Origin of the sequence: Pseudomonas sp. PDM30 (assembly GCF_019218985.1) — a bacterium.
Lineage (GTDB): Bacteria > Pseudomonadota > Gammaproteobacteria > Pseudomonadales > Pseudomonadaceae > Aquipseudomonas > Aquipseudomonas jessenii.
In genome coordinates this window covers 398215-511827 of record NZ_JAHUWM010000002.1, presented here as the reverse complement: position 1 = coordinate 511827, position 113613 = coordinate 398215, and the positions used below count along the sequence as shown (strand labels likewise).

Genomic DNA, 113613 nt, shown 5'->3' with positions numbered 1-113613 from the left:
CGGGATGGTGCGAAACACCGCGCCCGCGCCACGGTTCTGGTTGAACACATTGACCCGAAAGCGCGCCACGCCGGGCACTTCAAAGGAAAAGTCGGTTTCCAGATGCTTTTCGAAGTCCACCCGCTGGGCGTCATTCATGATGGCATGGATCAGAGTCTGCACCTGTTGGTGATCCAGGGCCGGCAAATTGATGCGTCGCACATCACCGTCGACGCGAATCATCGGCGGCAGGCCGGCGGACAAGTGCAGATCGGATGCCCCCTGTTTGGCGCTGAATGCCAGCAGCTCAGTGATATCCATAGCGCCTCTCAATTCCAGTAGAATGCCGCGAACCTTCAGACCGCTGGCGCCTCTTGATGTCCACCATAGCAGACAACATTCTTCAGGTTAGTTCGCGCATACATGCCGCAACACTTGCCGCGAACCGCGCCGAAAACAGCGTCCAGTTGCTGGCTGTGAGCAAGACCAAACCCGCTCAAGACCTGCGTGAAGCTTACGCCGCCGGCCTGCGCGACTTTGGCGAGAACTACCTTCAGGAAGCGTTGGGCAAGCAACTCGAACTGGCCGACCTGACCTTGATCTGGCACTTCATCGGCCCCATTCAATCGAACAAGACTCGCGCTATCGCCGAGCACTTCGACTGGGTGCATTCCGTGGATCGCCTGAAAATCGCACAACGGCTGTCCGAACAACGTCCCGCCGATTTGCCGCCCTTGAACATCTGCATTCAGGTCAATGTCAGCGGCGAGGCCAGCAAGTCCGGCTGCACCCCGGCCGATCTGCCGGCCCTGGCCAACGCCATCTGCGCCCTGCCGCGCCTGAAACTGCGCGGGTTGATGGCAATCCCCGAGCCGACGGAAGATCGCGCCAGCCAGGATGCCGCTTTCGCTACAGTGCAAAGCCTGCAAGCCAGCCTGAACCTGCCGCTCGACACACTTTCCATGGGCATGAGCCACGATCTCGAATCGGCCATCGCCCAAGGCGCCACTTGGGTGCGGATCGGTACCGCCCTGTTTGGCGCCCGCGACTACGGCCAGCCTTGAAAAATGGCTGACTCTTCTCTTTATAAGGACCTGACATGAGCAAGACACGTATTGCCTTTATCGGTGCCGGCAACATGGCCGCCAGTCTGATCGGCGGCCTGCGGGCCAAGGGTCTGGAAGCAGCACAGATCCGCGCCAGCGATCCGGGCGAAGAAACCCGTGCCCGCGTGAGCGTTGAACACGGCATAGAAACCTTTGCCGACAACGCCCAGGCCATCGACGGTGCCGACGTGGTCGTGCTGGCGGTCAAACCCCAGGCGATGAAAGCCGTGTGCGAAGCCATTCGCCCAAGCCTCAAGCCCCATCAACTGGTGGTTTCGATTGCCGCAGGCATCACCTGCGCCAGCATGAACAACTGGCTCGGCGCCCAGCCGATCGTGCGCTGCATGCCCAACACCCCGGCGCTGGTGCGTCAGGGCGCGAGCGGTCTGTTCGCAACGGCCGAAGTGTCAGCCGAACAGCGTCAGCAGGCCCAGGAACTGCTGTCCGCGGTCGGCATCGCCCTATGGCTGAATGACGAGCAGCAATTGGATGCCGTCACCGCCGTTTCCGGCTCGGGCCCGGCGTATTTCTTCCTGCTGATCGAGGCCATGACCGCCGCCGGGGTGAAACTCGGCCTGCCAGCGGATATCGCTGCGCAACTGACCTTGCAAACAGCCCTGGGCGCCGCACATATGGCGGTCTCCAGCGACGTCGACGCGGCCGAGTTGCGCCGCCGTGTCACCTCGCCTGCCGGCACCACAGAAGCTGCAATCAAGTCGTTCCAGGCCAATGGCTTTGAAGCCTTGGTCGAAAAAGCACTCGGCGCTGCCGCGCATCGCTCGGCCGAGATGGCCGAACAACTGGGTCAATAAGGAGCTTTTCATGATTGGATTGAATACCGCAGCGGTCTACGTGCTGCAAACCCTCGGCAGCCTGTACCTGCTGATCGTGCTGATGCGTTTCGTACTGCAACTGGTGCGGGCGAACTTTTACAACCCGATCTGCCAGTTCATCGTCAAGGCCACCCAGCCGCTGCTCAAGCCGCTGCGCCGGATCATCCCGAGCGTATTCGGCCTGGACATGTCCTCGCTGGTGCTGGCGATCCTGGTGCAACTGGCGCTGATGGCCCTGACCCTGCTGCTGACCTACGGCACCATCGGCAACCCGCTGCAATTGCTGATCTGGTCGATCATTGGCGTGACCGCGCTGTTCATGAAGATTTTCTTCTTCGCCCTGATCATCAGCGTGATCCTGTCCTGGGTCGCCCCGGGCAGCCATAACCCGGGCGCCGAACTGGTGAACGACGTCTGCGAACCGGCCCTGGCGCCGTTCCGCAAGTTCCTGCCGAGCCTGGGCGGCCTGGATCTGTCGCCGATCTTTGCGTTCCTGGCACTCAAGCTGATCGACATGCTGGTGATCAACAACCTCGCCGCCATGACCATGATGCCGCAAATCCTCCGCGTGTTGATCTGACCCGGTGAGCTGGTTTCGCTGGGACGGTGACGACCTGATTCTGGAGTGTCACCTGCAACCGGCAGCCCGCAGTGATGACTTCTGCGGGCTGCACGGCGATCGCCTGAAGATCCGCCTGACCGCGCCGCCGGTCGAGGGCAAGGCCAACGCGCATCTGATGGCGTTTCTGGCCAAGGCCTTTGGCGTGTCCAAGAGCCAGGTCAGCCTGATCAGTGGCGAGTTGAACCGGCAGAAACGGGTGCGAATCTGCTCGCCGAAGAAGTTGCCGGACTTGCCTGATCTGGTGCGTCCGGCAGGCTGACCGCGTCATCGTTCATCGCGAGCAAGCTCGCTCCCACATGGACCGCATCAATCCTGTGGGAGCGAGCCTGCTCGCGAATGGCGCACTTCGATCTTATTGAATGAAATCAGGCCCGGCCTTTGCTTGCCGCTAACCCCAGCGGTCTTTAGACTTACGCCTCATTTCAATGAGAGCAGGGTCGATGCCAGCTGCCTTTCCCCCCGATTCTGTTGGTCTGGTGACGCCGCAAGTGGCGCACTTCAGCGAACCCCTGGCGTTGGCCTGCGGTCGCTCGCTCCCGGCCTATGACCTGATCTACGAAACCTACGGCACGCTCAACGCCACGGCGAGCAACGCCGTGCTGATCTGCCACGCCCTGTCCGGCCATCACCACGCCGCCGGCTACCACAGCGCCGACGACCGCAAACCCGGTTGGTGGGACAGCTGCATCGGTCCCGGCAAGCCGATCGACACCAGCAAGTTCTTCGTGGTCAGCCTGAACAACCTCGGCGGCTGCAACGGCTCCACTGGCCCGAGCAGTATCAACCCGGACACCGGCAAGCCGTTCGGCGCCGACTTTCCGGTATTGACCGTGGAAGACTGGGTGCACAGCCAGGCGCGCCTGGCAGATCGTCTCGGCATCGCCCAGTTCGCGGCCGTGATCGGCGGCAGCCTCGGCGGCATGCAGGCGATGCAATGGAGCATCACTTACCCTGACCGCATCCGTCACTGCCTGGCCATCGCCTCGGCACCCAAGCTGTCGGCGCAGAACATCGCGTTCAACGAAGTGGCGCGCCAGGCGATCCTCACCGACCCGGAATTCCACGGCGGTTCATTCCAGGAACACAACGTGATCCCCAAGCGCGGCCTGATGCTGGCGCGGATGGTCGGGCACATCACCTACCTGTCCGACGACTCCATGGGCGAGAAATTCGGCCGCGGGCTCAAGAGCGAGAAGCTCAACTACGACTTCCACAGCGTCGAGTTCCAGGTGGAAAGCTACCTGCGCTATCAGGGCGAGGAGTTCTCCGGGCGCTTTGATGCCAACACCTACCTGTTGATGACCAAAGCGCTCGACTACTTCGATCCGGCGGCGAACTTCGACGATAACCTGGCGAAAACCTTTGAAGGCGCCAAGGCCAAGTTCTGCGTGATGTCGTTCACCACCGACTGGCGCTTCTCCCCTGCCCGCTCGCGGGAACTGGTGGACGCGCTGATGGCCGCGCGCAAGGACGTCTGCTACCTCGAGATCGACGCTCCGCAAGGCCACGACGCCTTCCTGATTCCGATCCCGCGCTACCTGCAGGCATTCGGCAATTACATGAACCGCATTACGTTGTGAGAAAGCCATGAGAGCTGATCTGGAAATCATCCAGGAATGGATCCCCGCCGGCAGCCGCGTGCTCGACCTCGGGTGCGGCGATGGCGAACTGCTGACCTGGCTGCGCGATAACAAGCAAGTCACCGGTTATGGCCTGGAAAACGACGCCGACAATATCGCCGAGTGCGTGGCCAAGGGCATCAACGTCATCGAACAGGACCTGGACAAGGGCCTGGGCAACTTTGCCAGCAACAGTTTCGATGTCGTGGTCATGACCCAGGCGCTGCAAGCGGTGCACTACCCGGACAGGATCCTCGAGGAAATGCTGCGCGTCGGTCGCCAGTGCATCATCACCTTCCCCAACTTCGGCCACTGGCGGTGCCGCTGGTACCTGGCGAGCAAGGGCCGCATGCCGGTTTCCGAGTTCCTGCCGTACACCTGGTACAACACGCCGAACATTCACTTCTGCACCTTCGCCGACTTTGAAGCCTTGTGTCGCGAACGTGAAGCGAAGGTCATTGATCGGCTGGCCGTGGATCAACAGCATCGGCACGGGTGGGCCAGCAAGCTATGGCCTAATCTGTTAGGTGAGATCGGTATCTACCGCGTCAGCAGTCCGGGACTTTCCGACCACAAGGTCGCGGTCTGATCCACCCTACTTCAAGGAGAACGATCATGGGTCGTCTAGCGTTGTTTCTACTCACTGCCTGCCTGAGCGTCACCGCCATGGCCGCCGACGCCATCAAGAGCGAACGCAAGGAAACCTTCGGTGACGTGACGGTGCACTACAACACCTTCAACTCCACCTACCTGCTACCGGACGTTGCCAAGGCTGCCCAGTTGACCCGCAGCAAGGATCAGGGCGTGATCAACATTTCGGTGATCAAGGCCGGCACGCCGATGGCGGCCGACGTCAGCGGCAGCGTCAAAGACCTGACCAGCCAAAGCTACACACTGAACTTCAAGCAGGTCACCGAGCAAGGAGCGATTTACTACATCGCCCAATACCCGGTACCGCAGCAGGAAATCCGCACCTTCAACATCAAGGTGCAGACCGGCGACAAGATCAACACCATCAATTTCAACCAAGAGCTCTTCCCTGGCCAATGATCAACTTCACGCAACTCGTACTGGCCAGCCATAACGCCGGCAAACTCAAGGAACTCCAGGCCATGCTCGGCGAGTCGGTGCATCTGCGCTCGATCGGCGAGTTCAGCAGCGTCGAGCCCGAAGAGACTGGTTTGTCGTTCGTCGAGAACGCCATCCTCAAGGCCCGCAATGCCGCGCGCATTTCCGGCCTGCCGGCGCTGGCCGACGATTCCGGGCTGGCGGTGGATTTCCTTGGCGGCGCGCCCGGTATCTACTCGGCGCGTTATGCCGATGGCAAGGGCGATGCGGCGAACAACGCCAAGCTGCTCGACGTGTTGAAAGACGTGCCTGAAGCCGAACGTGGCGCGCAGTTCGTCTGCGTGCTGGCACTGGTGCGCCACGCCGATGATCCGTTGCCGATCCTCTGCGAAGGTTTGTGGCACGGGCGAATCCTGACCCAGGCCAGCGGCGAACACGGTTTTGGCTACGACCCGCTGTTCTGGGTGCCGGAGCGCGATTGCTCCAGCGCCGAACTGAGCCCAGGCGACAAGAACCAGATCAGCCACCGCGCCCGTGCAATGGATCTGCTGCGCCAGCGTCTGGGCTTGAAATGACCCGTGAATCATCCGCGTCGCCGCTGATCTTCGGCGGCGATGCTCTATCGCCTCGAGCGGCCCTGCCTGTGCTGCCGCCGCTGGCGCTGTATATCCACATCCCGTGGTGCGTGCGCAAATGCCCTTATTGCGACTTCAACTCCCACACGGCCAGCCCCGTGCTGCCGGAAGAAGAGTACGTCGACGCATTGCTGGCCGATCTCGATCAGGACCTGCACGCCGTTTATGGTCGTGAGCTGAGCTCGATTTTCTTTGGTGGCGGCACGCCAAGCCTGTTCAGCGCTGATTCGCTGGGTCGTTTGCTCAAAGGCGTCGAACAGCGCATTCCGTTTGCCAGCGACATCGAAATCACCCTGGAAGCCAATCCGGGGACGTTCGAGCAAGACAAGTTCGTGGCGTACCGGAAACTGGGGATCAATCGCCTGTCGATCGGTATTCAGAGCTTTCAGCAAGAAAAGCTCGAGGCCCTGGGACGGATTCATAACGGTGACGAAGCCGTACGCGCCGCCGGTATGGCGCGGCAGGCCGGGTTCGACAACTTCAACCTGGACTTGATGCATGGCTTGCCGAATCAGTCCCTGGACGATGCCTTGGCGGACCTGCGCACAGCCATCGCCCTGAAACCGACTCACCTGTCGTGGTATCAACTGACCCTGGAACCGAACACAGTATTCTGGAACCAGCCACCGACTCTGCCGGAAGACGACACGCTGTGGGACATTCAGGAGGCCGGGCAAGCACTGCTGGCTGAACATGGTTACGTTCAATACGAAGTTTCGGCCTATGCCCTGCCCGGTCGCCCGGCGCGCCACAACCTCAATTACTGGAGTTTTGGCGACTTCATTGGCATCGGCGCCGGCGCCCATGGCAAGCTCAGCCATCCGGACGGGCGCATCATTCGTACCTGGAAGACCCGCCTGCCCAAGGATTACCTGAATCCGGCGAAAAGCTTTAAGGCCGGCGAGAAAGCGCTGACCAATGAAGAGATGCCGTTCGAATTCCTGATGAACGCGCTGCGCCTGACTGAAGGCGTCGAATCGCGGCTGTACCCGGAACGTACCGGCATGACGCTGGAAAGCCTCGCTGAAGGCCGCCGTGAAGCCGAACAAAGCGGCCTGTTGCAGGTCGAACCTTCACGTCTGGTAGCCACCGAGCGCGGACAACTCTTCCTCAACGACTTGCTGCAGAAATTTCTGACATAAGGAAATCGAATGGATTTGGTACTCGACCTGCTTGCCACTGTGTCTCGCTGGAGCCGCAGCAACCTCTCGGAAATCGCCCTGGCCCTGGTGGGCTGCCTGCTGGTGCTGTTTGGTGCGGATTTCAAAGGCTGGGTCGAGCAACGCCTGGGCAGCATCGCCGGCGCCTTGCGTGTGCCGCTGATGTCGCTGCTGTGCATGGTTGGTAGCGGTGCGGCACTGATCTATGCCACGCCGTGGGTCGTGCGCGGCTTGAGCCAGTTCAACAACTACAGCCTGGCGCCGGTGTTGCTGGTGGTGCTGGTGTTGATTGGCGTGGTCGCTGACCGCCGCTAATCTCAGCCACACCCTAAAACAACTGTGGGAGCGAGCTTGCTCGCGATGAGGCCATAACATCCAACATCTCTGTTGACTGCCAGGCCGCCATCGCGAGCAAGCTCGCTCCCACAGGTTTTACGCCAGCTTCTCGAACTTCAAATCCCACACTCCATGCCCAAGACGTTCGCCACGGCGTTCGAACTTGGTGATCGGGCGCTCGGCCGGGCGTGGTACGCACTTGCCGTCTTCGGCAAGGTTGCGGTAACCCGGCGCAACATTCATCACTTCCAGCATGTATTCGGCGTACGGCTCCCAGTCGGTGGCCATGTGCAGAATGCCGCCGACTTTCAATTTGCTGCGCACCAACTCAGCGAAGGACGCCTGAACGATACGACGCTTGTGGTGACGGCTCTTGTGCCACGGGTCCGGAAAAAACAGCATCAGGCGATCGAGGCTGTTATCGGCCACGCAGCGGTTGAGCACTTCGATCGCATCGCAATCGTAGACCCGCAGGTTGGTCAGGCCTTGTGTCAGCACGCCATTGAGCAGCGCACCGACACCCGGACGGTGAACCTCAACGCCAATGAAATCCTGATCCGGCGCAGCCGCAGCCATTTCCAGCAGCGAATGGCCCATGCCGAAACCGATTTCCAGCGAGCGCGGTGCCGAGCGACCGAACACCTGGTCGAAATCCACCGGCGCGTCGGCCAGCGGCAGCACGAACAGCGGAGTGCCCTGCTCCAGGCCCTTTTGCTGGCCTTCGGTCATGCGCCCGGCGCGCATCACGAAACTCTTGATGCGGCGGTGTTGGCGCTCGTCGCCTTCTTCCGTCTGGATAGGCGTGTCGTTCGATTCAGTCATCAATGGCTCTTACTTGATCAGACCATCCAGCGGCGAAGAGGCGCTGGCATAGAGTTTTTTCGGCATGCGGCCGGCGAGGTAGGCCAGGCGGCCTGCGACGATCGCATGTTTCATGGCTTCAGCCATCATGACCGGCTGCTGGGCGTGGGCGATGGCCGAGTTCATCAGCACCGCATCACAGCCCAGCTCCATGGCGATAGTGGCGTCGGAAGCAGTACCGACACCTGCATCCACCAGCACCGGGATCTTGGCTTCTTCGAGGATGATCTGCAGGTTATATGGATTGCAGATCCCCAGACCGGAGCCGATCAGACCGGCCAGCGGCATCACCGCGATGCAGCCGATTTCCGCCAATTGACGGGCGATGATCGGATCATCACTGGTGTAAACCATCACGTCGAAGCCTTCCTTGACCAGCGTTTCGGCGGCCTTGAGGGTTTCGATCACGTTGGGGAACAGGGTTTTCTGATCCGCCAGCACTTCCAGCTTGACCAGGTTGTGGCCATCGAGCAGCTCACGAGCCAGGCGGCAGGTGCGTACGGCCTCGATAGCGTCATAGCAACCGGCGGTGTTCGGCAGGAAGGTGTAGCGATCCGGCGACAGCACTTCGAGCAGGTTCGGCTCGCCCTCGATCTGGCCAAGGTTGGTGCGGCGCACGGCGAAGGTAACGATCTCGGCGCCCGAGGCTTCGATGGCCAGGCGGGTTTCTTCCATGTCACGGTACTTGCCGGTACCGACCAGCAAACGCGACTGGTAAGTACGACCGGCCAGGACGAAAGGCTTGTCGCTGCGAACGATGCTCATGGGAAATCCTCTGTAGGGGTGAGGTACTTGCAGAATTCTGTGGCCACTGGGGCGAGGCTGCTAGCCGCCGCCGATGGCGTGCACCACTTCGACGTTGTCGCCGTCGTTCAACGTGGTGTCTGCGTGCTGACTGCGCGGGACGATATCCAGATTGAGTTCGACCGCCACCCGGCGTCCGGTAAGGTCCAGACGGGTCAGCAGGGCCGCAACGGTTTCACCGTCGGGCAGTTCAAAGGATTCGCCGTTCAACTGAATGCGCATGCCGGATGCCGCCATCATTTTTAGGGGCTGGCATTCTAGCCCGATCGTGACCTAAAGGTCAGCAATAAGCGTCAAGTGGTCAGCGGCAAGCGCCAGGCGGCGAGGCCCAGGCAGAGCCAGCCCGCGAGGAAGGCCAGGCCGCCGAACGGGGTGACAATGCCAAGCTTGCTGATACCCGTCAGCGTGAGCACGTACAGGCTGCCGGAGAACAGCAGGATGCCGATGGCAAAGGATGCGCCGGCCCACGTGAGCAAACGGCCGGGAATCTGCGTGGCCAGCAGCGCCACGCCCAGCAGCGCCAGGGTGTGCACCAGTTGGTAAGTGACGCCAGTATGAAAAATCGTCAGATATTCAGGTGTCAGACGGTTTTTCAGGCCATGGGCGGCAAAGGCCCCGAGGCCGACACCGGTGAAGCCGAAAAAAGCGGCCAGCATCAGAAAGCCACGCAGCATGCAGAACTCCAGTCAGTTTCGATCCAAAGGGTCTGTATAATGGCCCGCTCAACGGGTTCGGCCAAGCCATCTCTATGCTGCGTATCTATTTCCGTCATTTCTCCAAGGCCGTGCTCTGGTTCATGGGTGGCAGCGTATTGCTGGTGCTGATCTTTCGCGTGGTGCCGCCACCGGGGACGACACTGATGGTCGAGCGCAAGATCGAATCCTGGTTTGACGGCGAACCCATTGACCTGCAACGGACCTGGAAACCCTGGGACGAAATCTCCGATGACCTGAAAGTCGCGGTGATTGCCGGCGAAGACCAGAAATTCCCGGAGCACTGGGGCTTCGATATCGGCGCGATTCAGGCGGCGTTTGCCCATAACGAGCGCGGCGGTTCGATCCGTGGCGCCAGCACCCTCAGCCAGCAAGTCTCGAAAAACCTGTTCCTGTGGTCTGGCCGCAGCTGGCTGCGCAAAGGCCTGGAAGCCTGGTTCACCGGACTGATCGAAGTGTTCTGGCCCAAGCAACGGATTCTTGAGGTGTACCTCAACAGTGTCGAGTGGGATGACGGCGTGTTTGGCGCCGAAGCAGCGGCCCGGCATCACTTTGGCGTGAGCGCCAGGAACCTCAGCCGCCAGCAATCGAGCTTGTTGGCCGCCGTACTGCCCAACCCTCGCGTGTGGAGTGCGAGCCATCCGACCGCTTACGTGGCGCGACGCGCAGGCTGGATTCGGCGACAGATGAGCCAGTTAGGTGGCGACAGCTATCTGGTCGGGCTGAACGATTCGCGCCGGGCGCCTTGGGCCCAATAACTGATCCCAGTTTTTCAGCCCCTGAAAACCACTGTGGGAGCGGGCTTGCCCGCGATGACGGCCCGACATTCAACTCTTATATTGAATGTTCGGGCCTCATCGCGAGCAAGCTCGCTCCCACAGGATCAATGATCGGGGCGTTTTTTATTGCCTGCTCGCCAGTTACGCAGCGATCGACAACTTGAGCTTGTTCATCGCGCTTTTCTCAAGCTGACGAATACGCTCGGCCGACACGTTGTACTTCTGCGCAAGGTCGTGCAGCGTGGCTTTTTCTTCCGCCAGCCAGCGCTGGTAGAGGATGTCACGGCTGCGGTCGTCCAGCACTTCCAGCGCTTCGTGCAGGTTGTGGTTGGAGTTGTCGCTCCAGTCGGCATCTTCCAGTTGACGGGCCGGATCGTACCGGTGGTCTTCCAGATAGTTGGCCGGCGACTGGAATGCACTGTCGTCGTCCGCTTCGGCAGCCGGATCGAAGGCCATGTCATGGCCGGTCAGGCGGCTTTCCATCTCGCGTACTTCCCGAGGCTCTACACCCAGGCTTTCCGCTACGCGATGGACTTCTTCGTTGTTCAGCCAGGCCAGACGCTTCTTCTGGCTGCGCAGGTTGAAGAACAGCTTGCGCTGGGCCTTGGTGGTCGCGACTTTCACGATGCGCCAGTTGCGCAGGATGAACTCGTGGATTTCCGCCTTGATCCAGTGCACGGCAAAGGACACCAGGCGCACGCCCATTTCCGGGTTGAAGCGCTTCACGGCCTTCATCAGGCCGACGTTGCCTTCCTGGATCAGGTCAGCCTGAGCCAGACCGTAGCCGGAATAGCTACGGGCGATATGTACGACAAAACGCAGGTGGGCGAGCACCATCTGCCGAGCCGCCCCCAAATCCTGCTCATAATAGAGACTCTCGGCCAGTTCACGCTCCTGCTCCGGCGACAGCAATGGAATGCTGTTGACGGTGTGCACATAGGCCTCCAGGTTCGCACCCGGGACCAGAGCATATGCAGGTTGCAAAGAATTGGTCATACGAAAAAACCTCCGACTTACAAACTCGTGCAGTTCAGCACTGCGAAAATTGACCGGAAACCGAAAGACAAGTTCCCTAAAACCCATAAACGCTGAAAGGTCAATACGAGCAAAATGATACTACTTAGGCGCAAGCTCCCTCAGGTGGCGTGCGACTGCAATCCATGCACCGATATACCCCAACAGCACCGCGCCAAGCAAGAGAGACAGACCGTCGGCAACTGGCACTCCAGCCAGCGCAAAATCACTGCCGTACAAACCGGCCAGCCCCACCACCGCGTCGTTCAGCCAATCAAGGCCGAACGCCAGAACGCCCCAGGACAGAATCCCCGCACCGAAGCCATACAGCGCGCCCATATACAGAAAGGGCCTGCGCACATAGCTGTCAGTGCCGCCGACCAGTTTAATCACTTCTATCTCTGTGCGGCGGTTTTCAATATGAAGACGAATGGTATTGCCTATCACCAAAAGTAATGCAGAAACCAGAAGCACGGTCAGACCGAAGACAAAACGGTCACCCAGCTTGAGGATGGCTGCCAGACGCTCGACCCAGACTAAATCAAGTTGCGCCTGTTGTACCTTCGGCAGCTCGGATAGTTTTTGTCTTAATGCTTCAAGAGCCGGCTTGTCGACTTCAGTCGGCGTCACCAGGACCACGCCCGGCAGCGGGTTCTCCGGCAACTCCTTGAGCGCCTCGCCCAGCCCGGACTGTTGCTGGAACTCTTCCAGCGCCTGATCCCGGCCAACGTATTCGGCCTCGGCGACGCCAGGCATGCCCTTGATCTGATCGCGCAGCGCTTCGCCTTCGGCCGGCTTGGCCTCAAGGTCCAGATACAGGGAAATCTGCGCAGCGCGCTGCCAGGAACCGCCCAGACGCTCGACGTTACTTAGCAAAAGTGACAGCCCCATGGGCAAACTCAGGGCCACCGCCATCACCATGCAGGTGAAGAAACTGCCGATAGGCTGCTTGCCCAGGCGGCGCAGGCTGTCCACCAGACTGGCGCGATGACTTTCGATCCAGGCGCGGAACAACGTGGCAAAGTCCGGCCCGTCGTCATCGTCGTGTTTTTTCTTTTGCGGCTGCGGATCGGCGGCCTTCGGGGCCACACGCTCGGAAACCTTGGGGCTACGTGTTGCACTCATACCGCAGCCTCCCCGTCACCGATCAATCGACCGCGTTGCAAGGTCAGCATGCGATGGCGCATGCGGGCGATCAGGGCCAGGTCGTGACTGGCGATCAGCACGCTGGTACCCAGGCGATTGATGTCTTCGAACACACCCATGATCTCGGCGGCCAGGCGCGGGTCGAGGTTACCGGTCGGCTCATCCGCCAGCAGCAAGGCCGGACGATGAACGATGGCGCGGGCGATGCCGACGCGCTGCTGCTGACCGGTGGACAGGTCACCCGGGTACAGATCGGTTTTATCCGACAGCGCCACGCGCTCCAGTGCCGAGTCCACGCGCTTGGCGATCTCGGCCTTGGACAGCCCCAGGATCTGCAAAGGCAACGCGACGTTATTGAACACCGTGCGATCGAACAGCAACTGGTGATTCTGGAACACCACGCCGATCTGCCGACGCAAGAAAGGAATCTGCGCGTTGCTGATGGTGCTCAGGTCTTGCCCGGCGAGCAGCAACTTGCCGCTGGTCGGGCGCTCCATCGCCAGCAACAGGCGCAACAGCGTGGATTTACCGGCGCCGGAATGGCCGGTGACAAACAAGAACTCGCCACGACGGACTCGAAAGCTCAGCTCATGCAAGCCGACGTGACCGTTCGGGTAGCGCTTACCGACCTGTTCGAAACGAATCATGAACGCTCCCGCTCGGCAAACAATGCCTGGACAAAGGGTTCTGCTTCAAAGGTACGCAAATCGTCGATGCCTTCGCCGACGCCAATGTAGCGGATCGGCAGGCCGAATTGCTTGGCCAGGGCGAAAATCACCCCGCCTTTGGCGGTGCCGTCGAGCTTGGTCAGCGCCAGGCCGGTCAGTTCGACGGTCTGGTTGAATTGCTTGGCCTGGTTGATGGCGTTCTGGCCGGTACCGGCGTCAAGCACCAACAGCACTTCGTGAGGTGCGTCAGCGTCGAGCTTGCCAATCACTCGGCGAACCTTTTTCAGCTCTTCCATCAGGTTGTCTTTGGTGTGCAGGCGGCCGGCGGTGTCGGCGATCAGCACATCGATGCCACGGGCCTTGGCGGCCTGCACGGCGTCGAAGATCACCGAGGCCGAGTCGGCACCAGTGTGCTGCGCGATCACCGGGATCTTGTTGCGCTCACCCCATACCTGCAATTGCTCCACCGCCGCGGCACGGAAGGTGTCGCCGGCGGCGAGCATGACTTTCTTGCCTTCCAGCTGCAGTTTCTTCGCCAGCTTGCCGATGGTGGTGGTCTTGCCGGCACCGTTGACGCCGACGACCAGAATCACGAACGGCTTGTTTTGCGAGGCGATTTTCAGCGGCTGCTCGACAGGCTTGAGCATCGCTGCCAGCTCGGCTTGCAGGGATTTGTACAGGGCATCGGCATCGGCCAGCTCCTTGCGCGCAACCTTCTGCGTCAGGCGCTGAATGATCACCGAGGTGGCTTCGACACCCACGTCGGCGGTCAGCAAACGGGTTTCGAGGTCTTCGAGCAACTCGTCATCAATGACCTTTTTGCCCAGGAACAGGCTGGCCATGCCTTCGCCGATACTGGCGCTGGTCTTGGACAGGCCCTGCTTGAGGCGGGCGAAGAAACCGGCTTTGGTTTCTTCGGTGCGTACCGGCTCGACCGGGGCTTCGACGGGCGCCGCGATCGGCTCAGGAATCGGAGCGGGTGCCGGTGCTTGAGCAACCGGAGCAACCGGAGCAACCGGAGCAACCGGAGCAACGAATACCGGAACCTCTGGCTGACTGACAACGGGCACAGGCTCAGCCACGACGACTGGCTCAACAATCGGTTCGACCACAGGCGCGTGAACCGGGGCAGGCGTAAACGCTGCCGGAGCCGGAATCGGTGGCGTCACGTGAGGAGCCAGGTCATTTTCGACCAATGCCACGGGTTCTTCGGCCACTGGCAGGGTCAACCACGGTTCGGCCGTCGGGGCCGGAGGCTGTTCGGTGACGATTTCGCTGACTGGCTGGGGAACGGCTTCAACCTTGGGTTGCAGCGACGGCTCGGCAATCGGCAGAACAACCGGCGCGGGCGTTTCTTCTATTACCGGGACCGGCGTCGGCGCTGGTTCAGGAATGGCTTGTGGCTGTTCGACGACGGGTTCCTGCGGCTTTTTGCGCAGCCATCCGAACAGGCTTTTCTTCTCGCCAGCCGCAGCTGGGGTCTTCTTGTCGTCGTTGGAACCAAACATGGAGGACGGCTATCTCACGGTAGCGACGCGCCAATGGCGCCCCGGCAAATAAATATTCGATGCAGAACAGACTGCGATTAACCCAGCTTGTTCACGCGCAACATTTTGTCGAGGTGCGAACGGCACCTCACGGAAACGTTTTTACGAAGGACTAAAGCAGCAAAATCGGCGAAAAAGCAGAGTTTAGTTGATAAATTCCAACCTTCTGCTGCAAACCCATACAACCTGATCAAACGCAAAGGCCTGATAGGCGTGGCCGCCAGTAAAACGGATCAGTATCCTAGCACCCTCTCGCCCGCTGACGCTAAGAACAAGCGGGCAGCCCCAAAGGTTTGAAAACGAATGAATGCTCTTGCCCGCCGCGCCGCAGGCCTGCTGCTCAGCACAGTTTGCCTGCCCCTTTCGGCCCTGGCTGCCGACCCGCAACCCACCCACGAATTCACTCTCGACAATGGCTTGAAGGTGGTCGTGCGCGAAGACCACCGTGCGCCCGTGGTAGTTTCCCAGGTCTGGTACAAGGTCGGCTCCAGCTACGAGACACCGGGTAATACTGGCCTGTCCCACGCCCTGGAACACATGATGTTCAAGGGCAGCGAGAAAGTCGGCCCCGGCGAAGCCTCGCTGATCCTGCGCGACCTCGGCGCCGAAGAGAACGCATTCACCAGCGATGATTTCACCGCCTATTACCAGGTGCTGGCCCGGGATCGCCTGGGCGTGGCCTTCGAACTGGAAGCCGACCGCATGGCCAGCCTGCGCCTGCCGCCCGACGAGTTCGCCAAGGAAATCGAGGTCATCAAGGAAGAGCGTCGCCTGCGTACCGACGACAAGCCGATGGCCAAGGCCTACGAGCGTTTCAAGGCCATGGCTTACCCGGCAAGCGGCTATCACACACCGACCATCGGCTGGATGGCCGACCTTGAGCGGATGAAAGTCGAAGAGCTGCGCCATTGGTACGAAACCTGGTACGTGCCCAACAACGCCACGCTGGTGGTGGTTGGCGATGTCACCCCGGACGAAGTCAAAACCCTGGCCCAACGCTATTTCGGCCCGATCGCCAAGCGTGAAGTGCCCGCCGCGAAAAAACCGCTGGAACTGGCCGAACCGGGCGAGCGCCAGATCACCCTGCACGTGCAGACCCAACTGCCTAGCCTGATGCTGGCCTTCAACGTGCCGAGCATCGCCACAGCCGAAGACAAGCGCCTGGTCAATGCCCTGCGCCTGATCTCGGCACTGCTCGACGGCGGCTACAGCGGACGTATCCCGACGCAACTGGAGCGCGGAGAAGAACTGGTGTCCGGTGGCTCGTCGAGTTACGACGCCTATACCCGTGGCGACAGTCTCTTCACCCTGTCGGCATCGCCAAACTCGCAGAAACACAAGACCATCGCCCAGGCGCAAGCCGGTTTGTGGAAGCTGCTCGACCAGCTGAAAACCACGGCGCCAACCGCTGAAGAGCTGGAGCGCGTACGCGCACAAGTCATCGCCGGCCTGGTCTTCGAGCGCGACTCGATCACCAGTCAGGCCACCGCCATCGGCCAACTGGAAACAGTCGGCCTGTCATGGAAACTGATGGACACCGAACTGGCCGATCTGGAAAGCGTCACGCCGGAAGATATCCAGAAAGCCGCCAAGCTGTATTTCACTCGCGAACGTCTCAGCGTCGCCCATGTACTGCCTCTGGAGACGACTCATGAGTGAGCGTAAACCCTCCCGCCTGGCCCTGATCGGCCTGATCGCCGTCACCGTTATCGGTTCCGCAGCGTTCTATTTGTCGCGCTCTGTCGAAACCAATGCCAGCGAAGCCCTCGACAAGGCCAAGGCCAGTCAGAAACTGCAGTCGCTGACCGAACTCAACGACAAGGCACCGAACCACCGCAAGCTGGACGTGCAGATCTGGAACACCGCCGAAGGCACCAAGGTGCTGTTTGTCGAAGCCCATGAGCTGCCGATGTTCGACATGCGCCTGATCTTCGCTGCCGGTAGCAGCCAGGACGGCGATGCACCGGGCGTGGCGGTGTTGACCAACGCCATGCTCAACGAAGGCGTGGCCGGCAAAGACGTCGGTGCCATTGCCCGGGGCTTCGAAGGCCTGGGCGCCGATTTCGGCAACGGCGCGTTCAAGGACATGGCAATTGCTTCGCTGCGTAGCCTGAGTGCCAAGGATAAGCGCGAGCCGGCCCTGAAGCTGTTCGCCGAAGTCATCGGCAAGCCGACTTTCCCTGCCGATTCGCTGGCCCGCATCAAGAACCAGATGCTTGCCGGTTTCGAATACCAGAAACAGAACCCCGGCAAACTGGCGAGCCTGGAGCTGATGAACCGCTTGTACGGTGATCACCCGTATGCACACGCCAGCGACGGCACGGCGAAAACCGTACCGGCGATTACCCAGGCACAGCTGCGTGCTTTCCACGAGAAAGCCTACGCAGCCGGTAACGTGGTGATCGCACTGGTCGGCGACCTGTCCCGCACGGAAGCCGAAGCGATTGCCGCCCAGGTTTCCGGCGCCCTGCCCAAAGGCCCGGCCTTGCCGAAAATTGCGCAACCCGCTGAGCCCAAGGCCAGCGTCGGCCATATCGAGTTCCCGTCCAAGCAGACCAACCTGATGCTCGCGCAACTGGGCATCGATCGCGATGACCCGGACTACGCGGCATTGTCCATGGGTAACCAGATTCTCGGTGGCGGCGGCTTCGGCACCCGCTTGATGAGCGAAGTGCGCGAGAAGCGTGGCCTGACTTACGGCGTGTATTCGGGCTTTACGCCGATGCAGGCGCGTGGCCCGTTCATGATCAACCTGCAAACCCGCGCCGAGATGAGCGAGGGCACCCTGAAACTGGTGCAGGATGTGCTGGCCGACTACCTTAAAACCGGCCCGACCGAAAAAGAGCTCGACGACGCCAAGCGCGAACTGGCCGGTAGCTTCCCGCTGTCCACCGCCAGCAACGCCGATATCGTCGGCCAACTGGGCGCCATCGGTTTTTACAACTTGCCGTTGAGTCACCTGGAGGACTTCATGCAACAGTCCCAGTCCCTGACCGTCGAGCAGGTCAAAGCCGCCATGAACAAACACCTGAGCACGAACAAGATGGTCATCGTCAGCGCTGGCCCGACCGTGCCGCAAAAGCCGTTACCGGCCCCTACTGATAAACCTTCCGAGCAGCCGCTCGGGGTTCCGGAGCATTAATGGCTACTCATTCGAAAAAACCTGCCCGCAACGTCCACAACGGCGTGAACCAGCTGCGCATCATCGGCGGCGAATGGCGCAGCCGGAAGCTGAGCTTCCCCGACGCCCCGGGCCTGCGTCCGACGCCGGACCGCGTGCGTGAAACCCTGTTCAACTGGCTCGCGCCTTACGTGCCGGGCGCCAAGGTGCTCGACCCGTTCACCGGCAGCGGCGCGCTGTTCCTCGAAGCCCTGTCCCGTGGCGCGGCCATGGGCCAGGCGCTGGACGCCAGCAGCATCGCGGTGTCCAGCCTGAAGGAACACCTGGGTACATTGCGCTGCACCAACGGCCAGGTCCAGACCGCCGACGCCCTGCGCTACCTGGAAACCCAGACCGCAACGGCCTACGACCTGGTGTTCCTCGATCCACCGTTCAACCAGAACCTGCTGCCCGCCGTTTGCAAGTTGCTCGAAGAGCGCCAATGGCTGGCCGAAGACGCCTGGGTGTACACCGAAAGTGAGTCGGCACCGTCGACCCTGGGCCTGCCGCAGAACTGGCGCCTGCACCGGGAGCAGAAATCCGGGCGCGTCTACTACTCGTTGTGGCAACGTATGGCAGAGATCGTCGGTTAACCGACCGACCTGAAAAAGGTGCGTACCCGCTACGCACCGCTGCATCGAGAATGATCGTGTCTCATCCGCCAGAACGCTTCACCCCCGCCTTCGGCCTCGGCAATCCGCACTTGCAAACCTTGTGGGGGCCGCTGTGGCGTAAAACCGTGCACATCGGTCGCGAACGCGAGCGTCTTTGGCTTGAAGACGGCGATTTTCTCGATCTCGACTGGCACGGCCCGCACAGCGCCGACGCACCGTTGGTGCTGGTATTGCACGGGCTCACCGGGTCCTCGAATTCGCCTTACGTGGCCGGCATGCAAAAAGCCCTGGGTGACCGAGGCTGGGCGAGCGTCGCACTGAACTGGCGCGGCTGTTCGGGCGAACCCAACCTGTTGCCGCGCAGCTACCATTCCGGCGCCAGCGAAGACCTGGCCGAAACCATCAGGCACTTGCGGGCCAAACGGCCTCTCGCGCCACTGTATGCGGTGGGTTACTCCCTGGGCGGTAATGTCCTGCTCAAGCATTTGGGCGAAACCGGCAGCGACAGCGGCGTGACGGGCGCCGTGGCGGTGTCGGTGCCGTTCCGCCTGGACCAGTGCGCCGACCGTATCGGGCAAGGCTTCTCCAAGGTTTACCAGGCGCATTTCATGCGCGAGATGGTCGCCTACATCAAGAACAAGCAGCGACAATTCCAGCATGACGGACGCGAGGAGGGCCTGGCAGCCCTGGCGGCCCTCGGATCCCTGGAAAACATGCGCACGTTCTGGGATTTCGACGGACGCGTCACTGCACCACTGCACGGTTTCGCCGATGCCGAGGATTACTATCGCCGCGCCTCCAGCCGCTATTTCCTTGGCGAAATTCGTACGCCGACCTTGATGATTCAGGCCGCCGACGACCCCTTCGTGTTTCCCCACAGCCTGCCGCAGGTCGATGAGTTGTCCGCTTGCACGCAATTCGAACTGCAAGCCAATGGCGGGCATGTCGGCTTCGTCGACGGTACGCTCAGGCAACCGGGTTACTACCTGGAGCGACGTATCCCCGAGTGGCTGGCCGCCATAGGGCACTCTTGAATCATGGACGCTGACCAAGGCGAATCAATCCACTTCTGGCAAACCCCGCCACTGGCCGGGGTCGAGTTATTGTCCGCCCGCTACATCGACCATCGTTTCGCCCCACATGTGCATGACGGCTATGTGATCGGCATGATCATGGCCGGCGCCCAGCGTTATCGCTATCGCGGCGCTGAACACCTGGCGGGCAGCGGCACGCTGGTGCTGATCAACCCTGATGAACTGCACACCGGTCACAAAGGCACCGAGGATGGCTGGCTTTACCGGGCGTTCTATCCGGACAGCGGGCAGATGACCTCGCTGCTGGCCGAACTCGAACTGCCAACCCACCACTTGCCGGCCTTCGGTGCCACGCTGTATCGCGACCAGGATCTGGTGAACGGCTTCTGCCAACTTCACCGTTTGCTGGAAAGCCCCGCCAGCGCATTGCAGCAACAAACGGTCTGGCGTGAACTGGTGCTGTCGCTGTTGCAGCGTCATGCGGCGGTGCCTGATGCCGGCAAACCCGGCAAGGAACACCGTGCCGTAAGCCTGGCCAAGGAATTGCTGCACTCGCAATTGGCAGCACCGCCCTCACTGGAAGCGCTGGCGACGGCGGTCAATCTCTCGCCATTCCATTTCGCCCGGGTGTTCCGCCGGGCCACCGGCATGCCGCCGCACACCTGGCTGATGCAACAGCGTATCGCCCGGGCGCGGGCGTTGCTGCAAAGTGGCTGTCTGCCGCTGGAAGTCGCGATGCAACTGGGGTTTGCCGACCAGAGCCATCTGAGTCGGCAGTTCAAGCAGGTGTATGGGGTTGGACCGGGGGCGTATCGCAGTGCAAAGCGGGGACTTGAGGCTTGATGAGGTCTCACAAACCCCATCCATCCCCGTGGGAGCGAGCTTGCTCGCGATGGCGGCTTAACAATCAGCATCAATATTGAATGTAATGGCCCCATCGCGAGCAAGCTCGCTCCCACAAGGTTTCGTGGCGTTCATTCGCCGGTGGCGATGCCCCGCGCAGGCTCGTTGATCCACTCGCTCCACGACCCGGCATACAACGAACCCAACGGATAACCGGCCAGACACAACGCAAACAGGTTGTGGCACGCCGTCACGCCGGAACCGCAGTACGCCACCAGATCATTTGGCGAACGATCGTCCAGTTTCGCGGCGAAACGCTGCTTGAGCTGATCGGCCGGCAGGAAGCGCCCGTCACTGCCCAGGTTCTCGGTAAACGCAGCACACTGGGCACCTGGGATGTGCCCGGCAATCGGATCGATCGGTTCCACCTCACCCTTGAAGCGCGGCAGTGCGCGGGCATCGAGCAGGGTCAGTTCCGGCCGTGCAAGGCGCTTTTGCAGCTGCTCGGCACTGATCAGCAACGCCGTATCAGGACTGCCGGTGAAGGAACCACAGGGAATCGCCGGCGCATCCAGGCTCAGCGGCAAACCGGCTGCGTGCCAGGCCTTCAGACCGCCATCAAGGATGAACACACCGTCGCGCTTGCCCAACCATGCCAGCAACCACCAGGCCCGCGCCGCATAGGCCCCCGGACCGTCGTCATACAGAACCACTTCGCTATCGGCATTGATGCCGAAGGCTTGCAGGCGTTCGATCAGTTGCGCCGGCTCGGGTAACGGATGACGCCCGGTCACGCCCTTGACCACGGCGCCACTCAGGTCACGCTCGAGGTCGGCATAGCTCGAACCGGCGATGTGCCCTTCGGCATAGCTGCGCTGACCGTAATCCGGGTCTTCGAGGGCAAAACGACAATCCAGAATCACCAGCCCCGGCTGGTCCTTTTTCAGGTCCAGTGCTTGCGGGCTGATCAGTTGCGCAATGGGCATAGCGGGCTCCTGTGATTAACTCGGCCTTGATCCTACTGTACTTCTTCCAGTGCCTGGGCCAGGGGCACGTAAAACTCTTCGAACAAGGCGCTGACCGCATCGCGGGCCTGGTCCGTAACGAACCCGGCCTCCAGCACCAGCACCTGATACACCCCGCGTTTAATGGCCTGCTCGCTCAAGTGGCTGGAGTTCTCCCGCGTGGTGCACAGGAAGCGCACCCAAGACGTGAGGATGATCCAGGCATTGAGCGTCAAGGATTCGATCTGCACCTTGTCCATCTTCAGGATGCCGGCGGCGACGAAACCTTCGTAGATCGCCCCCCCCTGTATCAGGCAGCGCTGGGAGAAACGTCGATAGCGGTCGGCCAGGTCCGGATCGCTGTCGAGCAAATGTTCGAGATCGCGATGCAGAAACCGGTAGCGCCACATCGCCGACAGCAGCTCCTTGAGGTAGAAGCGTTTGTCTTCCACCGTGGCGGCACGGCCCTGGGGCGGGCGCAGGAAGCTGTCCACCAGGCTTTCGTACTCGCTGAACAGCACCGCGATGATCGCCTGCTTGTTCGGGAAGTGGTAGTACAGGTTGCCCGGGGAAATTTCCATATGGGCAGCGATGTGGTTGGTGCTGATACTGCGCTCGCCCTGCTGGTTGAACAGCTCCAGGCTGTTCTGCACGATGCGCTCGCTGGTTTTGATCCGTGGGGCCATGGCTTGAGCTTTAATTCAGAGTGCGTTGACGGGCATCTTAGATCTATCCGCGAGCGGATAAAACAAAGCTGTTCCAGGATGTCATTTGACTTTTTAGAGCATAGACTCTAAAAAGTGCTTCATTACAATAAATCCGGAGCCGACCATGACTGCTGAAATTTCCTACCTGCAGAACCTACAGCAGCCGCTGGAAGAGCTTCAGGCCCTGTTCGACGCCCAGCGTGCCGCGTACGCCGCCAACCCGATGCCACCGGCCGCGCAGCGCCAGCAATGGCTCAAGGCGCTAAAGGATTTGTTGAGCAATGAACGCCAGGCCCTGATCGATGCGATCAGCCAGGACTTCAGCCATCGCAGCGCCGATGAAACCCTGCTCGCGGAACTGATGCCCAGCCTGCACGGCATCCATTACGCCAGCAAACACCTCAAGGGCTGGATGCGAGCCTCGCGACGCAAGGTGGGCGCCGCTTTCCAGCCAGCTTCGGCCAAAGTGGTTTACCAACCGCTGGGCGTGGTCGGGGTCATCGTGCCGTGGAACTACCCGTTGTATCTGGCCATCGGTCCGTTGGTCGGCGCGCTGTCGGCGGGCAATCGGGTGATGCTCAAGCTCAGTGAGTCGACCCCCGCGACCGGCTTGCTGATGAAGCAACTGCTGGCGCGAATCTTCCCCGAAGACCTGGTTTGCGTGGTCCTGGGCGAGGCTGATATGGGCGTGGCGTTTTCACGCCTGCCGTTCGATCACCTGCTGTTCACTGGCGCCACCAGCATCGGCAAACACGTCATGCGCGCCGCCGCGGAAAACCTGACCCCGGTGACCCTGGAGCTGGGCGGCAAATCCCCGGCCATCGTTTCCCGGGATGTGCCGCTCAAGGACGCCGCCGAACGCATCGCCTTCGGCAAGACCCTGAATGCCGGCCAGACCTGCGTGGCCCCGGACTATGTGCTGGTGCCGGAGAATCGCGTCGGAGGTTTCGTCGAGGCCTATCGCACAGCCGTCCGTGGGTTTTATCCGACGCTGGCCGACAACCCGGACTACACCGCGATCATCAATGAGCGACAACTGGCGCGTCTCAACGGTTACGTCAGTGACGCCACCAGCAAGGGTGCGTTGCTGATGCCGCTGTTCGACCAGGGCCAGGGCCGCCGCATGAGCCATAGCCTGCTGCTCAATGTTACGGACGAGATGACGGTGATGCAGGACGAAATCTTCGGGCCGCTGCTGCCGATCGTGCCGTACAAGGATCTGGAGCAGGCATTTGCCTACATCAACCAGCGCCCTCGCCCACTGGCGCTGTATTACTTCGGCTACGACAAGCGCGAACAACAGCGCGTGCTGCACGAAACCCATTCCGGCGGCGTGTGCCTGAACGACACCCTGCTGCACGTCGCCCAGGACGACATGCCGTTTGGTGGCATTGGTGCCTCGGGCATGGGCCACTATCACGGACATGAAGGGTTCCTGACCTTCAGCAAAGCCAAGGGCGTGTTGATCAAACAACGGTTCAACGCCGCGAAGTTGATCTATCCGCCGTACGGCAAGTCGATTCAGAAGCTGATCCAGAAGCTGTTCATCCGCTAACGATAATCACCGTCGGGTAATAACAATAATGACCCCCAGCCTGTCCGATACACCCGCGCTGTCACGGCGCGGGTTGCTTAAATTCAGCCTCGGCGCCACAGCTTTCCTCGCCACCGCCGGACTCGGAGCCAGCCTCAGCGGCTGTTCGTCGAGCGCCCCGGCCAATGGTTTCGTCACGTTACGCAGCGGCGACCTGCTGTTTTTGCGGGCGTTGATCCCGGTCATGCTCGAGGGTGCCGTGACCGCCGAACGGATGCCCGAGGCTGTCGATGGCACGCTGAAAAGCCTGGATTACAGCCTGGCCCACCTGTCGCCGGAAATGCTCAAGCTGACTCAACAACTGTTCGATGTGCTGGGAATGGCCGTGACCCGCGGACCGCTGACCGGGATCTGGGGCAGCTGGGAAAACGCCAGTGCCAACGACATCCGAGCTTTTCTCGATCGCTGGGAAAACAGCTCGTTGAGCCTGTTGCGCATGGGCCACAGCTCCTTGCTGCAACTGGTGATGATGGCCTGGTACGGCCGCAAGGAATCGTGGGCGCATTGCGGGTATCCCGGGCCGCCAACCGTCTGAAAGCTAGTCGACCCCATCGCGAGCAAGCTCGCTCCCACACTGACCGTGTGAACACTGGAGGTCCCCTGTGGGAGCGAGCTTGCTCGCGATAGCGTCAGCCGCTTCACCGCCTACTCCAACAATAAAAAGAGAATCCGAAAATGCCCGTACCCGATCCGTTCCGCGAAGGCATGGCCCGAGGCTGGAAAACCTACAACGGCTCGCAACTGACCCAGGACCTTACTCTCGAAGCGGACGTGGCGATCATCGGCAGCGGTGCCGGCGGCGGCACCACCGCCGAAATCCTCAGCGCAGCCGGCTACAAGGTACTGCTGATCGAGGAAGGCCCTCTCAAGACCAGCAGCGACTTCAAGCTGCTCGAAGACGAGGCCTACGCCAACCTTTATCAGGAAGGCATTGGCCGCATGAGCAAGGACGGCGCGATCACCATCCTCCAGGGCCGGGCGGTGGGCGGCACCACGCTGATCAACTGGACCTCTAGTTTCCGCACCCCGGAGCCGACCCTGGAACACTGGGCCAAAGAGCACAACGTCAAGGGCCACAGTCCGGCGGACATGGCGCCGTGGTTCGAGAAAATGGAGCAACGCCTGGGCGTCGCGCCGTGGATGGTGCCGCCCAACGCCAACAACGATGTGATCCGCAAGGGCTGCGAAGCACTGAATTACTCATGGCACGTCATCCCGCGCAACGTTCGCGGCTGCTGGAACCTCGGATACTGCGGCATGGGCTGCCCGACCAACGCCAAGCAATCGATGATGATCACCACCATTCCGGCGACACTGGAAAAAGGCGGTGAGCTGCTTTACCTGGCCCGCGCCGAAAAACTCACGATCAGTGGCGACAAGGTCACCGGCCTGCAATGTTCGGCGATGGATGAACGCTGCGTCGCACCGACCGGACGCACCATCACGGTCAAGGCTCGGCATTTCGTGCTGGCCGGTGGCGGCATCAACAGCCCGGCCTTGCTGATGCGTTCCGGGGCACCCGACCCGCACAAGCGCCTGGGCAAACGCACATTCCTGCACCCGGTAAACATGTCCGCCGCGTTGTTCGACGAAGTGGTCAACCCCTTCTACGGCGCGCCGCAGTCGATCTATTCCGACCATTTCCAATGGCAGGACGGCACCACGGGCAAAATGTCCTACAAACTGGAAGTCCCGCCTCTGCACCCGGCGCTGGCCACGACATTGCTCGGTGGTTTCGGTCAGGAAAACTCGCAACACATGGCCAATCTGGCCCATACCCACGCCATGCTGGCGTTGCTGCGGGACGGTTTTCACCCGGACAGTCCCGGTGGCAGCGTCGAATTGCGCAGCGATGACACGCCGGTGCTGGACTATCAGCTATCACCCTACGCCTGGGATGGATTGCGCCGGGCGTTCCATACCATGGCCGAGATCCAGTTTGCCGGTGGCGCCAAGGCCGTGATGCCGATGCACGCCGACGCCCGCTACGTGAAGACCCTCGCCGAAGCGCGCACGCTGATCGACGGCCTGAGCCTGGAGTTGTATCGCACACGCCTGGGTAGTGCCCATGTGATGGGCGGTTGTGCCATGGGCGAAGACCCGACAATCGCAGTGACCGACAGCCTCGGCCGGCATCATCAACTGGGCAATCTGTCGATCCACGACGGCTCGCTGTTCCCCACCAGCATTGGTGCCAATCCGCAGCTGTCGGTCTACGGACTGACGGCGCAACTGGCGACATCCCTGGCGATGCGTTTAAAAAACCCATGAAAATGACGATAATTCCCATCGTCTATAGTGCTTTCTTACCCAACAGGCGACTTGGCCGACCGGGAAGGCTGCGATACCATCCGACTCCCCAACGGATTCCCGCCAGGACGACGCGATGAACCGAGTGTTGTACCCAGGTACCTTCGACCCTATTACCAAGGGCCATGGCGATCTGGTCGAACGCGCCTCGCGCCTGTTCGATCACGTGATCATCGCCGTCGCCGCGAGCCCGAAGAAAAACCCGTTGTTTCCTCTGGAACAACGGGTAGAACTGGCGCGCGAGGTGACTAAACATCTGCCGAACGTTGAAGTCGTCGGCTTCTCGACGCTGCTGGCGCACTTCGCCAAAGAGAAGAATGCCAACGTGTTCCTGCGTGGTTTGCGCGCGGTGTCGGACTTCGAATACGAATTCCAGCTGGCCAACATGAACCGCCAGCTGGCGCCGGACGTGGAAAGCCTGTTCCTGACCCCGTCCGAGCGTTATTCGTTCATTTCCTCGACGCTGGTCCGTGAAATCGCAGCCCTGGGCGGCGATATCACCAAGTTCGTGCACCCTGTGGTGGCGGACGCCCTGACCGAACGCTTCAAGAAGTAAACTGTAGGAGCGAGCCTGCTCGCGATGGACGTCAACGATAACGCGGGAAACCCGACACCCCGCGGCGTTCTCAGGTTTTTCGCGAGCAAGCTCGCTCCCACAGCGCCAATGCGGCACAATTAGACGCATTGGTTTATTGCGCCCGGGCCTGCCGCCCCGGCTGGAGTTAGCATGTCCCTGATCATCACCGACGATTGCATCAACTGCGACGTCTGCGAACCCGAGTGCCCGAACGCCGCCATTTCCCAAGGCGAAGAGATCTACGTGATCGACCCGAACCTGTGCACCCAGTGTGTCGGCCACTACGACGAACCGCAGTGCCAGCAGGTCTGCCCGGTGGATTGCATTCCACTGGACGAAGCTCATCCGGAGACTGAAGAACAGTTGATGGAGAAGTACCGGAAAATTACCGGCAAGGCTTGAATGATGCAGTGCTCTTTCGGGCCTCATCGCGAGCAAGCTCGCTCCCACACTGGAATTGCATCGTTCACAAAACCCCTGTGGGAGCGAGCTTGCTCGCGATGACGTCATCAGCCTCACTGAAAATCTGACTGACTTTCAGCTCTGACAACGCGGACAAAAAACGCTGGCACGCTGCCCGAGTTTCACTTCCCGCAGGCCCGTGCCACAGACCTTGCAGTGCTCACCACCACGGCCGTACACGAACAGTTCCTGCTGGAAATAACCAGGCTGACCGTCGCCACCGATAAAATCCCGCAGCGTGGTACCGCCGCGCTCGATAGCGGCCGCCAGGATGCGCTTGATCTCGATGGCCAGCTTCAAGTAACGCGCACGGGAAATGCTCTTGGCTTCGCGGCGCGGGTCGATCCCGGCAGCGAACAACGCTTCGGTCGCGTAGATATTGCCGACGCCCACCACTACCGCGTTATCCATGATGAACGGCTTGACCGCCATCGAACGTCCACGGGACAGCTGGAACAGGCGCTCGCCGTCGAACAGGTCGGTCAGAGGTTCCGGCCCCAGGCGGATCAGCAATTCGTGATTGAGCGGGTCGAGGCTCCAGAGCATCGCGCCGAAACGCCGTGGGTCGGTGTAACGCAGGGCCAGGCCCGACTCCAGTTCGATGTCCACATGCTCATGCTTGGCCGCCGGCAGCCCGGCCTCCACCAGACGTAAATTGCCTGACATGCCCAGATGGCTGATCAAGGTGCCGACTTCGGCATTGATCAGCAGGTACTTGGCGCGACGCTCCACCAGTACGATGCGCTGCCCGGACAACCGCACATCAAGGTCCTCGGGAATTGGCCAGCGCAAGCGGCGTTCACGCACGATCACCCGGCTGACCCGCTGGCCTTCCAGGAACGGCGCGATACCGCGACGGGTGGTTTCGACTTCTGGCAATTCAGGCATGGTGCTCTCGGATCAGGCGCATGGCCTGGAAGGTTCCGACACTCAGCGATGAGTGCCGAGGTCGCGGATTGTCTGTTTGAGGGTCTCGAAGTCGTAGTCCGAGAGGCCGACATAATCGAGCACCAGCGGCGCGATGCTGTTCCACTCGTGATCTTCGGCCTGATTGCCCAGCACCCGGTACGACGCGCAAATATGCTCGGCCATCTTCAGGATCGCCAGCAGGTTCTTCAACGAACTGTTGCGCGAAGATTCATCACTGAATATCGCCAGGGCATTGTGGTGATTGGCGATCGCAGCACTCACATGTTCCGGCAGACGCCAGGACTTGGCCGTGTAATACCCGACCACCGAGTGATTGGTATTGAACACCTGGTTCTCCGTGTCGACCACCCGGCATTCGGCGCTGGCGTTGGCATAGGCCTGCTCCAGTACACCCATGTAGTCGGGGAAACGCTGGAGCATCAAGGGAACGCCGCAGTCATGGAACAAGCCCAGGGCATACGCTTCGTCGCCATTTTCAACGCCGATGCGCTTGGCCAGGGTCAGACAGGTCATTGCCACGTCCTGAGCGGTGTCCCAGAAACGGTTCAGGGTGACGATGGTGTCGTCATTCATCTCGCCCTTGATCGACTGTGCATTGATCAGGTTGATGACCGAGCGGCTGCCCAGCAGATTCACCGCACGCTGGATCGAGGCAATCTTGTTGCTCAGCCCGTAATACGGCGAATTGACAATTTTCAGCAAGGAACCGGAAAGGCCCGGATCCTGGGATATCAGCTTGGCGATGACTTCCAGATCCGGGTCGGGCATGTACTGCTCCATCTGCAAATCCACCATGATTTGCGGCTGGGCCGGTACGCTGATGCCCTGCAGGGCTTGTTGGATCTGTTCGGAAGTCAGCTCTTGGGACATGTGTGCACACTCTGGGTCAGACGGCGATTCTAACCTTTATAAAGTTGGATCCGACATACCAAATCGCAAGACAACCCTCGCCACATGTCCACTTGCAGGCCAATCCGGGGCCTCAACACGCTATACTCCCGCTCTTTTTTCCGGAGCGACGACATGTCCCTGCCTAGCCTGCGCCTCAAAGCCAACGCCGACCGTCGTCTGCGCAACGGTCACTTGTGGGTCTACAGCAACGAAATCGATGTAGCCGCTACGCCTTTGCACGGTTTCAAGGCCGGCGACCAGGCGATCCTCGAAGCCGCCGGCGGCAAGCCGCTGGGCATCGTCGCCATGAGCCCGAACAACCTGATCTGCGCCCGTTTGCTGTCGCGCGACATCAAGCTGCCGCTGGACAAATCGCTGCTGGTGCACCGCCTGAACGTGGCCCTGTCCCTGCGCGAGCGCCTGTTCGACAAGCCGTTCTATCGCCTGGTCTACGGCGATTCCGACCTGCTGCCAGGCCTGGTGGTCGACCGTTTCGGCGACATCCTGGTGGTGCAGATCGCATCGGCAACCATGGAAGCCCATAAAGACGACGTGATCGCGGCGCTGACCCAAGTGCTCAAGCCAAGCGGCATTCTGTTCAAAAACGACTCCGCTGCCCGTGACGCCGAAGGCCTCAACCGCTACGTCGAAACCGTGTTCGGCCTGGTGCCGGAGTGGGTTGCCCTTGAAGAGAACGGCGTGAAGTTCGAAGCCCCGGTCATCCAGGGTCAAAAAACCGGCTGGTTCTACGACCACCGCATGAACCGCGCACGCCTGGCGCCTTATGCCAAGGGCAAGCGCGTACTGGACCTCTACAGCTACATCGGCGGTTGGGGCGTGCAGGCTGCCGCATTCGGCGCCAGTGAAGTGTTCTGCGTCGACGCATCGGCCTTCGCCCTCGACGGCGTCGAGCGCAACGCCGCGCTGAACGGTTTCGCCGAGAAAATGACCTGCATCGAAGGCGACGTGTTCGAAGCCCTCAAAGAGCTGAAAGCCAGCGAAGAACGCTTCGACGTGATCGTGGCCGACCCGCCGGCGTTCATCAAACGCAAGAAAGACATGAAGAACGGCGAAGGCGCCTACCGCCGCCTGAACGAGCAAGCCATGCGCCTGCTGACCAAGGACGGCATCCTGGTCAGCGCATCCTGCTCGATGCACCTGCCGGAAGACGACCTGCAGAACATCCTGCTGACCAGCGCCCGTCACCTGGATCGCAATATCCAGATGCTGGAACGCGGCGGCCAGGGTCCGGATCATCCGGTGCATCCAGCCATCCCGGAAACCCGCTACATCAAGAGCATTACCTGCCGGTTGCTGCCGAATAGTTAATTGCTGACAGCACTGAGGTTGATCGTCCGCACTTCAATAGCGCGAACGATCAACTAGCCATCCGACACCAATACAAAAACTTCATTCTTATTAAGAATTTACCGACCTTGAAAAAGTTATCGGAACAGGACCACATCACTTCGAGAAACGCCCTACACCATTTCGTTTGACCTCAATCCATCCAGGCCTATTATCCAGCTTACCACTTGAATACTTGAGTGGTGGATGTAAAAACCTTTACTGGAGATTGAATCATGAAAAAAGTTCAACTTGAGAAAAATCTAGCGGTACACCACCACGCGATGCTTAGCACGCCTAAGTAATCACTCAGGAAAAGCCGGACAGAAAACCTTCTGTCCGGCTTTTAAAAAGAGGGATGCCGCATGCAACTCAACCCCTATATTTTTTTACTGCCCAAGCCTCCTCGGCTTTTCATCTGGAACTATAAAACTCATGAGCAATTCGAAGTCGACAGCTCTCACGCCGGTCGATTAATTGAGCTTATCGAGCAAACAGAACTATTTGATAAATGCCACACAATCGACACTGATTTTTTTGAAGCCGGTATATTCGTCGATGAGGACTTACCACCAGATGACTGGCAATGGGATGACCTTTCGAAGATTTTTCACATCGGAACCAAAGACCTTGGTGCTGGCGATACCCCAAAGAACACAAAGGAATGGGCTGATCGTTACTTCGCTCATTGTCAGGAGGCGCTGGGTCGAGAGCCCCCACCACCTCACCCATTTGCCAACCTCCAGCGTGAGAACCTGCTCTGCCTGCCAGCCCCCACTGACAATAGGGCATTAGAGGGGCATATCGGATTCAAGCAAGTCTTGTTGCAGCGGAAAACATGCCGTTCCTTTCTGAAAAAAAGCGTGTCGTTGAATGATGTCAGCACGCTTCTCTACCTTTGTCTCGGTTACCTGAAGGAGCGAGAGTCCGATACCTGCGAACTGACTCCGGGCATGTTCAATGCACGACGCAGCAGCCCGTCAGGTGGTGGACTGAACGCCAGCGAAGGGTATTTATATGCTTACAACGTGCAAGGGATCGACCCTGGAATTTATTACTACCACCCGAACCTGCACGCTTTAAAATTATTGAGTCGCTTAAACAGCCCTCTCGGCTCCCTTCTACAAGGCCAACACTTTGCCAACAACATTCCTTTTGGAATTTTCCTTACTTCGCGCCTCGATAAAATGTGGTGGAAATACCCTCACTCGCAAGCCTATCGGGTTTCATTGCTTGAGATCGGCCACATATCGCAAACCATACAACTGTGCGCGACATCACTTGGGTTGAATACCTGGCTAACCGCAGCCCTGACCGAATCAAAAATAGAAAAACTTATAAAATTGGATGACCTATCAGAACAAGTATTTCTCTTTATAGGTGCCGGACACAGCAAAGGAGAGACATTGTGTGAGGACCTACAAAGTTTATTAAACAAAAATGGCCCGCCAAACTCCGGAACTCAATAAAAATGTCAGAACACTCAATCACCAAGACAAGCGACAACATCACAGCTCAAAAAATCTCCCGATTCATTCTTATCACCAGTATTTCGTTAATCAGTTTTTTTCCTCTCAACATCCTGCTCCCCTCTTTCCCAGCCCTGGCGTTGGAGTTCAATACGTCAATGGTTGATATCGCGTTTTCGGTTAGCTTGTTCACATTGGTTTTTTCTTTCGCGCAACTGGTAACCGGCCCCCTGTCGGACAAATGGGGGCGCAAGGAAGTGCTGCTTGGATGCCTGTTCCTATGCTCAATAGGTGCGATCGGCTGTACCCAGGCAACGGATTATTCGACTTTTATGGGCTTTCGCGCCGTTCAGGCATTAGGGTGCGGCTTTTTTGTGCTGGGCCACGCGCTAGTGGAGGACCTGTTCGAAGAAAAGGATCGAGCCCGGGTGCGCATTTATTACATGACCCTGAGCGGGTCATTTGTCGCACTGTCCCCTCTGCTTGGTTCATGGCTGCAAGCGACCTTTGATTGGCAAGGCAGCTTTTATGCGTTTTCCCTGATGGCACTCGGTATTTTTATCCATGCGCAAACCGTATTGCCTGCCAGATCAGCCCGAGTTGACCACGAGCCCACTTCAATTATTTCAACACTGAAAACCATCCTGAACAGCAAAGACTTTGTTCGCTATTGGTGGATCGCCGCGCTGGTCTTCTCCTGCTACTTCGCCCTTATCAGCGTGACCCCGATAATTTTTATGGACGTACTGAAACTGTCTGAATACCAGTATGCGTTGGTTCTCGTGCTGTATGGCGTGGCTTACGTCCTCGGTGGTGCTCTGGCTTCGGCCGCGCAGAAGCGCATTTCCCTCAACAAACAGATCAACCTTGGGTTGAGCCTGTTGATCATCGCCGGCCTGGCTTTAGGGTTGATCCTGACCTTCAACGCAATAACGACGTTGACATTGTTTGTGCCAATGCTGATCAGTGCGCTGGCTGTCACCCTAGTTCGGCCAGCAGCCATTTCTGCAGCAATGCTGCTGTTTTCCAGCAATGCCGGAACCGCTGCATCCGCTGGCAATACAATCATGTTCCTCACCGCAGCCATCAGTAGCGCTGTGCTTGCCCAGGCAGGCCCCCACCTGTTGACGGTCATTGCCGTCTGTTTCATCGGCTTCAGTCTGTGGGGATTGCTGATAAATGCGCGGGTCGGGCGATGATCAAGCGCCCTACGGCATTCCCTCCAGCCGCCAGCCGTGTAGAATCGCGAACATTCATCGCCAGTCATCCCCGGCGGGTTTATGAGCTCAAGCTGAAGCGCGCGGCGATCCCGCAAAGTTATCGGCAACTTCCGGACACGCGGCCATTTCTGAGTGTTCCAGACGTCAATAGAAGCTCACTTCCCTTTTGATACCTGATTAGCCGCCCGGAGTGCTTCATGCCTGATTACCGCTCGAAAACATCCACCCACGGCCGCAACATGGCCGGCGCCCGCGCTCTGTGGCGCGCCACGGGGATGAAAGATGACGACTTCAAGAAGCCGATCATCGCCATTGCCAACTCCTTCACCCAGTTCGTACCGGGGCACGTGCACCTGAAAGATCTGGGCCAACTCGTCGCCCGCGAGATCGAACGCGCTGGCGGTGTGGCAAAAGAATTCAACACCATCGCTGTGGACGACGGCATCGCCATGGGCCACGACGGCATGCTGTATTCGCTGCCGAGCCGCGAGATCATCGCCGACTCCGTCGAGTACATGGTCAACGCCCACTGCGCCGACGCCATCGTGTGCATCTCCAACTGCGACAAGATCACCCCTGGCATGCTGATGGCGTCCCTGCGCCTGAACATCCCGGTGATCTTCGTCTCCGGCGGCCCGATGGAAGCCGGCAAGACCAAACTCGCTTCCCACGGCCTCGACCTGGTCGACGCCATGGTGATCGCCGCCGACTCCAGCGCTTCTGACGAGAAAGTCGCCGAGTACGAGCGTAGCGCCTGCCCGACCTGCGGTTCGTGCTCCGGCATGTTCACCGCCAACTCGATGAACTGCCTGGTCGAAGCGCTGGGTCTGGCATTGCCGGGCAACGGTTCGACCCTGGCCACCCACAGCGACCGCGAGCAGCTGTTCCTGCAGGCCGGCCGCACCATCGTCGAGCTGTGCAAGCGTTACTACGGCGAGAACGATCAGTCGGTGTTGCCGCGCAACATCGCCAACTTCCAGGCGTTCGAAAACGCCATGACCCTGGACATCGCCATGGGCGGTTCCACCAACACCATCCTGCACTTGCTGGCCGCAGCCCAGGAAGCCGAGATCGATTTCGACCTGCGCGACATCGACCGTCTTTCTCGCAACGTGCCACAACTGTGCAAGGTCGCGCCGAACATCCAGAAGTACCACATGGAAGACGTTCACCGTGCCGGCGGGATCTTCAGCATCCTCGGTTCGCTGGCCCGTGGCGGTTTGCTGCACACCCAGCTGCCGACCGTGCACAGCCGCAGCATGGAAGAAGCCATCGCCAAGTGGGACATCACCCAGACCAACGACGAAGCCGTGCACCACTTCTTCAAGGCCGGTCCGGCGGGCATCCCGACGCAAACCGCGTTCAGCCAGTCGACCCGCTGGGAAACCCTGGACGACGACCGTGAAAACGGCTGCATCCGCAGTGTCGAGCACGCTTACTCGCAAGAAGGCGGCCTGGCCGTGCTCTACGGCAACATCGCTCTGGATGGCTGCGTGGTGAAAACCGCTGGCGTCGACGAATCGATCCACGTGTTCGAAGGCAACGCGAAGATCTTCGAAAGCCAGGACAGCGCCGTACGCGGCATCCTCGCCGACGAAGTGAAAGAAGGCGACATCGTCATCATTCGCTACGAAGGCCCGAAAGGCGGCCCGGGCATGCAGGAAATGCTCTACCCGACTTCGTACCTGAAATCCAAAGGCCTGGGCAAAGCCTGCGCCCTGCTCACCGACGGCCGTTTCTCCGGCGGTACTTCCGGTCTGTCCATCGGCCACGCTTCGCCTGAAGCGGCTGCCGGCGGCGCGATTGGCCTGGTGCAGGACGGCGACAAAGTGCTGATCGACATTCCGAACCGCTCGATCAACCTGTTGGTCAGCGACGAAGAACTGGCCGCACGCCGAGTGGAGCAGGACAAGAAAGGCTGGAAACCGGTGGAAGTGCGTCCACGTAAAGTGACCACTGCCCTGAAGGCCTACGCCCTGCTGGCAACCAGTGCCGACAAGGGTGCTGTGCGTAACAAGGCGATGCTTGACGGGCTGTAAGGCTTAAGCGTCGGACAAAAAATGCCCCGCCAAGTGCGGGGCATTTTTGTTTGCGGCACCCCTTGTAGGAGCGAGCTTGCTCGCGATGGACGCAAGGACACCGCGTCAAATCAGAAAGTACACGTCATCGTTAACGACCATCGCGAGCAAGCTCGCTCCTACAAGTTAATTTTGTGGATCGAGATTATCGAGCGCCTGATTCACCGCCAGCTCGCCCAGCATGATGACCTGCGCAATCCCCAGCATCGTGCTGCGTTGGGAGCCTTCCAGCAGGCCGGCGAAATCGTTGGCCATGACATTGGCCGAGGCGAGTGATTCGCAGGCGTGGGCCAACAGGGTTTCGGTGTCGAGGCCGGGCGCGATCAGGAATGTTCGGCTGGGTTTGCGCGGGGTGGCGTTGATGTGGGCGGAGAGGTTGTTTGATTCGGGAGGATCGGGGGTAATTTTCAGCATTGATAAAACTCCTTACACCATAAGACAAGGAGCCATCACCCTCGCTACCAAACGAAGGGTGGCGGCCATGCGCAGGTTGGTAGACCGGGGTGTAAGGAAACCGGCGCGCCCGAAAGCGCCCTGTGCATGACCACCATAAAAAGCAGAGACGCAAGAACGTCTGCAAATCATGATGCTTTGCACCCTACACAGCCAGGCTACCAAACCCGATCACTGATGTTCAGCGACAGGTAGACGGTAGAGTCCGGGAGTAAGGCGCACAAGCCGGCGGATTCTGGCGTAGTCGTAGTCCCTTACGCAAGAAAGCGTAGGTTGCGACTGTCAGGAGATGGCGATCAAACAGAGGCTTTCATTGCACCGACTGGCCTCATCGCGAGCAAGCTCGCTCCCACAATGGATCTGCGTTGAACACTGGATTGGGGAACAACACCGATCAAACTGTAGGAGCGAGCTTGCTCGCGATGAACGCAAGGACACCGCGTCAAATCAGACAGCACGCGTCATCGTTAACGACCATCGCGAGCAGGCTCGCTCCTACAATTACTGGATTTCTTCAGGCTTGACGATCACCCAGTTCTTGTCGGCAGTCACCGTCATCCCTTCCTTGGCCTGGGCCGCGGCATTCTTGGCCATCATGCCGTTAATCTGGGTCATGTATTTGTCCTTGCGATTGACCCACAGGTGGATGCCGCCCTTGGCCACGTCAACACTGTGGAACAACATGTAACCATCACTGGTCGGGGTATCGCCGCCGACCAGCACCGGTTTTTTCCACTCATCGATGTAGGTCAGGATAGCCGCGTGCTTGCCGGCCATCCAGGTCGCCGGGGTCCACAGGTACGGGGTCAGTTCGAGGCCGAGGTTGGCCTTCTCGTCATACTTGCCGGCGGTGATCTGCTTGCGCGCAGTGGTCAGCTCGCCCGTCTTCTGGTCCTTGAGCAGCAGCGACACGCCGATCACGTTCTGCGGTTTTACGTTGTAGCCGTACTTCGGATCGGCCGCGACCATGCGCACCAGCTCTTCGGAGGCGGCGGTCATCACGTAGACCTCGATGCCGTTCTCCATCAGTTTGTTGTACAGCTCTTGCTGGCCCGTGAAGATCTTCGGCGGGTTGACGTCGAGCTTCTTGACCACATCGCCTTCGTAATAAGTGGCCGGCACCGGTTTGCCCGACGCCATCATCTCGTCGACGTAGCCCTTGAGTTCCTTGAGCGTAAAGCCGGAGAACACCTGGGCGACCCATGGATAGCAAACCATGTCGTCGAGTTCACAGAGGCGGTAGTAGTAGCTGAACAGGCTTTCCTTGTGGTCGGCGGTGTCCTTGAACGGCATCAGTTTCAGGGAGGGATCGAGCTTGTCGCGGGTGATCAGGCCCTTGTTCTCCATGAACGGCAGCAACGACTCTTCCAGGTCATAGCGGTAACTGGTGTTGTCCATGTCAAACACCGCGTAGTTACCTTTGTTGGCGTTGGCCGCGATCATCGCGTCCAGTGCCTTGGCCTGATCGGCTGGCCAGTGTTTCAGATCCGTTGCGAAAACCTGGCCGGCAAGGCCCAGGCAAAGTGCTGCAGCCAGTAATTTCGGTGCGAACTTCATCGGCGTTTCTCCCTGAATGTGAAAGGTATCGACGCTAACAAATAAGTGTGACAGTCCTCGTCTGTCAGCGACCGCCTGCGTCCCTTTCGCGCCAGTTGCATTTCTGACAGCGACACTCGCTTATTCCAAAAACGACGGACACCATACGTTTTTGATATTAATTCATTAGTTTTCAAGCTGTTAGGCTTGCCGGTTCGCAGTTGCCCCGGAAGGCAGCTGGCAAAAGTCTAATGGGAGTTCCAATGAATCTGCCGCTGATTCTCAATCTGCTGGTGTTCCTCGCCCTGCTCCTGAGCCTGGCGCAAACCCGCCACACCACTTGGAGCCTGGCGAAAAAAGTCCTGCTCGCACTGGTGCTGGGCGTGGCGTTCGGTGTGGCGTTGCACACTGTCTACGGTGCCGGTAATCCGGTGCTGAAAGCCTCGATCGGCTGGTTCGATCTGGTGGGCAACGGTTATGTGCAATTGCTGCAAATGATCGTGATCCCCTTGGTGTTCGCCTCGATCCTCAGCGCCGTGGCCCGCCTGCACAACGCTTCGTCGCTGGGCAAGATCAGCTTCCTGACCATCGGCACGCTGCTGTTCACCACGGCCATCGCGGCGTTGATCGGCATCGGCCTGACCAACCTGTTCGGCCTGACCGCCGAAGGCCTGGTGGCCGGCACCCAGGAAATGGCGCGCCTGCAAACCATCCAGACCGATTACGCCGGCAAGGTCGCCGACCTGAATGTGCCGCAGCTGTTGCTGTCGTTCATTCCGCAAAACCCGTTCGCCGATCTGGCGCGAGCCAAGCCGACGTCGATCATCAGTGTGGTGATTTTCGCTGCGTTCCTGGGTGTCGCTGCGCTGCAACTGCTCAAGGATGATGCCGAGAAAGGTCAGAAAGTGATCAACGCCATCGACACCCTGCAAGCCTGGGTGATGCGCCTGGTGCGCCTGGTGATGAAGCTGACTCCGTACGGCGTGCTGGCGCTGATGACCAAAGTGGTCGCCGGCTCCAACCTGCAAGACATCATCAAGCTCGGCAGTTTCGTGGTGGTGTCCTATATCGGCCTGGGCCTGATGTTTGTGGTGCATGGCGTGCTGGTGTCGGCCGCCGGGATCAATCCGCTGCGCTTCTTCCGCAAGATCTGGCCGGTGCTGACGTTTGCCTTCACCAGCCGCTCCAGCGCTGCGACGATTCCGTTGAGCATCGAGGCGCAGACCAGTCGCCTGGGCATCCCGCAGTCCATCGCCAGTTTCGCCGCTTCGTTCGGCGCGACCATCGGCCAGAACGGTTGTGCCGGCCTGTACCCGGCGATGTTGGCGGTGATGGTGGCGCCGACTGTGGGCATCAACCCGCTGGACCCGCTGTGGATCGCGACGCTGGTGGCGATTGTCACGCTGAGCTCGGCCGGTGTGGCCGGAGTGGGTGGCGGTGCGACGTTTGCGGCGCTGATCGTACTGCCGGCGATGGGCTTGCCGGTGTCACTGGTGGCGTTGCTGATTTCGGTCGAGCCGTTGATTGATATGGGGCGTACGGCGTTGAATGTGAGTGGTTCGATCACGGCTGGGGCGATTACCAGTCAGGTGATGCAGCAGACTGATAAAGAATTGCTGGATGCGGATGAGCATTCGGCGTTGGCGCAGGCTTGAGTAGCGTCAGTTAGACCGCTATCGCGAGCAAGCTCGCTCCCACAGGGATCTGTGGTGTTCACACAATTTGTGATTCACCTCAAAACACTGTGGGAGCGAGCTTGCTCGCGATGCTTTTAGGCTTTTTCCCAGACTTCGAAGTTGTAGGCCGGCTTGTCATCCACCGCCGGATTTTCGGTGTTGGAAACCAGCTTCCACTGGCCCAAATCAAACTCAGGAAACCACGCATCCCCTTCCGGGCTCAGCGCCACGCGGGTCAGGTATAACCGATCAGCCTGCGCCAGCCCTTGCGCATACAACTGCGCGCCACCAATCAGCATCAACTCATCAACGCCCTGTTCCTTCGCCCATGCTTCGGCGCGGACAACGGCGGCTTCCAGCGACGGATAAACCTCCGCGCCTTCGAGCTGCAGATCCGCCTGACGGCTGACCACGATGTTCAAGCGGCCCGGCAACGGACGACCGAGTGAGTCCCAGGTCTTGCGCCCCATGATGATCGGCTTGCCCAGGGTGGTGGCCTTGAAATATTTGAAGTCCCCCGGCAAGTGCCAGGGCATGCTGTTGTCGACGCCGATCACACGGTTTTCACCGAGGGCTGCGATCAGGCTGAGGGGGAGTGATTTAGTCATGTCGGCGAGGATACCAGAGCCTCGCTTTCGCCGATAAGCGTCACAGCGGTTATGCTCACAGCTCAATTAAGCGACGGGATGCCGCGTGACTGAACTCAATACCCTCTGGCTGACAGAAACCATCCGACTGCGCGAAGAACACGCAGGCCCCTTGGAAGACCTTGAAGCCAACCGGCTGGCCCGCAGCGTCAGCGGTGATTTGCCGTCGCGCATTCAACGCCGGGCCCTGTGGCTGGCTGAACGTGATGGCTTGGTTACGGCCCTCAAACACTGGCTGCAAGGCGCACGACTGGCGCTGATCGTAATGGCGGTGCTGGCGGTGATCAGCGGCGCCGGCCTGGCCTTTGCCGCAATGGGCGATGGCCTGCACCCGGTGAATGTGTTCTGGGCCTTGGGCAGCCTGCTCGGGCTCAACCTGATCCTGCTGCTGAGTTGGGCCCTGGGCCTGGCGTTTGCCGGAGAACACGGCGCCAGCCTCGGGCGACTATGGCTGTGGCTAAGTGAAAAACTCGCCCGGGACGCCAAGGCCACGCAACTGGCCCCCGCCCTGCTCCTGTTGTTGCAACGGCAGAAGCTCAATCGCTGGGCCATCGGCGTAGTGGTCAACGGCCTGTGGTTGCTGGCAATGATCAGCGCCTTGGTCATTCTGCTGACACTGATGGCAACCCGGCGCTATGGCTTTGTCTGGGAAACCACCATCCTCAGTGCCGACACCTTTATTGCCGTAACCCAGGCGCTTGGCGCCCTGCCGGCCCTGCTCGGTTTCAGTGTTCCCACCGAGCAGATGATCCGTGCCAGCGGCGACGCCGCACTGAGTATCGAAAGCGCGCGCCAGGCCTGGGCAGCATGGCTGGTTGGCGTTCTGCTGGTCTATGGGATTTTGCCGCGCCTGCTGCTCGCACTGTTTTGCCTGTGGCGCTGGAAATCCGGGCAAACGGCGCTCCGCCTGGATTTGAACCTGCCCGGCTACGCACAGCTTCGCGAACGCTTGATGCCCACCAGCGAGCGTCTCGGCATCAGCGATGCGGCGCCTGAGCAACTGCATCGCGTGGAAAGTGGCGTTAGCGAACAACAAAGTGATGGTGCTCTATTGGTCGCCATCGAGCTGGACGACGACCGCCCGTGGCCACCGCAATTGCCGAAAAACGTCAACAACGCTGGCATCCTCGACAGCCGCGAATCGCGACACAAACTCCTCGAACAATTGACCCGCTTTCCCCCGGCACGCCTGGCCATTGCGTGCGATCCACGGCGCTCGCCGGATCGCGGTAGCCTGGCCCTGATTGCCGAACTGGCCCGCAGCGCCAGCGCCACCCGCGTGTGGTTGTTGCAGGCGCCCCCCGGTGAAGCGCTGGACGCCGAACGCCTGGGCGACTGGCACGTGGCGCTGCAACAGCTTGAGCTGCCGTTTGCCGATTGTGCACCGATGAACTGGCTGGAGACGGGTCATGACTAATCCCCTGAAACTCGCCGTGGTCGGCCACACCAACGTCGGCAAAACCTCACTGCTGCGCACCCTGACCCGCGACGTCGGCTTCGGTGAGGTGTCCCATCGTCCCAGCACTACACGGCACGTCGAAGGCGCCCGTCTTTCGGTGGACGGCGAGCCGCTGCTCGATCTCTACGACACTCCCGGCCTGGAAGATGCCATCGCCCTGCTCGACTACCTCGAACGCCTGGAGCGGCCTGGCGAACGCCTCGACGGCCCGGCGCGGCTGGCGCGTTTCCTGGATGGCAGCGAAGCCCGGCAACGCTTCGAACAGGAGGCCAAAGTGCTGCGCCAGTTGCTGGCGTCGGACGCCGGGCTCTACGTGATCGACGCCCGAGAGCCGGTGCTCGCCAAGTATCGCGACGAGCTGGAAGTGCTGGCCGGTTGCGGCAAGCCCTTGCTGCCGGTGCTGAATTTCGTCAGCAGCGCCAACCACCGCGAACCGGCCTGGCGTGAAGCGCTGGCGCGGCTGGGCTTGCATGCCTTGGTGCGCTTCGACAGCGTCGCGCCGCCGGAGGATGGCGAGCGTCGACTCTATGAAAGTCTCGCCCTGCTGCTGGAAACTGCCCGGCCGCAGCTCGAACGACTGATTGCCGATCAGCAAGCCCAGCGTCTGGCTCGCCAACAAAGCGCAGAGCGATTGATTGCCGAATTATTGATCGATTGCGCAGCCTGCCGACGCAGTGTGGTCAGTGAAGCCGAGCAGGAACAACAGGCGATCAGCGAACTGCGCAAAGCCGTGCGCCAGCGTGAGCAGCGTTGCGTCGAGTCCCTGCTCAAGCTCTACGCCTTCCGCCCACAGGATGCCGCCGCCAGTGATTTGCCATTGCTCGACGGTCGTTGGGGCGACGATTTGTTCAACCCGGAAACCCTGAAACAACTGGGCGTTCGAGTCGGTGGCGGTATCGCAGCGGGTGCCGCTGCCGGGGCCGGGGTCGATTTGCTGGTGGGCGGCATCACGCTAGGCGCGGCGGCATTAGCCGGAGCGATTGCCGGCGGCGCGCTGCAAACCGCCCGCAGTTATGGCAGTCGCTTGCTCGGCAAGCTCAAGGGCCAGCGCGAACTGACGGTGGATGACAACGTGTTGCGCCTGTTGGCGTTGCGCCAGCGGCAATTGCTGCAAGCGCTCAATGCCCGTGGGCACGCGGCGATGGACAGTATTCAGGTGGTCACGCCACAGGATAAAACCTGGCGCGAAGGCAAACTGCCCGAGGCCCTGAACAAGGCGCGGGCGCATCCGCAGTGGTCGTCGCTCAATCCTCATTCAAAATTGAATCAGGGGGAGCGGCAGGAGCAGATCGAGGTTCTGGCACAACAGCTGTAGAGGCAGGAACACTTGCTTTGCCTGGACTGACGCCATCGCGAGCAAGCTCGCTCCTACAGGGGATTTGTGTCGATCACAGATCCAATGTGGGAGCGAGCTTGCTCGCGATGGCCGCGCCTCGGTTCAAAGGCTTTATGCAGCCAACAGCCGCACCGCCTTGCCCTTCAATACCGCCAGATCAATCACCGGCACATGCATCTCTTTCGCCAGCTCATCCCACTGGCGCATGCGCAAGCTCACGGCACACAACGGGTCCTTCTCGAACGCCTCAGCCTCTTCAGCCGTCATCACCCCGCCCTGATATTCCAGGGTTCGGCGACTGGCTTCACTCAAGCGCTCGTAGTATCCCGCCTCCTTGAGCGTCAGGTAACGCTTGGCCTGCACGTGGTATTCGACCAGCCGAGCCATACGCTCGCTGAAGCCGGCGCGGCGCAGATAATCCGCGCCCAGACGCTCATGGCTGACAACGCCGAAGCCGCCCATGTTCTCCGCGCTTTCGCCACAGATATGCCCGATGTCATGAAAGAACGCCGCCAGCACCACTTCATCGTCGAAGCCTTCGGCCATGGCCAGTTCCGCCGCCTGGGACATGTGCTCGATCTGCGAAACCGGTTCACCGATGTAATCGCTGTCGCCAAAACGCTCGTACAGACTGAATACTTCGGCGACGACTTGTTCATTGCGCCCCATCAGATTTCCCCCAACACAGCTGCGATGTTTCGTTCAGCCATCGCCGGCCCGACGCTCATGCCGACACCGGTGTGCATCAACGCCACGCTCAGGCCTTTTGCCGGGCGCAGGAACGAAAACGGTCCCGGCCCCCGTGAACCATAGACCCCCTGCCAGCGTTCGACCACCTGCACCTTGCAGCCCAGAGTTTGCTCGGCCAGCTCGATCATCCAGTCATCGACCTGCTCGGCATTGAAGGGCGACGGATCGCTGCCGTAATGGTGCGAATCGCCAATGATCAACTCGCCATAGGGCGTCGGGCTGATCAGCAGGTGGATGCCGTTTTCGTGCAGGTGCGGCGCGTGCCGCAGAATGTCTGCCTGCACCGCCGCGGCCTCCGGCAAGTCGGCGAAGGCGCCGTAGTGCACGCAACTCAAACCGGTGAGCAGCGCGTGTTGCAGGTTGAGGTGGATTTGCGGTCGGGCGCGGAGCATTTGCAGGCGGCAAATTTGCGGCTCGAGTTCAGCGATCTGTTCGGCCAGTAACGTCTGATAATCGTGGCCGGAGCAGACAATGATCTGCTCGGCACTGAAGCTGCCAGCGGTGCTGTGCAGGCGACCCGGCTCGATATCGCGCACCAGGGTAGAAAAGTGAAACTTGACCCCCAGGTCGCGGCGCAGGAAATCGATCAACGCCGGAATCGCTTCGCGGGAATACAACTGCTGATCGTCCATGCCATGCAACGCCGCACGGTGATGACGGAACTGACCGTCGTACAAATCGCGTAACGCTGCGCCGCGCAACAGGTCGACACGGTAACCGTGCTCCACCGCGCGGCCGTCGCAAAAGGCTTGCAGCAGCTGTTCTTCCGCCTCGGTGCGGGCAAACAGGTACGAGCCATTGCGCTTGAGTTGCAGGCCGGCGAGCTGGGCCCAATCACCCCAGATTCCGCGACTGGCGCGGGCCAGCTCCAGCATAGGCCCCGGCGGCTGGCCGGTGACCAGTGCCTGGCCGAAGTTGCGCACCGAAGCGCCGAGGGGCGTTTCGCTGCGCTCGAAAACCGTGACCTTGAGACCGCGCTTGGCGGCAGCATATGCGTGGGACAAGCCCAGGATGCCGGCGCCGACGATCAGCATGTCGTTGTGTTGTGTCATGGGGTCTTGTCCTGAATTTGAAACCGCTTTCGCGAGCAAGCCCGCTCCCACAGGAGACCGCATGCCTTATGTGGGAGCGAGCTTGCTCGCGAAGAGGCCCTTTCAGCCGATAAAAATCTTACTTGGCCGCCACTTTCTCGGACTTGCCGTCATAGCGCTTGCGCCACTCGGTCAGGATCTCGTCGCGGTTCTTCGAGGCCCAGGCGAAGTCGTTCTTGATCAGGCGTTGTTCGTAGTCGGCCGGCAGTTCGGTCTGTGGCTTGGCGATGCCAGGCTGGGCGAGCACGGCGAAGTTTTCCTTGTAGAGCTCCATCGCCTCAGGGCTAGCCGAGAAGTCGGCCAGTTTCTTCGCCGCCTCTTCGTGGGCAGTGCCCTTGATCACCGCAGTCGCTTCGATCTCCCAACCCAGGCCTTCCTTCGGCAGGATGATGTCCAGCGGTGCGCCCTGGCGTTTCAGTTGAACAGCCGGGTACTCGAAGGAAATACCGATTGGGAATTCACCAGCAGCCGCCAGTTTGCAAGGCTTGGAACCGGAGTGAACGTACTGGCCGATGTTCTGGTGCAGGCCATCCATGTAGGCCCAGCCCTGCTTCTCGCCGAAGGTTTGCAGCCAGGCGCTGACGTCGAGGAAGCCGGTGCCGGACGATGCCGGGTTTGGCATGACGATCTTGCCTTTGTACTCAGGCTTGGTCAGGTCCTGCCAGCTCACGGGCTTGGTCAGGCCCTGCTTCTCGGCTTCGACGGTGTTGAAACAAATGGTCGCGGCCCACACGTCCATGCCGACCCAGGCTGGTGGGTTGGCCGCGTCGCGGTAGTTGGCGCCGATCTTGCCCAGGTCTTTCGGCGCGTAGCTTTGCAGCATGCCTTGCTGATCGAGAATCGCCAGGCTCGAAGCGGCCAGGCCCCACACGGCGTCAGCCTGCGGACGGGCTTTTTCGGCCAGCAGTTTGGCGGTGATGATGCCGGTGGAATCACGCACCCATTTGATTTCGACGTCCGGGTTGGCCTTTTCGAACGCTTGCTTGTAGGTCTTCAGTTGTTCGGCTTCGAGAGCGGTGTACACCGTCAACTCGGTTTTCGCCGCAAAGGCGTTCAGGCTGAAAGCGGTGAGGACAGCAGCGGCCAGGGCCATAGGCTTGAACATGATCTTTTCCTGTTTTTGAGTTGAAGGGTTGTGCAGATTCAATGACCGGGTGTGGTCTGCCGCCAGGCCTGGGAGCGGCGCAGAAAACCGCGCGAGGCCCAGGCCAGCAGCAGGGACACGCCCGCCGAGGTAATCAGGATCAGGGTCGACATCGCCGCTGCACCGCCGACGTTGCCGGCGTCATCCATGTTCAGCACCGCCACTGCCGCGAGGATGGTGTCGGGGCTGTAGAGGAAGATCGCCGCCGAGACGGTGGTCATGGCCGAGACGAACAGGTAGCGCACGATGTCCAGTAGAGCCGGCAGGCAGATCGGCACAGTGACGCGCAGGTAGTGGCGGTACAGCGGCGCCTTGAGCGACAGAGCGGCGGCTTCGAACTCGGCGTCGAGTTGACGCAGCGCGGTGGTGGCGGTCATTTGTGCGGTGGTCAAATAGTGAGCAATGGTGCAGACGATCAGCAGTGTCATGCTGCCGTAGAGCACATGCAGCGGGTTGCCGGTGAGGTTGAAGAAGAAGACGTAGCCCAACCCAAGCACCAGGCCCGGCACCGCCATCGGCACGAAACTGAGCATGCGCAGGGTCAGGTTCAGGCCGCGCTGACCCTTGGTTTTTTCCATCAGGTAGGCGCCGGTGAAGATCAGCAGGCTGCCGATCAACGCCGTGCCCAAGGCCATCTTCAGGCTGTTGCCATAGGCCAGCCAGCCACCGCCGGCGGTTTCGTTGAACTGATAATGGTTGAGCGACAGCGACAGGTTGTACGGCCAGAACTTCACCAGGGACGAGAACACCGCCATGCCGAACACCAGCAGCAACGCGGCGCAGATCAGCAGGACGATGGCCAGGTAGCAGCTGTCGCGCAGCTTCGACGGCGCGGGTTTGAACACCTGGGCACGACCGCTCATGGAATCACCGTGGCGCCGACGCAACCAGGCATCGACCCCGAAGCTGAACAGCGCCGGTAGCAGCAACACCATGCCGATCAACGCGCCACGACCGAACTGTTGCTGGCCGACCACCGCCTTGTAGGCCTCCAGCGCCAACACTTGATAGTCGCCACCGACAACCACTGGTACGCCGAAGTCAGTGATGGTCAGGGTGAACACCAGACAGAATGCGGCGAACACGGCCTGACGGGTCGCCGGCCAGGTGATGCTGCGGAAGGCTTTTGCAGGACTCGCACCCATGCTGGAGGCAGCATCGAACAGTCGCGCATCGGCCAGGGACAGGGCCGACAGAAGAATCATCAAGGCGTGCGGGAAGGTGTAGATGACTTCACCAAGCACAATGCCCCAGAAGCCGTAGATGTTGTCCGAGAGCAGGCCACGCAGCATGCCCTGGTTGCCGAACAGATAAACCAGCGCGATGCCGGGCAACATCGAGGGCGCCATCAATGGCAGCAGGGAAATGCCACGCCAAATGCCTTTGGCGGGAATCAAGGTTCGTTGCAGCGCGTAGGCAAACAGGTAGGCCAGCGGTACGACAATGGCCGCGACACTGAGGGAAACCTTCAGGCTGTTACCGAGCAACCAGTGGAAGTTCTCGCTGGTCACCAGCTCTTTCGCTGCGACCCAGCCACCGCCCTGCCCGGCCTCGGCGCTGAAACCGCGCCAGAAGATCGCCAGCAACGGCATCAATACGGCAACGCCCAACAACACCAGCATGAGGACTTTGCCGCCGACCACGAACAACCGGTCACCGATCTCGGCGCGGGTGGTCTGCCGAACCTGCTTGTGCGGCAGCGGCAGCGCGATGTTCGCGCTCATCAGGCAAACACCTGCAGGCTACGCGGCGGCAAGGCGACCATGATCTGCTGGGCACCAAGGCGCGGCATGGCTTCTGGCGCCAACTCCGCCAACAGCGGGTGCCCCGGCAACTGATCGAGCTCGAAGCTCATGCGGCAGCGATTGCCGAGGAAGGTGATTTCACGAACCTTGGCCGGGAACAGGTTTTCCTCGTGCACCAGCGGGTTGACGTTGATCGCTTCCGGACGGCAGAACAAACGGCCCGACGCGGACTTGGCGCTGCCTTCGGCCAGACGCATGTTCATCCCGCCGACCTGGGCGTGGCTGTCGCTGTTGCGCTGGAAGGGTAGCCAGTTACCCTGGCCGACGAACTCCGCCACGAATGGCGTGGCCGGGCGGTTGTAGATTTCCTGCGGCGTGGCGTACTGCTCGACCTTGCCGTTGTTCATCACGGCGATACGGTCGGCCATCAGCATGGCCTCGTCCTGATTATGGGTGACCATCAAGGTGGTGATGCCGAGGTTGCGTTGCAGTTGGCGCAGTTCGGTACACAGATGCTCGCGCACCCGGGCATCGAGGGCCGACATCGGTTCGTCCAGCAGCAACAGCGAAGGTGCCGGGGCCAGGGCGCGGGCCAGTGCAACCCGCTGCTGCTGGCCGCCGGACAACTGGCCGGGATACTTTTTCTCGCTGCCGCCCAGGCCGACCAGTTCCAGCATCTGGCCGACTCGACGGCGCACTTCGTCACGACCGCTGCCGGCAAGGCCGTAGGCAATGTTCGCTTCGACGGTGAGATTGGGAAACAACGCGTAGGACTGGAACAGAATGCCGTAGTCCCGCGCCTGGGGCGCCAGGTGGGAAACGTTGCGATCGCCCAAGTACAACTCGCCGCTGTCCTGTTTCTCCAGACCGGCGATGCAGCGCAGCAAGGTGGTCTTGCCACAGCCCGACGGCCCCAGCAGACACACCAGCTCACCGGCCGCTACGTCGAGGGACACGTTATCCAGCGCGGTGAAGGCGCCAAAACGCTTCTGTACACCGCGCACTTTCATCGGTGCGCCGGGGTTGGTCAGGGCAGTTGCGATCGGGTTATTCATGGACGGACCTCATCGAGCAGATGGGGGCCATCCTAGAGTTGTAATGAGTCCGTCATGTGGCAGTAAGGCAAAAACTGCCGATAGTGGTATTCGGGATTTTTGGTTAAGCCTTCAAGCCCTGTGTTGTTTGATCTGGCGCCTTCGCGAGCAAGCCCGCTCCCACAGTTAATCGCGGTCCCCTGTGGGAGCGAGCTTGCTCGCGATGAGGCCGGTACAGGCACCACAGAATTCAGGCCGGGGACATTTCCTGCGCCAACCCAAGAAACGCCGCCGGCAGCCGCGCGTTTTTGCGCTCCTTGAGGCAGTACAGGTATTCGGGAATCTGCGGCGCATTCTCGATGGTCAGCACCCGCAGTTGCGGATCATGGGGCACTTCCTGACGGGCAATGATGCTGATGCCTATGTTGCGCAGCACTGCTTCGCGGATCGATTCACGGCTGCCGATCTCCAGCAGCGGACCGAAGCACACGCCAGCGCTGGCCAATAACTCTTCGGTCAAACGACGGGTGGTCGAGCCCGACTCACGCATCAGCAAGGTATGTCCAGCCAGCGCGCTGAGCGGCACGTGATCGTGAACCGCCAGCGGATGATTGCGATGCACCGCCAGCACCAGCGGATCGCTGCCGAGCACCCGGCGAATCAGTCGTGCGTCATCGAGCAACTGCGACGAGGCAGCGACATCGACACGGTAATCCTCCAATGCTTCGAGCACTTGTTGGGAGTTACCGATTTCCACCGACACCTCCACCTGCGGCAGGCGCTCGCGGAACGTTTTCACTAGGTCGAGGATGTAATACGGCGCCGTGGCGGCAATACGCAACGTGCCCTGGACCTGGCCGCAGTTACGCAGGAAAAACTCGATGTCGGCTTCTTGCTGCATCAGCGCCTTGACCATCGGCAGCAGCCGCGCGCCCTCCTCACTGACGCTGAGACGCCGGCCGCCACGGTAGAACAGTTCGACCGAGTACTGACTTTCGAGGTTGCGGATCTGCGTCGTCACCGTCGGCTGGCTCAGGCCAAGCTTTTTGGCAGCCTGGGTAATGCTGCCCAGGCGGGCCACCATGTAAAACGCCTTCAGCTCGGCACTCAGCACAACCGTCCCTCGTCCTTTACTTGCGCAGCAGGCGCAAACCGTTGAACACCACCAGCAAACTCACGCCCATATCGGCGAACACTGCCATCCACATGGTAGCGATCCCGGCAAAGGTTACCCCAAGAAAGATCGCCTTGATGACCAAAGCCAGGGCGATGTTCTGTTTGAGGATGCTCGAAGTCTGCCGGGACAGGCGAATGAATGCCGGGATTTTGCGCAGATCGTCGTCCATCAGGGCGACATCGGCGGTTTCGATCGCGGTATCGGTGCCCGCAGCGGCCATGGCGAAGCCGATTTCGGAACGCGCCAGTGCAGGCGCATCATTGATGCCGTCGCCAACCATGCCGACCCGATGCCCTTGAGCATAGAGAGTTTCGATAGCCTGCAGTTTGTCCCCCGGCAACAGGTCGCCCTTGGCCTCGTCGATACCGACTTGTGCTGCAATCGCCTGCGCGGTGTGGACGTTATCGCCCGTGAGCATCAGGGTTTTGATACCCAGGTCATGCAGTTGCCGGATCGCTTCGCGGCTGGACTCTTTTACCGTGTCCGCCACGGCAAACAGCGCCAACGGACCGGACGAATCAAGCAGCAGCACCACCGACTTGCCCTGCTTCTCAAGGGCAAACAGCTTTTCTTCCAGCGCTGGCGAACACAGGCCCAGATCCTCCACAAGACGATGGTTGCCCAGATGGTAGAGCTGGCCGTTGATCTCGCCGCGAACCCCGCGCCCGCCCAGCGCTTCGAAGTTATCCACAATCAGCGTCGCGGTCTGGTTATCCACAGCCGCCTTGGCGATGGCCAGGGAAACCGGGTGATCCGAGCGCCCGGCCAGCGCGGCGGCAATGGCGGGCGCCGAGTCGTCGGCGGTCGGGTCCAGCGACAGGTAATCGGTCTGCACCGGTTTGCCGTGGGTGATGGTGCCGGTCTTGTCCAGGGCCAGGTAGTCGAGCTTGTAACCGCCCTCCAGATAAACGCCGCCCTTGACCAATATGCCTTTACGCGCCGCCGCCGCGAGGCCGCTGACGATGGTCACCGGTGTGGAGATCACCAGCGCACATGGGCAGGCCACCACCAGCAGCACCAGCGCCCGGTAGATCCAGTCGAACCACAACTCGCCCATGAACAATGGCGGGATCACCGCCACGGCCAGGGCCAGGACGAACACTGCCGGGGTGTAGATTTTCGAGAAACTGTCGACGAAACGCTGGGTCGGCGCCCGCGCGCCCTGGGCCTGCTCGACGGCGTGGATGATGCGGGCCAGGGTCGAGTTATCCGCCGCGGCGGTCACCTCGTACTCCAGGGACCCGGCCTGATTGATGGTGCCGGCGAAGACTTTGTCGCCGACGGTTTTTTCCACCGGCAGGCTTTCACCGGTAATTGGCGCCTGATCGATGGTCGAGCGACCGGACAGCACTTCGCCGTCCAGGCCGATACGCTCGCCAGGGCGCACCCGCACCCGCGCGCCGAGCCCAATGTTTTTGACATCCTGCTCAAGCCAGCTCCCGTCAGCCTGCAACACCGTTGCCGTATCCGGCGTCATCTGCATCAAACCGCTGATGGCATTGCGCGCGCGGTCAAGGGACCTGGCTTCGATCAACTCGGCCACGGTGAACAGGAACATCACCATCGCCGCTTCCGGCCACTGGCCGATAAGCACCGCGCCGGTCACGGCAATGCTCATCAGCGCGTTGATGTTCAGATTGCGGTTTTTAAGGGCGATCCAGCCTTTTTTGTAAGTACCGAGGCCACCACTGAGAATCGAGACCAGCGCGATAACCGCCACCACCCAGTTCGGCGCGAAACCGGTGAAGTGGATGACTTCTGCCAGCAATGCACCAACACCGGACAGTGCCAGGGGCCACCACGGCTTTTTCCGGGGCGCGGGCGCCGGGGTTTCATCACCTTGGTCCATCGGCTCGGCCTGCATGCCCAAGGATTTGATGGCCTCGACGATCGGCTCGATACCGGGCAAATCGTGGGTTACACCGAGCACCCGATTAATCAGATTGAACTCAAGCTGCTGCACGCCGGTCAGTTTGCTTAGCTTGTTCTGAATCAGCGTCTGTTCAGTTGGACAGTCCATTGCCTCGATGCGGAAACTGCTCAGTCGGGCTCCGGGCGTCGGCGATTCGCTCAGTTTTACCAGCGCAGGCGCTGCCGCTTTAGATGAGCAGCAGGCGTCGCCGTGAGCGCCGTGGCCATGTTTTTGCACGGGCTTGAGCTTGTGGCTGTGCTCGTGCTCAGCCCCGGGTTTGTGGGAGTGCAGGGAATCGCTCATTGGTTGCGTCCATAAGAGTGCCTGTTGCCAAGTAAAGACCCTGTAGCCACTATAGGGTCAAGCACCCTTTCTGGAGTTTTGGAGATTGGCGTCATGAAAATTGGAGAGTTGGCGAAACTCACGGACTGCGCCGTGGAAACGATCCGCTACTACGAGCGCGAGAACCTTCTGCCGGAACCGGCCCGCAGTGACGGCAATTATCGCGTCTATACCCAGGCCCACGCCGAGCGCCTGACCTTCATCCGCAACTGTCGCACCCTCGACATGACGCTCGAAGAAATCCGCAGCCTGCTGGCGTTTCGCGACAGTCCGCAGGATCAGTGCGAAAGCGTCAACGCGCTGATTGACGAACACATCCACCATGTAAAGGCGCGGATCGACGGCTTGCTGGCCTTGCAGACGCAACTGCTCGACCTGCGCCAACGCTGCGGCGAAGGGCCAAGTATCGATCAATGCGGGATTTTGCAGCGGCTGGAAGTGAGCGGCGGGGTGGTGGCGACGGAGGTGGAGCATTCCCATGTGGGCCGTAGTCACGGCCACTAGAAACAACACAAAAGCCTGTGGGAGCGAGCTTGCTCGCGATGGCGTCTGTTCAGCCAACATGGATGTCGACTGATACACCGCTATCGCGAGCAAGCTCGCTCCCACAGGGTCGGTGGTGTTTTTTCAGACCGCCATCGGCGCGGTCATCGGCGCGTGGTGTTCGTAGCCTTCCAGCGAGAAATCGCCCGGTTCCACCAGCTCCAGCCATTCCGGCTGATAAACACCCGTCTTGGCAAACTCCGGCACACGGTCGGAAATCACCAGTTTCGGCATCGGGAAGGGCTCGCGCTTGAGCTGTTCGTTGAGCATGTCCAGGTGGTTTTCGTAGACGTGGGCATCACCGATGAAATAGGTGAACCAGCGCGGCGTGTAGCCGGTCAGGCGACCGAACAGGCTCAGCAGCGCAGCGCCTTCGGTGAGGTTGAACGGCGTGCCCAGGCCCAGGTCGTTGGAGCGGATGTAGAGGGTCAAAGAGATCTCTTTGGTCTCGACATTCGGGTGGAACTGGTACAGCAGGTGGCACGGCGGCAAGGCCATTTCATCGAGCTGGGCGCAGTTCCAGCCGTGGAACAGGATGCGACGGCTGCCCGGGTCCTTGATGATGGTGTCGACGCACTGGCGAACCTGGTCGATGGCCTTGTACAGCACCACGTAGGCCTGACCGTCTTCCTCGCCTTCGGCAATCTGGCGATAACCCTGGCTCAGGGTCTGCTCGATGGCAGCCGGGTTGCTGAGCGGAATCTGCTTGTACGCCGGCCATTTGCGCCATTGCACGCCGTAGATTTCGCCGAGGTCGTCTTCGCCCTGGCGGAACGGGTTGGCCAGCCACTGGGCGTTTTCGTTGGCGTTCTGGTCCCAGACCTTGCAGCCCAGGGCGCGGAATTCGGCAGCGTTATTTACGCCACGCAGGAATCCGCACATTTCTCCGATAGCCGATTTGAAGGCCATTTTGCGCGTGGTGATCGCCGGGAAACCTTCCTGCAAGTCATAACGCAGCATCGCACCGGGAAAACTGATGGTGTTCACGCCGGTACGATTGGCCTGTTTGGTGCCGTTCTTGATGACGTGGGCGACCAGTTCGAGATATTGCTTCATGAATTACCTGTGTCCTTGAACCCGCAACCATCGCTGCGGGGTTCGAATTTTATACGGCTGCCGCTGGAGTCGCCGGGGCGCGGTGATACGCCAGCCAGATCAGGAACAGCCCGCCGACGATCATCGGCACGCACAGTACCTGCCCCATGGTCAGCCAGTTCCAGGCCAGATAGCCCAACTGGGCGTCCGGTACGCGGACGAACTCGACGATGAAACGGAAGATGCCATAGAACAGCGCGAACATCCCCGATACCGCCATAGTCGGCCGCGGCTTGCGCGAGAACAGCCACAGGATCAGGAACAGTGCCACGCCTTCGAGGGCGAACTGGTACAGCTGCGACGGATGACGCGCCAGTTGCGCCGGATCGGTCGGAAAGACCATCGCCCACGGCACGTCGGTTGCCTTGCCCCACAACTCGGCGTTGATGAAGTTGCCGATACGCCCGGCGCCCAGGCCAATCGGCACCATCGGCGCAACGAAATCCATCAGCTGGAAGAACGACTTGTTGTTCTTCTTGCCGAACCACAATGCCGCCAGCATCACGCCGATGAAACCGCCGTGGAACGACATACCGCCCTTCCACACTTCGAAGATCAGCGTCGGGTTGGCCAGATAGGCGCCCAGATCGTAGAACAGCACATAACCCAAGCGCCCGCCGACAATCACCCCCATCGACATCCAGAACACCATGTCGGAGAGTTTTTCCTTGGTCCAGGTCGGGTCGAAGCGGTTCAACCGGCGGGAGGCCAGCAGCCAGGCGCCGCCGATGCCGATCAGGTACATCAGACCGTACCAGTGGATTTTCAGCGGACCGATGGCCAGGGCCACCGGGTCGATCTGCGGGTAAGGCAGCATTGCGACTCCTCGTTAGAGTTCAAATCTTAAAAATTCCCGGGCGACGCTGCCACCTCAGGATTAAGCCAGGATTGCGCTGCCCGTCAGAGCAGATGCTTCAGACTAGAAAGTTCAGGCCAACGCAGAACAGCAAAGCGGCAAACAGCCGTTTCAGCAACCTCGGCGACAACCTGTGGGCCAATCGCGCGCCCAAGCGGGCGAACACCATGCTGGTCAGGGCAACGCCCAGCAACGCCGGCAAATAAATGAAACCGAGACTATGGGCCGGGAGCAACGGATCGTGCCAGCCCAGAATCATGAAACTTAATGCACTGGCCAGGGCAATCGGCAGACCGCAGGCCGATGAAGTGGCCACGGCTTGCTGCATCGGCACACTGCGCCAGGTCAGGAATGGCACGGTCAACGAACCGCCGCCAATGCCGAAAATCGCCGAAGCCCAGCCAATCACGCTGCCGGCCACGGTCAGACCGAGTTTGCCCGGCACGGTTCGGCTGGCCTTGGGTTTGACCTCAAGCGCCAGCTGAGCGGCGATCACCAGGGCGAAAACACCAATGAGTTTCTGCAGGTTGGGGCCGGAAATCGCTTCGGCCGTCAGCGCGCCAAACCCGGCACCGACCAGAATGCCGACGGTCATCCACATGAAGATCGGCCAACGCACGGCGCCACGGCGATGATGCTCGCGTACCGCGTTGACCGAGGTAAAGATGATCGTCGCCAGGGAGGTACCCACCGCCAGGTGCGTGAGGATCGACGGATCGAACCCTTGGGCCTTGAAGCTGAACACCAGCACCGGGACGATGATGATCCCGCCGCCCACGCCAAACAGCCCGGCGAGTACACCTGCACAGGCGCCGAGCGCCAGATAGAGCAGAAATTCCATGTCGTCCCGCCCGCATCCCCAAAACCGGAGCGGCATGGTAACGGATGCATGGCCTCAAGCTCCACTGCGCAAGGCGATGGATCGATGAGCGATGTCTGCGTAGAGTGAGCAAAAAACACACAAGGACAGCCTGATGTGCCTGATTGTTTTTGCCTGGCGACCGGGTCATGCCCAGCCGCTGGTCGTGGCGGCCAATCGCGATGAATTCTACGCCCGCCCCAGCCTGCCCTTGGCGCCATGGCCCGAAGCGCCGCATGTGCATGCCGGGCGCGACCTCGAGGCCGGTGGCACTTGGCTCGGTGTCGGTGCCAACGGACGATTTGCGGCGCTGACCAACATCCGCGATCCCCATCGACCGCCGGGACGCAAGTCTCGTGGGGAGCTGGTCGCGCGATTCCTCGAGGGTGATTGCTCGATTGATGACTATTTGGCCGACGTTGTCAGACGTTCGCCTGAATATGGCGGTTTCAATCTACTGGTTGGCAACAGGAACGAGCTCTGGCACTTCAACGCCCGGGAATCGGAAGCCGTAATGCTGCAACCGGGAGTCTACGGCGTGTCGAACGCCGGGCTGGATACGCCGTGGCCGAAGCTGCTCAAGGCCAAGGCTGCATTGAGCGAGGTGCTGGATGATCCGCAGCCTCAGGCGCTGCTGGCGTTATTGAGCGATGCGCAGACCGCGCCGTTTGCCGAGTTGCCGGATACCGGAGTGGGGCTGGTCACCGAAACGTTGTTGTCGAGCGTGTTCATTGCCAGCCAGAGTTATGGAACGCGGGCGAGTACGGCGTTGATTGTGCAGGCGGATGGGGCGCTGCATATGGTCGAAAGGAGTTTCGGGCCGTATGGCGGGCATCTTGGGGAAGTAGAGATCAGGCTTTAGTCTTGTGTTGCCAGCACAGGCCTCATCGCGAGCAAGCTCGCTCCCACAGGGGATTTGCGGCGTTCACAGATCCAGTGTGGGAGCGAGCTTGCTCGCGATGGGACCATCAGCGTTTTAGAGGGGCTTGATTGCTGCCGGATTGATCATCCGCGCCAACCCGAGGTTCTTCAGCGCCAGCTGCAACGAGCTGTGAATCACTTGCGGGTTATCGATGGTCATTAGCTCCGCCAGCAATTCCCTGGCCTTGCTCAGGTTGATCTGGCGCAGCATCCACTTCACTTTCGGCAAGTTGGTGGCGTTCATCGACAGGCTGTCGAACCCCATCGCCATCAACAGCACCGCCGCCGCCGGATCACCGGCCATTTCACCGCAGATGCTCACTGGCTTGCCTTCGGCGTGGGCATCACGCACCACGTTCTGCAGCGCCTGAAGCACCGCCGGGTGCAGGTAATCGTAGAGGTCGGCCACTCGCGGGTTGTTGCGGTCCACGGCCAGCAGGTACTGGGTCAGGTCGTTGGAACCGACCGACAGGAAATCCACTTGCCGCGCCAGTTCTTTGGTCTGGTACACCGCCGCCGGAATCTCGATCATCACGCCAATCGGCGGCATCGGCACGTCGCAGCCTTCGTCGCGTACTTCGCCCCAGGCGCGGTGGATCAGGTGCAGCGCTTCTTCCAATTCATGGGTGCCGGAGATCATCGGCAGCAGAATCCGCAAGTTGTTCAGGCCTTCGCTGGCCTTGAGCATGGCACGGGTCTGCACCAGGAAGATTTCCGGGTGGTCGAGAGTGACGCGAATGCCGCGCCAGCCGAGGAACGGGTTATCTTCCTTGATCGGGAAGTACGACAGTGACTTGTCGCCGCCGATGTCCAGGGTACGCATGGTGACGGGTTGCGGGTGGAACGCGGACAGTTGCTCGCGGTAGATCGCCAGCTGTTCCTTTTCGCTCGGGAAACGCTGGTTGATCATGAACGGCACTTCGGTGCGGTACAGGCCCACGCCTTCGGCACCACGCTTCTGCGCACGCGCCACATCCGCCAGAAGGCCGGTGTTGACCCACAGCGGCATGCGGTGGCCATCGACCGTCACGCATGGCAGATCGCGCAGCGCATCCAGTCCGAGGGCCAGTTGTTTCTCTTCCTCGACCACCTCGGCGAACTGCTTGCGCAGCACTTCACTCGGGTTGGTGTAGACCTCGCCGTGGTAGCCGTCGACGATCATCTGGATGCCGTCGACCTTGGAGTACGGCAGGTCGACCAGGCCCATCACGGTCGGGATGCCCATGGCGCGGGCCAGGATCGCGACGTGGGAGTTACCGGAACCGAGTACCGACACCAGGCCGGCCAGCTTGCCTTCCGGCACCTCGCCGAGCATCGCCGGCGTCAGTTCTTCGCTGACCAGAATGGTGTTGTCGGGGTAGACCAGGGTTTGCTGGCGCTCTTCCTGCAAATAAGCCAGCAAGCGACGGCCGAGATCCTTGACGTCGGATGCACGCTCGCGCAGGTAAGCGTCGTCCATCAATTCGAAACGGTTGACGTGATCGGTGACCACCTGGCGCAACGCGCCCTGGGCCCACTGGCCGGTCTTGATCACGGTGGTCACTTCGCTGCCCAGCGCAGCATCGTCGAGCATCATCAGGTAGACGTCGAACAAGGCCCGCTCTTCCGGGCGCAACTGCGTGGCAAGCTTGGCGGACAAGGTGCGCATGTCGGCGCGCACGCCCTCGATGGCGGTCTTGAACAGCCCCAGTTCAGCGTCGATGTCGGTGATGGTCTTGTCCGGCACCACGTCCAGGTCAGCAGGCGGCAGCATGACCACCGCAGTACCGACCGCGGCACCCGGCGAGCCCGGCACGCCGACGAACTTGGCTTCCTGGATGCCCTTGCCCTGACGACCCAGGCCACGGATGGAGCCTGTGGCCTCGGCATGGGCGATAACGCCGGCCAACTGCGCGCTCATGGTCACGAGGAAGGCTTCTTCCCCTTCATCGAACTGGCGACGCTCTTTTTGCTGGATGACCAACACGCCGACGACGCGACGGTGGTGGATGATCGGCGCCCCGAGGAACGAAGCGAAACGCTCTTCACCGGTTTCGGCGAAGTAGCGATAGCGCGGGTGGTCCGCGGCGTTTTCGAGGTTCAGGGGTTCTTCACGCGTGCCGACCAGACCCACCAGACCTTCGTTGGGGGCCATGCTGACCTTGCCGATCGAGCGCTTGTTCAAGCCCTCGGTGGCCATCAGTACGAACCGGTTGGTCTCCGGATCAAGCAGGTAGACCGAGCAGACCTGGCTGCCCATGGCCTCTTTGACGCGCAACACAATAATCCCCAACGCCGCCTTGAGATCCTTGGCGGAGTTAACTTCCTGGACGATCTTGCGCAGCGTATTGAGCATGGCTCGGGGTCGAACTCCGTCGTCAGTCGCGCGCTAAAAGGCGCGGGGCAAGCTCTTTGAGAGCGCGTCGATACACCTCGCGCTTGAATGTCACCACCTGGCCCAACGGATACCAATAGCTGACCCAGCGCCAGCCATCGAATTCCGGTTTACCGGTCAAATCCATCCGCACCCGCTGCTCGTTGGAGACCAGGCGCAGGAGAAACCATTTCTGTTTCTGGCCGATGCACAGCGGTTGACTGTGGGTACGTACCAGACGTTGCGGCAAACGATAGCGCAACCAGCCCCGGGTGCAGGCGAGAATTTCAACATCTTCGCGCTCAAGGCCCACTTCTTCGTTCAGCTCGCGGTACAAGGCGTCTTCTGGCGTCTCTTCGGGGTTGATTCCCCCCTGCGGAAACTGCCAGGCATCTTGATTGATTCGGCGAGCCCATAGCACCTGGCCGGCGTCATTCGTCAGAATGATCCCGACATTGGGGCGAAAACCATCGGGGTCGATCACGGCAACAACCTCGCAAACGCATGTCGCCGCATTGTTCCACAAAGGTTGTGAAGGCGGCAACGAAGGTTCCTACCTTATGTGCACTCTTGTGAAAAGACCGTATTCTTGTCGCCTTTTTACTGACTTTTCAGCGGGTAACTGCAATGCGCCTGGCTTTATTCGATTTGGACAACACCCTTCTGGGCGGTGACAGCGATCACGCCTGGGGCGATTACCTGTGCGAGCGTGGCTTTCTCGACGCCGTCGCCTACAAGGCTCGCAACGATGCGTTCTACCAGGATTACCTGGCCGGCAAACTGGATAACGCTGCTTACCTGAACTTCTGCCTGGAAGTACTCGGCCGCACCGAAATGGCCACGCTGGATCAGTGGCACAGCGATTACATGCGCGACTGCATCGAACCGATCGTGCTGCCCAAGGGACTTGAGCTGCTGAAGAAGCACCGCGATGCCGGCGACAAACTGGTGATCATCACGGCGACCAACCGCTTCGTCACAGGTCCCATTGCCGAGCGCCTGGGGGTCGAAACCCTGATCGCCACAGAATGCGAAATGGTCGATGGCCGCTACACCGGACGCAGCACCGACGTGCCGTGCTTCCGCGAGGGCAAGGTAACGCGCTTGAATCGCTGGCTGGAGGAAACCGGGTTTACGCTGGAAGACAGCTACTTCTATAGCGATTCGATGAATGATTTTCCGTTGCTGGAGCAGGTGACCCATCCGGTGGCGGTCGATCCGGATCCGAACCTGCGGGCCGAGGCCGAGAAGCGTGGCTGGCCGGTGATCAGCCTGCGCGGCTGATATCGCCTTACTGTAGGAGCGAGCTTGCTCGCGATGGTCGTTAACGATAACGCGGGGCACCTGATGCCCCGCGGCGATCTTGAGTTTTTCGCGAGCAATCGAGCGTCGACCGGCTGCTCCTACACAGGCTTGGCGCCCATCAACCCCGCAATGGCGACAAAGCAGACAAAGCTGAACAACGCCAAGGCAAAGGTGAATTTCCCCACGCCACCCGGTGTCTTGCGCAGTTTGTTGAGCCGCACCAGCAGCCAGAACCACGCCAGCGCCGCCACGGTGTAAAGCACGCTGGAGGCCAGCAACCAGGTCTGCCCCAGCGGCCAGCCCACCAGGTGCACCATCCACCAGCCGGTAAACGGCATGCTCAGCAGCGCCAGGCCCATCAGCAGCCAGACAAACACCCTTGGCCGCTGCAAGGTGCGACTACCCGCCGTCGCGTCACCCTTGCGCCACGCCAGCAAAACCCAGACTCCCAGCCCCAGCGCACAAGCCAGCAGTACAACTGTCGCCACCATGTGCGCTGTTTTCAGAGCAGTTAACGTTTCCATTGTCAGATTTCCTTATTGCCTTGCCCGTCAGCGTAGCCGTTCAGCCAAGAAACAGCTGATAGGCCGGGTTGTCGCTTTCGTCCCAGTACGGGTAACCGATTTCTTCCAGCGCCGCCGGCACCAGGTGGCGCTCGTCGTGGGGCACCTGCAGACCCGCGACGACCCGGCCATCCGCCGCGCCATGGTTGCGGTAGTGGAACATTGAGATGTTCCAACGCCCGCCCAGCTTGTTGAGGAAGTTGAATAGCGCCCCCGGACGCTCCGGGAATTCGAAACGCAGGATCACTTCGTCGACCACATGCGCCGCACGCCCGCCGACCATGTGACGGATGTGCAGCTTGGCCAGTTCGTTGTCGGTCAGGTCCAGCACCGGGAAACCCTGCTCGCTCAGGCTGGCGATCAGCGCGCTGCGCGGGTCGTTTTCCGGGTGGGTCTGCACGCCGACAAAGATGTGCGCTTCGCTGCCGGTGTTGTAGCGGTAGTTGAATTCGGTGATCTGGCGCTTGCCTATGGCCTCGCAGAACGCCTTGAAGCTGCCCGGTTTCTCGGGAATGGTCACGGCGATGATCGCTTCGCGGCCCTCGCCCAGCTCCGCACGCTCGGCGACGTGGCGCAGGCGATCGAAGTTGACGTTGGCCCCGGAGTCGATGGCCACGAAGGTCTGGCCGCTGACGCCGCGTTGCTCGACATACTTCTTGATCCCGGCCACGCCCAAGGCGCCGGCAGGTTCGGTGATCGAGCGGGTATCGTCGTAGATATCCTTGATGGCGGCGCAGATTTCATCGGTGCTGACGGTGATCACTTCGTCGACATGGTCTTTGCAGATGTCAAAGGTGTGCTGACCGATCTGGGCCACCGCAACACCGTCGGCGAAGAGGCCTACGGTCGGCAGTACCACGCGCTCGCCGGCCGCCATGGCCGCTTGCAGGCAATTGGAGTCATCCGGTTCGACGCCGATGATCTTGATGTCCGGGCGCAGGTACTTCACGTACGCCGCGATGCCGGCGATCAGGCCGCCGCCACCCACCGGGACGAAAATCGCATCCAATGGCTGCGGGTGCTGGCGCAGAATCTCCATCGCCACGGTGCCCTGCCCGGCAATGGTGTGGGGATCGTCGTACGGGTGAATGTAGACGTAGCCTTTTTCGTCGACCAGTTTCAGCGAGTAGGCTAGGGCTTCCGGGAACGAGTCGCCGTGCAGCACCACTTTGCCACCACGGGAGCGCACGCCTTCGACCTTGATCTCCGGGGTGGTCTTGGGCATGACGATGGTCGCTTTCACGCCCAACACCTTCGCCGCCAGGGCCAGGCCCTGAGCATGGTTGCCGGCCGACGCGGTGACCACGCCGCGAGCGCGCTCTTCGTCGCTCAACTGGGTCAACTTGTTGTAGGCGCCGCGAATCTTGAACGAGAACACCGGCTGCAAGTCTTCGCGCTTGAGCCAAATGCTGTTGCCCAGCCGCTCGGAGAGCTGGCGGGCAGACTGCAACGGAGTTTCTACGGCAACGTCATAAACGCGCGAGGTGAGGATCTTTTTGACGTACTGTTCAAGCATCGGAAAGCATCACTGAGCGGGTTGGGCAGGACCACGGAGTCTAACCCGGCTTTTGTCCGTACGACCACCTGTTGTCGGAGCGAGCTTGCTCGCGAGAAACCCAAAGGCGCCGCGGGGTACCTGGTTTTACGCGTTATCGTTCAAGTCCATCGCGAGCGAGCTCGCTCCTACAGGAATCGGGAACGCACCTGATCTGCCAATCGGGCAATGACCTTCCCCGCCCCGAAGCCTATAATGCCGGCCTTTCGTCCCCTCCCAGGCACCCCGGAGCCCGCATGAACCAGGATCAACTCAAACAGGCAGTGGCTCAGGCCGCCGTCGACTTCATCCTTCCGAAACTCGACGACAAGAGCATCGTCGGGGTCGGCACCGGCTCCACCGCCAACTGCTTCATCGACGCGCTGGCTAAGCACAAGGGCGCATTCGACGGCGCCGTCGCCAGTTCCGAAGCCACCGCCGCGCGTCTCAAGGGCCACGGGATTCCGGTGTACGAACTGAACACCGTCGGCGATCTGGAGTTCTACGTCGACGGCGCCGATGAAAGCGACGAGCACCTGAACCTGATCAAGGGCGGCGGCGCTGCCCTGACCCGCGAGAAGATTGTCGCGGCCGTGGCCAAGACCTTCATCTGCATCGCCGACGCCAGCAAACTGGTGCCGGTCCTCGGTACTTTCCCGCTGCCGGTGGAAGTGATCCCGATGGCCCGCAGCCACGTGGCCCGCGAACTGGTGAAGCTCGGCGGCGACCCGGTTTACCGCGAAGGCGTGCTGACCGACAACGGCAACATCATCCTCGACGTGTTCAACATGCAGATCACCAATCCGGTGGAGCTGGAGACACAGATCAATGCGATCGTCGGCGTGGTCACCAACGGTTTGTTCGCGGCACGTCCGGCGGATCTGTTGTTGCTGGGGACCAGCGAAGGCGTGAAGACCCTGCGCGCCGAGTAACCTGGACCACCCACACTTTTGTGGGCAGATGAAAAAACCTGTGGGAGCGAGCTTGCTCGCGAAAGCGGTCTCTCAGTTGATATCTCTGTCGACTGACACGACCCCTTCGCGAGCAAGCTCGCTCCCACAGTGTTTTGTGGTGTCGGTCAGAGTTGCGTGGGTTTCTTGAACACGTAGAACAGGTTCGGCTCGCTGACGATGTACAGCGTACCGTCGTCGTCCACGGCGATCCCCTCCGCTTGCGGCACGGTTTTTTGCAGGCCATGGCGCCCCTTGCTCAATGACATTGTGCTCAGCGGCCGCCCATCCACATCCAGCTCCAGAATCAATCGCGACTCATCCGACAGCGCCAGCAAATGCCCGCTGCGCTCATCGTATTGCAGGCTCGACAGATCCCGCACGAACATCCCGGCATCACGCTTGGGATCGTTGATCACGTGCACCGAGTAGGATTCTTCAGGATTGAAGCGCGGAAAACCGTGCACCTCGTAGATCAGCATCGGATTGCGCTCCTTGGCGACGAACAGGCGCTTGCCGACTGAATCGTAAGCCAGACCCTCGAAGCCCTTGTTGCCTCCCATGTGAACGCCAATGGTCATCTGCTCGGCATCTGCCGCATCAACGAAAGTGGTGTCCTGCTCCAGACGAATCTTGATCAGCCGCTGCTGACTTTCGTCAGTGACCACGTAGATGTCTTCGCTGATGAACTCCACCGCCTCCGGATCGCCGAAACCGACCAGCGCCACACGACGCAAGATCCTGCCGTCGAGGGACAACTCGATCAGCTCGCTTCGTTTGTTGGTGACGGTGAACAGGCTTTTGCGTACCGGGTCGTAGGTCAGCGCTGAAACGTTGTCGGCCAGGCCATCGATCACCTGCGCCTCGGTCACGACCTGGTATTGGTCCAGGCCCATGGACCGGGAACTCACCGGCTGCCACAGCGTATGCAGATTGAACCAGGTACGCTCGAACAGGCGCATGTACTGGGCGATCGCGATCAATGCGATCAGCAAGATCACCGACAGGATCAGGATCAGGGATTTGGGGCGGGCAAATCGACGCATTCGGGTGGGCTCGGGGTCAAAACAGGCGGATGAAATATCACGCCCGTCTGAACTGAAGCTTAATGGCCGCCGGCCTTTTACGTACAGGCAATCAGCGCAGGCGTTGGTTACTTCTGTTTTTCGAAGCGATAAAACAGATTCGGCTCACTCACCATGTACAGCGTGCCCGCTTCATCCATGGTCACGCCTTCGGCACGGGGAATGGTATTTTTCAGGCCGTTGAAGCCACGCAGCAGGGTGATGAAACTGACCTGCTCACCCTTCTTGTCCAGCTCCAGCAACAGGTGCGAGTCGGCGGACAACACCAGCATGTGGCCAGTCCGCGGGTCGACGGCCAAGGCAGACAGGTTGCGCATGTCCAGTGCATGGCTGGCCAACTTCAGCTTGTCGCCGGTCAGGACCTTGCCGTCACCTTTCCAGGCAAACAATGCCGGCGGGCGCTCTTCGCCCAGCAGCAGTTGCTGATTGCTCGGGTCCCAGGTGACACCCTCGAACGCCTTGTTCTGGTCGCTGGAAGGCCCGAGGTCGTATTTCGGGAAGTCGGCCATATTCAATTCGCGGGTATCGGCATCGACCTTGACGATAGATATCAGATGCTCGCGCTCATCGACAATGGCCAGCCGGCCGTCGCCCAGCACGGTGACGCCCTCAGGGTTGCTCCAGCCCACCAACGGCATTTTGCGCAGCACATCGCCCTGCAAGTTCAATTCGACCAGGAACGGGTTCTTGCCCATGACCGAAAACAGAGTCTTGGTCTGAGGGTCGTAGACCATGTCCGATGCTTCATCCTTCTCCATGCCCGGCAACGGCTTGGCATCGATCACCGCACGATAGTCCGGCAGCCAGATGCTCGCCTGGCGCTCGGCCGGGCTCTTGAATTGTTCCTTCACCCAGAGCACGCCCCGCGAATCCCAGTGCATGGCGAATGCAACGCCGTAGGCGACAACAGCCACCAGCAGCAGCCAGGTGTGCCAACGCAGGGCGAAGCGCGAACGGCGGACAGGTTCAAGCGTGGAAAGCGGAGAAGTGGCCATCGGGGAATGCGTTCCAGAAATTCAGGCTAGGGGTAATAGCACAGTTTGGGGCCGGCTCAGAGGCCGAAAGCCCTGAAATTATCCAGACAGGATGTGAAAAAAACGGGAAATGACAGGGTGAGCCTTTTACAGACCCTGAAAAAACCAATGTGGGAGCGAGCCTGCTCGCGATGGGGGCGTGTCAGCCAACAAAGATATTGAATGACACACCGCTATCGCGAGCAGGCTCGCTCCCACAGGGTACAGCGGTGTTACAACTAGCGAACGCTGCTGGTGAAACTGCTGGCGCCCGGCAATTCCAGAACGATCTCGTCACCGACATTCAGCGGGCCAACGCCCACTGGCGTGCCGGTGAGGATCACGTCCCCGGCCTGCAACGAGAAGCAGCCGGCCATGTGCTGGATCATCGGCACGATCGGGTTGAGCATCGCGCTGCTGTTGCCATCCTGGCGCACTTCACCGTTGATGGTCAGGCGGATGCCGATGTCGGTCAGGTCGGCAAACGTGCTGCCGGACACGAACGGAGCAAGCACTGCCGCACCGTCGAAGGACTTGGCGATTTCCCAGGGCAGGCCCTTGGATTTCAGCTCGGCCTGCTTGTCGCGCAGGGTCAGGTCCAGGGCTGGAGCGAAACCGGAGATAGCGTCGAGCACTTCTTCGCGGCTCGGTTTGGTCGACAACGGCTTGCCGATCAACACCGCGATTTCCGCTTCGTAATGCACCGAACCGCGCTCGGTCGGAATGCTGAAACCGCCTTCCAGCGGCACCACGCAACTGCCCGGCTTGATGAACAGCAGTGGCTCGGTCGGCACCGGATTGTCCAGTTCCTTGGCGTGTTCGGCGTAGTTACGGCCGATGCACACCACTTTCCCCAACGGGAAGTGAATGCGCGTACCGTCGACATACTGGTGCTGATAGCTCATTACCGACTCCTGCTTCGTTGGCTCTTAAAGTTCGAAAATCAAACAGCGAAAATCTTGCCCGGGTTCATGATGCCGTTCGGGTCGAACACCGCCTTGACCGCTTTCATGTACTCGATCTCGACCGGCGAGCGGCTGTAGGTCAGGTAGTCACGCTTGGTCATACCCACGCCGTGCTCGGCGGAGATCGAACCGTTGTACTTCTCGACGGTTTCGAACACCCACTTGTTGACGGTGGCGCACTTGGCGAAGAACTCATCCTTGCTCAGGTTATCCGGCTTGAGGATGTTCAAGTGCAGGTTGCCGTCGCCGATGTGGCCGAACCAGACGATTTCGAAGTCCGGGTAGTGTTCACCGACGATCGCGTCGATTTCCTTCAGGAATGCCGGAACTTTCGATACGGTGACCGAAATGTCGTTCTTGTACGGCGTCCAGTGGGAAATGGTTTCGGAGATGTATTCGCGCAGCTTCCACAGGTTCTGCAACTGGGTTTCGCTCTGGCTCATCACGCCGTCCAGCACCCAGCCCTGCTCGACGCAGTGCTCGAAGGTTTCCAGGGCGTGGTTGGCCACTTCTTCGGTGGTCGCTTCGAATTCCAGCAGCGCGTAGAACGGGCAATCGGATTCGAACGGCGCCGGCACATCGCCACGGGCCATGACTTTGGCCAGGGCTTTGTCGGAGAAGAATTCGAAGGCGGTCAGGTCAAGCTTGCTCTGGAAGGCGTGCAGCACCGGCATGATCGAGTCAAAATCGGCGGTGCCGAGGACCATGGCGGTGAGGTTTTTCGGCGCACGGTCCAGGCGCATGGTCGCTTCGACCACGAACCCGAGGGTGCCTTCGGCGCCGATGAACAGCTGACGCATGTCGTAGCCGGTGGCGTTCTTGATCAGGTCGCGGTTCAGCTCCAGCACGTCGCCCTTGCCGGTGACCACTTTCATGCCGGCAACCCAGTTACGGGTCATGCCGTAGCGAATCACCTTGATCCCGCCGGCATTGGTGCCGATATTGCCGCCAATCTGGCTCGAACCCGCCGAAGCGAAGTCAACCGGGTAGTACAGGCCGTTTTCTTCGGCCACGTTCTGCAGGTGCTCGGTGACCACGCCCGGCTGGCAAACGGCCGTGCGGTCAGTGAGGTTCACGTCGAGGATCTGGTTCATGTAGTCGAACGACACGACCACTTCACCACTGGCCGCCACCGCTGCTGCGGAAAGACCGGTACGACCACCGGACGGCACCAGCGCCACCTTGTGTTTATTGGCCCACAGGACAATGGCCTGGACCTGCTCGGTGGTCTTGGGGAACACGATGGCGGTCGGGGCCGGGGCGAAATGCTTGGTCCAATCCTTTCCGTAAGCATTCAGGGAGTCGGCATCGGTCAGCACCTTGCCAGGCTCAACCAGGGTCTTCAGCTCTTCAATCAGGGCAGGATTGGTCATCGACAGAACTCTCGAACAATTCATGGTCATCCTGAGAACGCTTCACGTCGCAGGAATGAGTGTTTAGCGGGGTGCATATGCTAGCATAACGACCCCGCAGGATAGTGCCCAAGGGCTGTTCTGCGGTGACGGCTTTCCTGCCGTGCGGGTCAGCTCCGGGCTGCTCCCTTTCCTGCCATTTTTCTCCGGGATACAGGTTTACGCAGATGAGCAAGACTTCTCTCGATAAGAGCAAGATCAAGTTCCTTCTTCTCGAAGGCGTCCACCAATCGGCTGTCGACGTCCTCAAGGCGGCGGGCTACACCAGCATCGAGTACCTCACTGGTTCTCTGCCGGAAGCCCAGCTCAAGGAAAAGATCGCTGATGCTCACTTCATCGGCATTCGCTCCCGCACTCAACTGACCGAAGAGATCTTCGATCACGCGAAGAAGCTCGTGGCTGTAGGGTGTTTCTGCATCGGCACCAACCAGGTCGACCTGGACGCGGCCCGCGAACGCGGCATCGCGGTGTTCAACGCACCGTACTCCAACACCCGTTCCGTAGCGGAGCTGGTGCTGGCCGAAGCGATCCTGCTGCTGCGCGGCATCCCTGAGAAGAACGCTTCCTGCCACCGTGGCGGCTGGATCAAGAGCGCGGCCAACTCCTTCGAGATCCGCGGCAAGAAGCTGGGCATCGTCGGTTACGGCTCGATCGGTACTCAACTGTCGGTCCTGGCGGAAGGCCTGGGCATGCAGGTGTACTTCTACGACACCATCACCAAGCTGCCACTGGGTAACGCCACTCAGGTAGGCAACCTGCACGAGCTGCTGGCGATGTCCGACATCGTTTCGCTGCACGTACCGGAAACCGCCGCCACCCAGTGGATGATGGGCGAGAAGGAAATCCGCGCCATCAAGAAAGGCGGCATCCTGATCAACGCCGCCCGCGGCACCGTGGTCGAACTGGACCACCTGGCGGCTGCCATCAAGGACAAGCACCTGATCGGCGCGGCCATCGACGTATTCCCGGTGGAGCCACGCTCCAACGACGAAGAGTTCGAAAGCCCGTTGCGTGGCCTGGACAACGTGATCCTGACTCCGCACATCGGTGGCTCCACCGCTGAAGCCCAGGCCAACATCGGCCTGGAAGTGGCGGAAAAACTGGTCAAGTACAGCGACAACGGTACGTCGGTATCGTCCGTGAACTTCCCGGAAGTGGCCCTGCCGGCTCACCCTGGCAAGCACCGCCTGCTGCACATCCACGAAAACATTCCAGGCGTGCTCAGCGAGATCAACAAAGTCTTCGCCGAAAACGGCATCAACATCTCCGGTCAGTTCCTGCAGACCAACGAGAAGGTCGGCTACGTGGTGATCGACGTCGACGCCGAGTACTCGGACCTAGCGCAAGAGAAGCTGCAACACGTCAAGGGCACCATCCGTAGCCGGGTGCTGTTCTGATCGCGACTTGAGCGACAAAAAAAGGGAGCCTTCGGGCTCCCTTTTTCATTCACGCTACAACGTTACTTGACGTTGACGGTGATCTTCTCGGAAACGATCGGCGGATCGAACGGCATGTGGTTGCTATCGCCCAGTTCAAGCTGCAAGGTGTGTTTGCCCGGTGTGAGCGTTACTTCAGCCTGGGTCTGCGCGTTGCCGAAATGCTGGTGGTTGGCATCTTTGGGAATCGGCGCACCGGCGGCTGGCAGTTCGTCGACGTCGATCAGCAAGTGGTGATGACCGGTGTTCTTGGTGGTATTGCCCGCCGGTGCCAGGGCAACGTTCTCGACAGCGAACTTGACGACGACCGTCTGTGGAACCGTCGCACCATCCTTGGGAGACACGATGGACACTTCGGCGCCCTTCGGAGCCGGCGTTGCACTGGCCAGCACCGAAACACCCATCAACAGGCCAGCCAAAGCAGCACGTGACATAAAGGTTTTCATTCTCTTCTCCAGTTTTTCCGTAATATTCGCGTGACCATGACAACTTCATGGCCATTCGTTGTCGAAGGCACTCGACAACCATAGCAAAGCGAGCCTGAATCAGAGGATCGCGATAATAAATTCAAAGGAGTGACCATGCGCTTTCTGCCTGGCCTGATCTGCCTGCTACCCCTTCTGAGCCCTTTGGCTCATGCCGAATTGATTGATGACGTCAACGACCGGGGCGAATTGCGCATTGCCGTTGAAGCCAACACTCCCCCGTTCAATTTCAAGGATGACGACAAGCTCACCGGCTTCGAAATCGAGTTGGGCCAACTGCTCGCAAGTGAACTCGATGTCCGGGCCGACTTCGTCGTCACCGACGGCAGCGATCTGCTGACCGGCGTCGAAAGCGGCAAATACGACATCGCTATCAACCACATAGCAGTGACCCCGGATCTCAAGGATCGTTTCGACTTCAGCGAACCTTACATTCAAACCAATGCGCAATTGATCGCGCAGAAAGAAGAGCCTCGCTCCATTTTGCTGGTCCAATCGCTGACGGAAGAGAAGCCCAAAACCAACCCGGCCGTGAACCTGGCGATTCCGTTTCAGAAGGGTAATCCGGCGTTCCAAGCCAGCCTGGAAAACGCATTGCAACGAATCAAGGATGACGGGCGACTGCAAGCGCTGGAACAGAAGTGGCTGGGGGCGGATGCGGGTGTGGTGCCGAAACCTTGAGCCATCGGGAAGTTGAAGTAAAAGATGAACCCTGTGGGAGCGAGCTTGCTCGCGATGGCGGCCTGACATTCAACATCAATGTTGGCTGGACAGGCCTCATCGCGAGCAAGCTCGCTCCCACAGTGTCTTGTGTCGCTCGTTAATCCAGCGCTACCAACGCCTGTGCCGCCTGCGGCAACTCCAGCTCACTGAACACCTGCACCCCGTGACGGTTGAGTAGCGCCGCCGTCACGCCCTCGCCACTGACTTTCACGCCGCTGAACGTCCCGTCATAGGTCAGCAAATTGCCGCAGGAAGGGCTGTTGGCCTTGAGGACGGCGATGCGGATGCCATGCTTTTTTACCAGCTCCAGTGCCTGATACGCCCCCGACAGAAACTGCGCACTAACGTCCTCGCCCTCGGTGGTGATCACCAACGCCTGGCCATCGAGGACTTGCGTGCCCTGCCCGCCTGGAATTTCCGCCGCCGCCCGAGGTGTTGGCAATCCACCAGCCACCTCGGGGCACAACGGCACGACCCGCCCCTCATCAAGCCACTGCTGAAGCTGATCGAACGGCCCGCTGGCCCCACCGTCGTAACGGACGCGGTGGCCCAACAGGCAGCGGCTGACGAGAATTTTCTGCATGATCAGAACGGCTCGTTGCCGCGCCGGCGGAACCAGCCGGTCAGCGACAGTCGATCCCGGGTCGCGGGCAGGACTTCGTGGGGAACCTCGCCGGAGAGAAACACCACCAGGCAGCCACCGACAGGTTCCACGTCGTAGACGCGATCATTGTCGAGGTACATGCGCAACTGGCCGCCGTGTTCGGGAAGCCAGCCGTCATTGAGATAAACCACCGCCGAAACCATGCGCCGGTCGTCATCGCGAAAACGGTCGACGTGCTTCAGGTAGAAGGCGCCGGGCGGGTACATCGCAAAATGGCTTTCGAAATCCTCCAGGCCGAGAAACAGACCGCGATTGATCGCCTCGCGCAGGCTGTCCATCAAACTCAGATAGCTGTCGCACGCCTCGGCCTGGCCGGGGTCGATCCACTGGATATGGTCGCCACGAATCCCTTCGCGGATCTCCGATGACGGCCCACGGCCCACGGCGGCCGGAGCCAGCTGACCCTCTGCAGCACGTTTGCGACACTCGGCCGCCAGCTCTCGGGTCAAGTCCTGAGGCAGGAAAATATTCTGCTGCGACCAGCCGTGCTCGGCCAGGTCGTCGACGATTCGTAGCAGCAGCGGGTGATCAGAGGATATTTGCATGGCGCGCATAGTATTCCTGTGCCCGGAAATCCGACAGAGCCGCGCAGCGGGTTGATACGAATTCTCGACAAGCAGGGGTGCCACACGGAGAATAGTCGCCTGCTGACTGGAGTCCCTATGCGCCGTTTGCTTTTATCCCTGCTGATGTTCTGCGTTTTGCCCGCCTGGGCAGACGGCCACGATCAGTTGTACAAGGTCGCCGGCTGGCCGGAACAACGCGCGCATTTCAGCGATGCCCTCTCGGCTGCTCAGCAACGCTACCAGGGCAGCCTGCCGCCGGCGGTGTTTCAGGCACTGGTCAGCAACAGCAATCAGCGATTTTCCGCCAAGGCCGTGGACCAGCGTGCCGAAGCGCAATTGCGCAAGAACCTCGCCGACCCCAAACCCGCGCTGACGTTTTTCCAGTCGCCCCTGGGCAAGAAAATCGTCGCCGCCGAGTTGCTGGCGACCCGTCGCGACCAACTGGCAAAAAACGCCAAGGGTCTGCCAAAGATGCAGGCCAGCGACAGCCGCATGTTGATCATCGGCCATTTGGCACAAGCCCTGCCCGCTCGCGAGGCCGGTGCGGAAGTCAGTCTGGCGATTGCTGGCGTCGCCGCCGATAGCTTGAGTTCAATGATCCCGGGATTGCTCGGTGCCGGTCAGGCCCAGGGCATGCTCAACGGCCAGCGCCAGCGCCTGATGGAGCAGATCGGTAGCGACCTCAACAACACACTGCTGTATGTCTATCGCGACCTGTCGGACAACGAACTGGAAGAGTTCGCAACCTTTGCCGAATCGGCGGAAGGCCAGGCTTATTATCAAGCGGCGCTGGCGGCGATTCGGGCGGGGTTGGCGGTGGGGCAGAGCAATTCTAACCTGACCCAGTGATCTTCGGCACCTGACCGATCGCTATCGCGAGCAAGCTCGCTCCCACATTGGATCTGCGTACGCCGGCCCATTGTGGGAGCGAGCTTGCTCACGATGGGGCCGGAACAGGCACTAGGGATTGCGACCCTTGATCCGCCTGGTCAAAAACCCGAAATACTCCTGCCGCATCACCAGCGTCTCATTCGCCAGATGATGTCGTGCCTCGGGCAGCATCAGCACCTGCGGCCGATCAAACTTGCCCCGCAACACTTCCAGGTTGTGCTCCCAATCCACCGTCATGTCGGCCTGCCCCTGCACGATCAGCGGCCGGCGGGTACTCATGGGGGCGGCCTCGATACGTTTGATCCAGCGCGCCAACGCGCCCACCCAGGCTGTCGGCAGGCGCAACGGCTGCAACGGATCGGCCTGCAGAAACGGCAGAAAGGCCGGGTCGTTGGAGTTCTCGCTGAAACGCCGGGCGATGGCTTTGACGAAAGGCTTGAGCAGGTAGTAACTCAGTTGCGACCAACCCCACGCCCGCGGCCGCACCAGCGGCGACAGCAAAATCACCTGGCCCTGGGCCGGGCTGCTCGCCCCCGCATTCAACACATGATCGATCACGATCGCCCCGCCGGTGCTCTGCCCGCACAAGTGCCACGGCTGCGGCAAGTCGAGGGATTGCGCCTCGCGGAACAACCCTTGCAATGCGTCCTGATACTCGGCGAAATCCTTGATGCTCGCCCGTTCGCCACTGGACAGGCCATGCCCCGGCAAGTCGCAGGCAATCACCGCAAAGCCCTGGTCCAGCGCCCACTCGATCACATGCCGATAGAGCCCGGTGTGGTCGTAGAAACCGTGGATGACAAACAGCGTCGCCTTGGCTCGCTCGGGCCACCAGAACTGGCTGACCAGCTCATAACCGTCGACCTCGAATCGCCCAAGGCCGCTGCGCAACTGACGCGGGGCAAAATCCAGCCCGTAGAATCGCTGGTAAGCCTGCGCCTGCGCCGACAACGGCTGCCCGGCAGCCAATGGCAGCAGGCTTGCACGTAGAAGATCAGGGTCGAAAGTGGCCGGCATGGACGATTCCAGAACGTGAAACGGACTTTATAGGCCTGCGATATTCATCTGTCGCGGCAAGCATGGCAAGCTAGCCACCCTTCGAGGATTGAACCGATGCGCTCGCCCCTTCGCGCCCCCCTGTTTGCCAGCCTGCTCGCCGTGGTGTGTGCTGGCGTATTGTGGGCGGCCTACGACTGGTTCCAGGGACGTTACTTGCGGGCGTTCAGCGAGCACACCGCGATGTTTTCCGGTGATCCGCTACGCCTTCCCGAACCCCTCGCCGGCCCTGGCGCCATCCGTCTTGTGCATTTCTGGGACCCGGCCTGCCCGTGCAATGTCGGCAATCAACAACACCTGACCGAGCTGGTCGAGCGCTACCTACCCCATGGCGTGGAATTCTATGCCGTGCAAAAACCCGGTAGCCACGGCCAATTGCCGAGCAACTTGAGCAGCCTCAAAACCATCGACATCCTGCCCGGCTCCGAACAGATCCCCGCCAGCCCGGCCGTGGCGATCTGGGATCGTAGCGGCAAACTGGCGTACTTCGGCCCGTACAGCGAAGGCCTGACCTGCAATTCGAGCAACAGCTTTATCGAACCGATCCTGCAGGCGCTGGATGAAGGCCGTGCGGTGAGTGCCACGCACACACTGGCCGTAGGTTGTTACTGCCCGTGGCCTGTCGATCCAACTAAATAGGGAAAGACGGGGTAATACGAATCCCTCCTACGGGCGATGCGCCAAATCGGCACCCCGTGTTACACAGTGGCATCAGGAATCACGATAACAACAAGGACTCTTATGAAACGCAGCCTGACCGCTCTCGCTCTGTTGATCGTCGTGCTGGCCTCCGGAGCCGGCTGGTACCTCTACAGCAAGCAGCCGTCACGCCAGGGCATGGTGGAACTGCAACACCTGCAAGGCTCCGTCACCGTGCGCTACGACGAACGTGGCATCCCGCACATCCGCGCCGACAACGAAACCGACCTGTACCGCGCCCTCGGCTACGTGCATGCCCAGGACCGCCTGTTCCAGATGGAAGTCCTGCGTCGCCTGGCCCGTGGCGAACTGGCTGAAGTGCTCGGGCCGAAGCTGCTCGACACCGACAAACTGATGCGCAGCCTGCGCATTCGCGAACGCGCAGAAACTTACCTGGCGAACCTCGACAAGCAGTCGCCCTCCTTCATCGCCATGCAAGCCTATCTGGACGGCATCAACCAGTATCAGGACAGCCACGCCAAACCCGTGGAGTTCGAAGTGCTGGGCATTCCAAAACGCCCGTTCACGGCCCAGGACACCATCAGCATCGCCGGCTACATGGCCTACAGTTTTGCTGCGGCATTTCGTACCGAACCCTTGCTGACATTCGTGCGCGATCAACTGGGGCCCCAATACCTGAACATCTTCGATCTCGACTGGCAGCCCAAGGGCGTGCTCAACGGGACCGGCACCACCTTGGCCAGCGCCGACTGGAAAGACCTCAATGCCCTCGCCCGCTTGAGCGAACAAGCCCTGGCTGACAACGGCCTGCCACAGTTCGAGGGCAGCAACGCCTGGGTCGTCGCGGGCAGCCGGACCCAAAGCGGCAAGCCGCTGCTGGCGGGTGATCCGCATATCCGTTTTTCCGCGCCGTCGGTGTGGTACGAAGCGCAGCTCTCGGCGCCCGGCTTCGAACTCTACGGCCACTATCAGGCCTTGATGCCGTTTGCGTCGCTGGGCATGAACCACGACTTCGGCTGGAGCATCACCATGTTCCAGAATGACGACCTCGACCTGATCGCCGAGAAGGTCAACCCGGACAACCCCAATCAGGTCTGGTATCGCGGCAAGTGGGTGGACATGACGACCAGCGAGCAGCAGATCGCAGTCAAGGGCCAGGCGCCAGTCACCCTGGTGTTGCGTCAGTCGCCCCACGGGCCGATCGTCAACGATGCCTTGGGCAGCGGCGTCGGTAAAACGCCGATTGCCATGTGGTGGGCATTTCTCGAAAGCCAGAACCCGATCCTGGAGGGTTTCTACCAGCTCAATCGCGCCGACACCCTGGCCAAGGCCCGTGGTGCCGCGGCAAAAATCCAGGCCCCGGGCCTGAACGTTGTCTGGGCCAATGCCAAGGGAGATATTGGCTGGTGGGCGGCGGCGCAATTGCCTAAACGCCCGGCGGGTGTACGCCCGTGGTTCATCCTCGACGGCAGCACCGCCGAGGCGGACAAGGATGGTTTCTACCCGTTCAGCGCCAACCCTCAGGAAGAAAACCCGGCCCGGGGCTACATCGTCTCGGCCAACTTCCAGCCGGTGTCGCCAACCGGCATGGAGATTCCCGGCTACTACAACCTTGCCGATCGCGGCCAGCAACTCAATCGCCAGCTCAGCGACAAAGCGATCAAATGGGACCTGGAAAACAGCCAGAAACTGCAACTGGGCACCACTACCGCCTACGGCCCGCGCCTGTTGGCACCGCTGTTGCCGGTGTTGCGCGAAGTGGTGAGCGATCCCGCCGAACTCAAACTGGTGGAGCAACTGGCCCAGTGGAAAGGCGATTACCCGATCGACTCGACCAGTGCCACGCTGTTCAACCAGTTCCTGTTCAACCTGACTGACGCGACGATGCGCGATGAACTGGGTAACGACTTCTTCGAAACGCTGCTCTCGACCCGGGTGATCGACGCCGCGCTCCCCCGCCTGGTCGCCAGCGCCGATTCGCCGTGGTGGGACAACCGCAGCACCCTCGGCAAGGAAACCCGTGCCGACACGGTGAAGGCCGCCTGGCAAGCCAGCCTCGCGCACCTCAAGAGCACCCTCGGCGCAGACGCCTCGCAATGGCAGTGGGGCAGCGCGCACACATTGACCCATGGCCATCCGCTCGGGCAGCAAAAGCCGCTGGACCTGTTCTTCAATGTCGGCCCCTTCGCCGCACCTGGCAGTCATGAAGTGCCGAACAACCTCTCGGCGAAGATCGGCCCAGCTCCGTGGCCTGTCACCTACGGCCCTTCGACCCGGCGCCTGATCGACTTCGCCGACCCGGCCCACAGCCTGACCATCAACCCGGTCGGCCAGAGCGGAGTCCTGTTCGACAGCCACTATGATGATCAGGCCGAGGCCTACGTCGAGGGGATGTACTTCCAGGCGCATCTCAATGAAGAAGAGGTCACGGCCAATACCCGCAGTACGTTGAAGCTGTTGCCGGCGCGGGTTGTACCATAGATTTTTGCTGGCCGGGCTGGCCTCATCGCGAGCAAGCTCGCCCCCACAGGTTTTCTGGTGTTCACAAAGTTTGTGTTCAACAAAGATCCCTGTGGGAGCGAGCTTGCTCGCGATGGGGCCCTGATAGGCGCCTACAAATTCAGCTCAAACCATCGCCGCAAAGTTCAGCCGGAACTGCTGCGGCGTCACCCCCAACCTGCGATTGAACACACTGCGCATGTGCTGGGCATCGCGAAAACCGCATTGATAGGCCACGGTCTTGAGCGGCGCACGGGTTCTTTCCAGCAGCGTGCGCGCCGCATCGACCCTCGCTCGCTCGACGAACTCGGCCGGGGTGATTTTCGCTTCCCTGGCAAACACCCGGGAGAAGTTGCGCGCACTCATGTTGGCGGCATTGGCCAGGTCGGCGATGGCCAGGTCGCCCGTCAGGTTGGCCAGCACGTAATGCTGCACCATCGCTACCGCCGAATCCGCTTCGGCGTGGGGCGTGAGGAACGGGCTGAATTGCGACTGCCCGCCCGAACGCTGGGTGAACACCACCAGCCGCTTGGCGACGCTCAGTGCAACTTCCGGCCCATGATCACGGCCCAATAGATACAACGACAGATCGATCCCCGCTGTGACCCCGGCCGAGGTGAACAGCTCGCCGTCCTCAACATACAGTCGATCCGCTTCCACCCGGGACGAGGGGCACAGTGCAGCCAGATCCGATGCGTCCTGCCAATGCGTAGTGACCGTGCGCCCCTCCAGCAATCCGGCCCGGGCGAGCATGAACGCGCCGTTGCAAATCGAGCCGAAGCGCTTGGCCCGCACGCAGGCATCGCGCAACCAGCCATCGAATGCCATGCCGAAATCCATGAACGGCAACTGCGGCCCGCCCGCCACCAGCAACAGGTCATACGGCTCCAGCGCTTCGCTGAAATGCCGATGGGCATTGAGGGCCAAACCGTTGGAGCACGCCATCATCCCGCGCTCGACGCCGATCACCTCCAGCCGATAGTGATCCTGCGGGGCAAGGAAGCGATTGGCCTCGGAAAACACATCCATGGGGCCGGTGACATCCAGCGACTGAACGCCGGCGAACACCACGATGGCTACGGTTTTACTCATGACGTGAATCGCCTCCCTTGGATCTGATTGCACCGTCCCTTTGTAGGAGCGAGCTTGCTCGCGATGCACGTGAGGGCACCGCGTTCATCCAGGCAGCCGGCGTCATCGTTGACCTCCATCGCGAGCAAGCTCGCTCCTACAGGGTCTGCATGCACCCTAGCCAATCCAGGCCCAACAAGCGAGGTTGGCGCGATATGCACGCTCATTGGCCGGGATCGCAGCCATGGATCGATTGTCCGGTTTCCGGGGCCGGAACAGACTGAAACCCTCAGCGCCGCCAAGGCGTTCACGACGAGGAAAACTCCATGAGCACCACCATCGCCGGCATCAAGATCCCCGACAGCGCACTGGCCAAGGCCACCACCGAATACATCCGCGACATCGAGTCCGACCTGCTCTACCACCACTCGCGCCGGGTCTTCCTGTTCGGTGCTCTGAGCGGCGAGCGCAAGCAACTGGCCTACAACCCGGAGTTGCTGTACGTCGGCGCGATGTTCCATGACCTGGGACTGGTGCAAGGTCATCGCAGCGACAACGAGCGCTTCGAAGTCGACGGTGCCAACGCGGCAGCAGCGTTCCTCAAGCCTTACGGATTGAGCGATGACGACATCGAACAGGTCTGGCTATCGATTGCCCTGCACACCACGCCGGGCGTGCCTCAGCATTTGCGGCCCACCGTGGCACTGGTCACGGCTGGCGTCGAGATGGACGTGCTGGGCATGGACTACGCGGCGTTTTCCAGCGTGCAGCGCGAAGCAGTGGTGCATGCGCATCCACGGGGCGAGGGATTCAAGGAGTGCATCATCTGCGCGTTTGCCGACGGCTTGCGCCATCGTCCGCAGACCACGTTCGGCAATGTGAAGACTGATGTGCTGGTGGATCAGGAGCCGGGGTTCAAGCCGATGAACTTCGTCGAGGTCATTCGTAAATCCCCTTGGATTTCCTGACCGCAGAAGAACCTGTGGGAGCGAGCTTGCTCGCGATGAGGGCATCACAGTCAACATCGATGTTGAATGTCAGTCCGCTATCGCGAGCAAGCTCGCTCCCACAGTGGAATTGGGTAGTCCACTCAAATGTGGTCTACCCAATTCGGGATCAAGCCGCTTCCGGTGCCTGCGCGCGACGCACGTCCGGTTGCTTCCACGAGTCGGCTGCCGCTTCTTCGATCGCCTGCTGGATCGCACGACGACGGCTTTCTTCGGCGCGACGGCTGAAGAACCAGACCAGGAAGGTCACGATCGATACCGCCAACAGGATCAGGCTGGCCACGGCGTTGATCTCAGGTTTGACCCCCAGACGGACCGCCGAGAACACTTCCATCGGCAGGGTCGTGGAACCCGGGCCAGACACGAAGCTCGCCAGCACGAGGTCATCCAGCGACAGGGCGAACGACATCATGCCGCCCGCTGCCAGCGATGGCGCGATCATCGGGATGGTGATCAGGAAGAACACCTTCCACGGCCGTGCACCGAGGTCCATGGCCGCTTCTTCGATGGACAGGTCCAGCTCACGCAAGCGTGCCGAGACCACCACCGCCACATAGGCCGCACAGAACGTGGTGTGGGCGATCCAGATGGTGACGATGCCGCGTTCCTGCGGCCAGCCGATCATCTGCGCCATGGCCACGAACAGCAGCAACAGCGACAGACCGGTGATCACCTCAGGCATGACCAGCGGCGCAGTGACCAGGCCACCGAACAGGGTACGGCCCTTGAAGCGCGTAATGCGCGTCAGGACGAACGCTGCCAATGTACCCAGTGCCACCGCCGCGATGGCGGTGTAGCAGGCGATTTCCAGCGAGCGCACCACCGAGCCCATCAGTTGGCTGTTGTCGAGCAGGCCGACGTACCACTTGATCGACCAGCCGCCCCACACCGTTACCAGTTTGGAGGCGTTGAACGAGTAGATGACCAGGATCAGCATCGGCAGGTAGATGAACAACAGACCCAGTACCAGCATCAGGCTGGAGAAACGGAAGCGCTTCATTCTTTACCCTCCATTTCCTTGGCCTGACTGCGGTTGAACAGGATGATCGGCACAATCAGGATCGCCAGCATCACTACCGCCAGGGCAGACGCCACCGGCCAGTCACGGTTGTTGAAGAACTCTTGCCAGAGCACTTTACCGATCATCAGGGTTTCCGGACCACCGAGCAGTTCCGGGATCACGAACTCACCCACCACCGGGATGAACACCAGCATGCAGCCGGCGATGATGCCGTTTTTCGACAGCGGCACGGTGATTTTCCAGAAGCTGTTGAACGTGCTCGAACCCAGGTCCGACGCAGCTTCCAGCAGGCTCTGGTCGTGCTTCACCAGGTTGGCGTACAGCGGCAGGATCATGAACGGCAGGTAGGAATAAACCACGCCGATGTAGACCGCCAGGTTGGTGTTGAGGATCTGCAGCGGCTCGTCGATCCAGCCCATGCTCATCAGGAACCCGTTGAGCAGGCCGTTATTGCTGAGGATGCCCATCCACGCGTAAACGCGGATCAGGATCGCGGTCCAGGTCGGCATCATGATCAGCAGCACCAGCACCGTTTGCACTTCCTTGCGGGCAACGGAGATGCCGTAGGCCATCGGGTAGCCGATCAGCAGGCAGAGGATGGTGCTGAAAAGCGCCATCTTCAACGAGCCGAGGTAAGCGGCGATGTACAGCTCGTCACCGGCCAGCATCGCGTAGTTGCCCAGGTTAAGCAGCAACTGCAGCTTCTGCTCGGCGTAGCTGTAGATCTCGGTGTATGGCGGAATGGCCACGTCCGCTTCGGCGAAGCTGATCTTCAGTACGATGAAGAACGGCAACATGAAGAACAGGAACAGCCAGATGAAGGGAACCCCGATGACCATCTGACGGCCACCGGGAATTATTCGATTGAGTCGACGCTTGAATTTGCGCATGTTCATGAGCGCAGCACCACGCCGCTGTCGTCTTCCCAGTACACGTAGACCTGATCACCCCAGGTCGGACGCTGCCCGCGACGCTCGGCGTTGGCCACGAACGACTGCACCAGCTTGCCGCTTGGCAATTCGACGTAGAACACCGAGTGCCCACCCAGGTAGGCGATGTCGTGCACCTTGCCGCTGGACCAGTTGTACTGGCAGGTCGGCATGTCGGCAGTGACCAGCAGCTTTTCCGGACGGATCGCGTAGGTGACCGACTTGTCCTGCACCGAAGTGCTGATGCCGTGGCCGACATAGATCTGACGATCCAGGTCTTTGCAGGTAATGATCGCGTGACCTTCGGCGTCGTCGATCACTTCGCCTTCGAAGATGTTCACGTTGCCGATGAATTCGCAGACCAGGCGACTGGTCGGGGTTTCGTAGATGTCGATCGGGCTGCCGATCTGGGCGATCCAGCCCAGGTGCATGATCGCGATACGCTCGGCCATGGTCATGGCCTCTTCCTGATCGTGGGTCACCATCACGCAGGTTACGCCGACGCGCTCGATGATCTCCACCAGCTCCAACTGCATTTGCGAACGCAGTTTTTTATCCAGTGCGCCCATCGGTTCGTCGAGCAGCAGCAGCTTCGGGCGCTTGGCCAGGGAACGGGCCAGGGCCACACGCTGACGCTGACCACCGGACAACTGATGCGGTTTGCGCTTGGCGTACTGGCTCATCTGTACCAGCTTGAGCATTTCGGCCACGCGGGCGTCAACTTCAGCAGCCGGGATCTTGTCCTGCTTGAGGCCAAAGGCGATGTTCTGCGCCACGGTCATGTGCGGGAACAAGGCGTAGGACTGGAACATCATGTTGATCGGCCGCTCGTATGGCGGCATATCAGTGATGTCTACGCCATCGAGGAAAATGCGCCCCTCCGTGGGCCGTTCGAAACCTGCGAGCATGCGCAGCAAAGTGGATTTGCCCGATCCCGAACCGCCGAGCAGGGCGAAAATCTCGCCTTTCTTGATTTCCAGGGACACATCGTCCACGGCAATCGTCTCGTCGAACTTCTTCGTGACCCGGTCGATTTTGACCAGCACCTGTTTAGGTGACTGGTCGCCCTCGAGGGCTTTCTTATAGGCGCCGGAGGCAACTGCCATTTACGAAACTCCCGAAAAAAAGAGTGCAGTTCGCTCAAGGTGAGCCAACCTTGGATAGTTTGAGCCTTGAAACTATTTACCCGACTTGACCTTGGTCCAGCTGCGGGTCATCAAACGTTGAATATTCGGCGGTAACTCGACCGACACGTAGGTCTTGTCGAGCACCTCTTGCGGTGGATAAACCGCTTCGTCGGTGCGAATGGACTGCTCCATCAGTTTGTCCGACCCCGGGTTAGGGTTGGCATAGCCGACGTAATCGCTGACCTGGGCAATCACCTCAGGCTTGAGCAAATAGTTGATGAAGGCGTGGGCCTGCTTGACGTTGGCCGAGTCCTTCGGAATCGCCAGCATGTCGAACCAGAGCGCACCGCCCTCTTTCGGAATCGAGTAGGCGATATTTACGCCTTTCTTGGCTTCTTCGGCGCGGTTCTTGGCCTGGAAGATGTCGCCGGAGAAACCGATCGCCACGCAGATATCGCCGTTGGCCAGATCCGCGATGTACTTGGAGGAATGGAAGTAGGTCACGTAAGGCCGCACTGCAAGCAACTTGGCGGTGGCCTTTTCGTAGTCCTTGGGATCAGTGCTGTTAGCGTTCAGGCCCATGTAATTGAGCACTGTCGGCATCATTTCATCGGCGGAGTCGAGGAACGCGACGCCACAGCTTTGCAGCTTCTTGATGTTCTGCGGCTCGAACAGCACGCCCCACGAATCAATCGTATCGACGCCCAGCACAGCCTTGACCTTGTCGACGTTGTAACCGATGCCGTTGGTGCCCCACAGGTACGGCACGGCGTACAGGTTGCCCGGATCGTTCTGTTCCAGGCGCTTGAGCAGCACTGGATCGAGGTTCGAATAGTTCGGCAGCTGCGACTTGTCGAGCTTCTGGAATGCCCCGGCCTTGATCTGCTTGCCGAGGAAGTGGTTCGACGGCACGACCACGTCGTAGCCGGTACGTCCGGCCAGCAATTTACCTTCCAGGGTTTCGTTGGAATCGAAGACGTCATAAACCGGCTTGATACCGGTCTCTTTCTGGAAATCGGCCAGGGTGGTCTCGCCGATGTAGTCGGACCAGTTATAAATATGCACGGTACCGGCGGCCTGGACACTGACAGCAACTGTCAGCCCGGCACTCACCAGCATGGCATTGCGCAACATAGAAAAAATAGGCAAGTGGAGGTCCTCTGAAATTAGTTGGGCCCAAGTTGCCCCGCGCTACATGACAACCGTGGTTGCCCGGCAACAAAACCGGCGCGCAACTTACCCTCGAAAAACCGTTCCAGCAAAACTTTCTGTCATTTAATTACACCTGCTGCCGCCACCGCGCGGGCGGCGACAACAGGTTGTTGCATCAAACCGGCTTATTTACCGGATTTGATCTTGGTCCAGCTGCGGGTCATGATCCGCTGGGTCGCGGCCGGCAAGTCGGCAATCGCGTACAGCTTGGCCAGCACGTCCGCCGGCGGGTAAACGCCCGGGTCGCTGGTGATGTCTTTATCGACCAACGCAGTTGCAGCCGCGTTACCGTTCGGGAAACGCACGGCGTTGGTGATTTCAGCCATGATTTCCGGCTTCTGCAGGAAGGTCATGAACTTGTAGGCGCCTTCGACGTTTTCGGCATCTTTAGGGATGGCGACCATGTCGTAGAAGCTGCCTGCACCTTCTTTGGGAATGTTGTAGCTGACTTTCACCTTGCCACCGGCTTCTTCCGCGCGGGACTTGGCCTGGTAAATGTCACCCGAGTAACCCACGGCCACGCAGATGTTGCCGTTGGCCAGGTCGGAGATGTACTTGGACGAGTGGAAGTAACCTACCGAAGGACGAATTTTCAGGAACAGCGCTTCGGCTTCGGCCAGTTGTTTCTTGTCCTGGCTGTCGGTTGGATAGCCCAGGTAGTGCAATGCCACCGGAATCATCTCGGTTGGCGAATCGAGGAAACTGATACCGCACGCCTTCAACTTCGCGGCGTTTTCAGGTTTGAACAGCAGGTCCCAGGAGTTGGTCGGCGCGTCGGCACCCAGTACAGCCTTGACCTTCTCGGGGTTGAAGCCGATACCGATCGAACCCCACATGTACGGGAAGGCATGCTCGTTACCCGGGTCGCTCACGGAAACGGCCTTGAGCAGGTCGGTGTTCAGGTTCTTCCAGTTAGGCAGCTTGGACTTGTCCAGCTTCTGGTAGACGCCAGCCTTGATCTGCTTGGCCAGGAAGTTGTTCGACGGTACAACGATGTCGTAACCGGACTTGCCTGCCAGCAACTTGGCTTCAAGGGTTTCGTTGCTGTCGAAGACGTCATAGACAACCTTGATACCCGACTCGTCTTCAAACTTCTTGACGGTGTCCGGTGCGATGTAGTCGGACCAGTTGTACACGTGCAGTACTTTGTCATCGGCCTGAACCGCGCCGGCCATCAAACCCATTACGGACATGGCAAGTAGAGTCTTGCCAGCGAGCTTTTTACCTAGTGCCTTCATGCGTAATGCTCCAAATTTTTCTTTTTTGAACCACTTGTTCAGCGACCGAACCCTGGCAACTGGAACCGCGGCTAGTCTGGCAAGATCCACATCGGTCTTTCAAGGAAACGGCCACGCTTTCTGACAGTTCTGAGCGAAAGTTCCTACTTCATATGTAGAACTTTGAACCTCCGCTCAGAGCCTAGCACTTAGCCCTGCAATGCACTCAGGGTCAGGTCAAGACACTTGCGAGCCTTGGTCACCAGTTCATCGATTTCCGCCGGTGTAATCACCAGTGGCGGAGCGATGATCATGGTGTCGCCGACGGCGCGCATGATCAGGCCGTTATCGAAGCAGAACTGACGGCAGATCATGCCGACGCCCTTGCCTTCGAAACGCTTGCGCGTGGCCTTGTCCTGGACCAGTTCGATGGCCCCCAACAGACCCACCCCACGAACTTCACCCACCAGCGGGTGATCGTTCAGTTCCCGCAGACGCTTTTGCAAATACGGTGCCGTTTCGGACTTCACGCGCTCGACAATTTTTTCGTCGCGCAGGATGCGGATGTTTTCCAGCCCCACAGCCGCTGCCACCGGGTGCCCGGAGTAGGTGAAACCGTGGTTGAAGTCGCCGCCCTCATTGAGCACGTCCACCACTTCGTCACGCACAATCAGACCACCCATCGGGATGTAGCCCGAGGTCAGACCCTTGGCGATGGTCATCATGTCTGGCTTGAGGTCGTAGAAATCGCTGCCGAACCACTCGCCGGTACGACCGAAACCGCAAATCACTTCGTCAGCCACGAACAGAATGTCGTACTTGGCGAGGATTTCCTTGATGCGCGGCCAGTAGGTCTCTGGCGGAATGATCACGCCACCGGCACCCTGGATCGGCTCGGCAATAAAGGCACCGACGTTGTCGACGCCGACTTCCAGAATTTTTTCTTCCAGCTGATTGGCCGCCCACACACCGAACTCTTCCGGGGTCATTTCGCCGCCTTCGCCGAACCAGTACGGCTGGGCAATGTGAACGATGCCCGGGATCGGCAAGTCGCCCTGTTCGTGCATGTACGTCATACCGCCCAGGCTCGCGCCGGCCACGGTGGAACCGTGATAGCCGTTCTTGCGGCTGATGATGACTTTCTTGTTCGGCTGGCCCTTGATCGCCCAGTAGTGACGAACCATACGCAGCATGGTGTCGTTGCCTTCGGAGCCGGAACCGGTGAAGAACACGTGGTTCATGCCTTCAGGCGCGATGTCGGCGATAGCCTTGGCCAGTTCCAGTACCGGCGGATGCGCAGTCTGGAAGAACAGGTTGTAGTAAGGCAGTTCGCGCATCTGTTTGCTGGCGGCATCGGCCAGTTCATCGCGACCATAACCAATTGCGACACACCACAGGCCGGCCATGCCATCGAGGATCTTGTTGCCTTCGCTGTCCCAGAGGTAAACGCCCTTGGCGTTGGTGATGATCCGCGGGCCTTTCTCTTTCAGCTGCTTGAAATCGCTGAACGGAGCCAGGTGGTGATCATTGCTCAGGGTTTGCCATTCACGGGTTTGCGGATTGTTGCTGGTCATACGAATCTCCTAAAAAAATCACGTGAAGGCGCCGCCAGGCAGCGGCGGCGCCCGGCGTATCAGACGGCAAAGAGCAGGAATTCCCTTTCCCACGAACTGATCACGCGCTTGAAGTTTTCATGCTCGGCCCGCTTGACCGCAACGTAGCCAGTGATGAAATTTTTGCCCAGGTAACGCTCGATGGTCGCGCTGTTTTCCATGCGTTCCAGCGCGTCTTCGATGGTCAGCGGCAGGCGCAGGTTGCGGCGTTCATAGCCACGCCCCACTACCGGCGCACTCGGGTTCAGGCCTTCGACCATGCCGATGTAACCGCAGAGCAGGCTCGCGGCAATCGCCAGGTACGGGTTGGCATCGGCGCCCGGCAGGCGGTTTTCCACCCGACGGTTTTGCGGCCCCGCATCCGGCACCCGCAGGCCCACGGTGCGGTTCTCTTCGCCCCACTCCACGTTCACCGGCGCCGAGGTATCCGGCAGGAAGCGGCGGAACGAGTTGACGTTGGGTGCGAACAGCGGCAACAGCTCGGGAATGAGTTTCTGCAGACCACCGATGTGGTGCAGGAACAACTGGCTCATGGTCCCGTCGTCATTGGAGAAGATGTTCTTGCCGGTCTCGATGTCGATGACGCTCTGGTGCAAGTGCATGGCGCTGCCCGGCTCGCCGGTCATCGGCTTGGCCATGAAGGTCGCGGCCACATCGTGCTTGAGCGCGGCTTCGCGCATGGTGCGCTTGAACACCAGGATCTGGTCGGCCAGGGACAGGGCATCGCCGTGACGGAAGTTGATTTCCATCTGCGCGGTGCCGTCCTCGTGGATCAGCGTATCGAGGTCCAGGTCCTGCAATTCGCACCAGTCGTAGACGTCTTCGAACAACGGATCGAATTCGTTCGCCGCTTCAATGGAGAACGACTGGCGACCGATTTCCGGGCGACCGGAGCGGCCGACCGGCGGCTGCAACGGATAGTCCGGGTCGTCACTGCGCTTGGTCAGGTAAAACTCCATTTCCGGCGCCACGATCGGCTGCCAGCCTTTGTCGGTATAGAGTTTCAGGACTTTCTTGAGCACGTTGCGCGGCGACAGCTCGATCGGGTTGCCTTGCTTGTCGTAGGTATCGTGGATGACGATGGCGGTCGGCTCGATGGCCCACGGCACCAGGTACACCGCGCTCTGGTCGGGGCGGCAGATCATGTCGATGTCGGCCGGGTCGAGCAGTTCGTAATAGATGTCGTCTTCGACGTAGTCGCCGGTCACTGTCTGCAACAGAACGCTTTCTGGCAGGCGCATGCCTTTTTCGGCGATGAATTTGTTGGTCGGCGAAATCTTGCCCCGGGTAATCCCGGTCAAGTCGGCGATCATGCATTCGACTTCTGTGATCTTGTGGTTTTTCAACCAATCGGTGAGCTGGTCGAGGTTGTTACTCATAAATGCCTCTAGGCTTGAGTTGTCTGACCCTTTTGAGGTCAGGCGTTGTTTGACGCATCGGCGTCGCGTTGTAGAGCGCTTGCGCGGCAGATTATCGTGCTTGGCAACACGGCTGCAGAGGCCGGGCGTGCAAAATCGCGAGCGGTGCCCTGAACAATGGTCAGGCCGCTATTGTGAATCGGTTCTATATTGAATGGAGTAACCGTAATGGGGGTGCCATCGCGACCGTCCAGAATATCGGACGGGGACGGTTGAACCGTCACGGATGGGAGGATCACCAGAACCGCCGGGGCCACGGAACGGACGGACGTGTCATCACTGATGTGACAAGCATGCCGACCGACCTGTCTTGAGCAGTCGGTGACGCCGATTATCGGCAGGCGAGACATGAAGCACCCCGGTATTATTGCTGTTATGGGTTTGATTCGAGCTTAGCCTTGTTCATTTTTTTACACAACACCCCCGTAAAAAATACAACACGGCCCGCTCAAGCCTGCGGGCGCCATAGAGGCCAAGGGCATAAAAACGCCCCAAAGTGCCTCAAAAAAGCCACACGGGCGCTTTTTTAGGGCAAAAAAGGCCTCGCTTGACTTCGGCATGCCGTTCGGGTTGACTGGAATCTGAAAAGATCAATGATTGATATTTTTAACAACAAAGGTGTTGCATCATGTCGGTACCCCCGCGTGCCGTTCAGCTTAACGAAGCGAACGCGTTCCTTAAGGAACATCCTGAGGTTCTGTACGTTGACCTTCTGATTGCGGATATGAATGGTGTGGTGCGCGGCAAGCGCATCGAACGCACCAGCCTCCACAAGGTTTACGAGAAAGGCATCAACCTGCCGGCCTCTCTATTTGCTCTGGATATCAATGGCTCGACGGTGGAAAGCACCGGCCTGGGCCTGGACATCGGCGATGCTGACCGAATCTGCTATCCAATCCCCGATACCCTATGCAACGAGCCATGGCAGAAGCGCCCGACCGCGCAACTGTTGATGACCATGCACGAACTCGAAGGCGAACCATTCTTCGCCGACCCGCGTGAAGTGCTGGCCAATGTGGTGCGCAAGTTCGACGAAATGGGCCTGACCATCTGTGCCGCGTTCGAACTGGAGTTCTACCTGATCGACCAGGAGAACGTGAACGGTCGTCCGCAACCGCCGCGCTCGCCGGTTTCCGGCAAACGTCCGCACTCGACTCAGGTCTACCTGATCGACGACCTCGACGAATACGTCGACTGCCTCCAGGACATTCTGGAGGGTGCCAAAGAGCAAGGCATTCCGGCCGACGCCATCGTCAAGGAAAGTGCGCCGGCGCAATTCGAAGTCAACCTGCACCACGTGGCTGACCCGATCAAGGCCTGCGACTACGCGGTCCTGCTCAAGCGCCTGATCAAGAACATCGCCTACGACCATGAAATGGACACCACGTTCATGGCCAAGCCTTACCCAGGCCAGGCGGGTAATGGTCTGCACGTCCACATCTCGATTCTCGACAAAGACGGCAAGAACATTTTTGCCAGTGAGGATCCCGAGCAGAACGCCGCACTGCGTCACGCGATCGGCGGTGTGCTCGAGACCCTACCGGCGCAGATGGCTTTCCTCTGCCCGAACGTTAACTCCTACCGTCGTTTCGGCGCACAGTTCTACGTGCCGAACTCGCCGTGCTGGGGCCTGGATAACCGCACCGTGGCGATTCGCGTACCGACCGGCTCCGCCGACGCCGTGCGCATCGAACATCGTGTAGCCGGCGCCGATGCCAACCCGTACCTGCTGATGGCTTCGGTCCTGGCAGGCGTGCACCACGGCCTGACCAACAAAATCGAGCCTGGCGCCCCGGTCGAAGGCAACAGCTACGAGCAGAACGAGCAGAGCCTGCCGAACAACCTGCGCGATGCACTGCGCGAGCTGGACGACAGCGAAGTCATGGCCAAGTACATCGATCCGAAATACATCGATATCTTCGTGGCCTGTAAAGAGAGCGAGCTGGAGGAGTTCGAACACTCCATCTCCGACCTCGAGTACAACTGGTACCTGCATACCGTGTAAGCGGTTGCAGTAGTGAAGAAACGCCGCCGGCCTCACAGCCTGCGGCGTTTTTTTATGGCCAACACCGCCTCCTGTGGCGAGGGGGCTTGTCGGGACGCCGCACCGCCCCGTTGGGCTGCACAGCAGCCCCAAAAAATGCACCCTCATGTGTATCAGACATACCACGATTACCGGGTTTGGGAGTGCTTCGCCCTCAAACGGGGGCAAGCCCCCTCGCCACAGGGTATGGATCATCCTCGCGCTCTGCGTACAATGCCCGCAGCCCCGCAGGAGACTCCCATGACACGCGTAGCCACCCCCCGCAAACCCCGCGCACGCAGCCAGGCCCGGATCGATTCGATACTCGATGCGGCCCGCACGCTGCTGGCTGCCGAGGGCGTGGCCAGCCTGTCGATCTACAGCGTCGCCGAGCGCGCGGAGATTCCGCCCTCCTCGGTCTACCACTTCTTCGCCAGCGTGCCGGCGTTGCTCGAAGCCTTGACCGCCGACGTCCATGCGGCCTTCCGCGCCTGCCTGCAAGCCCCTATCGACCACCACGCCTTGAATGGCTGGCGCGATCTGTCGCGACTGGTGGAACAACGCATGCTCGACATCTATGCAGAGGACGCCGCCGCCCGCCAACTCATTCTGGCCCAGCACGGCCTGACCGAAGTCACCCAGGCCGACCGCCAGCACGACATCGAACTGGGCGACCTGATGCACAAGCTGTTCGACCATCACTTCGAGCTGCCGACCTTGCCGAGTGATGTCGATGTGTTCGCCCTGGCCATGGAGCTGGGCGACCGGGTGTATGCGCGCTCGGTGCAGCAGCACGGGCAGATTACGCCGCGCATGGCCGAGGAAGGGATGCGGGTGTTTGATGCTTATGTGGGGTTGTATTTGCCACCGTATCTGCCCAAGCGGAACCTCTAGTGCGCTCACTGACCTCATCGCGAGCAAGCTCGCTCCCACAAGGATCTTCAGTGAATTCAGATTCTGTGAACGACAAATAATCCTGTGGGAGCGAGCTTGCTCGCGATGGCCGCACCGCTCAGCTCAAGACAAACACACATGAAAAACCCCGAAGGGCTCAAACCCTTCGGGGTTGTTGTTTACGCATGTGGCTTACAACTTGGCGATCGACACCTCGGTGGATTTCACAAACGCGATCACTTCGCTGCCGACCGCCAGTTCCAGCTCTTTCACCGAGCGTGTGGTGATCACCGAAGTGACAATGCCGGACGCGGTCTGCACGTCGATTTCCGACAGCACGTCGCCGAGGACGATTTCCTTGATGGAGCCTTTGAACTGGTTGCGAACGTTGATGGCCTTGATAGTCATGATGTTGATTCCTGTCGTTGGGTAAGACTTGAGTTATTGAGCCCAGCGCAATTGCGTAGGCAAGGGTGAAACGGGTTCCGGTTCCGGCGGTTGGCCGGGCAGCGCCAGCACGCGATTGAGGACTTCGGTTTCCAGTGCCGCCAGCCGATGGGAGCCACGAACCCGAGGGCGCGGCAGTTCCACATGCAGGTCGAGGCCGACTTCGCCGTCTTCGATCAGGATCACCCGATCGGCAATCGCCACGGCTTCACTGACGTCATGGGTCACCAGCAACACCGTGAAACCGTGCTGCTGCCAGAGCCGTTCAATCAGTTGCTGCATTTCAATTCGGGTCAGGGCATCCAGCGCACCCAAGGGCTCGTCGAGCAGCAGCAGGCGCGGCTGATGAATCAACGCACGGGCCAACGCCACGCGTTGCTTCTGTCCACCGGACAGCGCTGCCGGCCACTCGTGGGCGCGATCGGCCAGGCCCACCGCTTCCAAAGCTGCAAGCGCTTGCGGCCGCCAGTTGCCCTTGAGGCCCAGACCGACGTTGTCGATGATCTTTTTCCAGGGCAGCAAACGCGCTTCCTGGAACATCAGCCGCGTGTCTTCCCGCGCGTCGCTCAATGGCGCGGCACCGGCGAGCAACTCACCGCCGGTTGGTTGATCAAGACCGGCGAGCAAGCGCAGCAAGGTACTTTTGCCGCAGCCGCTGCGACCGACCACGGCAACAAACTGGCCCGCCGGAATGTGCAGGTCGATCTCGCGCAGCACCTGCCGCGAGCCGAAGGTTTTTTGCAGCTTGCGCACCGCCAGCGGAATGCCGCGCAGCAGGCGTGGAGGTTGCTCCGCAATCATGCCGCACCTCCCTTGGCAACCTGATAGGCCGGGTGCCAGCGCAGCCAGACACGCTCAAGTCCACGGGCCGCGAGGTCGGCCAGTTTGCCGAGCACCGCGTACATCAGGATCGCCAGCACCACCACGTCGGTCTGCAAGAACTCCCGGGCGTTCATGGCCAGATAGCCGATGCCGGAACTCGCGGAAATGGTTTCCGCCACGATCAACGTCAGCCACATGAAGCCCAGGGCGAAGCGCACGCCGACCAGAATCGAAGGCAACGCCCCCGGCAGAATCACCTGCCAGAACAGGCTGAAACCGCTCAGGCCATAGCTACGCGCCATCTCCACCAACGCCGGGTCGACGTTGCGGATGCCGTGATAGGTGTTGAGGTAGATCGGGAACAACGTGCCCAGCGCCACCAGGAAAATCTTCGCCGACTCGTCGATGCCGAACCACAGGATCACCAGTGGAATCAGCGCCAGGTGCGGCACATTGCGGATCATCTGCACCGAACTGTCGAGCAGGCGTTCGCCCCACTTCGACAGGCCGGTGATGAAGCCGAGCGTCAGGCCGATACCACCACCGATGGTGAAGCCCAGCGCGGCACGCCAACCACTGATCGCCAGGTGTGTCCAGATTTCGCCACTGCGTACCAGACTTACACCGGCCTCGATGACGGCGATGGGTGCCGGCAGGATCCGTGTCGACAACCAACCCGCCGACACACTCAATTGCCATACCGCCAGCAGCAACACCGGCAACGCCCAGGGCGCGAGGCTGTGGATGATTTTCTTCATGACCGCGCCTCAGCTCTGGGACGCGGCTTTGGGAAGAATGTCGTTGGCGACCATCTCGCCGAACGGGCTGACGTAACCGGCGCTCTTCGGCAGTTCAGGACGTTCGACATCGAGGTGCGGGAACAGCAACTCGGCCACCCGGTACGACTCTTCCAGGTGTGGATAACCGGAGAAGATGAAGGTATCGATGCCGAGGTCCGCGTACTCCTTCACGCGGGCGGCCACGGTCGGACCATCGCCCACCAGCGCCGTACCGGCACCGCCGCGCACCAGACCGACGCCGGCCCACAGGTTAGGGCTGACCTCCAGGTTGTCGCGGTTGCCACCGTGCAATGCGGCCATGCGTTGCTGACCGACCGAATCGAAACGCGCCAGCGAAGCCTGGGCACGAGCGATGGTCTCGTCGTCGAGATGGGAGATCAGCCGATCCGCGGCTTTCCAGGCTTCATCGTTGGTTTCGCGCACGATCACATGCAGACGAATGCCGAAGCGCACGGTGCGTCCGAGCTTGGCGGCCTTGGCTCGGACCTGTTCGATTTTTTCCGCGACGGCGGCCGGTGGCTCGCCCCAGGTCAGGACCATTTCCACCTGTTCGGCGGCCAGGTCTTGCGCGGCTTCCGAGGAACCGCCGAAGTACAGCGGTGGACGCGGCTGCTGGATCGGCGGATAGAGCAACTTTGCGCCCTTCACGCTGATGTGCTGGCCGTCGTAATCGACGGTTTCACCTTCCAGTACCCGGCGCCAGATGCGGGTGAATTCCACCGAGGCCTGATAGCGTTCTTCGTGGCTGAGGAACAGACCATCGCCCGCCAACTCTTCCGGGTCACCGCCCGTCACCAGGTTGAACAGCGCACGACCGCCGGACAGTCGATCCAGGGTCGCGGCCTGACGCGCCGCCACCGTCGGGGAAATGATCCCGGGGCGCAGGGCGACAAGGAACTTCAAACGCTGGGTCACAGGAATCAGCGATGCCGCCACCAACCAAGAGTCTTCGCAGGAGCGTCCGGTCGGAATCAGTACCCCGCCAAAACCCAGGCGGTCAGCGGCTTGCGCGACTTGTTGCAGGTAACCGTGATCAACGGCGCGGGCGCCTTCGGCGGTGCCAAGGTAATGGCCGTCGCCGTGGGTAGGCAGGAACCAGAAAATATTGAGGCTCATGGAGTGGTCTCCTTGGGGAATCGATTTATTGGGCTTTGGCAACGGCGGCCGGCGGCGTCCAGATCACGTCTTTGATACTCAACGGCTTGGGAATCAACTTGAGCTGGTAGAAGCTGTCGGCAATTTTCTGCTGCGCCGCGACCACTTCCGGAGTCAGGAACAACGCGCCATAGCCCTGGCGTTTCACCGAGGTCAGGGTGATGTCGGCTGGCAGGCCGAGCAGCGGTGAAACCTGTTGGGTCACCTCTTGCGGGTTAGCCTTGGACCACTCGCCCACCGCGCGCACTTCTTCCACCAGGGTCTTGATCACCTCGGGATTTTTCTGCGCATAAGGTTTGGTCGCCAGGTAGAACTGATGGTTGTCGACGATGCCCTGGCCATCGCGCAGGGTGCGCGCTTGCAACTGTTGTTCGGCGGCGGCCTGGTAGGGGTCCCAGATCACCCAGGCATCGACACTGCCACGCTCGAACGCGGCGCGGGCATCGGCCGGCGGCAGGAATACGGTCTGGATGTCGGTGTATTTGAGGCCGGCGTCTTCCAGCGCACGCACCAGCAGGTAATGCACGTTGGAGCCTTTGTTGAGGACGACTTTCTTGCCCTTGAGGTCCGCCACCGATTTGATCGCCGAGTCCTTCGGCACCAGGATCGCCTCACTGTGCGGCGCTGGCGGTTCGTAGGCGACGTAGAGCAAATCAGCACCGGCCGCCTGGGCGAACACTGGCGGAGTTTCACCGGTGACACCGAAGTCGATGGAACCGACGTTCAGGCCTTCAAGCAGTTGCGGGCCACCGGGGAATTCAGTCCATTGCACGTCCACGCCTTGGGCGGCGAGGCGTTTTTCCAGGGTGCCCTTGGCTTTGAGCAGCACCAGGGTGCCGTATTTCTGATAGCCGATTCGTAAAGTCTCGGCCTGAGCTTGAGTAATGGCGCCGAAGGTGACAGCCGCAGCAAACAGAGCGACCAGACCACGACGCAAAATGACAGGGCGCATGGCGCTCTCCTTTTTGCAGTTGGGTTTTGGCTGCACCTGCTTGCCCGTTGGCGGGCGAGTAAGGCCAGTACTTCAATTTTCGGTGAGGCTTAAATGCTCCAGCGAGCACTCAACAAACGATCATTCAACAGGTTCGGATCGAGCGGCTTGGGCCGTCGCGCCATGGCGCTGAAAAACAGCTCAAGCGATTCATTCAGTCGTTGTTCCAGCTCCGGCGCCAACTGCGCCAGGGCGCTGCCTTCGCCGTAGGCGATCTGGCTGTCGACGGCAAAAATGCCTTGCAGCATTTCCTGAGCCTTCAATGCCGACAGCACCGGCTTGAGCGCGTAGTCCACCGCCAGCATGTGGGCGATGCTGCCGCCAGTGGCCATCGGCAGAACCACCTTGTGGCTCAAGGCGCGTTCGGGCAGCAAATCCAGCACGACCTTCAGTGCTCCGGAAAACGATGCCTTGTAAACCGGTGTGGCGATCAGCAGGCCATCGGCGTTTTCAATTTGTTGCAACAAGTCGATCACCTTGGGGCTGTCGAAGCGTGCGTGCAGCAAGTCCTCGGCCGGGAAGTCCCGTACCTGATAACTCACCACTTCCACGCCCTGCCCCTGTAACCAACGCTGGGAGCGATCCAGCAGCACCCCGGATCGAGAGCGCTGACTGGGACTGCCACCGAGTGAGACAACCAACATTCAGACGATTCCTTGCACGGTGTTGGCGATTCGCGGTTTGCGATCTCGCTTCGATGGAGTGACCTTAACAGTTGATTTATATATCCATAAATCATATTTATTCATTTGGTTATACCTTAAAGAAATATAGAAAGCTGTTTCTTCCAGGCAAAAAAACAGGCCGTCGAAACGGCCTGAAATCCCCTGCTTTGTGGATGCTGTTAACTGTGAAACCTGTGGTGTCTGACCCGACGCCTTCGCGAGCAAGCTCGTTCCCACAGGGGTACGCGGACAAATGTGGGAGCGAGCTTGCTCGCGAAGGCGGCATCAGCCACACCGTAAATATTGATGACTCACCGATTAGGCTGCGGCGTCAGGCGCAAGTAAGGCTTAACCGCTCGATAGCCCTTGGGAAAACGCTGTTTGATTTCATCCTCATCTTTAAGCGATGGCACGATCACCACCTCATCACCGTCCTGCCAGTTGGCCGGTGTGGCCACCTTGTAGTTGTCGGTGAGTTGCAGCGAGTCGATCACCCGAAGGATTTCATTGAAATTGCGGCCGGTGCTCGCCGGGTAGGTAATCGTCAGCCGGACCTTTTTCTTCGGGTCGATCACGAACAGACTGCGCACGGTCAGGGTGTCGTTGGCGTTGGGGTGGATCAGGTCGTAGAGGTCCGAGACTTTGCGGTCGGCGTCATCCAGGATCGGAAAGTTGACCACGGTGTCCTGGGTTTCGTTGATGTCCTCGATCCACCTGTGGTGCGAATCCACCGGGTCCACCGACAAAGCGATGGCCTTGACGCCGCGCGCTGCGAACTCATCCTTGAGCTTGGCGGTGAAGCCCAATTCAGTCGTGCACACCGGCGTGAAGTCCGCTGGATGGGAAAACAGCACGCCCCAACTATCGCCCAGCCACTGATGGAAACGGATGGTGCCGGCGCTGGAGTTCTGTTCGAAATCGGGGGCGATATCGCCAAGTCTGAGACCCATGGTGCTGCTCCTTGTGAGTGCTTGATGGGTTCAACTGTGCCTGTGTTTTTTATCTATTAAAAAGAATAAATATCGATTTATTTAGATCATAATGAAATATTAAATATCTATTCACTGGACGTACCCCGCACAACCGGCCGAACATCGCCCCCAAGGTTCGAGAAGGCCTTGAGTTGCTGCAAAGAGGGAAGTTCAAGGCGGGATTACGGGGGTGAACCCGTCTTGAAAATGTAAAAGCCCCGCCCGGTGCAATACCGGGCGGGGCTTTTTTGTCTCGGTTACGCGAGCGCTATTACAACAGCGGGATCGAGTAGCTGACGATCAGGCGGTTTTCGTCCTGCGAACGCGTGTTCGGCAGGTCGGTGCGCCAGGTCGCGTTTTTCCACGCCAGGCCCAGGTTTTTCAGCGGACCTTCCTGAACGACGTATGCCACGCTCAGATCGCGCTCCCACTCGGAAGCACCATTGGCCGCCTCGCCACCCTTGGCGTTAACGGTATCGATATTGTCGCCGTGCAGGTAAACCAGACCCGCCGTCAGGCCAGGTACGCCAACCTTGGCGAAGTCATAGGAGTAGCGTGCTTGCCAGGTACGCTCGCCGGCACGGCCGAACTTCTGGATTTGCGCGTCGGTGATGGTGTAGTTCGACGAACCGTCGCCCTGGTTCAGCCAAGGGAAATCGCTGCTGCCGTTGCTGACCTGATAACCGCCACCGAAGGTGTGACCGGCAACGGTGTACAGGAACAGGCCGCTGTAAAGGTTGTTGTCGACCTTGCCTTTACCGTTTGGCGCGTTGTAGTTGCCAGTGGTGAAGTACAGCGGGTCGTGACCGTTGGCACCATCATCAGAGCTGTTGAAATAACGGAAATCCGACTTCAACACGCCAGGGCCGATTGCCCAGTTGTGCACCAGACCCAGGAAGTGTTGCTTGTAGAACTCTTCCAGGTTGCCGTAGTAGTACTGGGCCGTCAGGTCCTTGGTGATCTTGTAGTCGCCACCGGCATAGATGAACTTGTTGCTGTCGCGGAATTTGGTGCCGCGAGTGTTCGCGCCCGAAATCGACATCTGCTCATTGTTGCTGGAGTTACGGCCTTTAACGGCTTCGATCTGGCCACCAACCAGGGTCAGATCCTTGATGTCGCCGGACGTGATCTGGCCACCCTGCCAGGTTTGCGGCAGCAGACGACCATCGTTGGTCACGATCACCGGGTTTTTCGGCTGCAGGGTGCCCAGCTTCAATTCGGTCTGGGAAACCTTGGCTTTGGCCGTCAGGCCCAGGCTGGAGAAATCATCAACTGCCTCGCCGTTGGATTTGCTCGGGAAAACCGTGCCGCCGTAAGAGGTCGCCGTGGCGCCGTTGGTACCGCCGCCCGAATCCAGTTTCACGCCCAACAGGCCGATCGCATCGATGCCGAAGCCGACGGTGCCCTGGGTGTAACCGGAGATGAAACGCAGATCGAAGCCTTGGCCCCACTCTTCGTTTTTGTTGGCACCGGCTCCGTCACGGTAGTCGGTATTGATGTAGAAGTTACGCAGCCCCAATGTTGCCTTGCTGTCTTCGATAAAACCCGCGGCGCTTGCCTGCTGGGTCAAAACCCCGACGGCCACAGCCATGGCCAAGGTGGACTTGTTCATGTTTCGCTCCTCTCGTTTCTAGTTCTGATGTTCCTGGTCCCGAATCGATTGCCCGGGATCCTGAATGCATAAATTCGCGGTAAACCGTCTAGGCCGGTCATTTGGCGGGCCGCAGGATACATGGCCTTAAAGCCAAAAAGAATTTTTTGATATTTTTTAATATCGCTTAGGAATATGACTTCCCACGACAGATCCGAGGTATCGGCGGCAAGGCCGATTCCTGCACCTGACCTATTATCGAGGGACGAAATCGCCAAATCCGGGCTCAGGGATGAGTGCCGGACAGGCGCACTTTAAGCGGGATATTTAAAAACTAAAAAGAATAATAAATAATCAGCAAAGATCTTTATGGAATATTAAAAAACGGACAAAAAAAACCTCGCCAGCAGGCGAGGCTTTTTTACAAGGCTTGTTACAGGAAGCTGTAGGTGTAGTTGAAGATCAGACGAGTCTGGTCAACATCAGGGTTGTTGGAGACTTCACTGCCGCGGTAGACACCATTACGCAGCGTTACGCCGAAGCCTTTGAGAGCGCCCTGCTGGATGGTGTAGTCGATCCGCATGTCGCGTTCCCACTCGGAGCCATCAGGGCCGCTGCCGTTGGTAGCCTTGATGTTGTCGCCATGCAGGTAGGCGATCGAAGTTTTCAGGCCCGGCACGCCCAGTCCTGCGAAGTCATAGGAGTACTGACCGAAGGTGGTGTTTTCACCGGCACGAACAAATCCGTTGATCATGGAGTCGGTGAACAGGTAGAAGCTGGCGCCGCCGTTGCCTTCCGGGCGGCCATTGCCATCAACCACGTTGCCCTGGTTCAGGTAGACAAAACCGCCGTCATCGCTGACGCGCTGATGACCGAGCAGGAAGGCGTTGCCACCCAGGGTGTAGGTGAACATGGCGCTCCAGGTCTTGTTATCGACCTCGCCCGGGGTCTTGGCGAAACCGTTGTTGTTGTTGAAACGGAAACCCGGATCACCGTTCTTGCCGTCGGAGCTGCTGTCGAAGTAGCGAATATCAGTCTTGAAGGACTGTTTGGCGTCGATCGGAAACACGTGGATCAAGCCAAGGAAGTCCTGCTTGTAGTAGTCCTTCAGATTCGAGTGGTAGTACTGCAGGGTCAGGTCCTTGGTGACCTTCCAGTCAGCACCACCGTAGTAGAACTTGTTGCTGTCCTCTGTGCCGCCAGCCACGGCCAGGCCGGTGGAGTTCGAAGAGGCGCGACCCGCCGAATGCTCCAACTGACCTGCGTTGAAGGTCACGTTGTCGATTTCTTTCGAAGTGATGGTGCCACCGTCAAAGGTCTGTGGCAGCAGACGGCTGTCGTTCGCGACCAGGATCGGCAAGTTGGGTGCCAGGGCGCCACCCAGGTGGGCTTCGGTCTTCGAGAAGCGCGCCTTGACGTTAGCGGCTGCACGGCTCCATTCGGACACGGCCGAACCATCGCTGTCGCTTGGGAAGAAGGTGTTGTTGTCCGGGTGGTGACCCTTGCCGCCGTCCAGGTGGATACCCAGCAGTGCCTGGGCGTCGATACCGAAACCGACAGTGCCTTGGGTGAAACCGGACAGATAATCGAATTTCAGGCCTTCTGCGGACTCTTTCTGATCCGCACCGCCTTCACGGTTATCGTTGTTGTAATACATGGTCCGGGAACTGATGGACGCCTTGCTGTCTTCCAGGAAACCTGCGGCGCCTGCCTGCTGCGCCAAAACCCCTACGGCCACGGCCAAAGCCAAGGTGGACTTGTTCATTGTGTAGCTCCTCTCGATTCTAGTTCTTGTATTCCTGGTCTCGAGTCGTCGCCCGAAAACCTAAGATGCGCGATTAGCGCCAGACCGTGACCCACAAGTCAATCGTAACCATGTGTGTCTACGACCTTTGTCTAACCCCCGATTTTTTGGTCCCTGCCGGGTCATGAATTCGTCATGAACCTGAAAAGAATTACCCGATTCTTTTCTAATACCGTTTAGGAATTTAGCGCTCAATTTTCAGCCCCCCCAGAACAAAGGGTTCGGCTCATAAGCTAATTCCTAAACGGTATTTATTTTTGCTTTTTTAGATCGATTAGTTTCTGACGCAATCCGGAAACAAATCCTTACCGAAAGGCAGCCCCATGACGATCAAGCGCGCACTATCCAGACCAATTGTTACAGTTTGTGTATCTCTCGCATTTTCTTTCACCGCCCAGGCGGCGAACCTCACCGTCGGCTATCAAACCGGAATCGACCCCAGCAAAGTCCCCCAGGCCGATGGCCTTTATGAAAAAACCATCGGCCAGCCCATCGACTGGCGACGCTTCAACAGCGGCCCGGAAGTGGTCACTGCGATTGCCTCCGGCGATGTACAAATCGGCAATCTCGGCTCCAGTCCGCTGGCCGCTGCCGCTTCGCGCAACCTGCCGATTGTCGCGTTCATCGTCTCGGCGCAGATCAATGCCGCCGAAGCGCTGGTGGTGCGCAATGGCAGCGGCATCGAAAAACCACAAGATCTGATCGGAAAGACCATCGCCACGCCTTTCGTTTCAACCTCCCACTACAGCCTGCTCGGTGCGTTGAAGCACTGGGGCCTGGACAGTTCGAAAGTCAAAGTGGTGAACCTGCAGCCGGCGGAAATCGCGGCAGCCTGGAAGCGGGGAGATATTGATGGCGCGTTTGTCTGGTCGCCCGCCCTGGGGGAAATCCGCAAGAGTGGCAAGACCCTGACCGACGCTGCACAGGTAGGCCAATGGGGAGCACCCACCTTCGAGGTCTGGGTGGCACGCAAGGACTACGCCGAGAAGCACCCGGAGGTGGTGGCCAGATTCGCCAAGGTTACCCTCGACGCCTTTGCTGATTACGCGGCGCATAAAGCCAGCTGGACTGCCGACTCGGCACCGGTGCAGAAAATCGCCAAACTGACCGGTGCCAATGCCGCCGATGTGCCGGAGTTACTGGCCGGTTCCGCATTCCCGGATGCCAAGGCGCAACAGAGCGCCGCGCTGCTGGACGGCGGCACGGCCAAGGCCATTGGCGAGACGGCGAAATTCTTGAAGGAACAAGGGAAGGTGGAGACGGTGCTGCCGGATTACTCGCCGTATGTCAGCGCGAAGTTTGTCGCCGAGTAACATCACCGACCTCTGTAGGAGCGAGCCTGCTCGCGAAAAACCCAAGGACGCCAAGGGGCATCTGGTTTTACGCGTTATCGTTCACGATTTTCGCGAGCGAGCTCGCTCCTACAAGGACCGTATCCTGATCAAAGGGCTTTTTCGAAGATCTTCGAATTACGCTGATAGTTGTACAGCGACGCTCGCGCCGACGGCAGACGGTCAACGCTGCTCGGCACAAAACCACGCTCGCGGAACCAGTGAGCGGTGCGGGTAGTAAGGACGAATAATGTCTTCAAACCCTGAGCCCGGGCGCGGGTCTCGATGCGCTCCAGCAATTCATCACCGCGACCGCCATGGCGATACTCCGGATTCACCGCCAGGCACGCCAGTTCACCGGCATCCGAATCGGCAATCTGATACAGCGCCGCACAGGCGATGATCATGCCTTCGCGCTCGACCACACTGAACTGTTCGATCTCGCGCTCCAGCACCTCGCGGGAACGGCGTACCAGGATGCCCTGCTCTTCCAGCGGGCTGATCAAGTCCAGCAAACCACCGACGTCTTCAATGGCCGCTTCGCGTACGACTTCGAACTGCTCCTGGGCCACCAGCGTACCGCCACCGTCGCGGGTGAACAGCTCGGTCAGCAGTGCACCGTCTTCGGCATAACTGACGATATGGCTGCGGGCCACGCCGCCACGGCAAGCTTCGGCCGCTGCATCGAGCAATTCTGCCTGATAGTTACTGCCCAACCGTTGCAGATGCGCCGGCACCTGCTGCGGACGCAGTTCACGCACCAGGCGCCCGTGTTCGTCGATCAGGCCCAGGTCGGCGCCGAACAGCAGCAGTTTGTCCGCGCCCAGGTCGATGGCCGCGCGGGTGGCGACGTCTTCGCAGGCCAGGTTGAAAGTCTCCCCGGTCGGCGAATAGCCCAGCGGCGACAACAGCACGATGGAACGCTCGTCCAGCAGACGGTTGATGCCCTTGCGGTCGACCCGGCGCACTTCGCCGGTGTGGTGATAGTCGACGCCTTCAAGCACGCCGATCGGTCGTGCCGTCACCAGGTTGCCGCTGGCCACCCGCAGGCGCGAACCCTGCATCGGCGACGAAGCCATGTCCATCGACAGGCGAGCCTCAATGGCAATGCGCAACTGGCCAACCGCGTCGATCACGCACTCCAGGGTCGCGGCATCGGTGATGCGCATCCCGTGGTGGTAATGCGGGGTCAGGCCACGGGCCGCGAGGCGCGCTTCGATTTGCGGGCGGGAACCGTGAACCAGCACCAGACGCACACCCAGGCTGTGCAACAGCACCAGGTCGTGGACGATATTGCCGAAATTCGGGTGTTCAACGCCGTCGCCGGGCAGCATGACGACAAAGGTGCAATCGCGGTGGGCGTTGATGTAAGGCGAAGCGTGACGAAGCCAATTGACGTATTCGGGCATGAACCTGGGCCTGTAATAAATAGCAGCCGAAAAAAGGGCGAAACTGAAAACGCACAGCGGGCTGATGGTTATCGTCGGAACAGGCTTGGCGACACGCGCGCTCTCCTCATGAATACGGGTTGGGACATCGGCAATTTAACTGCAAAACCCTGTAGGAGCGAGCTTGCTCGCGATGGATATGAGGGCACCGCGCTCATCCAGGCAGCCCTCGTCATCGTTAACGTCCATCGCGAGCAGGCTCGCTCCTACACGGGTGTCAGGCAATAGTGTTCGATCAGTTGCCTTAATAGATGCACCGTAGGCTGCAAACGTGACATTTCGAGGTATTCCCCCGGCTGATGGGCGCAGGCGATATCACCCGGGCCAAGCACCAGCGTTTCACAGCCAAGACGCTGAAGATAAGGTGCTTCGGTGCCGAACGCCACTGCTTCGGCGCTGTGGCCGGTGAGCTTTTCGGCAATGCGCACCAGCTCTGCGTCCTCGGCCTGCTCGAACGGCGGCACTTCGGGGAACAACGGCGCGTAATCGATCTTGACCTGATGCCGCTCGGCAACCGGCTTGAGCTTCTGCAGGATCTCGGCGCGCAGGACCTTGGGGTCCATGCCGGGCAGCGGCCGCAAATCGAATTCCAGCGAACACTGGCCGCAGATGCGGTTGGGGTTGTCGCCGCCATGGATGCAGCCGAAATTCATCGTTGGCGTCGGCACGCCAAACTGTGGATTGCGGAATTCGCGCTGCCATAACAAGCGCAAGCCTCGCAGTTCACCGATGGCATCGTGCATGGCTTCCAGGGCGCTGTGCCCCAGGCGCGGGTCGGAGGAATGACCGCTCTGACCAAGGATGTCGATGCGCTCCATCATGATGCCCTTGTGCATGCGGATCGGCTTGAGCCCTGTCGGCTCGCCGATCACCGCCGCCCGCCCCAGCGGTCGCCCCGCTTCGGCCAGCGCGCGGGCACCGGACATCGAACTTTCTTCATCGCAAGTGGCGAGAATCAGCAACGGCTGTTTGAACGGCTGATCGAGCAGCGGTATGACCGCCTCGATGGCCAGGGCGAAAAAGCCCTTCATGTCGCAACTGCCCAGGCCGACCCAACGACCGTCGACTTCAGTGAGCTTCAGCGGGTCGGTTTGCCACAGCGCACCGTCGAACGGCACGGTGTCGCTGTGCCCGGCCAGGACCAGGCCGCCGGGGCCGGAGCCGAAACTGGCCAGCAAGTTGAACTTGCCGGGGCTGACTTGCTGGATATCGCAGGTAAAACCCAGCTCACCGAGCCACGTCGCCAGCAGATCGATGACCGGGCGGTTGGTTTGATCGAGACTGGGTTGGGTGCAACTGACGGACGGTGCAGCGATCAACGCAGCGAATTGTTCTTTCATCGACGGCAATGGCATCGCTGACTCCCGGCACCTGAATTGAAGTCCATCATAGAACCAACCGATGACAGGAATAAACCGTCTCGGCGCGTACTAACCTTGAGTCCTGTACACTGCACGACCTTGGCAGCCACACATTCCCCCGGCTGCGCTCCCGATCCTGGATTTTCCGGCCATGCAGAAAGAAACCGAAATCAAACTCCGCGTCAGCCGCGAAACCCTCGCCGCACTGCGCGAGCACCCGTTACTGAAAAAACGCAACAAAAGTGGCTGGGAACGCCGTGAGTTGATGAATCAGTACTTCGACACGCCCGAGCGTGACCTGGCCCAGGCAAAAGTCGCCCTGCGCCTGCGCAAGGATGGCGAAGAAGTGATTCAGACCCTCAAGACCCGCGGCCAGAGCGTCGCCGGTCTGTCCGTTCGTAACGAATACGACTGGAACCTGCCCAAGGCCAAGCTCGACCTGAAGAAACTCGACGGCGAATGCTGGCCCGAGGAACTGGCCGAGCTGGACAAGAAGACCCTGAAGCCAATCTTCACCACCGACTTCGTCCGCGAACGCGCGGAACTCGCCTGGGGTCGCGGCAAGACCAAAGTGGTCATCGAAGCAGCGCTGGACTTGGGTCACGTCGTGGTCGGCAAGCAGAAAGAAGAAATCTGCGAGCTGGAACTGGAACTGCGCGAAGGCGAACCGGCAGCCCTGCTGGAACTGGCCGCCGAGCTGGCCGAGAAACTGGCCCTGATGCCATGCGATATCAGCAAGGCCGAGCGCGGTTATCGCCTGTACGACGCCCACAGCTATTCGTTGAGCCTGCCGGCACCGCAGATCACCGCTGAAACGCCGCTGGACGACGCGTTCGCCGCGCTGAGCTGGCATTTGCTGGGCAGCAGCCAGCGTCTGGCCGAGCAGTATCGCTTCAACGGTCACTGGCGCCTGTTGCAGGACTGGGTCGAGTGCCTCGCGGAAATGCGCGCGCTGATCAGCAGCCTGGGCCAGGCCGCTCCGCGTCAGTCGACCCACGATCTGCGTATCGCCCTCGATGCCTTGCTGGAAGACTGGCGTCCGCTGGTACAAGCCGGCCTGGACGATGAAGACGTGCGCAAAGCCGCGCCCGAGCAGTTCCTCGAAGAGCTCGAAGACCCGCGCTGGGGCCTGTTCTCCCTGACCACCTCGCGCTGGCTGCTGGCCCGCACCTGGGCCGCCGACCGCAACACCCGTGGCAATCGCCAGGGCGCTGCGCAACTGGGCAGCTGGTTGCCGCGCCTGCTGGGCGAAGAAGCCACTTCGTTGCAACTGCAACGTTACCAGCAACAACCGGAAGACCTGGCCGAGCAACTGCCGCGCATCGAACGCATCCAGGTCTGGCTGCACCATGCGCGTAACGTGCTGGAGATCCCGGAAATGGATCGCCTGTACGGCGAGTTGAACAAGCTGGCGCAACTGGCCAACGAGTCGATCACCGACGAAGTCCTGGATGCACGTAAGCAGCAGGCGATTGCGGTGTATCAGAACCGCGCCTGGAAAATGTTGCTGCGCCTGTAATACCGCCATCGCGAGCAAGCTCGCTCCCACAGGATTTATGCGGTCCTTGTGGGAGCGAGCTTGCTCGCGATGAGGCCGGCACAGTCACCGCAAAATTTCAGACCGGCAAACTGGTAGTCGACTTGATCTCCGACAACGCCACGATCGAATTGACCTCCTGAATCCCCGGCACCATCGACAGCTTCTCGAAGAAGAAGCGCTCGTACGCTTCGATGTCCGCCGTGACAATCCGCAGCAAGAAATCCACCGCCCCCATCAGCACGTAACACTCCAGCACCTCCGGAAAGCCGCGAATCGCCTCGGTGAATTCGGTGAAGTTCGAACGCCCGTGGGCATTGAGTTTCACCTCCGCGAAGATCTGCGTGTTCAGGCCGATTTTCTTGCGGTCGAGCAAGGTCACCTGGCCGCGAATGATGCCCTCCTCTTTCATCCGCTGAATCCGCCGCCAGCACGGCGATTGCGAGAGCCCCACCTGCTCGGCGATCTGTGCGCTGGAAAGCGAAGCGTCCTCTTGCAGCAAGGCGAGGATCTTGCGGTCGTAGCTGTCCAGTTCGCTATGCATAAAAAAACCCTTAACCGCGTAATAAGTGAATTGATTTATTCTTCATTCCTGCAATACAGCCAATCATAGAGAAGAAATACCCGGCACAGGATGTAAACATTTCTCCAATGATTCTGGAGCCTGAGCATGCCGTATCTCGAAGCCGTGAACACCCCACCTGCCCGCGCCGATGTCTGGAACGTCGGCAACGCCCATTGCCGGGTTCGCTATCAAATGACGGCCGAGGCTGAACCGGACCTGCTGTGTCGCGCCCTCAATCTGTTCGCCCTGCAATTGCTCACGCCGGAGCAGGTCAACGCGCAGCGCCAGGACGACTGGCTGACCATCGAAGTTGTCATCGACGGTTTGAGCTGGCACCGCGCGCAGGTGATTGCGGAAAAACTTCGCAACCTGATCAGCGTCTGCTCGGTGGAGCTGCAAGAAGCTGATGCCCCATGGACCGAAGCGGTTCAAGCGGCGGGCTGAAAAACTCCGAAACGGCTTTGTCGGGTAGTGGCCCAGCGGTCAGCCGGGCCACGGCTATCCTTTGCGCACTGTCGTTCAAAAGGAGCCCGCATGTCCGTACAAATCGCCCTTCAGGACCGCTGGCTGGATCTCAATGATCTACTGCGCGAACTCGTCGCCCAGGGCTTTATCAGCCAGGATTCGGCCGAACACGCACTCAATGCCCGCCGCCGCAACGCCTCCCTTGGGCAGATGCATCCGCTGGAGTTCATTGCCAGCCAACAGCTGGACGATCTCAGCCGCCCCGGCAAACCGCTGGACCTCGAGAGCCTGACCCTGTGGCTGTCCCGGCAGGCCGGCCAGCCTTACCTGCGCATCGACCCACTGAAAATCAACGTCGCGGCCGTGACCCCGCTGATGTCCTATGCCTTCGCCCAGCGCCACAAGATCCTCGCGGTAGCCATCGACCGCGAGGCGGTAACCGTGGCCAGCGCCCAGCCTTATGTCAGCGGCTGGGAGGCTGACCTGACCCACGTGCTCAAATTGCCGATCAAGCGCGTGGTGGCCAACCCCGTGGACATCCAGCGCTTGAGCGTCGAATTCTTCCGCCTGGCCAAATCGGTCACCGGGGCGAACAGCGCCGACCCGCACGTCAGTACCCTCGGCAATTTCGAACAGCTGCTCAACCTCGGCGCCAGCGACCAGGAGCCGGACGCCAACGACGCACACATCGTCAATATCGTCGATTGGCTGTTCCAGTACGCGTTCCAGCAACGCGCCAGCGACATCCATATCGAGCCCCGGCGCGAGCAAGGCACGGTGCGCTTTCGCATCGACGGCGTGCTGCACAACGTCTATCAATTCCCGCCCCAGGTCACCATGGCCATCGTCAGTCGCCTGAAAACCCTGGGGCGCATGAACGTCGCGGAGAAACGCAAACCCCAGGACGGTCGAGTGAAAACCAAGACTCCGGACGGCGGTGAAGTCGAATTGCGTTTGTCGACACTACCCACGGCCTTCGGCGAAAAAATGGTCATGCGGATATTCGATCCGGAGGTATTGCTCAAGGACTTCGACCAGCTTGGTTTCTCCGCCGACGACCTGCGCCGCTGGCAAGACATGACCCGCCAGCCCCACGGCATCATCCTCGTTACCGGGCCGACGGGTTCGGGCAAGACCACCACCCTCTACACCACCCTGAAAAAACTGGCGACGCCGGAGGTCAACCTCTGCACCATCGAAGACCCGATTGAAATGGTCGAGCCGGCGTTCAACCAGATGCAGGTCCAGCACAACATCGACCTGACCTTCGCCGCCGGCGTGCGCGCGTTGATGCGGCAAGACCCGGACATCATCATGATCGGCGAGATCCGCGACCTCGAAACCGCGGAAATGGCGATCCAGGCGGCGCTCACCGGGCACCTGGTGCTGTCGACCCTGCACACCAACGACGCGCCCAGCGCCATCAGCCGTCTTCTGGAGCTCGGCGTGCCGCATTACCTGATCAAGGCCACAGTGCTTGGCGTCATGGCCCAGCGACTGGTGCGAACCCTGTGCCCGCACTGCAAGGCGCCGCTGACGCTGGGCGAAGACGACTGGCAAACCCTGACCCGTCCCTGGCAAGCACCGTTGCCGGCCAATGCCCAGCGTGCCATCGGTTGCGTGGAATGCCGCGACACCGGTTATCGCGGTCGCGCCGGGGTCTACGAAATCATGCAACTGAGCGATGGCATCAAGGCGTTGATCAGTCCCGACACCGATCTGCTGGCCGTGCGGCGCCAGGCATTCAAGGAGGGCATGCGCAGCCTGCGGTTGTCAGGAGCGCAAAAGGTCGCCGCCGGGCTGACGACTATCGAGGAGATTCTGCGCGTGACTCCCCAGAGCGAGCAGAACTGAGCCTGGCTGTACTGATCCGGCATCGGCACAGCTACACTTCAGCCATTGCAACTCCACAGATCCACACATCAACAAGGAATCGTTATGCAGATCGGTAGTGTGCTTTTGCTTTTTGTCGGCCTGGTGGTCGCCATTCTGTTCATGGGTTTCAAGGTCGTGCCCCAAGGCTTTGAATGGACCGTCGAGCGTTTCGGTCGCTACACCAACACGCTCAAGCCGGGGCTGAACGTCATCATTCCGGTCATGGACCGCATCGGCCGCAAGATGAATGTGATGGAAAGCGTGCTGGATATTCCGCCACAGGAAGTCATCACCGCCGACAACGCCACGGTGCAAATCGACGCCGTGTGTTTCTTCCAGGTGGTCAACACCGCCCAGGCGGCCTACGAGGTCAACAACCTCGAACACGCCATCCGCAACCTGCTGCAAACCAACATCCGCACCGTGCTCGGCTCGATGGAGCTCGACGCCATGCTCAGCCAGCGTGACGGGATCAACGAAAAACTGCTGCGCACCGTCGACGAAGCGACCGCGCCTTGGGGCATCAAGATCACCCGGATCGAGATCAAGGACATCAGCCCGCCCGCCGACCTGATGGCGGCGATGTCGGGGCAGATGAAAGCCGAGCGAATCAAGCGTGCGCAGATCCTCGAGGCCGAGGGCCTGCGCGCCGCAGCGATCCTGACCGCCGAAGGCAAGAAACAGGCGCAGATCCTCGAAGCCGAAGGCAGTCGCCAGGCCGCCTTCCTGGAAGCCGAAGCCCGCGAGCGGCAAGCCGCGGCAGAAGCCCAGGCGACCAAAGTGGTGTCCGAAGCCATCGCCAGCGGCAACGTGCAGGCGGTGAACTACTTCGTGGCGCAGAAGTACATCGATGCGCTGGGCAAGTTGTCCTCGGCCAACAACAGCAAGGTGATCCTGATGCCGCTGGAAGCCAGTTCGATGATCGGCGCGGTGGGCGGCATTGGCGAAATCGTCAAGGCCACTTTCGATAACAAGAAAGCCTGAGGCACGCCATGTGGGCATTTTTGCAGCACCTTTCATTCTGGGACTGGTTGGCGCTGGGCACGGTGCTGTTGATTCTCGAAGTGTTCGGCGCCGGCGGTTATCTGCTGTGGATCGGTATGGCCGCGGCAACCGTGGGCGTCTTGACCTTCCTGATGCCGGACCTGTCCTGGGAATGGCAGTTTCTGTTGTTCGGCCTGCTGTCGATCACCACCGCGTTGTACTGGTGGCGGCGTCAGCGCACGGCGATGCGTCCCAGTGATCAGCCGCACCTGAATCTGCGCGGCCAGGAACTCATCGGCAAAACCTTCGTGGTGCATGAAGCGATTGTCGACGGTCGCGGCAAGATCAAGGTGGCTGACGGCGTGTGGATGGCCCGCGGGCCGGACACAGCCACTGGCAGCCGCGTGCGGGTGGTCGGCCAGCAAGGCGCCATCCTGCTGGTCGAAGCGGCGGATTAAGCGACCACGGAACTCGATTGGGGGTTGGCAATCCAACCGCGTAGTCAACCCAGTGGAGTCACCCTGTCATGCGTTTCAAACTTGCTGTCGCTACCGTCGCGCTGTTGTCCCTGCCTGTCGGTTCGGCGATGGCCGATACTTTTTGGCGTAACGTTCTTACGTCCGGTGCAACCACCGGTTCGAGCTATCTGACATCCAAGGATAACAAGCTGGTCGTCGCGGCCCAGGACGATGCCAGCAGCTTCGTCGCCAGTGACGGCGGTATCCGCGGTCCGTACCTGGAAGCGGCCATGCAGAAGGTCCGCGCCGAAAACCCGGGCCTGCAAGCCACGGACATGGAACTGGCGAACGCGATCCTGGCGAAGAATGCCGTGGTTTCGGAATAAGCGTTGCGAACAAAAAATGCCGCTCAATTGAGCGGCATTTTTTTGCCTGGCGAACGCAAATCTCATGTTCACCGAGCCCCCCTGTGGGAGCGAGCTTGCTCGCGATAGCGATGGATCAGTAAAAACTTCATTGACTGTCACACCGCAATCGCGAGCAAGCTCGCTCCCACAGGGGTTATGTACAACCTGGGAAGTCAGCGGTAGTCGTCCACCGGCACACACGCACAAAACAGGTTCCGGTCCCCATACACGTTGTCCACCCGGTTCACCACCGGCCAGTATTTGTGAGCCCTGGTGTGCGCGTCCGGCGTGACCGCTTGCACGATGCTGTAGGGTCGTTCCCACACGCCGGTGATATCGGCCAACGTATGCGGCGCACCTTTCAACGGGTTTTCTTCAGCCGGCCAATTACCGTTCTGCACCTCGTTGATTTCCGCGCGGATGCTCAGCATCGCCCCGATGAACCGGTCCAGCTCCGCCTTCGATTCACTTTCGGTCGGCTCGACCATCAGCGTCCCCGGCACGGGAAACGACATGGTCGGGGCATGGAAGCCGTAATCCATCAGACGCTTGGCCACGTCCTCCTCGGTAATGCCGGTCAACGCCTTGAGCGGTCGCAGGTCGAGGATGCATTCGTGGGCCACCCGCTCGTTGCGCCCGGTATAAAGCACCGGGAAAGCACCGGACAAATGCCGCGCCAGGTAATTCGCGGCCAGGATCGCCACTTCGCTGGCGTCCGCCAGTTGCGGGCCCATCATGGCGATGTACATCCAGCTGATCGGCAAAATGCTTGCGCTGCCCCAAGGCGCTGCGCTGACAGCACCATTTTGCGGGTGCGGCCCTTCGATCGGCACCACCGGATGGTTGGCCACGAACGGCGCCAGATGCGCCCGAACACCAATCGGCCCCATGCCCGGCCCACCGCCACCATGGGGAATGCAGAAGGTCTTGTGCAGGTTCATGTGCGAGACATCGGCACCAATATCGGCCGGCCGCGCCAACCCCACCTGAGCGTTGAGGTTGGCGCCATCCATGTACACCTGCCCCCCGTGCTGGTGGATCACCTCACAGATTTCGCTGATGCCTTCCTCATACACCCCATGGGTCGAAGGATAGGTCGCCATCAGGCAGGCGAGTTTTTCGGCGGCTTGCGCGGCTTTTTCCTTGAGGTCATCCAGGTCGACGTTGCCCGCCTCGTCGCACTCGACGATCACCACGCGCATCCCGGCCATTTGCGCCGACGCGGGATTGGTGCCGTGAGCCGACGAAGGAATCAGGCAGATATCGCGGCCGCCCTGTTGTCGGCTCTCATGGTATTTGCGGATCGCCAGCAGCCCGGCGTATTCGCCCTGGGCACCGGAGTTGGGTTGCATGCAAATCGCGTCGAAACCGGTGATCGCGCACAACCAGCGCTCCAGTTCTTCGATCATCAGCCCATAACCGGCGGCCTGTTCCTTGGGCACGAACGGGTGCAGGTTAGCGAACTGCGGCCAGGTAATCGGGATCATCTCGCTGGTGGCGTTGAGCTTCATGGTGCAGGAGCCCAACGGGATCATCGATTGATTGAGCGCCAGGTCCTTGTTTTCCAGCTGCTTGAGGTAGCGCAGCATCTCGGTTTCGCTGTGATGGGCGCTGAACACGGGGTGACGCAGATAAGGTGAAGTTCGCGCCAGCCCTTGGGGAATTCCGCCAGGCAAGACTTCGGCATCCAGGTCGTCGATGCTGAGCCCGTGATCGGCCCCCAGGAACACGTCGAACAGCTTCGCCACGGTGCCTTCGTCGCAGGTCTCGTCGAGGCTCAAGCCCAGTTGGCCGCGCCCGAGAATGCGCAGGTTGATCTGCGCAGCCCGGGCACTTTCGATGATGGCGGTCTGGGTCCCGCCGACTTCCAGCGTCAGGGTGTCGAAGAAGTGCCGGTTCACCCGGATGATACCGTTGCGTTCAAGCCCGGCGGCAAGGATGCAGGTCAGCCGATGAACCCGCTGGGCAATCCGCTTGAGCCCTTCGGGGCCGTGGTAGACCGCATAGAAACTGGCGATATTGGCCAGCAGCACCTGGGCCGTGCAGATGTTGGAGTTGGCCTTCTCCCGGCGGATGTGTTGCTCGCGGGTTTGCAGGGCCATGCGCAGGGCGGTGTTGCCCCGCGCATCTTTCGAAACGCCGATGATCCGCCCGGGAATCGCGCGCTTGTATTCATCACGGCTGGCAAAAAATGCCGCATGAGGCCCGCCGTAGCCCATGGGCACGCCAAATCGCTGGGACGAGCCGAACACCACATCGGCACCCAGTTCACCCGGCGGAGTCAACAACAACAGGCTCAGCAAATCCGTGGCGACACAGGCCAGGGCCTGTTGCGCGTGCAGGTGATCAATCAGCGGTCGCAGGTCGTGGATTTCACCGTGGGTGTCAGGGTATTGCAGCAGCGCGCCGAACACCTGGTGCCGCTTCAAGTTATCCACAGTGTCGACGACCAGATCGAAACCGAAACCTTCAGCGCGGGTCTGCACCACGGAAATGGTTTGCGGGTGGCAGTTTTCGTCGACAAAGAACAGGTTGCTTTTGGACTTGGCGACCCGCTTGGCCAGGGCCATGGCCTCCGCCGCGGCGGTGGCTTCATCGAGCAGCGAGGCATTGGCCAGTTCCAGGCCGGTCAGGTCGATGGTCAGTTGCTGGAAGTTCAGCAGCGCTTCAAGTCGCCCTTGGGCGATCTCTGGCTGATAGGGGGTGTATGCGGTGTACCAGCCGGGATTTTCCAGCACATTACGCAGAATGACCGCAGGTGTGAGGGTGCCGTGGTAGCCCATGCCGATCAGGCTGGTCCAGACCTGGTTCTGCTCGGCATAACCGCGCAGCTTGGCCAGCGCGGCCTCTTCATCGAGTGCCGGGGGCAGGTCCAACGGTCGGTTGAGGCGGATGCCCGGCGGCACCGTCTGCTCGATCAAATCGACCCGACTGCCCAGGCCGAGGCTGTCGAGCATCGCCTGTTGCTCGGCGGCATCGGGCCCGAGGTGGCGGCGCAGAAAGGCATTGGGGTCGCGTAACTGGCTCAGGGACGGCAATTGGGACATGACGGGCTCTCTCTTGACTGGCGCTCAGCGTCGATGCAACACGGTCAAACCAGCATAGCAGCCACTCTGTAGGAGCGAGCTTGCTCGCGATGACCCCGAGCGCGCCGCGGGGTCTCAAGTTGCAGCGTTATCGTTAACGACCATCGCGAGCAAGCTCGCTCCTACAAGGGAAATTCGCCAGACAACAAAAAGCCCCGACGAGTCGGGGCTTTGGATGACGCTGAAGGCTTACTCGCCGATGGCGGCCTTGTAGCCGGCGGCATCCAGCAGTTTTTCCAGGTCTGCAGCGTTGCTTGGCTTGATCTTGAAGATCCACGCGCCGTACGGGTCGCTGTTGAGCAGTTCCGGCGAAGCGCTCAAGTCTTCGTTGACCGCGATCACTTCACCGGCAATCGGGGAGTAGATGTCGGAAGCGGCTTTCACCGATTCAACGACACCGGCCTGATCTTCAGCGGCAAACACGTTGCCGACTTCAGTCAGCTCGACGAACACCACATCACCCAGCGCTTCCTGCGCGTGATCGCTGATGCCCACGGTGACGGTGCCATCGGCTTCCAGACGTGCCCATTCGTGACTTTCGGCAAAACGCAGGTCGGCAGGGATATCGCTCATGTTCTGTGTCCTCAGGAAATGGTCGGCGGTCATGTCCGCCAGAAAAGATTAGATCAAGGTTTTGCCGTGGCGTACGAAGGTCGGTTTGACCACCCGGACCGGGTACCACTTGCCACGGATTTCCACTTCAGCGCGGTCGGCTGTTGCCATCGGCACGCGCGCCAGTGCAATCGACTTGCTTAGCGTAGGAGAGAAACTACCACTGGTGATCTCCCCTTCGCCAACATCGGCGATGCGGACCACCTGATGAGCACGCAAAACACCACGCTCCTCAAGGACCAGACCGACCAGTTTGTGCTGTACGCCGGCGGCCTGCTCGGTTTCCAGCGCCTTGCGCCCGATGAACTGCCGGGCGGCAGGTTCCCAGGCAATGCTCCAGGCCATATTGGAGGCCAAGGGTGAAATATCCTGCTGGATGTCCTGACCGTAAAGGTTCATGCCGGCTTCGACCCGCAAGGTATCTCGCGCGCCGAGGCCGATGGGAGAAATCCCGGCTCCGACCAGATCGTTGAAAAAGCCTGGCGCCTGATCGGCCGGCAGAATGATTTCCAGGCCGTCTTCGCCGGTATAACCGGTGCGTGCGATGAACCAGTCACCATCGGACAGGCCTTCGAAAGGCTTGAGGAGCTGGATCAGGTTGCCGCGGGACTGACTGACCAGTTCGGCAATTTTCTGCCGGGCGTGGGGGCCCTGGATGGCCAGCATCGCCAACTCGGTACGCTCGCGAAGTTGCACATCGAAACCGTCGAGATGCGCTTGCATCCAGGCCATGTCCTGATCGCGGGTGGAGGCGTTGACCACCAGGCGATAACCCTCATCGAGACGGTAGACGATCATGTCGTCGACAATCCCGCCCTGCTCGTTGAGCATGGTGCTGTA

108 protein-coding genes (2 of these 108 cut by a window edge) are annotated in these 113613 nt (G+C 60.3%); 47 read left to right on the top strand and 61 right to left on the bottom strand.

Going from position 1 to position 113613, the window contains the following annotated elements; genetic code table 11:
- A protein-coding gene (locus KW840_RS06365; RefSeq protein ID WP_218494697.1) for a type IV pilus twitching motility protein PilT crosses the window boundary here: on the bottom strand, positions 1-300 show its 5' portion. Its footprint begins 735 nt before the window's first position; only the first 300 of its 1035 coding nucleotides appear in the window; its start codon is at positions 298-300; its stop codon lies off the left edge, out of view.
- Between the two features lie 56 nt (positions 301-356).
- Between KW840_RS06365 and KW840_RS06360 the strand changes: the two genes are divergently transcribed.
- The 10 genes from KW840_RS06360 to KW840_RS06315 all read left to right on the top strand — a co-directional run bounded on the left by KW840_RS06360 (position 357) and on the right by KW840_RS06315 (position 7337).
- The gene (locus KW840_RS06360) at positions 357-1043 is read left to right on the top strand and encodes a YggS family pyridoxal phosphate-dependent enzyme (protein ID WP_218494696.1); all 687 of its coding nucleotides are present in this window, start codon (positions 357-359) and stop codon (positions 1041-1043) included.
- Between the two features lie 35 nt (positions 1044-1078).
- Positions 1079-1897, top strand: coding sequence for a pyrroline-5-carboxylate reductase (gene proC, locus KW840_RS06355; RefSeq protein WP_218494695.1), 819 nt, complete (start codon positions 1079-1081; stop codon positions 1895-1897).
- A 10-nt stretch (positions 1898-1907) separates the two neighbouring features.
- Complete coding sequence (locus KW840_RS06350) at positions 1908-2498, top strand: YggT family protein (RefSeq protein WP_057712914.1); 591 nt, start codon at positions 1908-1910, stop codon at positions 2496-2498.
- Positions 2499-2502: 4 nt separating this feature from the next.
- Positions 2503-2799 (top strand): DUF167 domain-containing protein, encoded by a 297-nt coding sequence (locus tag KW840_RS06345; RefSeq protein ID WP_090451949.1) that lies wholly within the window; start codon positions 2503-2505, stop codon positions 2797-2799.
- A 181-nt stretch (positions 2800-2980) separates the two neighbouring features.
- The gene (locus tag KW840_RS06340) at positions 2981-4120 is read left to right on the top strand and encodes a homoserine O-acetyltransferase (RefSeq protein WP_008046479.1); all 1140 of its coding nucleotides are present in this window, start codon (positions 2981-2983) and stop codon (positions 4118-4120) included.
- A gap of 7 nt (positions 4121-4127) precedes the next feature.
- Positions 4128-4748, top strand: a complete 621-nt coding sequence (metW, locus tag KW840_RS06335; RefSeq protein WP_056726485.1) for a methionine biosynthesis protein MetW — start codon at positions 4128-4130, stop codon at positions 4746-4748.
- Between the two features lie 26 nt (positions 4749-4774).
- Positions 4775-5209 (top strand): DUF4426 domain-containing protein, encoded by a 435-nt coding sequence (locus KW840_RS06330; protein WP_218494694.1) that lies wholly within the window; start codon positions 4775-4777, stop codon positions 5207-5209.
- Complete coding sequence (gene rdgB, locus KW840_RS06325) at positions 5206-5802, top strand: RdgB/HAM1 family non-canonical purine NTP pyrophosphatase (RefSeq protein ID WP_007987823.1); 597 nt, start codon at positions 5206-5208, stop codon at positions 5800-5802. Before KW840_RS06330 ends, rdgB begins: the two co-directional genes overlap by 4 nt.
- Entirely contained in the window at positions 5799-7004 is a 1206-nt protein-coding gene (gene hemW / locus KW840_RS06320) for a radical SAM family heme chaperone HemW (RefSeq protein WP_256353203.1), read from the top strand. The genes rdgB and hemW overlap by 4 nt, the downstream gene beginning before the upstream one ends.
- A gap of 9 nt (positions 7005-7013) precedes the next feature.
- Entirely contained in the window at positions 7014-7337 is a 324-nt protein-coding gene (locus KW840_RS06315; RefSeq protein WP_102670623.1) for a DUF3392 domain-containing protein, read from the top strand.
- Positions 7338-7454: 117 nt separating this feature from the next.
- Here KW840_RS06315 and trmB read toward each other — a convergent pair whose 3' ends face one another.
- The 4 genes from trmB to KW840_RS06295 all read right to left on the bottom strand — a co-directional run bounded on the left by trmB (position 7455) and on the right by KW840_RS06295 (position 9697).
- Positions 7455-8180 (bottom strand): tRNA (guanosine(46)-N7)-methyltransferase TrmB, encoded by a 726-nt coding sequence (trmB, locus tag KW840_RS06310; RefSeq protein WP_057712910.1) that lies wholly within the window; start codon positions 8178-8180, stop codon positions 7455-7457.
- A 9-nt stretch (positions 8181-8189) separates the two neighbouring features.
- Complete coding sequence (locus KW840_RS06305; protein WP_007975390.1) at positions 8190-8984, bottom strand: thiazole synthase; 795 nt, start codon at positions 8982-8984, stop codon at positions 8190-8192.
- A gap of 60 nt (positions 8985-9044) precedes the next feature.
- Positions 9045-9245, bottom strand: a complete 201-nt coding sequence (gene thiS / locus KW840_RS06300) for a sulfur carrier protein ThiS (protein ID WP_007953386.1) — start codon at positions 9243-9245, stop codon at positions 9045-9047.
- A 71-nt stretch (positions 9246-9316) separates the two neighbouring features.
- Positions 9317-9697: a DUF423 domain-containing protein gene (locus KW840_RS06295; protein WP_057712909.1), complete on the bottom strand. Its 381-nt coding sequence runs from the start codon at positions 9695-9697 to the stop codon at positions 9317-9319.
- A gap of 74 nt (positions 9698-9771) precedes the next feature.
- Here KW840_RS06295 and mtgA point away from each other — a divergent pair, with 74 nt between their 5' ends.
- Complete coding sequence (gene mtgA, locus KW840_RS06290) at positions 9772-10494, top strand: monofunctional biosynthetic peptidoglycan transglycosylase (protein WP_057712908.1); 723 nt, start codon at positions 9772-9774, stop codon at positions 10492-10494.
- A 162-nt stretch (positions 10495-10656) separates the two neighbouring features.
- Here the strand turns inward: mtgA and rpoH are convergent, their stop codons facing one another.
- The 4 genes from rpoH to ftsY all read right to left on the bottom strand — a co-directional run bounded on the left by rpoH (position 10657) and on the right by ftsY (position 14851).
- The gene (gene rpoH, locus KW840_RS06285) at positions 10657-11511 is read right to left on the bottom strand and encodes an RNA polymerase sigma factor RpoH (RefSeq protein ID WP_007975386.1); all 855 of its coding nucleotides are present in this window, start codon (positions 11509-11511) and stop codon (positions 10657-10659) included.
- Positions 11512-11631: 120 nt separating this feature from the next.
- Complete coding sequence (ftsX, locus tag KW840_RS06280; protein WP_057712907.1) at positions 11632-12654, bottom strand: permease-like cell division protein FtsX; 1023 nt, start codon at positions 12652-12654, stop codon at positions 11632-11634.
- Positions 12651-13322 carry a cell division ATP-binding protein FtsE gene (ftsE, locus tag KW840_RS06275; RefSeq protein ID WP_007975383.1) on the bottom strand — a complete coding sequence of 224 codons (672 nt, stop codon included), beginning with the start codon at positions 13320-13322 and terminating at the stop codon, positions 12651-12653. Before ftsE ends, ftsX begins: the two co-directional genes overlap by 4 nt.
- Positions 13319-14851, bottom strand: a complete 1533-nt coding sequence (gene ftsY / locus KW840_RS06270) for a signal recognition particle-docking protein FtsY (RefSeq protein WP_218494693.1) — start codon at positions 14849-14851, stop codon at positions 13319-13321. The genes ftsE and ftsY overlap by 4 nt, the downstream gene beginning before the upstream one ends.
- 342 nt (positions 14852-15193) lie before the next feature.
- On the opposite strand from ftsY, the gene KW840_RS06265 reads away from it, so the two are divergent.
- The 5 genes from KW840_RS06265 to KW840_RS06245 are packed head-to-tail and all read left to right on the top strand — an operon-like array spanning position 15194 to position 20541.
- Positions 15194-16549 carry a pitrilysin family protein gene (locus tag KW840_RS06265; RefSeq protein ID WP_057712905.1) on the top strand — a complete coding sequence of 452 codons (1356 nt, stop codon included), beginning with the start codon at positions 15194-15196 and terminating at the stop codon, positions 16547-16549.
- A complete protein-coding gene (locus KW840_RS06260) occupies positions 16542-18032 on the top strand; it encodes a pitrilysin family protein (protein WP_218494692.1) in 1491 nt (496 codons plus the stop codon). The genes KW840_RS06265 and KW840_RS06260 overlap by 8 nt, the downstream gene beginning before the upstream one ends.
- The gene (gene rsmD, locus KW840_RS06255; protein ID WP_057712903.1) at positions 18032-18643 is read left to right on the top strand and encodes a 16S rRNA (guanine(966)-N(2))-methyltransferase RsmD; all 612 of its coding nucleotides are present in this window, start codon (positions 18032-18034) and stop codon (positions 18641-18643) included. The genes KW840_RS06260 and rsmD overlap by 1 nt, the downstream gene beginning before the upstream one ends.
- 56 nt (positions 18644-18699) lie before the next feature.
- Entirely contained in the window at positions 18700-19698 is a 999-nt protein-coding gene (locus tag KW840_RS06250) for a hydrolase (protein WP_090457712.1), read from the top strand.
- A gap of 3 nt (positions 19699-19701) precedes the next feature.
- Positions 19702-20541, top strand: coding sequence for an AraC family transcriptional regulator (locus KW840_RS06245; protein ID WP_057712902.1), 840 nt, complete (start codon positions 19702-19704; stop codon positions 20539-20541).
- Between the two features lie 131 nt (positions 20542-20672).
- Here the strand turns inward: KW840_RS06245 and KW840_RS06240 are convergent, their stop codons facing one another.
- Complete coding sequence (locus tag KW840_RS06240) at positions 20673-21527, bottom strand: sulfurtransferase (RefSeq protein WP_218494691.1); 855 nt, start codon at positions 21525-21527, stop codon at positions 20673-20675.
- A gap of 32 nt (positions 21528-21559) precedes the next feature.
- Positions 21560-22231, bottom strand: a complete 672-nt coding sequence (locus KW840_RS06235) for a TetR/AcrR family transcriptional regulator (RefSeq protein WP_057712900.1) — start codon at positions 22229-22231, stop codon at positions 21560-21562.
- A 145-nt stretch (positions 22232-22376) separates the two neighbouring features.
- Between KW840_RS06235 and KW840_RS06230 the strand changes: the two genes are divergently transcribed.
- The 5 genes from KW840_RS06230 to KW840_RS06210 all read left to right on the top strand — a co-directional run bounded on the left by KW840_RS06230 (position 22377) and on the right by KW840_RS06210 (position 27135).
- The gene (locus tag KW840_RS06230; RefSeq protein WP_154909938.1) at positions 22377-23807 is read left to right on the top strand and encodes a coniferyl aldehyde dehydrogenase; all 1431 of its coding nucleotides are present in this window, start codon (positions 22377-22379) and stop codon (positions 23805-23807) included.
- 28 nt (positions 23808-23835) lie between these two features.
- Positions 23836-24381, top strand: coding sequence for a hypothetical protein (locus KW840_RS06225; RefSeq protein ID WP_057712898.1), 546 nt, complete (start codon positions 23836-23838; stop codon positions 24379-24381).
- A 140-nt stretch (positions 24382-24521) separates the two neighbouring features.
- Positions 24522-26117, top strand: coding sequence for a GMC family oxidoreductase (locus tag KW840_RS06220; RefSeq protein ID WP_218494690.1), 1596 nt, complete (start codon positions 24522-24524; stop codon positions 26115-26117).
- 115 nt (positions 26118-26232) lie between these two features.
- A complete protein-coding gene (gene coaD / locus KW840_RS06215) occupies positions 26233-26712 on the top strand; it encodes a pantetheine-phosphate adenylyltransferase (RefSeq protein ID WP_046039203.1) in 480 nt (159 codons plus the stop codon).
- 171 nt (positions 26713-26883) lie between these two features.
- Positions 26884-27135 (top strand): YfhL family 4Fe-4S dicluster ferredoxin, encoded by a 252-nt coding sequence (locus KW840_RS06210; RefSeq protein WP_003195146.1) that lies wholly within the window; start codon positions 26884-26886, stop codon positions 27133-27135.
- Between the two features lie 135 nt (positions 27136-27270).
- Here the strand turns inward: KW840_RS06210 and mutM are convergent, their stop codons facing one another.
- Positions 27271-28083, bottom strand: coding sequence for a bifunctional DNA-formamidopyrimidine glycosylase/DNA-(apurinic or apyrimidinic site) lyase (gene mutM, locus KW840_RS06205; protein WP_057712896.1), 813 nt, complete (start codon positions 28081-28083; stop codon positions 27271-27273).
- Positions 28084-28125: 42 nt separating this feature from the next.
- A complete protein-coding gene (locus KW840_RS06200) occupies positions 28126-28995 on the bottom strand; it encodes an HDOD domain-containing protein (RefSeq protein ID WP_090451968.1) in 870 nt (289 codons plus the stop codon).
- A 153-nt stretch (positions 28996-29148) separates the two neighbouring features.
- Between KW840_RS06200 and KW840_RS06195 the strand changes: the two genes are divergently transcribed.
- From KW840_RS06195 to ilvD, 4 genes are all read left to right on the top strand, one after another.
- Positions 29149-30345: a class I SAM-dependent rRNA methyltransferase gene (locus KW840_RS06195; RefSeq protein WP_057712894.1), complete on the top strand. Its 1197-nt coding sequence runs from the start codon at positions 29149-29151 to the stop codon at positions 30343-30345.
- A gap of 383 nt (positions 30346-30728) precedes the next feature.
- Positions 30729-31832: a SagB family peptide dehydrogenase gene (locus KW840_RS06190; RefSeq protein WP_218494689.1), complete on the top strand. Its 1104-nt coding sequence runs from the start codon at positions 30729-30731 to the stop codon at positions 31830-31832.
- Positions 31833-31834: 2 nt separating this feature from the next.
- Positions 31835-33031, top strand: a complete 1197-nt coding sequence (locus KW840_RS06185) for an MFS transporter (RefSeq protein ID WP_218494688.1) — start codon at positions 31835-31837, stop codon at positions 33029-33031.
- 218 nt (positions 33032-33249) lie between these two features.
- Entirely contained in the window at positions 33250-35091 is a 1842-nt protein-coding gene (gene ilvD, locus KW840_RS06180) for a dihydroxy-acid dehydratase (protein ID WP_057712890.1), read from the top strand.
- A 165-nt stretch (positions 35092-35256) separates the two neighbouring features.
- Here ilvD and KW840_RS06175 read toward each other — a convergent pair whose 3' ends face one another.
- Both KW840_RS06175 and KW840_RS06170 read right to left on the bottom strand, forming a co-directional pair.
- The gene (locus KW840_RS06175; protein WP_218494687.1) at positions 35257-35544 is read right to left on the bottom strand and encodes a DUF6124 family protein; all 288 of its coding nucleotides are present in this window, start codon (positions 35542-35544) and stop codon (positions 35257-35259) included.
- A 540-nt stretch (positions 35545-36084) separates the two neighbouring features.
- Positions 36085-37140: a phosphorylcholine phosphatase gene (locus KW840_RS06170; RefSeq protein ID WP_057712888.1), complete on the bottom strand. Its 1056-nt coding sequence runs from the start codon at positions 37138-37140 to the stop codon at positions 36085-36087.
- Between the two features lie 242 nt (positions 37141-37382).
- Between KW840_RS06170 and KW840_RS06165 the strand changes: the two genes are divergently transcribed.
- On the top strand, positions 37383-38774 hold the full coding sequence (locus tag KW840_RS06165) for an L-cystine transporter (RefSeq protein WP_218494686.1): 1392 nt from the start codon (positions 37383-37385) through the stop codon (positions 38772-38774).
- Between the two features lie 116 nt (positions 38775-38890).
- Here KW840_RS06165 and KW840_RS06160 read toward each other — a convergent pair whose 3' ends face one another.
- Positions 38891-39403 (bottom strand): dihydrofolate reductase, encoded by a 513-nt coding sequence (locus KW840_RS06160; protein WP_218494685.1) that lies wholly within the window; start codon positions 39401-39403, stop codon positions 38891-38893.
- Positions 39404-39488: 85 nt separating this feature from the next.
- On the opposite strand from KW840_RS06160, the gene KW840_RS06155 reads away from it, so the two are divergent.
- Positions 39489-40859, top strand: coding sequence for a DUF2868 domain-containing protein (locus KW840_RS06155; RefSeq protein WP_218494684.1), 1371 nt, complete (start codon positions 39489-39491; stop codon positions 40857-40859).
- On the top strand, positions 40852-42216 hold the full coding sequence (locus tag KW840_RS06150; RefSeq protein ID WP_218494683.1) for a GTPase/DUF3482 domain-containing protein: 1365 nt from the start codon (positions 40852-40854) through the stop codon (positions 42214-42216). The genes KW840_RS06155 and KW840_RS06150 overlap by 8 nt, the downstream gene beginning before the upstream one ends.
- A 132-nt stretch (positions 42217-42348) precedes the next feature.
- Here KW840_RS06150 and KW840_RS06145 read toward each other — a convergent pair whose 3' ends face one another.
- From KW840_RS06145 to KW840_RS06115, 7 genes are all read right to left on the bottom strand, one after another.
- Positions 42349-42906 carry a phosphonate degradation HD-domain oxygenase gene (locus tag KW840_RS06145; protein ID WP_218494682.1) on the bottom strand — a complete coding sequence of 186 codons (558 nt, stop codon included), beginning with the start codon at positions 42904-42906 and terminating at the stop codon, positions 42349-42351.
- Positions 42906-44039, bottom strand: a complete 1134-nt coding sequence (locus KW840_RS06140) for a TIGR03364 family FAD-dependent oxidoreductase (protein ID WP_218494681.1) — start codon at positions 44037-44039, stop codon at positions 42906-42908. Before KW840_RS06140 ends, KW840_RS06145 begins: the two co-directional genes overlap by 1 nt.
- A gap of 118 nt (positions 44040-44157) precedes the next feature.
- A complete protein-coding gene (locus KW840_RS06135; protein WP_057712880.1) occupies positions 44158-45183 on the bottom strand; it encodes a putative 2-aminoethylphosphonate ABC transporter substrate-binding protein in 1026 nt (341 codons plus the stop codon).
- A 38-nt stretch (positions 45184-45221) separates the two neighbouring features.
- Complete coding sequence (locus KW840_RS06130; protein ID WP_218494680.1) at positions 45222-46946, bottom strand: putative 2-aminoethylphosphonate ABC transporter permease subunit; 1725 nt, start codon at positions 46944-46946, stop codon at positions 45222-45224.
- A complete protein-coding gene (locus KW840_RS06125; RefSeq protein WP_218494679.1) occupies positions 46946-48022 on the bottom strand; it encodes a putative 2-aminoethylphosphonate ABC transporter ATP-binding protein in 1077 nt (358 codons plus the stop codon). Before KW840_RS06125 ends, KW840_RS06130 begins: the two co-directional genes overlap by 1 nt.
- A 229-nt stretch (positions 48023-48251) precedes the next feature.
- Positions 48252-49115 carry a LysR family transcriptional regulator gene (locus KW840_RS06120; protein WP_218494678.1) on the bottom strand — a complete coding sequence of 288 codons (864 nt, stop codon included), beginning with the start codon at positions 49113-49115 and terminating at the stop codon, positions 48252-48254.
- Positions 49116-49131: 16 nt separating this feature from the next.
- Positions 49132-51393: a heavy metal translocating P-type ATPase gene (locus tag KW840_RS06115; RefSeq protein WP_218494677.1), complete on the bottom strand. Its 2262-nt coding sequence runs from the start codon at positions 51391-51393 to the stop codon at positions 49132-49134.
- A 93-nt stretch (positions 51394-51486) separates the two neighbouring features.
- Between KW840_RS06115 and cadR the strand changes: the two genes are divergently transcribed.
- Positions 51487-51936 carry a Cd(II)/Pb(II)-responsive transcriptional regulator gene (gene cadR, locus KW840_RS06110; RefSeq protein ID WP_057712875.1) on the top strand — a complete coding sequence of 150 codons (450 nt, stop codon included), beginning with the start codon at positions 51487-51489 and terminating at the stop codon, positions 51934-51936.
- 123 nt (positions 51937-52059) lie between these two features.
- Here cadR and KW840_RS06105 read toward each other — a convergent pair whose 3' ends face one another.
- The 3 genes from KW840_RS06105 to KW840_RS06095 all read right to left on the bottom strand — a co-directional run bounded on the left by KW840_RS06105 (position 52060) and on the right by KW840_RS06095 (position 54767).
- On the bottom strand, positions 52060-53031 hold the full coding sequence (locus KW840_RS06105) for a thymidylate synthase (RefSeq protein ID WP_218494676.1): 972 nt from the start codon (positions 53029-53031) through the stop codon (positions 52060-52062).
- Positions 53032-53080: 49 nt separating this feature from the next.
- Entirely contained in the window at positions 53081-53887 is an 807-nt protein-coding gene (gene lgt, locus KW840_RS06100) for a prolipoprotein diacylglyceryl transferase (protein WP_057712873.1), read from the bottom strand.
- Between the two features lie 97 nt (positions 53888-53984).
- Positions 53985-54767: a sulfite exporter TauE/SafE family protein gene (locus tag KW840_RS06095; RefSeq protein ID WP_057712872.1), complete on the bottom strand. Its 783-nt coding sequence runs from the start codon at positions 54765-54767 to the stop codon at positions 53985-53987.
- Positions 54768-54900: 133 nt separating this feature from the next.
- Here KW840_RS06095 and KW840_RS06090 point away from each other — a divergent pair, with 133 nt between their 5' ends.
- Entirely contained in the window at positions 54901-55647 is a 747-nt protein-coding gene (locus tag KW840_RS06090; protein WP_218494675.1) for an NRDE family protein, read from the top strand.
- Positions 55648-55761: 114 nt separating this feature from the next.
- Here the strand turns inward: KW840_RS06090 and ptsP are convergent, their stop codons facing one another.
- Positions 55762-58041, bottom strand: coding sequence for a phosphoenolpyruvate--protein phosphotransferase (gene ptsP / locus KW840_RS06085; protein ID WP_057712870.1), 2280 nt, complete (start codon positions 58039-58041; stop codon positions 55762-55764).
- A gap of 22 nt (positions 58042-58063) precedes the next feature.
- Positions 58064-58543 (bottom strand): RNA pyrophosphohydrolase, encoded by a 480-nt coding sequence (locus tag KW840_RS06080; protein ID WP_053163553.1) that lies wholly within the window; start codon positions 58541-58543, stop codon positions 58064-58066.
- A 143-nt stretch (positions 58544-58686) separates the two neighbouring features.
- Here KW840_RS06080 and KW840_RS06075 point away from each other — a divergent pair, with 143 nt between their 5' ends.
- Positions 58687-59343 carry an HAD family phosphatase gene (locus tag KW840_RS06075; protein ID WP_150813768.1) on the top strand — a complete coding sequence of 219 codons (657 nt, stop codon included), beginning with the start codon at positions 58687-58689 and terminating at the stop codon, positions 59341-59343.
- 119 nt (positions 59344-59462) lie between these two features.
- Here the strand turns inward: KW840_RS06075 and KW840_RS06070 are convergent, their stop codons facing one another.
- Together KW840_RS06070 and ilvA are read right to left on the bottom strand one after the other, a co-directional pair.
- The gene (locus KW840_RS06070; protein WP_218494674.1) at positions 59463-59888 is read right to left on the bottom strand and encodes a DUF2269 domain-containing protein; all 426 of its coding nucleotides are present in this window, start codon (positions 59886-59888) and stop codon (positions 59463-59465) included.
- 40 nt (positions 59889-59928) lie between these two features.
- Complete coding sequence (gene ilvA / locus KW840_RS06065) at positions 59929-61443, bottom strand: threonine ammonia-lyase, biosynthetic (RefSeq protein WP_057712867.1); 1515 nt, start codon at positions 61441-61443, stop codon at positions 59929-59931.
- 275 nt (positions 61444-61718) lie between these two features.
- Here ilvA and rpiA point away from each other — a divergent pair, with 275 nt between their 5' ends.
- Entirely contained in the window at positions 61719-62393 is a 675-nt protein-coding gene (gene rpiA, locus KW840_RS06060; RefSeq protein ID WP_218494673.1) for a ribose-5-phosphate isomerase RpiA, read from the top strand.
- Positions 62394-62539: 146 nt separating this feature from the next.
- On the opposite strand, the gene KW840_RS06055 is transcribed toward rpiA, so the two are convergent.
- The 4 genes from KW840_RS06055 to KW840_RS06040 form a co-directional block, all read right to left on the bottom strand.
- A complete protein-coding gene (locus KW840_RS06055; protein ID WP_057712866.1) occupies positions 62540-63457 on the bottom strand; it encodes an SdiA-regulated domain-containing protein in 918 nt (305 codons plus the stop codon).
- Between the two features lie 107 nt (positions 63458-63564).
- On the bottom strand, positions 63565-64491 hold the full coding sequence (locus KW840_RS06050) for an SdiA-regulated domain-containing protein (RefSeq protein WP_090452005.1): 927 nt from the start codon (positions 64489-64491) through the stop codon (positions 63565-63567).
- 257 nt (positions 64492-64748) lie between these two features.
- A complete protein-coding gene (locus KW840_RS06045; protein WP_056726437.1) occupies positions 64749-65414 on the bottom strand; it encodes a fumarylacetoacetate hydrolase family protein in 666 nt (221 codons plus the stop codon).
- Between the two features lie 38 nt (positions 65415-65452).
- Positions 65453-66847 (bottom strand): FAD-binding oxidoreductase, encoded by a 1395-nt coding sequence (locus KW840_RS06040; RefSeq protein ID WP_218494672.1) that lies wholly within the window; start codon positions 66845-66847, stop codon positions 65453-65455.
- Positions 66848-67053: 206 nt separating this feature from the next.
- Between KW840_RS06040 and serA the strand changes: the two genes are divergently transcribed.
- Positions 67054-68283 carry a phosphoglycerate dehydrogenase gene (serA, locus tag KW840_RS06035; RefSeq protein ID WP_007976393.1) on the top strand — a complete coding sequence of 410 codons (1230 nt, stop codon included), beginning with the start codon at positions 67054-67056 and terminating at the stop codon, positions 68281-68283.
- A gap of 62 nt (positions 68284-68345) precedes the next feature.
- Here the strand turns inward: serA and KW840_RS06030 are convergent, their stop codons facing one another.
- Positions 68346-68768, bottom strand: coding sequence for a DUF4399 domain-containing protein (locus KW840_RS06030; RefSeq protein ID WP_057712864.1), 423 nt, complete (start codon positions 68766-68768; stop codon positions 68346-68348).
- 135 nt (positions 68769-68903) lie between these two features.
- Between KW840_RS06030 and KW840_RS06025 the strand changes: the two genes are divergently transcribed.
- Entirely contained in the window at positions 68904-69488 is a 585-nt protein-coding gene (locus KW840_RS06025; protein ID WP_090452009.1) for a transporter substrate-binding domain-containing protein, read from the top strand.
- Positions 69489-69627: 139 nt separating this feature from the next.
- Here KW840_RS06025 and KW840_RS06020 read toward each other — a convergent pair whose 3' ends face one another.
- Together KW840_RS06020 and KW840_RS06015 are read right to left on the bottom strand one after the other, a co-directional pair.
- On the bottom strand, positions 69628-70113 hold the full coding sequence (locus KW840_RS06020) for a DUF523 domain-containing protein (RefSeq protein WP_218494671.1): 486 nt from the start codon (positions 70111-70113) through the stop codon (positions 69628-69630).
- A gap of 2 nt (positions 70114-70115) precedes the next feature.
- Entirely contained in the window at positions 70116-70748 is a 633-nt protein-coding gene (locus KW840_RS06015) for a 2OG-Fe(II) oxygenase (protein WP_218494670.1), read from the bottom strand.
- 108 nt (positions 70749-70856) lie between these two features.
- Here KW840_RS06015 and KW840_RS06010 point away from each other — a divergent pair, with 108 nt between their 5' ends.
- Positions 70857-71609 (top strand): DUF2059 domain-containing protein, encoded by a 753-nt coding sequence (locus tag KW840_RS06010; RefSeq protein WP_057712860.1) that lies wholly within the window; start codon positions 70857-70859, stop codon positions 71607-71609.
- A gap of 111 nt (positions 71610-71720) precedes the next feature.
- Here KW840_RS06010 and KW840_RS06005 read toward each other — a convergent pair whose 3' ends face one another.
- On the bottom strand, positions 71721-72668 hold the full coding sequence (locus tag KW840_RS06005) for an alpha/beta hydrolase (protein ID WP_218494669.1): 948 nt from the start codon (positions 72666-72668) through the stop codon (positions 71721-71723).
- A gap of 96 nt (positions 72669-72764) precedes the next feature.
- Between KW840_RS06005 and KW840_RS06000 the strand changes: the two genes are divergently transcribed.
- Together KW840_RS06000 and KW840_RS05995 are read left to right on the top strand one after the other, a co-directional pair.
- Positions 72765-73346 (top strand): DUF6436 domain-containing protein, encoded by a 582-nt coding sequence (locus KW840_RS06000; RefSeq protein ID WP_218494668.1) that lies wholly within the window; start codon positions 72765-72767, stop codon positions 73344-73346.
- A gap of 102 nt (positions 73347-73448) precedes the next feature.
- Positions 73449-75848 carry a penicillin acylase family protein gene (locus KW840_RS05995; protein WP_218494667.1) on the top strand — a complete coding sequence of 800 codons (2400 nt, stop codon included), beginning with the start codon at positions 73449-73451 and terminating at the stop codon, positions 75846-75848.
- 144 nt (positions 75849-75992) lie between these two features.
- Here KW840_RS05995 and KW840_RS05990 read toward each other — a convergent pair whose 3' ends face one another.
- Positions 75993-76958, bottom strand: a complete 966-nt coding sequence (locus KW840_RS05990) for a GlxA family transcriptional regulator (RefSeq protein WP_218494666.1) — start codon at positions 76956-76958, stop codon at positions 75993-75995.
- Between the two features lie 305 nt (positions 76959-77263).
- Here KW840_RS05990 and KW840_RS05985 point away from each other — a divergent pair, with 305 nt between their 5' ends.
- A complete protein-coding gene (locus KW840_RS05985; RefSeq protein ID WP_057712855.1) occupies positions 77264-77905 on the top strand; it encodes an HD domain-containing protein in 642 nt (213 codons plus the stop codon).
- A gap of 148 nt (positions 77906-78053) precedes the next feature.
- Here KW840_RS05985 and KW840_RS05980 read toward each other — a convergent pair whose 3' ends face one another.
- From KW840_RS05980 to KW840_RS05950, 7 genes are all read right to left on the bottom strand, one after another.
- The gene (locus KW840_RS05980) at positions 78054-78944 is read right to left on the bottom strand and encodes an ABC transporter permease subunit (RefSeq protein WP_057712854.1); all 891 of its coding nucleotides are present in this window, start codon (positions 78942-78944) and stop codon (positions 78054-78056) included.
- Positions 78941-79822 carry an ABC transporter permease subunit gene (locus KW840_RS05975; RefSeq protein WP_191622238.1) on the bottom strand — a complete coding sequence of 294 codons (882 nt, stop codon included), beginning with the start codon at positions 79820-79822 and terminating at the stop codon, positions 78941-78943. Before KW840_RS05975 ends, KW840_RS05980 begins: the two co-directional genes overlap by 4 nt.
- Before the next feature lie 35 nt (positions 79823-79857).
- Positions 79858-81000, bottom strand: coding sequence for an ABC transporter ATP-binding protein (locus tag KW840_RS05970; RefSeq protein ID WP_057712853.1), 1143 nt, complete (start codon positions 80998-81000; stop codon positions 79858-79860).
- Positions 81001-81072: 72 nt separating this feature from the next.
- A complete protein-coding gene (locus KW840_RS05965; RefSeq protein WP_090452029.1) occupies positions 81073-82170 on the bottom strand; it encodes a polyamine ABC transporter substrate-binding protein in 1098 nt (365 codons plus the stop codon).
- A gap of 188 nt (positions 82171-82358) precedes the next feature.
- Positions 82359-83471, bottom strand: a complete 1113-nt coding sequence (locus KW840_RS05960; protein ID WP_057712851.1) for a polyamine ABC transporter substrate-binding protein — start codon at positions 83469-83471, stop codon at positions 82359-82361.
- 188 nt (positions 83472-83659) lie between these two features.
- Positions 83660-85024: an aspartate aminotransferase family protein gene (locus KW840_RS05955; RefSeq protein WP_154860929.1), complete on the bottom strand. Its 1365-nt coding sequence runs from the start codon at positions 85022-85024 to the stop codon at positions 83660-83662.
- A gap of 59 nt (positions 85025-85083) precedes the next feature.
- A complete protein-coding gene (locus KW840_RS05950; RefSeq protein ID WP_218494665.1) occupies positions 85084-86442 on the bottom strand; it encodes a glutamine synthetase family protein in 1359 nt (452 codons plus the stop codon).
- Positions 86443-87109: 667 nt separating this feature from the next.
- Between KW840_RS05950 and KW840_RS05945 the strand changes: the two genes are divergently transcribed.
- Both KW840_RS05945 and KW840_RS05940 read left to right on the top strand, forming a co-directional pair.
- Entirely contained in the window at positions 87110-88486 is a 1377-nt protein-coding gene (locus tag KW840_RS05945; protein WP_053163627.1) for a glutamine synthetase family protein, read from the top strand.
- 279 nt (positions 88487-88765) lie between these two features.
- Positions 88766-89398, top strand: a complete 633-nt coding sequence (locus KW840_RS05940; RefSeq protein ID WP_057712848.1) for a TetR/AcrR family transcriptional regulator — start codon at positions 88766-88768, stop codon at positions 89396-89398.
- 192 nt (positions 89399-89590) lie between these two features.
- Here KW840_RS05940 and KW840_RS05935 read toward each other — a convergent pair whose 3' ends face one another.
- The 9 genes from KW840_RS05935 to KW840_RS05895 form a co-directional block, all read right to left on the bottom strand.
- Positions 89591-89806, bottom strand: a complete 216-nt coding sequence (locus tag KW840_RS05935) for a molybdopterin-binding protein (protein ID WP_007967989.1) — start codon at positions 89804-89806, stop codon at positions 89591-89593.
- A 33-nt stretch (positions 89807-89839) separates the two neighbouring features.
- The gene (gene ssuB, locus KW840_RS05930) at positions 89840-90646 is read right to left on the bottom strand and encodes an aliphatic sulfonates ABC transporter ATP-binding protein (protein ID WP_090452038.1); all 807 of its coding nucleotides are present in this window, start codon (positions 90644-90646) and stop codon (positions 89840-89842) included.
- Positions 90643-91425, bottom strand: a complete 783-nt coding sequence (ssuC, locus tag KW840_RS05925) for an aliphatic sulfonate ABC transporter permease SsuC (RefSeq protein ID WP_090452039.1) — start codon at positions 91423-91425, stop codon at positions 90643-90645. The genes ssuB and ssuC overlap by 4 nt, the downstream gene beginning before the upstream one ends.
- Before the next feature lie 9 nt (positions 91426-91434).
- Positions 91435-92583 (bottom strand): FMNH2-dependent alkanesulfonate monooxygenase, encoded by a 1149-nt coding sequence (ssuD, locus tag KW840_RS05920; RefSeq protein ID WP_090452041.1) that lies wholly within the window; start codon positions 92581-92583, stop codon positions 91435-91437.
- A gap of 25 nt (positions 92584-92608) precedes the next feature.
- A complete protein-coding gene (locus KW840_RS05915; protein ID WP_057712844.1) occupies positions 92609-93574 on the bottom strand; it encodes a sulfonate ABC transporter substrate-binding protein in 966 nt (321 codons plus the stop codon).
- 89 nt (positions 93575-93663) lie between these two features.
- On the bottom strand, positions 93664-94257 hold the full coding sequence (ssuE, locus tag KW840_RS05910) for an NADPH-dependent FMN reductase (RefSeq protein ID WP_007993145.1): 594 nt from the start codon (positions 94255-94257) through the stop codon (positions 93664-93666).
- A 332-nt stretch (positions 94258-94589) separates the two neighbouring features.
- Positions 94590-95228, bottom strand: a complete 639-nt coding sequence (locus tag KW840_RS05905) for a peroxiredoxin (RefSeq protein ID WP_218494664.1) — start codon at positions 95226-95228, stop codon at positions 94590-94592.
- A gap of 292 nt (positions 95229-95520) precedes the next feature.
- On the bottom strand, positions 95521-96861 hold the full coding sequence (locus KW840_RS05900; protein WP_154860928.1) for an OprD family porin: 1341 nt from the start codon (positions 96859-96861) through the stop codon (positions 95521-95523).
- Between the two features lie 412 nt (positions 96862-97273).
- Positions 97274-98605, bottom strand: coding sequence for an OprD family porin (locus KW840_RS05895; RefSeq protein ID WP_150813751.1), 1332 nt, complete (start codon positions 98603-98605; stop codon positions 97274-97276).
- 362 nt (positions 98606-98967) lie between these two features.
- Between KW840_RS05895 and tauA the strand changes: the two genes are divergently transcribed.
- Positions 98968-99957 (top strand): taurine ABC transporter substrate-binding protein, encoded by a 990-nt coding sequence (gene tauA / locus KW840_RS05890; protein WP_218494663.1) that lies wholly within the window; start codon positions 98968-98970, stop codon positions 99955-99957.
- Between the two features lie 128 nt (positions 99958-100085).
- Here tauA and argA read toward each other — a convergent pair whose 3' ends face one another.
- Positions 100086-101384 (bottom strand): amino-acid N-acetyltransferase, encoded by a 1299-nt coding sequence (argA, locus tag KW840_RS05885; protein ID WP_218494662.1) that lies wholly within the window; start codon positions 101382-101384, stop codon positions 100086-100088.
- A gap of 245 nt (positions 101385-101629) precedes the next feature.
- Positions 101630-102778: an acetylornithine deacetylase gene (gene argE, locus KW840_RS05880; protein WP_057712837.1), complete on the bottom strand. Its 1149-nt coding sequence runs from the start codon at positions 102776-102778 to the stop codon at positions 101630-101632.
- 157 nt (positions 102779-102935) lie between these two features.
- On the opposite strand from argE, the gene KW840_RS05875 reads away from it, so the two are divergent.
- Entirely contained in the window at positions 102936-104303 is a 1368-nt protein-coding gene (locus tag KW840_RS05875) for an inorganic triphosphatase (RefSeq protein ID WP_057712836.1), read from the top strand.
- 97 nt (positions 104304-104400) lie between these two features.
- Here the strand turns inward: KW840_RS05875 and KW840_RS05870 are convergent, their stop codons facing one another.
- The gene (locus KW840_RS05870) at positions 104401-104865 is read right to left on the bottom strand and encodes an Lrp/AsnC family transcriptional regulator (RefSeq protein ID WP_007978926.1); all 465 of its coding nucleotides are present in this window, start codon (positions 104863-104865) and stop codon (positions 104401-104403) included.
- Between the two features lie 126 nt (positions 104866-104991).
- On the opposite strand from KW840_RS05870, the gene KW840_RS05865 reads away from it, so the two are divergent.
- From KW840_RS05865 to KW840_RS05845, 5 genes are all read left to right on the top strand, one after another.
- Positions 104992-105330, top strand: a complete 339-nt coding sequence (locus tag KW840_RS05865; RefSeq protein WP_057712835.1) for a hypothetical protein — start codon at positions 104992-104994, stop codon at positions 105328-105330.
- 90 nt (positions 105331-105420) lie between these two features.
- Positions 105421-107205, top strand: coding sequence for a GspE/PulE family protein (locus KW840_RS05860; protein WP_057712834.1), 1785 nt, complete (start codon positions 105421-105423; stop codon positions 107203-107205).
- A gap of 84 nt (positions 107206-107289) precedes the next feature.
- Positions 107290-108210 carry an SPFH domain-containing protein gene (locus KW840_RS05855; protein ID WP_057712833.1) on the top strand — a complete coding sequence of 307 codons (921 nt, stop codon included), beginning with the start codon at positions 107290-107292 and terminating at the stop codon, positions 108208-108210.
- A gap of 8 nt (positions 108211-108218) precedes the next feature.
- A complete protein-coding gene (locus tag KW840_RS05850; RefSeq protein ID WP_057712832.1) occupies positions 108219-108668 on the top strand; it encodes an NfeD family protein in 450 nt (149 codons plus the stop codon).
- A gap of 68 nt (positions 108669-108736) precedes the next feature.
- Complete coding sequence (locus KW840_RS05845) at positions 108737-109054, top strand: DUF2388 domain-containing protein (protein WP_218494661.1); 318 nt, start codon at positions 108737-108739, stop codon at positions 109052-109054.
- A 194-nt stretch (positions 109055-109248) separates the two neighbouring features.
- Here the strand turns inward: KW840_RS05845 and gcvP are convergent, their stop codons facing one another.
- From gcvP to gcvT, 3 genes are all read right to left on the bottom strand, one after another.
- On the bottom strand, positions 109249-112122 hold the full coding sequence (gene gcvP, locus KW840_RS05840; RefSeq protein WP_218494660.1) for an aminomethyl-transferring glycine dehydrogenase: 2874 nt from the start codon (positions 112120-112122) through the stop codon (positions 109249-109251).
- Positions 112123-112350: 228 nt separating this feature from the next.
- Complete coding sequence (gene gcvH / locus KW840_RS05835) at positions 112351-112734, bottom strand: glycine cleavage system protein GcvH (RefSeq protein WP_057712829.1); 384 nt, start codon at positions 112732-112734, stop codon at positions 112351-112353.
- 48 nt (positions 112735-112782) lie between these two features.
- Positions 112783-113613, bottom strand: partial view of a glycine cleavage system aminomethyltransferase GcvT gene (gene gcvT, locus KW840_RS05830; protein WP_057712828.1) — the 3' portion only. The gene runs 252 nt beyond the window's last position; 831 of the gene's 1083 nt are visible here — the last part of the coding sequence; the start codon falls outside the window, past its right edge — the gene reads right to left on this strand; it ends in the stop codon at positions 112783-112785.

Excerpts from the sequence above, each read along its gene's own strand:
- ssuD (WP_090452041.1), bottom strand. The coding sequence starts at position 92,583 with ATGAGCCTCAATATTTTCTGGTTCCTGCCTACCCACGGCGACGGCCAT.
- KW840_RS06105 (WP_218494676.1), bottom strand. The coding sequence starts at position 53,031 with ATGAAGCAATATCTCGAACTGGTCGCCCACGTCATCAAGAACGGCACC.
- KW840_RS05935 (WP_007967989.1), bottom strand. The coding sequence starts at position 89,806 with ATGACTATCAAGGCCATCAACGTTCGCAACCAGTTCAAAGGCTCCATC.
- mutM (WP_057712896.1), bottom strand. The coding sequence starts at position 28,083 with ATGCCTGAATTGCCAGAAGTCGAAACCACCCGTCGCGGTATCGCGCCG.
- KW840_RS06015 (WP_218494670.1), bottom strand. The coding sequence starts at position 70,748 with ATGCGCGCCATGCAAATATCCTCTGATCACCCGCTGCTGCTACGAATC.
- KW840_RS06045 (WP_056726437.1), bottom strand. The coding sequence starts at position 65,414 with ATGAGCTATCAGCACCAGTATGTCGACGGTACGCGCATTCACTTCCCG.
- KW840_RS06225 (WP_057712898.1), top strand. The coding sequence starts at position 23,836 with ATGACCCCCAGCCTGTCCGATACACCCGCGCTGTCACGGCGCGGGTTG.
- KW840_RS05895 (WP_150813751.1), bottom strand. The coding sequence starts at position 98,605 with ATGAACAAGTCCACCTTGGCTTTGGCCGTGGCCGTAGGGGTTTTGGCG.
- KW840_RS05865 (WP_057712835.1), top strand. The coding sequence starts at position 104,992 with ATGCCGTATCTCGAAGCCGTGAACACCCCACCTGCCCGCGCCGATGTC.
- ssuE (WP_007993145.1), bottom strand. The coding sequence starts at position 94,257 with ATGTTGGTTGTCTCACTCGGTGGCAGTCCCAGTCAGCGCTCTCGATCC.
- KW840_RS05860 (WP_057712834.1), top strand. The coding sequence starts at position 105,421 with ATGTCCGTACAAATCGCCCTTCAGGACCGCTGGCTGGATCTCAATGAT.
- KW840_RS06330 (WP_218494694.1), top strand. The coding sequence starts at position 4,775 with ATGGGTCGTCTAGCGTTGTTTCTACTCACTGCCTGCCTGAGCGTCACC.
- rdgB (WP_007987823.1), top strand. The coding sequence starts at position 5,206 with ATGATCAACTTCACGCAACTCGTACTGGCCAGCCATAACGCCGGCAAA.
- KW840_RS06135 (WP_057712880.1), bottom strand. The coding sequence starts at position 45,183 with ATGTTCAAGCCTATGGCCCTGGCCGCTGCTGTCCTCACCGCTTTCAGC.
- ssuB (WP_090452038.1), bottom strand. The coding sequence starts at position 90,646 with ATGATTGCGGAGCAACCTCCACGCCTGCTGCGCGGCATTCCGCTGGCG.
- KW840_RS06295 (WP_057712909.1), bottom strand. The coding sequence starts at position 9,697 with ATGCTGCGTGGCTTTCTGATGCTGGCCGCTTTTTTCGGCTTCACCGGT.
- KW840_RS06160 (WP_218494685.1), bottom strand. The coding sequence starts at position 39,403 with ATGACTAAATCACTCCCCCTCAGCCTGATCGCAGCCCTCGGTGAAAAC.
- ftsY (WP_218494693.1), bottom strand. The coding sequence starts at position 14,851 with ATGTTTGGTTCCAACGACGACAAGAAGACCCCAGCTGCGGCTGGCGAG.
- KW840_RS05960 (WP_057712851.1), bottom strand. The coding sequence starts at position 83,471 with ATGAAGGCACTAGGTAAAAAGCTCGCTGGCAAGACTCTACTTGCCATG.
- rpoH (WP_007975386.1), bottom strand. The coding sequence starts at position 11,511 with ATGACCAATTCTTTGCAACCTGCATATGCTCTGGTCCCGGGTGCGAAC.
- gcvP (WP_218494660.1), bottom strand. The coding sequence starts at position 112,122 with ATGTCCCAATTGCCGTCCCTGAGCCAGTTACGCGACCCCAATGCCTTT.
- KW840_RS05990 (WP_218494666.1), bottom strand. The coding sequence starts at position 76,958 with ATGAGTAAAACCGTAGCCATCGTGGTGTTCGCCGGCGTTCAGTCGCTG.
- KW840_RS06360 (WP_218494696.1), top strand. The coding sequence starts at position 357 with ATGTCCACCATAGCAGACAACATTCTTCAGGTTAGTTCGCGCATACAT.
- KW840_RS06240 (WP_218494691.1), bottom strand. The coding sequence starts at position 21,527 with ATGCCCATTGCGCAACTGATCAGCCCGCAAGCACTGGACCTGAAAAAG.
- metW (WP_056726485.1), top strand. The coding sequence starts at position 4,128 with ATGAGAGCTGATCTGGAAATCATCCAGGAATGGATCCCCGCCGGCAGC.
- trmB (WP_057712910.1), bottom strand. The coding sequence starts at position 8,180 with ATGACTGAATCGAACGACACGCCTATCCAGACGGAAGAAGGCGACGAG.
- KW840_RS06305 (WP_007975390.1), bottom strand. The coding sequence starts at position 8,984 with ATGAGCATCGTTCGCAGCGACAAGCCTTTCGTCCTGGCCGGTCGTACT.
- ssuC (WP_090452039.1), bottom strand. The coding sequence starts at position 91,425 with ATGAAGAAAATCATCCACAGCCTCGCGCCCTGGGCGTTGCCGGTGTTG.
- KW840_RS05940 (WP_057712848.1), top strand. The coding sequence starts at position 88,766 with ATGACACGCGTAGCCACCCCCCGCAAACCCCGCGCACGCAGCCAGGCC.
- KW840_RS05905 (WP_218494664.1), bottom strand. The coding sequence starts at position 95,228 with ATGGGTCTCAGACTTGGCGATATCGCCCCCGATTTCGAACAGAACTCC.
- KW840_RS06130 (WP_218494680.1), bottom strand. The coding sequence starts at position 46,946 with ATGAGCGCGAACATCGCGCTGCCGCTGCCGCACAAGCAGGTTCGGCAG.
- KW840_RS06010 (WP_057712860.1), top strand. The coding sequence starts at position 70,857 with ATGCGCCGTTTGCTTTTATCCCTGCTGATGTTCTGCGTTTTGCCCGCC.
- proC (WP_218494695.1), top strand. The coding sequence starts at position 1,079 with ATGAGCAAGACACGTATTGCCTTTATCGGTGCCGGCAACATGGCCGCC.
- KW840_RS06260 (WP_218494692.1), top strand. The coding sequence starts at position 16,542 with ATGAGTGAGCGTAAACCCTCCCGCCTGGCCCTGATCGGCCTGATCGCC.
- KW840_RS06315 (WP_102670623.1), top strand. The coding sequence starts at position 7,014 with ATGGATTTGGTACTCGACCTGCTTGCCACTGTGTCTCGCTGGAGCCGC.
- cadR (WP_057712875.1), top strand. The coding sequence starts at position 51,487 with ATGAAAATTGGAGAGTTGGCGAAACTCACGGACTGCGCCGTGGAAACG.
- KW840_RS06190 (WP_218494689.1), top strand. The coding sequence starts at position 30,729 with ATGCAACTCAACCCCTATATTTTTTTACTGCCCAAGCCTCCTCGGCTT.
- KW840_RS06230 (WP_154909938.1), top strand. The coding sequence starts at position 22,377 with ATGACTGCTGAAATTTCCTACCTGCAGAACCTACAGCAGCCGCTGGAA.
- KW840_RS06125 (WP_218494679.1), bottom strand. The coding sequence starts at position 48,022 with ATGAATAACCCGATCGCAACTGCCCTGACCAACCCCGGCGCACCGATG.
- serA (WP_007976393.1), top strand. The coding sequence starts at position 67,054 with ATGAGCAAGACTTCTCTCGATAAGAGCAAGATCAAGTTCCTTCTTCTC.
- KW840_RS06070 (WP_218494674.1), bottom strand. The coding sequence starts at position 59,888 with ATGGAAACGTTAACTGCTCTGAAAACAGCGCACATGGTGGCGACAGTT.
- ftsX (WP_057712907.1), bottom strand. The coding sequence starts at position 12,654 with ATGAGTGCAACACGTAGCCCCAAGGTTTCCGAGCGTGTGGCCCCGAAG.
- KW840_RS06185 (WP_218494688.1), top strand. The coding sequence starts at position 31,835 with ATGTCAGAACACTCAATCACCAAGACAAGCGACAACATCACAGCTCAA.
- rpiA (WP_218494673.1), top strand. The coding sequence starts at position 61,719 with ATGAACCAGGATCAACTCAAACAGGCAGTGGCTCAGGCCGCCGTCGAC.
- rsmD (WP_057712903.1), top strand. The coding sequence starts at position 18,032 with ATGGCTACTCATTCGAAAAAACCTGCCCGCAACGTCCACAACGGCGTG.
- KW840_RS06095 (WP_057712872.1), bottom strand. The coding sequence starts at position 54,767 with ATGGAATTTCTGCTCTATCTGGCGCTCGGCGCCTGTGCAGGTGTACTC.
- tauA (WP_218494663.1), top strand. The coding sequence starts at position 98,968 with ATGACGATCAAGCGCGCACTATCCAGACCAATTGTTACAGTTTGTGTA.
- hemW (WP_256353203.1), top strand. The coding sequence starts at position 5,799 with ATGACCCGTGAATCATCCGCGTCGCCGCTGATCTTCGGCGGCGATGCT.
- ftsE (WP_007975383.1), bottom strand. The coding sequence starts at position 13,322 with ATGATTCGTTTCGAACAGGTCGGTAAGCGCTACCCGAACGGTCACGTC.
- KW840_RS06235 (WP_057712900.1), bottom strand. The coding sequence starts at position 22,231 with ATGGCCCCACGGATCAAAACCAGCGAGCGCATCGTGCAGAACAGCCTG.
- KW840_RS06145 (WP_218494682.1), bottom strand. The coding sequence starts at position 42,906 with ATGGGGCGCAATGAACAAGTCGTCGCCGAAGTATTCAGTCTGTACGAG.
- KW840_RS06170 (WP_057712888.1), bottom strand. The coding sequence starts at position 37,140 with ATGAAGTTCGCACCGAAATTACTGGCTGCAGCACTTTGCCTGGGCCTT.
- KW840_RS05980 (WP_057712854.1), bottom strand. The coding sequence starts at position 78,944 with ATGAAGCGCTTCCGTTTCTCCAGCCTGATGCTGGTACTGGGTCTGTTG.
- ilvA (WP_057712867.1), bottom strand. The coding sequence starts at position 61,443 with ATGCTTGAACAGTACGTCAAAAAGATCCTCACCTCGCGCGTTTATGAC.
- KW840_RS05985 (WP_057712855.1), top strand. The coding sequence starts at position 77,264 with ATGAGCACCACCATCGCCGGCATCAAGATCCCCGACAGCGCACTGGCC.
- mtgA (WP_057712908.1), top strand. The coding sequence starts at position 9,772 with ATGCTGCGTATCTATTTCCGTCATTTCTCCAAGGCCGTGCTCTGGTTC.
- KW840_RS06210 (WP_003195146.1), top strand. The coding sequence starts at position 26,884 with ATGTCCCTGATCATCACCGACGATTGCATCAACTGCGACGTCTGCGAA.
- KW840_RS06165 (WP_218494686.1), top strand. The coding sequence starts at position 37,383 with ATGAATCTGCCGCTGATTCTCAATCTGCTGGTGTTCCTCGCCCTGCTC.
- KW840_RS06340 (WP_008046479.1), top strand. The coding sequence starts at position 2,981 with ATGCCAGCTGCCTTTCCCCCCGATTCTGTTGGTCTGGTGACGCCGCAA.
- KW840_RS06265 (WP_057712905.1), top strand. The coding sequence starts at position 15,194 with ATGAATGCTCTTGCCCGCCGCGCCGCAGGCCTGCTGCTCAGCACAGTT.
- argE (WP_057712837.1), bottom strand. The coding sequence starts at position 102,778 with ATGCCATTGCCGTCGATGAAAGAACAATTCGCTGCGTTGATCGCTGCA.
- KW840_RS05845 (WP_218494661.1), top strand. The coding sequence starts at position 108,737 with ATGCGTTTCAAACTTGCTGTCGCTACCGTCGCGCTGTTGTCCCTGCCT.
- KW840_RS06055 (WP_057712866.1), bottom strand. The coding sequence starts at position 63,457 with ATGCGTCGATTTGCCCGCCCCAAATCCCTGATCCTGATCCTGTCGGTG.
- KW840_RS06350 (WP_057712914.1), top strand. The coding sequence starts at position 1,908 with ATGATTGGATTGAATACCGCAGCGGTCTACGTGCTGCAAACCCTCGGC.
- lgt (WP_057712873.1), bottom strand. The coding sequence starts at position 53,887 with ATGCTGCCTTACCCGCAGATCGACCCGGTGGCCCTGGCCATCGGTCCG.
- KW840_RS06075 (WP_150813768.1), top strand. The coding sequence starts at position 58,687 with ATGCGCCTGGCTTTATTCGATTTGGACAACACCCTTCTGGGCGGTGAC.
- KW840_RS06195 (WP_057712894.1), top strand. The coding sequence starts at position 29,149 with ATGTCCCTGCCTAGCCTGCGCCTCAAAGCCAACGCCGACCGTCGTCTG.
- KW840_RS05900 (WP_154860928.1), bottom strand. The coding sequence starts at position 96,861 with ATGAACAAGTCCACCTTGGCCATGGCTGTGGCCGTCGGGGTTTTGACC.
- KW840_RS06020 (WP_218494671.1), bottom strand. The coding sequence starts at position 70,113 with ATGCAGAAAATTCTCGTCAGCCGCTGCCTGTTGGGCCACCGCGTCCGT.
- KW840_RS05950 (WP_218494665.1), bottom strand. The coding sequence starts at position 86,442 with ATGAGTAACAACCTCGACCAGCTCACCGATTGGTTGAAAAACCACAAG.
- KW840_RS06140 (WP_218494681.1), bottom strand. The coding sequence starts at position 44,039 with ATGACACAACACAACGACATGCTGATCGTCGGCGCCGGCATCCTGGGC.
- ilvD (WP_057712890.1), top strand. The coding sequence starts at position 33,250 with ATGCCTGATTACCGCTCGAAAACATCCACCCACGGCCGCAACATGGCC.
- KW840_RS06115 (WP_218494677.1), bottom strand. The coding sequence starts at position 51,393 with ATGAGCGATTCCCTGCACTCCCACAAACCCGGGGCTGAGCACGAGCAC.
- KW840_RS06040 (WP_218494672.1), bottom strand. The coding sequence starts at position 66,847 with ATGACCAATCCTGCCCTGATTGAAGAGCTGAAGACCCTGGTTGAGCCT.
- KW840_RS06175 (WP_218494687.1), bottom strand. The coding sequence starts at position 35,544 with ATGCTGAAAATTACCCCCGATCCTCCCGAATCAAACAACCTCTCCGCC.
- thiS (WP_007953386.1), bottom strand. The coding sequence starts at position 9,245 with ATGCGCATTCAGTTGAACGGCGAATCCTTTGAACTGCCCGACGGTGAA.
- KW840_RS06005 (WP_218494669.1), bottom strand. The coding sequence starts at position 72,668 with ATGCCGGCCACTTTCGACCCTGATCTTCTACGTGCAAGCCTGCTGCCA.
- argA (WP_218494662.1), bottom strand. The coding sequence starts at position 101,384 with ATGCCCGAATACGTCAATTGGCTTCGTCACGCTTCGCCTTACATCAAC.
- coaD (WP_046039203.1), top strand. The coding sequence starts at position 26,233 with ATGAACCGAGTGTTGTACCCAGGTACCTTCGACCCTATTACCAAGGGC.
- KW840_RS06000 (WP_218494668.1), top strand. The coding sequence starts at position 72,765 with ATGCGCTCGCCCCTTCGCGCCCCCCTGTTTGCCAGCCTGCTCGCCGTG.
- KW840_RS06090 (WP_218494675.1), top strand. The coding sequence starts at position 54,901 with ATGTGCCTGATTGTTTTTGCCTGGCGACCGGGTCATGCCCAGCCGCTG.
- KW840_RS05875 (WP_057712836.1), top strand. The coding sequence starts at position 102,936 with ATGCAGAAAGAAACCGAAATCAAACTCCGCGTCAGCCGCGAAACCCTC.
- KW840_RS05945 (WP_053163627.1), top strand. The coding sequence starts at position 87,110 with ATGTCGGTACCCCCGCGTGCCGTTCAGCTTAACGAAGCGAACGCGTTC.
- KW840_RS05915 (WP_057712844.1), bottom strand. The coding sequence starts at position 93,574 with ATGCGCCCTGTCATTTTGCGTCGTGGTCTGGTCGCTCTGTTTGCTGCG.
- gcvH (WP_057712829.1), bottom strand. The coding sequence starts at position 112,734 with ATGAGCGATATCCCTGCCGACCTGCGTTTTGCCGAAAGTCACGAATGG.
- KW840_RS06150 (WP_218494683.1), top strand. The coding sequence starts at position 40,852 with ATGACTAATCCCCTGAAACTCGCCGTGGTCGGCCACACCAACGTCGGC.
- KW840_RS05870 (WP_007978926.1), bottom strand. The coding sequence starts at position 104,865 with ATGCATAGCGAACTGGACAGCTACGACCGCAAGATCCTCGCCTTGCTG.
- KW840_RS06025 (WP_090452009.1), top strand. The coding sequence starts at position 68,904 with ATGCGCTTTCTGCCTGGCCTGATCTGCCTGCTACCCCTTCTGAGCCCT.
- ptsP (WP_057712870.1), bottom strand. The coding sequence starts at position 58,041 with ATGCTCAATACGCTGCGCAAGATCGTCCAGGAAGTTAACTCCGCCAAG.
- KW840_RS05970 (WP_057712853.1), bottom strand. The coding sequence starts at position 81,000 with ATGGCAGTTGCCTCCGGCGCCTATAAGAAAGCCCTCGAGGGCGACCAG.
- KW840_RS05955 (WP_154860929.1), bottom strand. The coding sequence starts at position 85,024 with ATGACCAGCAACAATCCGCAAACCCGTGAATGGCAAACCCTGAGCAAT.
- KW840_RS06030 (WP_057712864.1), bottom strand. The coding sequence starts at position 68,768 with ATGAAAACCTTTATGTCACGTGCTGCTTTGGCTGGCCTGTTGATGGGT.
- KW840_RS05850 (WP_057712832.1), top strand. The coding sequence starts at position 108,219 with ATGTGGGCATTTTTGCAGCACCTTTCATTCTGGGACTGGTTGGCGCTG.
- KW840_RS06200 (WP_090451968.1), bottom strand. The coding sequence starts at position 28,995 with ATGTCCCAAGAGCTGACTTCCGAACAGATCCAACAAGCCCTGCAGGGC.
- KW840_RS06245 (WP_057712902.1), top strand. The coding sequence starts at position 19,702 with ATGGACGCTGACCAAGGCGAATCAATCCACTTCTGGCAAACCCCGCCA.
- KW840_RS05995 (WP_218494667.1), top strand. The coding sequence starts at position 73,449 with ATGAAACGCAGCCTGACCGCTCTCGCTCTGTTGATCGTCGTGCTGGCC.
- KW840_RS05855 (WP_057712833.1), top strand. The coding sequence starts at position 107,290 with ATGCAGATCGGTAGTGTGCTTTTGCTTTTTGTCGGCCTGGTGGTCGCC.
- KW840_RS06220 (WP_218494690.1), top strand. The coding sequence starts at position 24,522 with ATGCCCGTACCCGATCCGTTCCGCGAAGGCATGGCCCGAGGCTGGAAA.
- KW840_RS06050 (WP_090452005.1), bottom strand. The coding sequence starts at position 64,491 with ATGGCCACTTCTCCGCTTTCCACGCTTGAACCTGTCCGCCGTTCGCGC.